The sequence below is a fragment of the Candidatus Pedobacter colombiensis genome (assembly GCA_029202485.1).
In the GTDB taxonomy this organism is placed as follows: domain Bacteria; phylum Bacteroidota; class Bacteroidia; order Sphingobacteriales; family Sphingobacteriaceae; genus Pedobacter; species Pedobacter colombiensis.
Genome location: CP119313.1, coordinates 1,038,086 through 1,153,428, shown reverse-complemented (window position 1 = coordinate 1,153,428; position 115,343 = coordinate 1,038,086). Strand labels below are relative to the sequence as shown.

91 protein-coding genes, 2 tRNA genes and 1 pseudogene (2 of these 94 running past the window's edge) are annotated in these 115,343 nt (G+C 39.8%); 46 read left to right on the top strand and 48 right to left on the bottom strand.

The features are described from left to right. The 14 genes from P0Y49_04610 to P0Y49_04545 all read right to left on the bottom strand — a co-directional run. A protein-coding gene (locus tag P0Y49_04610) for a galactose mutarotase (protein ID WEK20419.1) crosses the window boundary here: on the bottom strand, positions 1 to 327 show its 5' end (the start). The gene continues 759 nt to the left of window position 1, outside the view; the window shows 327 of its 1,086 coding nt (coding positions 1-327); the start codon lies at positions 325 to 327; the stop codon falls past the left edge of the window. Between the two features lie 21 nt (positions 328 to 348). After that, a complete protein-coding gene (locus tag P0Y49_04605; protein ID WEK20418.1) occupies positions 349 to 1,197 on the bottom strand; it encodes an RNA polymerase sigma factor RpoD/SigA in 849 nt (282 codons plus the stop codon). Further along, positions 1,194 to 1,595, bottom strand: a complete 402-nt coding sequence (locus P0Y49_04600; protein WEK20417.1) for a helix-turn-helix domain-containing protein — start codon at positions 1,593 to 1,595, stop codon at positions 1,194 to 1,196. Before P0Y49_04600 ends, P0Y49_04605 begins: the two co-directional genes overlap by 4 nt. 24 nt (positions 1,596 to 1,619) lie before the next feature. Continuing rightward, positions 1,620 to 2,045 carry a GNAT family N-acetyltransferase gene (locus P0Y49_04595; GenBank protein ID WEK20416.1) on the bottom strand — a complete coding sequence of 142 codons (426 nt, stop codon included), beginning with the start codon at positions 2,043 to 2,045 and terminating at the stop codon, positions 1,620 to 1,622. Positions 2,046 to 2,059: 14 nt separating this feature from the next. Next, positions 2,060 to 2,236, bottom strand: coding sequence for a hypothetical protein (locus tag P0Y49_04590; GenBank protein ID WEK20415.1), 177 nt, complete (start codon positions 2,234 to 2,236; stop codon positions 2,060 to 2,062). 82 nt (positions 2,237 to 2,318) lie between these two features. Beyond that, entirely contained in the window at positions 2,319 to 4,751 is a 2,433-nt protein-coding gene (locus P0Y49_04585) for a glycoside hydrolase family 2 TIM barrel-domain containing protein (GenBank protein ID WEK20414.1), read from the bottom strand. 31 nt (positions 4,752 to 4,782) lie between these two features. Continuing rightward, positions 4,783 to 6,360, bottom strand: a complete 1,578-nt coding sequence (locus tag P0Y49_04580) for a right-handed parallel beta-helix repeat-containing protein (GenBank protein WEK20413.1) — start codon at positions 6,358 to 6,360, stop codon at positions 4,783 to 4,785. Between the two features lie 25 nt (positions 6,361 to 6,385). Then, the gene (locus P0Y49_04575) at positions 6,386 to 8,671 is read right to left on the bottom strand and encodes a family 78 glycoside hydrolase catalytic domain (protein WEK20412.1); all 2,286 of its coding nucleotides are present in this window, start codon (positions 8,669 to 8,671) and stop codon (positions 6,386 to 6,388) included. 279 nt (positions 8,672 to 8,950) lie between these two features. Then, complete coding sequence (locus tag P0Y49_04570) at positions 8,951 to 11,857, bottom strand: prolyl oligopeptidase family serine peptidase (GenBank protein WEK20411.1); 2,907 nt, start codon at positions 11,855 to 11,857, stop codon at positions 8,951 to 8,953. Positions 11,858 to 11,882: 25 nt separating this feature from the next. After that, positions 11,883 to 13,172, bottom strand: a complete 1,290-nt coding sequence (locus P0Y49_04565; GenBank protein ID WEK20410.1) for a DUF255 domain-containing protein — start codon at positions 13,170 to 13,172, stop codon at positions 11,883 to 11,885. A gap of 328 nt (positions 13,173 to 13,500) precedes the next feature. After that, on the bottom strand, positions 13,501 to 14,964 hold the full coding sequence (locus P0Y49_04560) for a RagB/SusD family nutrient uptake outer membrane protein (GenBank protein ID WEK20409.1): 1,464 nt from the start codon (positions 14,962 to 14,964) through the stop codon (positions 13,501 to 13,503). Between the two features lie 8 nt (positions 14,965 to 14,972). Then, entirely contained in the window at positions 14,973 to 18,344 is a 3,372-nt protein-coding gene (locus P0Y49_04555; GenBank protein ID WEK20408.1) for a SusC/RagA family TonB-linked outer membrane protein, read from the bottom strand. A 266-nt stretch (positions 18,345 to 18,610) separates the two neighbouring features. Continuing rightward, positions 18,611 to 19,804, bottom strand: coding sequence for a DUF4974 domain-containing protein (locus P0Y49_04550; GenBank protein WEK20407.1), 1,194 nt, complete (start codon positions 19,802 to 19,804; stop codon positions 18,611 to 18,613). Positions 19,805 to 19,897: 93 nt separating this feature from the next. Beyond that, a complete protein-coding gene (locus P0Y49_04545) occupies positions 19,898 to 20,506 on the bottom strand; it encodes an RNA polymerase sigma-70 factor (protein WEK20406.1) in 609 nt (202 codons plus the stop codon). Positions 20,507 to 21,092: 586 nt separating this feature from the next. Here P0Y49_04545 and P0Y49_04540 point away from each other — a divergent pair. Beyond that, a complete protein-coding gene (locus P0Y49_04540) occupies positions 21,093 to 21,335 on the top strand; it encodes a helix-turn-helix transcriptional regulator (protein ID WEK20405.1) in 243 nt (80 codons plus the stop codon). Positions 21,336 to 21,368: 33 nt separating this feature from the next. Then, complete coding sequence (locus P0Y49_04535) at positions 21,369 to 21,908, top strand: GNAT family N-acetyltransferase (GenBank protein ID WEK20404.1); 540 nt, start codon at positions 21,369 to 21,371, stop codon at positions 21,906 to 21,908. 34 nt (positions 21,909 to 21,942) lie between these two features. Here the strand turns inward: P0Y49_04535 and P0Y49_04530 are convergent, their stop codons facing one another. Continuing rightward, positions 21,943 to 22,338 (bottom strand): hypothetical protein, encoded by a 396-nt coding sequence (locus P0Y49_04530; GenBank protein ID WEK20403.1) that lies wholly within the window; start codon positions 22,336 to 22,338, stop codon positions 21,943 to 21,945. Positions 22,339 to 22,491: 153 nt separating this feature from the next. Between P0Y49_04530 and P0Y49_04525 the strand changes: the two genes are divergently transcribed. The 3 genes from P0Y49_04525 (at position 22,492) to P0Y49_04515 (ending at position 26,089) form a co-directional block, all read left to right on the top strand. Next, positions 22,492 to 22,722, top strand: coding sequence for a hypothetical protein (locus P0Y49_04525; protein ID WEK20402.1), 231 nt, complete (start codon positions 22,492 to 22,494; stop codon positions 22,720 to 22,722). A gap of 220 nt (positions 22,723 to 22,942) precedes the next feature. Next, positions 22,943 to 25,279 carry a restriction endonuclease gene (locus P0Y49_04520; GenBank protein ID WEK20401.1) on the top strand — a complete coding sequence of 779 codons (2,337 nt, stop codon included), beginning with the start codon at positions 22,943 to 22,945 and terminating at the stop codon, positions 25,277 to 25,279. A 60-nt stretch (positions 25,280 to 25,339) separates the two neighbouring features. Further along, positions 25,340 to 26,089, top strand: a complete 750-nt coding sequence (locus tag P0Y49_04515; protein WEK20400.1) for a hypothetical protein — start codon at positions 25,340 to 25,342, stop codon at positions 26,087 to 26,089. Positions 26,090 to 26,183: 94 nt separating this feature from the next. On the opposite strand, the gene mobC is transcribed toward P0Y49_04515, so the two are convergent. The 5 genes from mobC to P0Y49_04490 form a co-directional block, all read right to left on the bottom strand. After that, positions 26,184 to 28,202 (bottom strand): conjugal transfer protein MobC, encoded by a 2,019-nt coding sequence (mobC, locus tag P0Y49_04510; GenBank protein ID WEK20399.1) that lies wholly within the window; start codon positions 28,200 to 28,202, stop codon positions 26,184 to 26,186. Continuing rightward, a complete protein-coding gene (locus tag P0Y49_04505) occupies positions 28,199 to 29,089 on the bottom strand; it encodes a DUF5712 family protein (protein WEK20398.1) in 891 nt (296 codons plus the stop codon). The genes mobC and P0Y49_04505 overlap by 4 nt, the downstream gene beginning before the upstream one ends. Before the next feature lies 1 nt (position 29,090). Next, positions 29,091 to 29,645 carry a BfmA/BtgA family mobilization protein gene (locus P0Y49_04500; GenBank protein WEK20397.1) on the bottom strand — a complete coding sequence of 185 codons (555 nt, stop codon included), beginning with the start codon at positions 29,643 to 29,645 and terminating at the stop codon, positions 29,091 to 29,093. Between the two features lie 381 nt (positions 29,646 to 30,026). Next, the gene (locus tag P0Y49_04495) at positions 30,027 to 33,818 is read right to left on the bottom strand and encodes an SMEK domain-containing protein (protein ID WEK20396.1); all 3,792 of its coding nucleotides are present in this window, start codon (positions 33,816 to 33,818) and stop codon (positions 30,027 to 30,029) included. A gap of 508 nt (positions 33,819 to 34,326) precedes the next feature. Next, entirely contained in the window at positions 34,327 to 34,929 is a 603-nt protein-coding gene (locus P0Y49_04490) for an HNH endonuclease signature motif containing protein (GenBank protein ID WEK20395.1), read from the bottom strand. A gap of 477 nt (positions 34,930 to 35,406) precedes the next feature. Between P0Y49_04490 and P0Y49_04485 the strand changes: the two genes are divergently transcribed. Beyond that, positions 35,407 to 36,279 carry a CHC2 zinc finger domain-containing protein gene (locus P0Y49_04485; GenBank protein ID WEK20394.1) on the top strand — a complete coding sequence of 291 codons (873 nt, stop codon included), beginning with the start codon at positions 35,407 to 35,409 and terminating at the stop codon, positions 36,277 to 36,279. Between the two features lie 99 nt (positions 36,280 to 36,378). After that, positions 36,379 to 36,804, top strand: a complete 426-nt coding sequence (locus P0Y49_04480) for a hypothetical protein (GenBank protein ID WEK20393.1) — start codon at positions 36,379 to 36,381, stop codon at positions 36,802 to 36,804. A gap of 72 nt (positions 36,805 to 36,876) precedes the next feature. Here P0Y49_04480 and P0Y49_04475 read toward each other — a convergent pair whose 3' ends face one another. Beyond that, entirely contained in the window at positions 36,877 to 37,149 is a 273-nt protein-coding gene (locus tag P0Y49_04475; GenBank protein WEK20392.1) for a hypothetical protein, read from the bottom strand. 222 nt (positions 37,150 to 37,371) lie between these two features. Here P0Y49_04475 and P0Y49_04470 point away from each other — a divergent pair, with 222 nt between their 5' ends. Then, positions 37,372 to 37,533 (top strand): hypothetical protein, encoded by a 162-nt coding sequence (locus P0Y49_04470; protein ID WEK20391.1) that lies wholly within the window; start codon positions 37,372 to 37,374, stop codon positions 37,531 to 37,533. A gap of 15 nt (positions 37,534 to 37,548) precedes the next feature. Further along, positions 37,549 to 38,331, top strand: a pseudogene (locus P0Y49_04465) (recombinase family protein). A gap of 757 nt (positions 38,332 to 39,088) precedes the next feature. Here P0Y49_04465 and P0Y49_04460 read toward each other — a convergent pair. Both P0Y49_04460 and P0Y49_04455 read right to left on the bottom strand, forming a co-directional pair. Then, positions 39,089 to 39,160: transfer RNA gene (locus P0Y49_04460), tRNA-Arg, on the bottom strand. Between the two features lie 44 nt (positions 39,161 to 39,204). Then, entirely contained in the window at positions 39,205 to 39,720 is a 516-nt protein-coding gene (locus P0Y49_04455; GenBank protein WEK20390.1) for a DUF2911 domain-containing protein, read from the bottom strand. 138 nt (positions 39,721 to 39,858) lie between these two features. Here P0Y49_04455 and P0Y49_04450 point away from each other — a divergent pair, with 138 nt between their 5' ends. Genes P0Y49_04450 through P0Y49_04430 form a run of 5 tightly spaced genes read left to right on the top strand, consistent with a single transcriptional unit; the run spans position 39,859 to position 45,325 of the window. Beyond that, positions 39,859 to 41,163, top strand: a complete 1,305-nt coding sequence (locus tag P0Y49_04450) for a PAS domain S-box protein (protein ID WEK20389.1) — start codon at positions 39,859 to 39,861, stop codon at positions 41,161 to 41,163. 60 nt (positions 41,164 to 41,223) lie between these two features. Then, the gene (locus P0Y49_04445; protein ID WEK20388.1) at positions 41,224 to 41,985 is read left to right on the top strand and encodes a DUF6067 family protein; all 762 of its coding nucleotides are present in this window, start codon (positions 41,224 to 41,226) and stop codon (positions 41,983 to 41,985) included. Further along, positions 41,982 to 42,455 carry a tryptophan-rich sensory protein gene (locus P0Y49_04440; GenBank protein WEK20387.1) on the top strand — a complete coding sequence of 158 codons (474 nt, stop codon included), beginning with the start codon at positions 41,982 to 41,984 and terminating at the stop codon, positions 42,453 to 42,455. The genes P0Y49_04445 and P0Y49_04440 overlap by 4 nt, the downstream gene beginning before the upstream one ends. 60 nt (positions 42,456 to 42,515) lie before the next feature. Further along, the gene (locus P0Y49_04435; protein WEK20386.1) at positions 42,516 to 44,798 is read left to right on the top strand and encodes a patatin-like phospholipase family protein; all 2,283 of its coding nucleotides are present in this window, start codon (positions 42,516 to 42,518) and stop codon (positions 44,796 to 44,798) included. Then, on the top strand, positions 44,795 to 45,325 hold the full coding sequence (locus P0Y49_04430; GenBank protein ID WEK20385.1) for a hypothetical protein: 531 nt from the start codon (positions 44,795 to 44,797) through the stop codon (positions 45,323 to 45,325). The genes P0Y49_04435 and P0Y49_04430 overlap by 4 nt, the downstream gene beginning before the upstream one ends. On the opposite strand, the gene P0Y49_04425 is transcribed toward P0Y49_04430, so the two are convergent. Further along, a complete protein-coding gene (locus tag P0Y49_04425) occupies positions 45,322 to 47,718 on the bottom strand; it encodes a BamA/TamA family outer membrane protein (protein ID WEK20384.1) in 2,397 nt (798 codons plus the stop codon). The two genes, P0Y49_04430 and P0Y49_04425, sit on opposite strands and share 4 nt — an antisense overlap. Between P0Y49_04425 and P0Y49_04420 the strand changes: the two genes are divergently transcribed. From P0Y49_04420 to P0Y49_04410, 3 genes are all read left to right on the top strand, one after another. Continuing rightward, on the top strand, positions 47,709 to 48,458 hold the full coding sequence (locus P0Y49_04420) for an RNA methyltransferase (GenBank protein WEK20383.1): 750 nt from the start codon (positions 47,709 to 47,711) through the stop codon (positions 48,456 to 48,458). The genes P0Y49_04425 and P0Y49_04420 overlap by 10 nt on opposite strands. Positions 48,459 to 48,506: 48 nt before the next feature. Further along, positions 48,507 to 48,580: transfer RNA gene (locus P0Y49_04415), tRNA-Cys, on the top strand. A 29-nt stretch (positions 48,581 to 48,609) separates the two neighbouring features. Continuing rightward, positions 48,610 to 48,786, top strand: a complete 177-nt coding sequence (locus P0Y49_04410) for a spore protein (GenBank protein ID WEK20382.1) — start codon at positions 48,610 to 48,612, stop codon at positions 48,784 to 48,786. Between the two features lie 81 nt (positions 48,787 to 48,867). Here the strand turns inward: P0Y49_04410 and P0Y49_04405 are convergent, their stop codons facing one another. Beyond that, positions 48,868 to 49,899 carry a quinone-dependent dihydroorotate dehydrogenase gene (locus tag P0Y49_04405; protein WEK20381.1) on the bottom strand — a complete coding sequence of 344 codons (1,032 nt, stop codon included), beginning with the start codon at positions 49,897 to 49,899 and terminating at the stop codon, positions 48,868 to 48,870. A gap of 157 nt (positions 49,900 to 50,056) precedes the next feature. Here P0Y49_04405 and P0Y49_04400 point away from each other — a divergent pair, with 157 nt between their 5' ends. The 4 genes from P0Y49_04400 to P0Y49_04385 are packed head-to-tail and all read left to right on the top strand — an operon-like array spanning position 50,057 to position 55,034. Next, on the top strand, positions 50,057 to 51,970 hold the full coding sequence (locus P0Y49_04400) for an ABC-F family ATP-binding cassette domain-containing protein (protein WEK20380.1): 1,914 nt from the start codon (positions 50,057 to 50,059) through the stop codon (positions 51,968 to 51,970). Continuing rightward, a complete protein-coding gene (locus P0Y49_04395; protein ID WEK20379.1) occupies positions 51,971 to 53,239 on the top strand; it encodes a DUF5103 domain-containing protein in 1,269 nt (422 codons plus the stop codon). Between the two features lie 58 nt (positions 53,240 to 53,297). After that, entirely contained in the window at positions 53,298 to 53,819 is a 522-nt protein-coding gene (locus P0Y49_04390) for an acyl-CoA thioesterase (protein WEK20378.1), read from the top strand. 18 nt (positions 53,820 to 53,837) lie between these two features. Then, positions 53,838 to 55,034 carry a sodium:proton antiporter gene (locus P0Y49_04385; GenBank protein ID WEK20377.1) on the top strand — a complete coding sequence of 399 codons (1,197 nt, stop codon included), beginning with the start codon at positions 53,838 to 53,840 and terminating at the stop codon, positions 55,032 to 55,034. 100 nt (positions 55,035 to 55,134) lie between these two features. On the opposite strand, the gene P0Y49_04380 is transcribed toward P0Y49_04385, so the two are convergent. From P0Y49_04380 to P0Y49_04370, 3 genes are all read right to left on the bottom strand, one after another. Beyond that, on the bottom strand, positions 55,135 to 55,491 hold the full coding sequence (locus P0Y49_04380) for a hypothetical protein (GenBank protein WEK20376.1): 357 nt from the start codon (positions 55,489 to 55,491) through the stop codon (positions 55,135 to 55,137). A 246-nt stretch (positions 55,492 to 55,737) separates the two neighbouring features. Next, a complete protein-coding gene (locus P0Y49_04375; GenBank protein WEK20375.1) occupies positions 55,738 to 56,283 on the bottom strand; it encodes an exonuclease domain-containing protein in 546 nt (181 codons plus the stop codon). A gap of 244 nt (positions 56,284 to 56,527) precedes the next feature. Next, a complete protein-coding gene (locus P0Y49_04370; GenBank protein WEK20374.1) occupies positions 56,528 to 56,932 on the bottom strand; it encodes an EVE domain-containing protein in 405 nt (134 codons plus the stop codon). Between the two features lie 192 nt (positions 56,933 to 57,124). On the opposite strand from P0Y49_04370, the gene P0Y49_04365 reads away from it, so the two are divergent. Continuing rightward, entirely contained in the window at positions 57,125 to 58,222 is a 1,098-nt protein-coding gene (locus P0Y49_04365; protein WEK20373.1) for an acyltransferase, read from the top strand. Here the strand turns inward: P0Y49_04365 and holA are convergent. Beyond that, positions 58,214 to 59,239: a DNA polymerase III subunit delta gene (gene holA, locus P0Y49_04360; protein ID WEK20372.1), complete on the bottom strand. Its 1,026-nt coding sequence runs from the start codon at positions 59,237 to 59,239 to the stop codon at positions 58,214 to 58,216. The two genes, P0Y49_04365 and holA, sit on opposite strands and share 9 nt — an antisense overlap. 45 nt (positions 59,240 to 59,284) lie before the next feature. Between holA and P0Y49_04355 the strand changes: the two genes are divergently transcribed. Beyond that, positions 59,285 to 59,746, top strand: a complete 462-nt coding sequence (locus P0Y49_04355; protein WEK20371.1) for a type I restriction enzyme HsdR N-terminal domain-containing protein — start codon at positions 59,285 to 59,287, stop codon at positions 59,744 to 59,746. Between the two features lie 56 nt (positions 59,747 to 59,802). On the opposite strand, the gene P0Y49_04350 is transcribed toward P0Y49_04355, so the two are convergent. Both P0Y49_04350 and P0Y49_04345 read right to left on the bottom strand, forming a co-directional pair. Continuing rightward, positions 59,803 to 62,466, bottom strand: a complete 2,664-nt coding sequence (locus P0Y49_04350) for a valine--tRNA ligase (protein ID WEK20370.1) — start codon at positions 62,464 to 62,466, stop codon at positions 59,803 to 59,805. A gap of 259 nt (positions 62,467 to 62,725) precedes the next feature. Then, on the bottom strand, positions 62,726 to 64,888 hold the full coding sequence (locus tag P0Y49_04345; GenBank protein WEK20369.1) for a DPP IV N-terminal domain-containing protein: 2,163 nt from the start codon (positions 64,886 to 64,888) through the stop codon (positions 62,726 to 62,728). Positions 64,889 to 64,964: 76 nt separating this feature from the next. On the opposite strand from P0Y49_04345, the gene P0Y49_04340 reads away from it, so the two are divergent. Both P0Y49_04340 and P0Y49_04335 read left to right on the top strand, forming a co-directional pair. After that, positions 64,965 to 65,837 (top strand): EamA family transporter, encoded by an 873-nt coding sequence (locus P0Y49_04340; GenBank protein WEK20368.1) that lies wholly within the window; start codon positions 64,965 to 64,967, stop codon positions 65,835 to 65,837. 235 nt (positions 65,838 to 66,072) lie between these two features. Then, positions 66,073 to 68,109 (top strand): M13 family metallopeptidase, encoded by a 2,037-nt coding sequence (locus tag P0Y49_04335; protein WEK20367.1) that lies wholly within the window; start codon positions 66,073 to 66,075, stop codon positions 68,107 to 68,109. 26 nt (positions 68,110 to 68,135) lie between these two features. Here the strand turns inward: P0Y49_04335 and P0Y49_04330 are convergent, their stop codons facing one another. After that, positions 68,136 to 68,471: an MmcQ/YjbR family DNA-binding protein gene (locus P0Y49_04330; GenBank protein WEK20366.1), complete on the bottom strand. Its 336-nt coding sequence runs from the start codon at positions 68,469 to 68,471 to the stop codon at positions 68,136 to 68,138. Between the two features lie 55 nt (positions 68,472 to 68,526). On the opposite strand from P0Y49_04330, the gene mnmD reads away from it, so the two are divergent. The 4 genes from mnmD to mazG are packed head-to-tail and all read left to right on the top strand — an operon-like array spanning position 68,527 to position 71,469. Next, positions 68,527 to 69,195 carry a tRNA (5-methylaminomethyl-2-thiouridine)(34)-methyltransferase MnmD gene (mnmD, locus tag P0Y49_04325; protein ID WEK20365.1) on the top strand — a complete coding sequence of 223 codons (669 nt, stop codon included), beginning with the start codon at positions 68,527 to 68,529 and terminating at the stop codon, positions 69,193 to 69,195. A 27-nt stretch (positions 69,196 to 69,222) separates the two neighbouring features. Continuing rightward, entirely contained in the window at positions 69,223 to 70,335 is a 1,113-nt protein-coding gene (locus tag P0Y49_04320; protein ID WEK20364.1) for an AI-2E family transporter, read from the top strand. A gap of 9 nt (positions 70,336 to 70,344) precedes the next feature. Further along, on the top strand, positions 70,345 to 70,650 hold the full coding sequence (locus P0Y49_04315) for a hypothetical protein (GenBank protein WEK20363.1): 306 nt from the start codon (positions 70,345 to 70,347) through the stop codon (positions 70,648 to 70,650). 9 nt (positions 70,651 to 70,659) lie between these two features. Beyond that, complete coding sequence (mazG, locus tag P0Y49_04310; GenBank protein WEK20362.1) at positions 70,660 to 71,469, top strand: nucleoside triphosphate pyrophosphohydrolase; 810 nt, start codon at positions 70,660 to 70,662, stop codon at positions 71,467 to 71,469. 3 nt (positions 71,470 to 71,472) lie between these two features. Here the strand turns inward: mazG and P0Y49_04305 are convergent, their stop codons facing one another. Then, positions 71,473 to 72,762 (bottom strand): DEAD/DEAH box helicase, encoded by a 1,290-nt coding sequence (locus P0Y49_04305; protein ID WEK20361.1) that lies wholly within the window; start codon positions 72,760 to 72,762, stop codon positions 71,473 to 71,475. 129 nt (positions 72,763 to 72,891) lie between these two features. Between P0Y49_04305 and P0Y49_04300 the strand changes: the two genes are divergently transcribed. The 7 genes from P0Y49_04300 to P0Y49_04270 all read left to right on the top strand — a co-directional run bounded on the left by P0Y49_04300 (position 72,892) and on the right by P0Y49_04270 (position 89,259). Beyond that, positions 72,892 to 73,572, top strand: a complete 681-nt coding sequence (locus tag P0Y49_04300; GenBank protein WEK20360.1) for a response regulator transcription factor — start codon at positions 72,892 to 72,894, stop codon at positions 73,570 to 73,572. Further along, positions 73,569 to 74,936 (top strand): HAMP domain-containing sensor histidine kinase, encoded by a 1,368-nt coding sequence (locus tag P0Y49_04295; protein ID WEK20359.1) that lies wholly within the window; start codon positions 73,569 to 73,571, stop codon positions 74,934 to 74,936. The genes P0Y49_04300 and P0Y49_04295 overlap by 4 nt, the downstream gene beginning before the upstream one ends. 158 nt (positions 74,937 to 75,094) lie before the next feature. Then, the gene (mgtA, locus tag P0Y49_04290; protein ID WEK20358.1) at positions 75,095 to 77,761 is read left to right on the top strand and encodes a magnesium-translocating P-type ATPase; all 2,667 of its coding nucleotides are present in this window, start codon (positions 75,095 to 75,097) and stop codon (positions 77,759 to 77,761) included. 16 nt (positions 77,762 to 77,777) lie between these two features. Next, a complete protein-coding gene (locus P0Y49_04285) occupies positions 77,778 to 79,124 on the top strand; it encodes a carbohydrate porin (GenBank protein WEK20357.1) in 1,347 nt (448 codons plus the stop codon). Positions 79,125 to 79,407: 283 nt separating this feature from the next. Beyond that, positions 79,408 to 82,665, top strand: coding sequence for a TonB-dependent receptor (locus P0Y49_04280; GenBank protein ID WEK20356.1), 3,258 nt, complete (start codon positions 79,408 to 79,410; stop codon positions 82,663 to 82,665). 138 nt (positions 82,666 to 82,803) lie between these two features. Continuing rightward, positions 82,804 to 85,215 (top strand): prolyl oligopeptidase family serine peptidase, encoded by a 2,412-nt coding sequence (locus P0Y49_04275; protein ID WEK20355.1) that lies wholly within the window; start codon positions 82,804 to 82,806, stop codon positions 85,213 to 85,215. A 66-nt stretch (positions 85,216 to 85,281) separates the two neighbouring features. Next, positions 85,282 to 89,259, top strand: a complete 3,978-nt coding sequence (locus tag P0Y49_04270; GenBank protein ID WEK20354.1) for an amino acid adenylation domain-containing protein — start codon at positions 85,282 to 85,284, stop codon at positions 89,257 to 89,259. A gap of 5 nt (positions 89,260 to 89,264) precedes the next feature. On the opposite strand, the gene P0Y49_04265 is transcribed toward P0Y49_04270, so the two are convergent. After that, a complete protein-coding gene (locus tag P0Y49_04265) occupies positions 89,265 to 90,485 on the bottom strand; it encodes an ABC transporter permease (protein ID WEK21772.1) in 1,221 nt (406 codons plus the stop codon). A gap of 172 nt (positions 90,486 to 90,657) precedes the next feature. On the opposite strand from P0Y49_04265, the gene P0Y49_04260 reads away from it, so the two are divergent. Both P0Y49_04260 and P0Y49_04255 read left to right on the top strand, forming a co-directional pair. Beyond that, the gene (locus P0Y49_04260) at positions 90,658 to 90,888 is read left to right on the top strand and encodes a hypothetical protein (GenBank protein ID WEK20353.1); all 231 of its coding nucleotides are present in this window, start codon (positions 90,658 to 90,660) and stop codon (positions 90,886 to 90,888) included. Positions 90,889 to 90,969: 81 nt separating this feature from the next. After that, a complete protein-coding gene (locus P0Y49_04255; GenBank protein ID WEK20352.1) occupies positions 90,970 to 92,244 on the top strand; it encodes a DUF1343 domain-containing protein in 1,275 nt (424 codons plus the stop codon). 66 nt (positions 92,245 to 92,310) lie between these two features. Here P0Y49_04255 and P0Y49_04250 read toward each other — a convergent pair whose 3' ends face one another. Then, positions 92,311 to 92,577 carry a hypothetical protein gene (locus P0Y49_04250; GenBank protein WEK20351.1) on the bottom strand — a complete coding sequence of 89 codons (267 nt, stop codon included), beginning with the start codon at positions 92,575 to 92,577 and terminating at the stop codon, positions 92,311 to 92,313. A 356-nt stretch (positions 92,578 to 92,933) separates the two neighbouring features. Here P0Y49_04250 and fmt point away from each other — a divergent pair, with 356 nt between their 5' ends. Next, entirely contained in the window at positions 92,934 to 93,842 is a 909-nt protein-coding gene (gene fmt / locus P0Y49_04245; protein ID WEK20350.1) for a methionyl-tRNA formyltransferase, read from the top strand. Between the two features lie 2 nt (positions 93,843 to 93,844). Here the strand turns inward: fmt and P0Y49_04240 are convergent, their stop codons facing one another. From P0Y49_04240 to P0Y49_04230, 3 genes are all read right to left on the bottom strand, one after another. Beyond that, positions 93,845 to 94,483, bottom strand: a complete 639-nt coding sequence (locus P0Y49_04240) for a DUF6266 family protein (protein ID WEK20349.1) — start codon at positions 94,481 to 94,483, stop codon at positions 93,845 to 93,847. 464 nt (positions 94,484 to 94,947) lie between these two features. Next, positions 94,948 to 95,784 carry an aminotransferase class IV gene (locus P0Y49_04235; GenBank protein WEK20348.1) on the bottom strand — a complete coding sequence of 279 codons (837 nt, stop codon included), beginning with the start codon at positions 95,782 to 95,784 and terminating at the stop codon, positions 94,948 to 94,950. Positions 95,785 to 95,801: 17 nt separating this feature from the next. Then, the gene (locus P0Y49_04230) at positions 95,802 to 96,833 is read right to left on the bottom strand and encodes an RluA family pseudouridine synthase (GenBank protein WEK20347.1); all 1,032 of its coding nucleotides are present in this window, start codon (positions 96,831 to 96,833) and stop codon (positions 95,802 to 95,804) included. Positions 96,834 to 97,181: 348 nt separating this feature from the next. Here P0Y49_04230 and P0Y49_04225 point away from each other — a divergent pair, with 348 nt between their 5' ends. After that, a complete protein-coding gene (locus P0Y49_04225) occupies positions 97,182 to 98,069 on the top strand; it encodes a pyridoxal-phosphate dependent enzyme (protein WEK20346.1) in 888 nt (295 codons plus the stop codon). On the opposite strand, the gene P0Y49_04220 is transcribed toward P0Y49_04225, so the two are convergent. From P0Y49_04220 to P0Y49_04195, 6 genes are read right to left on the bottom strand one after another with little or no spacing between them, the layout of a single operon-like run. Next, positions 98,056 to 99,138 (bottom strand): glycosidase, encoded by a 1,083-nt coding sequence (locus P0Y49_04220; protein ID WEK20345.1) that lies wholly within the window; start codon positions 99,136 to 99,138, stop codon positions 98,056 to 98,058. The two genes, P0Y49_04225 and P0Y49_04220, sit on opposite strands and share 14 nt — an antisense overlap. Then, positions 99,125 to 99,901 (bottom strand): HAD-IIB family hydrolase, encoded by a 777-nt coding sequence (locus P0Y49_04215; GenBank protein ID WEK20344.1) that lies wholly within the window; start codon positions 99,899 to 99,901, stop codon positions 99,125 to 99,127. Before P0Y49_04215 ends, P0Y49_04220 begins: the two co-directional genes overlap by 14 nt. Then, entirely contained in the window at positions 99,901 to 100,932 is a 1,032-nt protein-coding gene (locus P0Y49_04210; GenBank protein ID WEK20343.1) for a fructose-bisphosphate aldolase class I, read from the bottom strand. Before P0Y49_04210 ends, P0Y49_04215 begins: the two co-directional genes overlap by 1 nt. A 14-nt stretch (positions 100,933 to 100,946) precedes the next feature. Further along, on the bottom strand, positions 100,947 to 101,558 hold the full coding sequence (locus tag P0Y49_04205; GenBank protein ID WEK20342.1) for an HAD-IA family hydrolase: 612 nt from the start codon (positions 101,556 to 101,558) through the stop codon (positions 100,947 to 100,949). Between the two features lie 5 nt (positions 101,559 to 101,563). Further along, the gene (tkt, locus tag P0Y49_04200; protein ID WEK20341.1) at positions 101,564 to 103,567 is read right to left on the bottom strand and encodes a transketolase; all 2,004 of its coding nucleotides are present in this window, start codon (positions 103,565 to 103,567) and stop codon (positions 101,564 to 101,566) included. Beyond that, positions 103,557 to 104,459 carry an SPFH/Band 7/PHB domain protein gene (locus P0Y49_04195; GenBank protein WEK20340.1) on the bottom strand — a complete coding sequence of 301 codons (903 nt, stop codon included), beginning with the start codon at positions 104,457 to 104,459 and terminating at the stop codon, positions 103,557 to 103,559. Before P0Y49_04195 ends, tkt begins: the two co-directional genes overlap by 11 nt. A gap of 243 nt (positions 104,460 to 104,702) precedes the next feature. Here P0Y49_04195 and P0Y49_04190 point away from each other — a divergent pair, with 243 nt between their 5' ends. From P0Y49_04190 to P0Y49_04180, 3 genes are all read left to right on the top strand, one after another. After that, positions 104,703 to 105,269, top strand: a complete 567-nt coding sequence (locus tag P0Y49_04190) for a DUF4256 domain-containing protein (protein ID WEK20339.1) — start codon at positions 104,703 to 104,705, stop codon at positions 105,267 to 105,269. 16 nt (positions 105,270 to 105,285) lie between these two features. Then, a complete protein-coding gene (locus P0Y49_04185; protein WEK20338.1) occupies positions 105,286 to 106,371 on the top strand; it encodes an alginate lyase family protein in 1,086 nt (361 codons plus the stop codon). A 338-nt stretch (positions 106,372 to 106,709) separates the two neighbouring features. Further along, positions 106,710 to 107,552 carry a hypothetical protein gene (locus P0Y49_04180; protein WEK20337.1) on the top strand — a complete coding sequence of 281 codons (843 nt, stop codon included), beginning with the start codon at positions 106,710 to 106,712 and terminating at the stop codon, positions 107,550 to 107,552. Positions 107,553 to 107,721: 169 nt separating this feature from the next. Here P0Y49_04180 and P0Y49_04175 read toward each other — a convergent pair whose 3' ends face one another. Then, the gene (locus P0Y49_04175) at positions 107,722 to 109,191 is read right to left on the bottom strand and encodes an alpha/beta hydrolase-fold protein (GenBank protein WEK20336.1); all 1,470 of its coding nucleotides are present in this window, start codon (positions 109,189 to 109,191) and stop codon (positions 107,722 to 107,724) included. Positions 109,192 to 109,929: 738 nt separating this feature from the next. Here P0Y49_04175 and lat point away from each other — a divergent pair. Both lat and P0Y49_04165 read left to right on the top strand, forming a co-directional pair. Next, positions 109,930 to 111,261, top strand: coding sequence for an L-lysine 6-transaminase (gene lat / locus P0Y49_04170; protein WEK20335.1), 1,332 nt, complete (start codon positions 109,930 to 109,932; stop codon positions 111,259 to 111,261). Continuing rightward, the gene (locus P0Y49_04165; protein WEK20334.1) at positions 111,261 to 111,674 is read left to right on the top strand and encodes a hypothetical protein; all 414 of its coding nucleotides are present in this window, start codon (positions 111,261 to 111,263) and stop codon (positions 111,672 to 111,674) included. Before lat ends, P0Y49_04165 begins: the two co-directional genes overlap by 1 nt. Here P0Y49_04165 and bshB1 read toward each other — a convergent pair. From bshB1 to P0Y49_04150, 3 genes are read right to left on the bottom strand one after another with little or no spacing between them, the layout of a single operon-like run. Then, complete coding sequence (gene bshB1 / locus P0Y49_04160; GenBank protein WEK20333.1) at positions 111,666 to 112,382, bottom strand: bacillithiol biosynthesis deacetylase BshB1; 717 nt, start codon at positions 112,380 to 112,382, stop codon at positions 111,666 to 111,668. The two genes, P0Y49_04165 and bshB1, sit on opposite strands and share 9 nt — an antisense overlap. Before the next feature lie 12 nt (positions 112,383 to 112,394). Further along, positions 112,395 to 112,871, bottom strand: a complete 477-nt coding sequence (locus tag P0Y49_04155) for a glutathione peroxidase (protein WEK20332.1) — start codon at positions 112,869 to 112,871, stop codon at positions 112,395 to 112,397. Positions 112,872 to 112,875: 4 nt separating this feature from the next. Beyond that, positions 112,876 to 113,493, bottom strand: coding sequence for a DUF4294 domain-containing protein (locus P0Y49_04150; GenBank protein WEK20331.1), 618 nt, complete (start codon positions 113,491 to 113,493; stop codon positions 112,876 to 112,878). A gap of 247 nt (positions 113,494 to 113,740) precedes the next feature. Here P0Y49_04150 and P0Y49_04145 point away from each other — a divergent pair, with 247 nt between their 5' ends. Further along, a protein-coding gene (locus P0Y49_04145) for a bifunctional (p)ppGpp synthetase/guanosine-3',5'-bis(diphosphate) 3'-pyrophosphohydrolase (GenBank protein WEK20330.1) crosses the window boundary here: on the top strand, positions 113,741 to 115,343 show its 5' portion. Its footprint extends 605 nt past the window's final position; only the first 1,603 of its 2,208 coding nucleotides appear in the window; it begins with the start codon at positions 113,741 to 113,743; its stop codon lies beyond the right edge, outside the window.

The following is a 115,343-nucleotide window of genomic DNA, read 5'->3' as shown; positions in this document are numbered from 1 at the left end:
ATCACCATCCAGGCTGAACCTGCCTCCAGCAATGCGGTTGCCGTACCTGCCAATAGTAGCACCGAAATAGGGTTCTGTCGACTTGTCATAGTCTACCGGATTCTCAAAACCAACAACAACATCAGTCAGCTTACCGGACTTATCCGGAACTTTTAAACTCATGAGCCTGGCTCCATTGGCGCAGAACTGAGCAATCATGCCCTCTTTATTCTGTATGCTGACCACAGTATGATCAGCAGCCTGCTGTTTTTTGTTGTGACAACTGATGGTCAGCAGTGCAACCCAGATAAGGCTAATCTTTTTTAACGTAATTTTTAGCGTTTTCATGGTATGTAATCTTGTTAATGTTTACTGAAAAAGTGATGGACTGATCCTTTCCTTTAAGGATTTCATCGCCCGGTATTTTAGCTGCCGTACCCGTTCCTTACTCAGTCCAAGCATCCGGGCAATATCCTCTGCCTCCAGCAGCACCTTCCCGCCAAGGCCGTACAGATGTTCCAGGATCAGCTTTTCCCGCTCCGGCAATCCTTCCAAAGCCTCCAGTAATTCTTCTGAAACAGAAGCATCCAGCAAGACCTGATCGGGAGCAAGTGCATTTGGGCAGGACAACAACTCCATTAAGCTGGCTCCTTGCTCCCTTTCAGGTTCCTTATCCAAAGACAGCGTCCAGCCCGAATTACCAATCCCTTCCAATACCTTAGCACTGCTCAATCCTGTATACTCCGCCAATTGTTCCACACTGGGTATACGTTCCAGCATCTGCTCCAGTGCCATACTGGCCTGGTTAATCGATAAAATCGTATTCACCTGGTTTCCCGGCAGTCTTACCATCCGCTGTTTCTGGGTGATCGCATGCATGATGGCCTGGCGTATCCACCACACCGCAAAGGAGATAAACTTAAAACCCTTGCTCGGATCAAAACGCTGCGCTGCTGTCATCAGGCCAATGTTCCCTTCTGCAATCAGGTCGGCCAGGCTCATCCCGCTATGCTGATACTTTTTAGCTACCGAGATCACAAAACGCAGGTTCGCCTTCACCAGTTTATCCAGTGCAGATTTATCTCCCGCCCTGATCTTTTCCCCCAATAGTATTTCCTCGTCAAAAGTCAGCAGCTCAAAGCGGTCCACTTCATGGAAATACCTGTCCAGTACTGCCGTATGCAGGGTAAAACTCGGGTTAATGACCAAGGCTCTCATCGTCTTCTAAAAGCTAATGGGCTAAGCCCAGTTACCCGTTTAAAGTAAGCGCTGAAGCCCGACTGGCTTTTAAAGCCTAGGGTATAACTGATCTCCTTGATGGAAAGCGTCCAGTCCAGTACCATTTTAATCGTTTCCTGCTGCTGGCGGTCTGCCAGCAACTGGTTAATGGAAGCGTCCAGAATCTCTTTCGATAAGCCTTCCAGCACAAAAAGATCCGTCTTTAGCACCGCCGCATAAAACTTCCTGCTCTTTTGTTCCCTGAAATGCTCCTCAATCAGTGTCTCCAGCTTCATCATCAGTTTTACCCTCATCAATTCTTCCGTTGACTGCTTCAGCTGGTAACCGGTTTCAAACATTTCAAAGCTGTCTTGCTTTCTTCTGCTCTGCTGTAACATATTTGTATTTACTTGTATTCATTTTTAAAATAGTTTTTTACTGAAATATTTAGGCGATTCCTGGTAGCCCTGCCTTTCATAAAACCGATGTGCATCAATCCTTTTGCTATTGCAATGCACCTGTATACAGTTACAATTCCGTTCCCTGGCCAGTTGTTCGCAATACGCCTCCAGCTGTTTCCCTATTCCTTTACGTCTTGCCTGCTGCTCTACAGCAAAATAGCCGATCAGGGCCAGGTCATTGCTGACAGCCATCTGCGGCACAAAGCAAACCGCGATAAATGCCAGTACCACACCGTCCTGTTCATACACCAGGCATAGGTGATCGGTATCCTGTGACAGGTAATTTAACTTACAGCCCAGCGCTACCCTATCAGTCGGATATCCCAATTGACTGAGCAACTCCCCGATCTTGGCTACATCTGTTGTCCTTGCTTTTCTGATTCCCATTTCCGCTGATCTTTTCAATTGTCCATTACATCTGCCACGATCACAGCAGGTAACAACAGGCCCTGTTCCACCAGCTTAATTATGCCTTTAAACTCCAATGCTTTTATTCTTTTATATATTTTCAGCGTTTTGCCATCTACAAAATCCACACTGGCAAATAACTGCGCTGTTCTTTCCTTATTGTTTTTCATCACAACCATTTTTAACTTTAAGTTAGGGCCGGACCATCCAATCCAAGCCCTACTAACCAAATTCTAACCCAAAAAACTATCTTTACTGATGTTGATCTACTGCTCCCTGGAACATTCCTTTTTCCTGTTCTGAAAGGTTAGCCCCATATTTCTCCAAATAAACCTTAGCCAGTGGCACGTATGCCTTCCAGTCCTGCTGGTTGTAAAAAGCCACCACCTTTGCCCGTAACAAAATCTCCTCAGCTGGTGCACCAAAAGGCTTAACCCTTGCTTCAATTGCCTCCCAGCTCTGCTTTTCATTCATCATGGGTTCCATCTCGCCTTTAAAGATCATATTCATCATATCAACGGTATACTTACGTTCTCCCAAAACCTTTTTAAAAGCATCCGCCTGGCTAAGCATCAATGCAAAGCCGACATCTTTGGTACTTTTGGTAAAGGCCACTACAGAATTGATGTCTTCTGTAGATAAAGGAGCTTTCATACCAGCTATATAAGCCGACCCTGCCAATGCTGCCCCTGGTTTATCCCCGGCCTGGGTAGCCATCATCGCCATTTTCTTTAAAAAAGGAACGTCACGTTTACCGGCAATGTATTGATCCAGCATCGCGCTATACAAAATCCCCGGCTCCGTCAAATCCGCATTTTTTGTCGTCATTTCCAACGAAGCAAAGCGACGGGAGAGCTCCTGAACAGCGCCTTCAACCTGCAAATCCGGGTTTAAGGCCTTATGGATCAAACGCAGTGTCGCAAATGGAATCTTGATCACCTCCCTGTCATAGGTCATCAGCCCGTTCTGTTCCCCTTCCACATCAAAGGGCTGGGTATAAATAGAACCCGATAAACCCTGCTTTTCAAACAGCTGCAAATGCTGGTTCATGATCTTATATTTCGCCATCAACCCGGCAGGCTTCTCCTGGATGTAACCCCAGGCCGAACCGGTCAGCCACTGGTGATCCGGGATAAACACCCCGATGCCGCCAAATTCACCGCAAACCTGTGCCTTGCCAGGCTGCTTAACCGAATTCATCGGATCCGGATAAGCATGTACATCGGTCATATCCGCATCCACATAAGCATCCGGAGAAGGCGAACGCAACACCTCGTTTACATACAACAGCTCTCCCGAGTGCCCGTTCAGGATCCTAGAAGGGTCAGTTTGTTTTACCCAGTTCGATAACCTTTTTTGATCATATTGTCCCCATTTCTCATTGAACAGCACCCAGCACACCACCGAGGGGTAATTGTGCAGCTGTGCCAGCTCCGCAGCACTTTCCCGTTCAAACTCCGCCTTACTGCCTTCAGGCAAACCCTGGTTCGGGTTCACCAGATCCTGCCACACCAGCATCCCCAGCTTGTCCGCATGGTAATACCAGCGTGCGGGCTCTACCTTAATGTGTTTGCGAATCGTATTGAAACCCATCGCCTTGATCGCCTTAATGTCAAAAGCTAACGCCTCATCGGTTGGGGCGGTATACAAACCATCCGGCCAGAAACCCTGGTCCAGCGTCCCTAAATTGTAATAGGGTTTATTGTTCAAAAATATCCGGTCTACACCAGCAGCATCTTTCCCAATGCTGATCTTCCGCATCCCGAAATAGCTCTTCACCTCATCCACCACCTTACCATTCTTTTTCAACCGCACCACCAAATCATATAAAAAGGGTGAAGCCGGACTCCATAACTTTCCATTTTTAACAGGCAGGGCCAACTCAGAACCGGGGGAACCACTCACCGATCCGGTGCTGACTCCTGCTGCCCAGGCGATGGCTTCTACCTGGAATCCTTCCCCGGCATCCACCTTCAGCCTCAAAATACCTTTATCAATGTCCGGGGTCAGCTTCAGTCCTTTCACGTATGCCTCAGGCACCACCTCCAGCCATACCGTCTGCCAGATCCCCGAACTCGGTGTATAATAAATATTCTGCGGATCCAGCACCTGCTTACCATGCGGACCAATGCCAGCACCGGTTGGGTCAAATACTTTCAGCAGCAACTCATTACTCCCAGCCTTCAGCGCATCGGTAATGTCAAAGCTGAACTCCGAATAACCACCGGTATGCTGTCCTACCTCCCTGCCATTCACATACACCCAACATTGCCAGTCCACCGCACCAAAATGCAGTAAGGTCCGTTCTCCCGGTTTCAAACCAGAAACCTGTACATTCCTTTTGTACCATAAATTCTGCGTCGGCAACAAAGCCTTCTTCACCCCACTCAAAGCTGATTCAATCGGATAGGGCACTAAAATCTGCCCTTCAAAAACAGCCGGTTTTGCCGCATCTTTAACCGTAATGGCATAATCCCATAAACCATTCAAATTCGTCCAGCCTGCCCGCACCATTTGTGGCCGCGGGTATTCCTTCAGCGCATTCGCTGGTGATACCAACTTTGCCCAGCGGCTTTGTATCGCCTCCGGCTGCATCTTATAATTTTGCTGAGCCTGCGCAGCTCCTGCCCAAAAAACAGGCAGGGCAGCAACCAGCATAAGGCATTCTTTCAATGTTTTATACATTTTATATATCTTGGTTTGATGATCTAATTCATTATTTATTTTCCCCTTTAAATGGCTTTGCCCCATCCAGGTATATATTCCCTTTTGCCATAACCGGTAATACCGCATCATCATACACCGCCAAACCATAGCCCAGTAACCTATCTGGGCCATCCATCACATTCATCCGTGGCTGTTGAACAACCTCAACATCCCGCTTTCCCATAAACACATTGTTAAAAAACCGGTTATCGCCGCCTTGAATAGGCTTAATGCCCAGAAAGGCTGTACTATGCGGTTTAAAGTAAGGTGTAGCCCTACTGTCCGGTACCCTGGAAACCAATCCAGCAAATAAATTCCGGCTAAAAGTGCCTCCCTCAGACCAGTCCCTTAAGGAATAAGCCGATAAAAACTGGTTCCCTGAAACCTCATACGGGCCATGGTTCACTTCCATAAAAAGGTCTACAAGGTCATTCTCATAGCATAGATTATCCCGCACAATCGTACCCTGTGCCATCCAGTCCAGCCAAATGCCAATAAAAGCATGGTGCACTTTGTTCCCTGCAATAATCACATCAATGGCGCCATGCAGTTTAATACCCGCCATCTCTGCTCCATAGAAAGAGCGGTTGGTATAAACAGCATACACCTCGTTATCTTCAATCCGGCTGAAAGCAGCTCCAAAACTCCCACAGATCCCCGCTGCCCCGCAATTAAAGATCTTGTTGTTTCTAACCAGGTGAGAGCCAATCGTATCCTTGTTCCAGCCAGCTGCAATTACCCGGTGCACCATTTCGTTGTAATCCACCCCATTGTGTCCGGTCTTTCTATCCTTGCCCAGCGTTAAGCCCACACACTTCGAATCAGAGATCACATTATCTTCAATCACCCAGCCTTTGCTCCAGTTCGTGCCGATTAAACCCACCTGCTCAGCAGTAGGGGCTGCCCATTGGGTAGCCGCCTGGCTCATCTTAAACCCACGAACAGTAAGGTAATTCACACCCGTTTTCCCAGGATAAAAACAGCTTTTGCGCATATTGATCTCTAGCAGTTCCTTATTCGGGTCAGCAGTTCCAAAATTAGCCACAATGGTCGTTGTTCCCTTTTCGTAACTGCAATACCAGGTATTACCTGTTAAAGGTTCCAAAGGATCGATTTCCTCAAAACCTTTACTGTTTAAATAAACAGCCCCGGTATGCAGTTTCCGCGCCCGCGGGAAATACCAGTCCCCTGCAATCAAATCTGTATAAGGATTATATGAACCAAAAAAAGCATTTGGTAAATTCACTTTCCAAACACCATCCTTTACCTTTTTCCAGCCCACAATTACTTCTGATCCTTTGATCTCTACATTTTCACCTGCAGCAGCCTGGTAAGTAATCCGTTTTTCATCACTTTCCCCACCACGCATTAGGCTCACTTCCTCCCGGTAAATACCGGCATGTACAGTAATCACATCACCCGCTACGGCAACACTGGCTGCATGGGCAATGCTGCGAAAAGGTTGAACCATCGTACCCAGATTGCTATCCTTACCTTTTACCGATACATGGTATTCCTTAGCCCGTAGGGGAACCACAGCCCAGAGCATCAAAAGCATAAATCCCGGAATATTTTTATAGTGTATCATTTATATCTTATTTACAATCCATAACCTAGTTTACTCTTCCTTCAAACTTGTATTTACCGGGGCCAACATCTCTGCTTCCTACACCCGGCACCTCCACTACCGCTGTTGTGCTAGGGGGAACCTCCACATCCATCAGCACCCTGGTACTTTCCAACTTCCAGAAAACAGTAATCCTACCATACCTGCTCAGGTAGCTGCCCTTGGCCCAGGTTAAGCCACCTCCCATCTGCGGCCTGATCAGGATCTTTTTGTAACCCGGTTCCAGGGGTGCAATCCCTGCTATATTTTTATACATCCAATCGCCTATCGCCCCATAAGCATAATGGTTAAAGGAATTCATCCCCGGGTTTTGAAAACTGCCATCAGGTTTAATCCCGTCCCAGCGTTCCCATATCGTAGTCGCTCCCATTTTAACCGGGTACAGCCAGCTGGGATAGCTTTCCTGCAACAGCAGGGTATAAGCCACATCCTTATAGCCAAAGCGCGATAAAACGTGGCAGATGTAGGGCGTTCCTAAAAAGCCGGTCGTTAAATGGTTGTTATACTTACGGATGTTCTCTACCAGGTATCCCGCAGCGCTTGCCCGCATACTTTCAGGCAAGAGGTTAAATTGCAAAGCGAGCACATATGCCGTCTGGGTATTGCTCATCAGCCTGCCGCTGCTGGTCACATATTCCTTTACAAAAGCAGCTTTAATCCGGGCCAGTAAGGCCTCATACCTGCTTATATCCTCGGTCTTTACCAGTACTTTTGCCGTATTGATCATCAACTGCGCTGAATGTGCAAAAAAGCATTGTGCAATTAGATATTTGTCGGTGATGGCATCGGTTGGATCATCATCAGTAGTCCGGTAACTCAGCCAGTCCCCGAAATGGTAGCCCTTTGCCCACAAGCCACCAGTACTGTTCTTTTCCATAAAGCCTACCCAGGCTTTCATGCTCCCATACTGTTCTTCCAGTACCTTTCTATCCCCATAGGCCATATACATATTCCAGGGCACCACGGTTGCCACATCTCCCCAGCCGGTAGCGCCACCAAAACCACCGAGGATATCAGGTACTACAGCCGTTACCGCGCCGTCTGCCCGCTGATCGACAGCCACATCTTTCAGCCATTTGCTAAAAAAACGGGATACGTCAAAATTGAAAGCTGCCGTAGCTGAGAATACCTGTGCATCCCCCGTCCAGCCCAGCCGCTCATCCCTTTGCGGGCAATCAGTAGGCACATCCACAAAATTCCCCCTTTGGCTCCAGCTGATGTTGTGCTGCAGTTGGTTTAATAAAGGATTGGAGCATTCAAAAGTTCCCGTAGGCTTCATATCCGAATACAGAGCCACTGCCGTAAAATCTTCAGGCCTCAGCGGCCCGGGATAACCTGTTACTTTAACATAGCGGAAACCGAAAAAAGTAAAATGGGGTTCAAAGCTCTCTTCTCCCTTGCCACTGAGGACATAGGTAGCAGAGGCCTTTGCGGAACGCAAATTATCGGTATAAAAATTACCCGCTTTGTCCAGCACTTCCGCATGTTCTAGGCTAATTACTAAACCCGCAGTGCCCCGGGCTTTTATCCTTACCCAGCCGACTAGGTTCTGTCCAAAGTCGATCACTTGTTCTCCCTTTGGCGTAGTCAATAACTTAACCGGCTTAAACCTTTCCTGTTTGCGTACCGGTTCATTTTCTGTAGGCACTAAATTCGAATAACCATAGTCCTTTTCCTGTACCCCAAACCATGGCCCTACAGCCATGCGTCCGTCAATCATTTCACCTTTATAGAGCTCCGAATACCGGATTGGCCCACCGGCACTTTTCCAGCTCCCATCCGAAAGTACCAGCTCCCTTGTACCATCGGCATAACCCAATTCCATCTGAAACAATAGAGCCTGGGTCTTGCCGTAAAAGTTGTTTTTCTGCTCATAACCAATCACCCCCCTGTACCAACCATCACCCAGGGTAACCTGGATGGTATTGCCCCCTTCTTTCAGTAAGCGGGCAACATCATACACCTGGTATTGCAAACGTTTGGCATAACTCGTCCAACCCGGAGTCAGATAAGCATCTCCTACCCTACTCCCATTGATCTCTGCCTCATACATCCCATGCGAAGTCACATAAACCTTAGCAGAAACCACCTTCTTAGCCAAAACAAAGTCCTTTTTAAAATACTGTGCCGGCCGGCTTACCAAATCTTCTGTATAACCCGCTTCAATCCATTTGGCTTTCCATACCAAGGAAACAGGTACCGCCTGCCGGGCAAGAGCGACAATACCCGACAGGATCAATACCATTAACAAAAAGAGAGGTTGTTTCATCATTGCATAATTCTGTTTTCTTTACTTTCTTCTTTCTTTAACACCCTCGCTACTTCCCATCCTGGCTTTTCAGGAGGGGTGTCGTGAAGCGACGGGGTGGTCTTTTATCCTTTCTCCACGCGTGGAGAAAGGTGGCGCGGAGCGCCGGATAGAGGAAACCCTCTCTGCCACATTCGCGTCATCTCGACGATAGGAGAGATCTGTAAGCACCGTACATTCGCTTACAGGTCTCTCGTCGCTGCGCTTCCCTCGAGATGACGAAAGTTTTAAACTTCTCTCTCATCATTGTTTCTCCGTTAACCGCTTCAGCTTATCTACAAAAGGAATTTTGGAGTATTCATCAATTTTCTTTTGGTCTTCAGGAGTGTTTAACCCTGGACCAGGAGTTTTAATCTCTGTGTCGTACTCGTAACCAGTGTCCAGCCCTTTCCTGGATGCACTAATGCCGCGGGTCATCCAAATCGGTGCTGGAGCACCTTTCAGGTAATGGTCAAAAAACTGGTCCATTCGATGGGTAAAATCAAGTATGTTTTTTTCACTACTCGATAAAAAATGATCTTCTCCATCATACTGTAACAGCCAGGCCTTTTTGCCCATTCTGCGCAAGGCTGTAAACCATTCCATACCCTGCGCAAAATTCACCGCTCCATCATTTTTATTGTGCATAATCAGCAGCGGAGTAGTCACCTTATCTGCGTTAAAAACAGGAGAGTTTTCGATGTACTGATCTGGCCTCTCCCATAAGGATGAACCCATTCTGGTTTGATGGTTCTCATAGAAGAATTGGTTACTTCCTTCTCCTGCATAGGGCTTATCTCCTGTTCTGACAGCTCGTAATCCGCCATAACCACTGACAAAATTAACTTCACCGGCACCAGAGCAGGCTGCTGCAAATAAATGACTATGGGTAACCACATAATTTGTTTCAAAGCCACCCCAACTGTGTCCTTGTAAACCCATGCGCTTTGCCTCCACAAAAGGAAGCCCCATCAGGTGTTTTGCTGCACCAACAATTCTGTTATAAGCGCTTTTCATTGGTTCCCCTATCTTATAATGAATATCTGGGGTAAATACCAGGTAGCCTCTGCTGACATACCAGGGTATATTAAGCGTTGCTTGGGAAAGTCCAGGCGCCCAGAAATTATTCTTTGAGCCAGATAGTTTTTCATAATAATAAAAGATGATGGGGTATTTCTTTTCCGGATCAAAGTTTTCGGGCCTATACAGTACACCCTGCTCATTTTTGCCATCCAGGGTCTTAAAATTGATCAGTTCTGAGCTCAGCCAGTTATAAGCCTGCTCCGGATGGACATCACTTATCGCAGAAAACCGCTTAAAATCCCTGGTGATGAAAAGATTAGGTGCAGCGGCTGTCGAACTTCTTTCCACCAGCCATACCTGCGCATCCCGGGCTTTTAAGGGAGGCATACCCCCATTATTTTTAGATCCTTCGGCATAACCCGCCATAAATACATAAGGGCCCATACTCAACAGTTCTGGATCTTTGCTTTTACTTAGGTTCAGCTGATAAAAGCCGTTATCCTTGGTTGCATTATTAAAAGCGCTTAATAACAAAGGTTTCTTTAAATCAATTTTTTGATCTTTTTTATCGCTAGCCAAACGAAAAGTGATGTTGTTTTTTCGGCCATAATCATGGGTCAGGCTTACTGGGGCTTCAGCACCGCTTACATCGATTTTCCAGATGTCATAGCGGTCATAAATCAATGCTGTATGGTTCGTTAACCATAAGCCAAACTGAAATCCGCGAGAATTTTCGTTAGCTGGCCTGTCTTCACTCGCATCTCCCAATGGGACAGGAAGTTTCCCCGTCAGGTTGACCACTTTGCCGCTGGCTAGTTCATAACTGTGGAAAGACATTCCATCAGAAATACCCCACAACAATACATAATGACCATCCGGAGAACTATAGAATGAGGGCATTGTTGGTACAGGCTTGCGTAGACCTGTCCTGGTATCGATCACAAAATATTCTGGAATGGCATCTTTGTTCCAGTTGTATTCAGTGCCAAAATTACCTCCATTGCTCCGAGTCACCGACCAAAAATGACCTGGAAGTTTGAAGCATTGTTCCCCTGCATTGATCAGCCGATTTAACTTTTTGGTGCGGATATCCAGCATGGCTTCGGTCCGTTGTTCGTCCTCCTTCTTCTTCAGGGAGCTCAGTTGCTGGGATTGTAACAAGACATCTGTATAACTCCAGACATCTACCTGCACGCAGTCGCCATCCGCAGCTTTGCTGCTTTGCTTTTGGATAATACTGCAAAACAACAGGCGGCCATCTTCACTGAATTTAGGTTGGTAGCCCAGTACTAATGCCTCATCAGGCTCCAGCTGGTTTGACAGGAGGAGTATTTCTGCTTTCTTCATACCATGCTGGTACTGCCAGATATTTTTTTGCTTTTGCTGATTCTCCGATTCAAAGGCCAGCTGTTTGCCTGTCCAGTCCATCACCGTTTTTAACAGGCTCTCACCGCTCCATATTTCCTGTTGCTGTCCTGTTAGCCGGTCTACCCGGGTTATGGTAATCCCAGCATTAAGGGCATCCTTTCGCTGCAGTAGCATTACCTGCCCATTTTCACTCAGCTGGTAGGTATCCACATCTCTATAGGTCGCTATTTTACTGCTCGCCAGCTCCAGGACCTTTAATGCACGGTCTGTCGTTTTTAACAGCAGCACCTTTCTATCCTTACTCAGGGTATAAAGCTCAATCCCAGTATATTTTTGAGTTTTACCGCTTTGGCTATCCCTTAAGCTCAGTGTATGCTCCGCATCAGTTTGCAAGTACAGCAGTTGTTCGACTTTTCTGTTAAGCAGTAATTCAAAGGACGAGACTTTAGTAATAGTCTCTACCGCAAATTTGCCCAAGGTCAAGATCAGCAGACTATCCCCTTTTTTACAGATCAGCTTTCTACTGTCCTGTGTAAATATGGCCGATTCCCCTCCAATGAACCGTTGCTCTGCTCCACCTGCCACTGCTTTGACCACCAGGGTATTACTCTTGTAAGGCTGGTTAACAATATTGTAAACAGCAAACTTTCCATTGTTCGAAATCGCAGGGTTATCCACACGCGTCCAACAATTAATCCCGGCCGTATCAATGGCTGGCTTTTGGGCATAAGCCCATTCAAAACTGAACAGAGCCAATAGCCCGATTAAGATATATTTCATTTGTATCACGATTACTGTTCAGATTTCACCAGGTCGCTAAACCCGACTTCATTTTTTTTATGGTTTCAGAATATTCGCCAGCATCAGCACCCTTAAACATATCCACAACCATTTGCTCGATTTCAATGGCCTGTTGAACCCTGCCCAGTTTATACAACAAATTCGCTTTGGTATCTAAACGGGTATCACTTAATGGATTGTCAAGTTTCAAGCTTAATTCACTCCAGATTAAGGCATGCTGAAGTACAGTTTTATCAGTACAATGCAGAAAAACATCCCAAGCAGTTGCGTTCAGGTTCCAGGCATCAGTGCCCATTCCACCACCGGGTTTAGGGGGATATGTTTTCATTGCTTGGTTTTTTGAACGGGCAAATTCAGACCAGTTTCCAATTCGACGGTAAAAACCGGGTTTGTAATCTGTCACCATTTTCTTTGCCAGCTCAGCCCCATATTTCTTACTGATATTCTGAACCAATTTATTCCAGTCGGGTGTTTTTGTCAAAACCACAGTATCTTTCCAGAGTTTATCATCCAGTTCCTCTTTAATAATAGCCCAATCAACAAACGATTTCGACATACCTGGATACATCATGCTGTCAACTTTTTTAGGCTGCGAAGTAAATAGTTTAAAAAAAAGATCCGATGATTTCAGTAACTCATAATTAACCTGGATAAACGAAAAATTTTCTTTTGTAAGCAATTGCGATTCATTCAAATGGTCCAGATAATTTGTTTTATAGTCTTTTGCTATGGTCTTTGCCATTTCCTTGTCCGCTAGCATATCCTTAACAAAGGCAGATAGCTTTGGCAGTACAGCATAGTCTCTTTTACCATTTTTATAGGCTTCCAGCTGCCGATACAATTGCGTTTCAGGCCGTAGAGCATCTTTGGCCATGGCCAAAAAATCGGCTATGTTTTTGCCGCCCAATCCCCGGTGTACCAGTTCCCCCTCCAACGAGAAGAACAGAAAACTCGGATAAGCCGTTATCTTGTACTTCTGGTCAATCAGCTTCGCATCGGCATACCATTTTTTAACCGCTTCCTCGTCTTTCGGGGTCTGGTCCATTTGTACTTTTACACAGATGAAGTCTTTGTTTAGGGCTTCGCCAACTTTCTGATCGGGGTAAATGTCTTTCTCCATGGCTTTACAAGGGCCACACCAAGTGGTGAAGACATCCAGGAAGATGAACTTGTTTTCTGACCTGGCTTTTTCTTTTATTTGCTGCCAGGATAGGTTGTTTTCAAATTTGACCCCCTGGGCTTGTGTTAACAGAGCTAAGGATAGCAGCGTTAGGGTTAATAGTGATTTTTTCATTGTAATTCAGTTTATTTATGTGTTGATTTTATTTAATAATTGTTTATGGTTGTTTTTCTCCTCATCGTCATTTCGAAATGAGGCACGATTGAGAAGTCTCTTGTTCATGTACAGTTCAAGAGATTTCTCGTCGCTGCGCTCACTCGAAATGACGGGGGAGACAAGATGTTAGAGAACTTTTTTTGCAAAGGCTACCCAACTCTCCCCCTTTTTTCAAGGGGGAGGTCAGGAGGGGGTAAATGAAACATAGCATATTTCACCTCCCCTTAATCCCATCCTTATTTTAAGGAGGGGAGAATAAACCGGTAATTATTCTAGCGTATCACTTTCAGTACCCAGGATTTTGGTGGCCTTTTAAACTTGGGTTTAAATTGATCTCTGCTTGTGCTATTGGCATCAGGGCTTTGTATGGTGCCCAAACGCCCCCCTTTTCAGGGCAGACCACACTCATCACTTCGTCAATCTTTCCAAAGCGCTGCAGGTCAAACCAGCGGTGGCAGCTTTCGGTAAAAAGCTCGGACCGCCGTTCTCTTAAGATCGCATCCAGCATTTCTGTTTGGTTGGATGCAGTAGTGCCGGCAAGCCCTGCCCGCTGGCGAATCAGGTTCAGGTCGCTTTCGGCACTGTTAGCTCCAAGGATCTTCCCTTGTCTGGCTCTGGCCTCTGCCCTAATCAGGTACTGTTCCCCAAGTCGCAATACCATCGCATATTCCTGCGGATCGGCAATTTTCAGCCCGATCTTATACTTGTAAGGGAAATAATAAACAGGCCCGCCTACTGCCTGTTGTATACTGCCCATCCATTTGCTTTTCCGCTGGTCTCCAATCTCAAAGTCGTCCAATACATGTTTGCTCAAATATACCGTCCAGCTGCTCGAAGGAGGATCTGAAAGCACATAAGTCTGCCCTTCATAGGTATTGGACTGCACTCCATTATTTACCGATGGCAATGACCAGATCGTTTCCCTACTGTTCTTTTTGAACACTTCATCCAGCGCTACCCCGGTCATGTCGTACAGAGCAGTATGGGCAATCACTTTAGAGGCTTCCTGTTCTGCCAGTTCATTGCTGTTCATGTACAGGTAAACCCTGGCTAGCAAGGCTGTAGCTGCCCACTTGGTAGGGCGTACCCGTTCTGTAGTTGTAGCCTGCAGGCTTGCCCCCGGGTAATCGTTAGCCAGTAAGTCCTGTGCCTCTTTTAAATCGTTCACCACCTGCTCATATACCTTGGCCCGAGCCGTCCGGGAAATTAAACGGTTGACAGTATAATCCGTACCCAATACCAGAGGCACATCCCCGAACAGATTAGCTAGGTAAAAGTGAAAATAGGCACGCATAAATTTAGCTTCACCCAAGAGTTGCTGTTTAACCACCGGCGTTAAGGAAATGCTCAAATTCAGGCCTTCAATAGCCTGGTTGCACACAAAAATCATTTTATATTCATCGGTCCAGAAATCGTATGTTCTACCGGGGTTCATGGCCTGCAAGTTATTTTGAAAATGCCTATTACGGCTATCATCATTGTTCACATAAAGCTGAAGTTCATCTGCAGAAAGCCCCATATAAATTGGCATAACCGCATTCCGAAACGGATCACCAATTTGCACATATAAATTGGTCAATACGCCTATAGCGGTGTCATCTGTACTGTAAACATTAGTCTGGGTAACCGAATTAATTGGAGGATCTATGCTCAGGAGTTTCTTACAGCTGCACAACATACCTGAAGACAGCAGCATGCATAATAGGGCTATAAGATAAGGCCTGCGGTTGTTATTTAAATTATTCATCATAATCTTGTTTAAAAGGTTAATTGAACGCCCATGGTCATCAGCCGGAGCGGGGGCAATGCCGAATCACCGGTTTCAGGATCAAGGCCCTTATAGCGCGTAATGGTCAGCAGGTTCTGCCCCTGCATAAAGATCCTTGCCTGTTGTATACGCAGCTTGTCCATCCAAGGCTTTGGAAACTGACAGGATAGAGAAACATTCCTAAGCCGGATAAAAGATGCATCCTGAACGAATTTACTACTAACTCCTAGGAGAACATAATCATCAGGAAACGGAGCCGTACCATACTTCCTGGTCTCTGCTTGATCGCCCCTAGCTCTCCAGGGATTGTTCAGCGCATCAACCCATTGATTGCCCTGTCCATCACCACCAGAGAATCCAGGAGATAAAAACCCTCCAGTCGTCCCTCCTATTTTAGTTTGTTTATTAAAACTCAACAAAAAATACAGGCTCCATCCTTTATAGCGCAAAGTATTGCTCAGCCCACCATAAAACCGGGGATCCAGATTTGCCACACCGGTATAATCTTCAGGATAAGAAAGGTTACCCGAACTCAAGGAGCCATCCGCTTTGCGAAAGCGGTATAAACCAGTAGCTGGGTCGACTCCTTCATAAGGAACGTATAACCCTGACTTTACAGACAGCCGCTGCCCAACCACCAGCTGATTTGCATAGCTCGAGGTTTCCAGATCTGGAAAGGCAATCAGTTTATTCCGGGGGATGCTGAGGTTAAAGGAACTGCTCCAGGTAAAAGCACGGCTTTGGATATTGACTGTGTTCAGTTCCAGCTCTATACCTGAATTCTGTACCACTGCCGGGAAGTTCAGGTCTACCCCTCCAAAGCCGGCAGTTGCCGGCAAGGCATAACTGAGCAACTGGTTGCTGCTCCGGTTCCGATAAAAGTTTACATTTATCAAAACCCTGTCTTTGGCAAAGCCAAGATCCAGCCCTACATTCAATTTCCTGGTTTCTTCCCATTGCAAATAAGGATTGGATATTCTGCTGGGATAAGAACTTACAATTCCCTGGTAGGGTACTGCTGCAGAAACACTTTCATAAGCAGACAAAAACCGGTAATTTCCTATCCCGTCATTACCAGTGGTCCCATAACTGGCCCTTAGTTTGCCAAAACTTAACCAGCTTAAGCTATTTTTCAGGAATTCCGCCTTGCTGAATACCCAGCCTATAGCTAAATTGCCAAAATTGTGAAACTGGTTTTCTGCACCAAAACGCGAACTACCATCCCGGCGGATGCTCAGTTCAGCCAGGTACTGGTCCTGCCAATTGTAACCGGCCACCCCAAAAAGCGCATTGTAGCGGTATTGACTCGCAGCCGTAGTAGATGCAAATTTAAAAGGAGCCGCACTGATGTTCTCCAGTATCAGGTCGCTGCTGTATCCATACCCTGTCAATTGCTGGCCAAAAGTTTTATTTCCCTGGAGTTCTGCAGCAATCAGCAAACTGAGCAGCCCTTTTCCAACTTGTCCTTTATAGCTCAGCTGGGGCGAAATAGAATAACTCTGGTTGCTGTTGTAACTGAATATTGAACTCCTACTATATACATTCCTATATTCCGGTGGGGTAACCTCTTGGTAGTTTAATAATTTATTTTCTGAATTTAAACGGGTATAGCCAAAGACGGTTTTCAGCGTTAAACCTTCCATCAATTCATAACCCAGGCTCAAATTGCTGTTCAGCCCCGATGTCTTCGAAACAAATTTACTGTTCAGATAACGAAGTGGGTTAAACCAGGTTGAGATGGTATTGATTCCCGATTGAATCGGTTCCCAGTTCAGTTTGCCATCAGCCGTATACAGCGCGGGAGCATTCGGCACTAAATGAAGGGCATCATTCATTAAATTCCTATTTATAATATTATTGTCATCCAGCTGGTAACCTGCCGAAAAATTGATCCGGAAACGCTGATTGGCCGAGGTATTGCCCAGGTTGAGCAGTAAACTGCCGTTCTGGTCTGCAAAATCATCCGGTATCACGGCTGTTTGCCGCTTATAGGTTCCTCCCAAAAGGAAAGTGGTATTACCACTGCCCCCGGAAATGTTGCCGTTTAAACTGGTGTAATGTGCAGTACCACCGACCAAAACCTTCTGCCAGTCGGTATACCGGTCCTGATCGTATACCGTCAGGTCATAATTAGAGGGATCCGGGATTGTGCTGCTATTGGGTACAGGGAGTCCGTCATTTTTAAAAGCCTCTTTCCTCATGGCCAAGTATTGCTGTGTATTCAGTAGATCGGCCTTGCGGCTTACCTGGCCTATGCCCTGCTGCAGGTTCAGGTCTATTTTAGATGCACCTGCCTTACCTTTTTTAGTGGTGATAAGAATAGCCCCATTGGCCGCACGGGAGCCATAAATGGACGTAGCTGCAGCATCTTTTAAAATGTCTATGGATTCAATACTTAAGGGGTCTATAAAATTTAAGGGTTTAGCACCCCCAATTAATTGATTGCCAATATCGCCATTGCTCAAATCTGAAAAATAAGGCACCCCGTCTATCACGTATAAGGGATCATTGCCATTATCAATGCTATTTTGGCCCTGTATCTGTACCTTAACCCCACTCCCCGCATAACCATTTTGCTGTGTGATCACAATCCCCGGTACCCTTCCCTGTATCGCCAACAGCACATTCTGTACCGGTGATTTGACAATATCTTCTGCTTTCACCGTCGCAATATTCGCTAAACTCAAACGCTTAGTGGTGCTGGTATAAGCCTGGATCTCTACCACATCCAAGGCTGAGCTGCTCTGGTTCAGCACAATATTGTTAAAGTCTTTGTTCACTGCCACTTCCCTAGTTAAATAGCCCAGGTAAGAAATCACCAGCACGGCTCCTTCATCCACCTTGGGCAAGTAAAAATCACCATTGGCCGAAGTCACTACCGCCCCCTTACCATTCTTTACCCGCACATTGGCCCCGGCAAGGCCATTGCCCAGCGTGTCTACTACACGGCCCCGCACATCTATCGCCTGAAACCGGGCAATGACCGTTTCCAGGTAGGATTTTTTCTTTTCTTTGATGATCACCGTCTTACTGTCTATTGCGAATACAAGCGGCTGGTCTTTAAATACCTCATCCAGTACCAGTTCTAGCGGAACCTCTTTTACATTAATATTTACAGGTTTTGACTTACTGATTTGTAAATCAGTGTACACAAAATTAAATCCCGTTTGCCTGCGCAGTTCTTTTAAAACCAGCTCCAGCTCTGCATTGGATTTAGACAAAGTGACTTTCTGTGCAAGGCCAGCAGCGCTGACTTGCATTAGGGACGCTATCAATATGACGGTGGTTAATCGCATAATTAGCAGGATTTTATGGATGCACCTTTCTGGTACACCACGTTTTATGGAATACTTTTTATACATTTGCCTTGTTCAGTTTATCAGCATGCCTTTTGCTTCGAAGTTCTGGGCAGCTGAGCTTTAGTTGATTTATTTAACGGAAGCTGGATTAAACCGGGAATGCGCAAACATCCCCGGTTTTGTTTTTCTTATGAACCACTTCCCCAGCCCATAAGCTTTAACATCAGACTCGTATTTCTTTTATCATCCTGTTACATTTAAATGAATAATCCTGTTAACTCTATTTCAATAGGAGATAAAAGCGTTAATGATATGAACATTTCAATTGATTACTTTGAAACGTAAATTTTCTTCCCTTCAATTTTAAACCGGACACTTCCCGTAGACTGTAATATGTTGAGCACTTTGGCAATATTGTCAAAGCGGGAAACCGCTCCCCTAAATTTCTCCTGAGGCATTTCCCCCTGGTAAACCACCTGCACATCATACCAGCGTTCCAGCATTTTCATCACCGTTTCAATCCGCTCATTTGCAAACACAAAATTGTTATCCTTCCAGGCCACCGCCAGCTCCGTATCCACCCTGTTCAGTACAATTTTACCATCAGCAGCATTTACCGCCTCACAACCGGGAACAAGTAACTGCGTTGCCGTCCCCTCAGAAACCCGCACACTTCCTTCCAGCAAAGTCGTTTTAATCACCGGCTCATCTGCATAGGCATTTACATTAAAATGGGTCCCCAATACCGTTACCCGCTGCTTTCTGCTTTCCACTACAAAGGGATGCGCCTTATCTTTCGCGATCTCAAAATATGCTTCCCCCTCAAGTGTTACTTTCCGCAGTCCGCCTTCATTGAGACTGGCAGGATAAGTCAGGCTTGACGCTGCATTCAGCCATACCAAAGAACCATCAGGCAAGCGTAACTGGTAGGTTTCCCCTTTGGCAGTGGTTAATGTATTCATTTTGTTAGCGTCATCCTGAACTTGTTTCAGGATCTCATAGACTACTTGGCCATCAGCAGTTTTAGAAATTACCACCCCGGCCTCTTTAGCCAACTCCCCGTTTTGTGCATCCGCCAGTGTAATTTTTTTTCCATTTGCCAAAATCAGTGTAGCTCCTTGTTTACCTGGCCTGATACCAGCCTGATCAGCAATTTCTGTTATCTGAACATTCGATCTCCACTGAGAGGTATAAAAATAAAGTCCGATACTTAGTACCCCAACTACAGAAGCCGCAGCGATAATCAGCGGCCATTTAAAATTTCTTTTTCCTACCGGTCTTCCCGGTTTACCATCAATAACTGCAATCACTTTTTTGATCTTACGCAATACCAGCGCCCTTCTTTCAGGCTCATCATCTTCAAGATTGCTCATTTCCAGTTCAGCTTCCAGTAAACTGATTAGCTCAGGATCATCTTGTCGCCGTGCTATCAAGCGAAACATTTCCCTCACTTCCTCTTCAGAGGCTTCCGCATTACTGAACCTGCGGTATAAAATTTCAATATGAGATGGATTTTCGGCCATTATGATGTATTTATTGTTAACTGATTATTATCCTAATGTTTATGGATAAGAGTATCCTAAAAGGAAGTATAACTATTCAGTAAAAAAAATAAATCACAACTTGCTGTCTGACAGCAAAATAATTATTGATAAGGTCAGCAGATTTGCGCGTTTGTCCAGCACTTCACGTACATGCTGCATCGCATGACCAAGCTGATTGTTCACCGTACTTGAAGAAATTCCAAGCCTTTCTGCAATCTGTTTATGGCTAAGCCCCTCATTGCGGCTCAGCTCCCAGATCAGGCGGCGTTGTTCCGGTAATTGCGATACCGCAAGCTCAATGACCCTGGCGCTCTCCTCTACTATCAGTTGCTCCTCTGTCTCATTGGTATAATCCGGAAAAGCCGAAGCCATTTTATCTACCAGCTTCTGGTTATTGGAAATTTTCCTTAAATAGGCAAGGGTCTTATTGGCTGCAATGTTAAAAAGGTACGTTGTAGGGTACTGAACATTCTCCAGCAAATGGCGGTTGATCCACAACTGCACAAAAATGTCCTGAATGATTTCTTCGGTCAGACTCCGCGAACGAACCTTCTTATCTACAAAAGGAAACAGACGCTGGGCATAGTGATTATAGATTACTTCAAAGCAATGTTCATCACCCATCGCTACCCCTGCAAAGAGTTCAGCTTCGTTGATCAGTCTATGTATTGCTTTTCCCATTTTCCCAACTTAATGCACTGCATTACAGCTATTTTAAATTTACCTAAAAATACATTATCACGCAATATTCAAATTATTATTTGAAATTATCCAAGGGTGGTCAATTCACAAAATCGCTACTCTCGAAATTGACCATTTGGTAAGATCGAAAACGATAGCGGAACCGACGTTTTTGAAATTTTAAAAAATTTTCAAAAAAATCTAATATAGAATGGATATCGATTGATGTATCAATTTTCATATCTCGCTGATTTATGCGAGCCTAGTTTTATGGTAAGACAGGCAGGGCCCTACTTACCACCGCTTCTTAGTTGACAGCCAAGACATGGATTTACAGTAAGGCCCATACCTGTCTTAAGCGCAAAGATATACACTTTAAGTTGATATGGGCATTAGTTCTTACTGCCTCGCGTCATGGCTGTCAAACTTATCGCGACGAGACTCTTTGAATTAATACCTCTTAATGAGGAAACTTTATTTTATTCACAACTATTTTAATCCATTAACCTTATGTTTACAATAAATCAAATATATGACACCTGTGTCATATATGCAAAAAATCTTTTGCATTGCTTAGTGGTGATTTATGAAAGAGTCACTTTTAACACCAATAGAGCAGTATATCGTAGATTTTGTTACAAAGTTAAGGATGGATAATGGCCTTAACCAGGCAGACATTGGTTTCGTAATCGGTGTCGGACAATCTTTTGTTGCTAACATTGAAAATCCAAATAAGAGAGCGAAATACAATGTGAACCACATTAACAAACTGGCAGATCATTTTGGATTGTCTCCTAAGGACTTTATGCCAGAAAAGGCACTCAGGTAAATAAGCATTTTCCTTAAAAACCGGATACTATATATGCTCAAACCCATTGCTTTTGAAAATGATCACCTGCTCATCCACCCTTTCCGCTCAGAAGACCTACAAAAATACGATCAGCTAGTCGCAGATATTTACACCATCCTCTCCGACGACAGAACCCTGAAATACTTACCAGCCAAAAGAATCAACAATCTCAAAGAAGCAGAAACTTTTCTTCAAACCATGATATTGGGCTCACACTCTGGAAGAAACCATATCCATTTTATCCACGACAAAAAACTAGATAAAGTCATTGGCCTGATTGACATCATCTCCCCGGAAATGGCCAGGGAATTTTACAACATCAAAGCCTACCCTTACTTTATCGAATTCTACCTCAGCAGCTCCGCTACCGGATGCTACATCATGACCGAGATTCTGCCAGCAGTAGTAGATGCCATCCTAAACCAAGGCATTGAAAGCATAGGCGCAGTAGTCAACCGAAAAAACATAGCTGCAAAACGTGTACTGGAAAAAGCAAACTTTACCTACAAAGCCAGGTTTGATGCACTGCAAGATCTGTATGAAACGGCATGAGTACCAGCCTAGTTTAGACCAGAAATACCAAAACCTATTCCTCTCCGGATTCCTTTGGAATTGTAATCCCCATACCCTTCTCAAATACCCTTCCTCCGTACCTAAAACGAAAACGGAAGCTATTTGCTGAATAACCGATCTCCTTTACAAAACCAGTCAAAACAGGCTTTAGCAGTTCCATAAACCGGAGACAATACTTTTCCATATCCGGATCAATGAACTTTGCCCTGTAGCCCTCAGCAAACTCCAGCAAGTTAAACTCAACAAACTCCACCTTATTGCTGACAAAACGGCTTTTGTTTTGAATATTATTGCGCAGTTTTTCATTCAGCCTTAAAAACAATATGATCTTTTCCTCCAGCAGTTTAAGCGTATCCCGGTATTCCAGCTGCCACAAATAGCCGTCATGTGTATATCCTGTTCTTTGCATCACCCAATGTTTTAACCTTACAAAGCTAGGCTAAACACATTGGTAATTCAAAAATAAATTACTAAAAATATTAGTATTTTAAAATTAAACCATTAGTTTTGTGAAAGCAATTCAAATGCATTTACCCTACATCTACCATTAGAAACCTACCCTATGAAAAAAACAGCAGCGAATACCACTACCGATCTTCAAAAATTTATAGAAAAATTTGACCCTCAAAAATTTAAAATGCTGGCCAGGGGTATTGAAATCCGCGGCATGCATGATTTGCATAGCAGCATCACTTTTGCCAAGGAGTTAATTGAAAAAATGAAACTCAACCTCAGAGTACACCACTCGGCTGAAATGGCATCTTATGGTAGCTTTGAAGTGATTTATACTTAAGCAATACAATAGGCAGCTCACTTTGTCTTAAAGGATTTTAGTTTTAATTCTGTTTCGACTTTATTCCTCCTCTACTGGATTCAACATAAGCACAGGCGATGAAAATCTCAGGAGCCAGGCTCATTGGCACCTGAACTTTAAAGGCTTATTATTCTTCAACAAAAATTATAACTTAGCAATTAGGGAAAAAATCGGGTTTCATAAAATTAACGCCATAGAAATGAATTATAACCTAAGTGTACTTAATGATAAAGAATTTGAAGAGCTGTGTAAAGATCTCCTTGAAATAGAGCTAGGAGTTAGACTACAAAACTTTAAAAAAGGGAAGGATAAAGGTATAGACTTAAGGTTCTCAGCAATAAAAAACAATGAAATAGTAATTCAGGCAAAGCATTATACAAATTCTAAATTTTCAGATTTAAAACATAAGTTAATCCATGTTGAAAAACCAAACATGGCAAAATTGGATCCAAAACCAGAGCGGTATATTATAGCAACATCTCTAGGCTTAAATCCTTCTGAAACTGACACCTTGCTCAAAGAGTTAAGTCCTCTTGTAAAAAATTCTAACGATATATACGGGGCGGATCAAATCGCATCTTTATTAAGCCAGAATAAAAGTATTGAAGAGAAATTCTATAAGCTATGGATTACCAGTACTTCAGTTTTGCAAAGAATACTACATAACGGAATCAAAGGAAGATCAGAATTCTATCAAGAGAAAATCATTCAGAAAGTTGGACTATACGTTCACACCAGCAACTTTGAGGAAGCTGTCGATAAACTTAAAGAGAATAATTTTTTAATCATTTCTGGAGATCCTGGTGTTGGCAAAACCACAATTGCTTATTTACTAATATGTAATCTTCTAGCAAAAGGCTTCGAACTTATTCATGTTGATGATACTTTGAAAGATGCCGGGGAATTAATTAGTCCAGATCCTGAAAAGAAACAAATTATATTTTTTGATGACTTCCTCGGATCTAATATATATGAACTTACAAACCCAAAAAATACAGAATCTGTAGTTGTCAATTTCATAGAGCGAATAAAAGCCTTAAAAAACAAGTATTTAATTTTAACTACCAGGACAACAATCCTAAATCAAGCAAATTATGCTTATGATAAATTTAGAAGACAGAAACTTTCATCAATTTCTAAATATGAATTAAAAATTGATGACTACAATTTACTCAATAAGGCACAGATACTTTATAATCATCTTTTTCAATCAAATATTACAGAAGAGCTTTATAGTGTAATGATGAAGGATAAAAGTTATTTAAAAATAATTGAACACAAAAATTATGCTCCCAGGCTAATTGAATTTATCACTCAAAGTCATAATTTCAAAAATAGCAGCATTAAAAATTTACATGATTTTATCTTCCATAATCTTGACAATCCCGAAGAAATATGGAAAGATGCTTATGAGAAGCAACTAAATGATGTTGACCGATTTGTACTGACAACGTTATTAAGTTTAGGCGGATATAACATCGATATGCCAACATTAGAAACTGCCTTTGATCAAAGATATAAATTTGAGATTGATCACCATGGTTTTAAACTTGAACATGATGCTTTTAACGGAGCAATAAAAAAACTTATGGATGGCCTCATAAAAAGCACAATCGACTCTGATACAGGCATCAATAGTTTTAGTTTTATAAATCCTTCCGTCGGAGATTTTTTATTAAACTATATTAAAGCTAATCATAAAGAAAAATGGAGAATTTTTTGTGGAATTAAGTATACAAAGCAACTCACCACATTTTTTAACCCTAAAAAAAAAGACGGCATTATTCTTACAATTCAAGAAAAACACAAATACTATTCAGAATTTGTAAAAAATGCTACTCAATTAATTCCTAAACCACACGAAAAGCTTTGCAATGACTTAGGATATATTTACGTTACCTATTTTAAAGATCAGGTTACTGAAAACATTGTTCTAGAGTGTTTACGGGAAATACTCCTGGAAGATAGTGCTCATAATCAGTTCTTAGAATTATCTACTTTAATTGAATATTGTATAATACTTCCCAATTGTAAGGGATTTATTTTGAAGTCTTGGCATAGCTATATCAATTTGCTATATTCCGGCGTCAGAGATACCGATGATTTTAAAAAAGTTCTTCTAATTTTCAAATTATATGATCAGATTTTAGAGGATTATATAAGAGTTGAAGAAAACAAAGCTGTTGTAGAAGAGTCAATCTCTTTTTGTTTTGAAGAGATCAAAAAAGAAATCGATTTTTCATCAAAAACACAGGAAATTTTAGAACATTACCATGATGGCTTTCCTGGAAGTGCAGAAACCATTATTAGTGACAGATTCTGGGATGATTACATATCCTTTATTGATGAATGTGGATTATCTGACTTTTATGACTCCTTTTCTAACGATCTTGACATAGACGAAGCTGGCATATTGCAAGAGATTGTGTCAAATCATGATTATTACGATGATGATGATGATCACTTTCATAGTTTAAGAGAGACCGGTAGAGGTGACGACTTTCAAGCAGCTATTGAGGACCTATTTGATAGATAATGCTAATTTGCTTCTGTATTATTAAATTAAAATTACCGCACTTAAAGATCTAAATACACTATGGGATACGAAACAAGGGTTGTTGCATTCATTGATATTCTCGGATTCAAGAATGCTATCGATAAAAGCGATGATAATGAAGATGAATATTTACGAATACTAAATACTTTAACTGAACTGAAAGATACTTTTATAAGACCTAAGGATGAGGATGACATCAATGCTGACAGGTACTTAGGAGCAGATACGCAAATAGTTCAAGTGTCAGATAGTTTGGTGATTTCTAGGTTAATCCAGGAACGTGGGGGGATCTATTATATGATTTCAGATTGTGCCTTAGCAATACATACACTTATTCGACATGGATTTTTATGCAGAGGCGCTATAACAGCAGGAAATATGTTTCATAATGGTACAACCCTATTTGGCAGTGCTTTTGTTGAGGCCTATCAGACTGAAGCAAACGAAATATTACCAATTATTAAGTTTAATAATGAGCTGTTAGATATAGTAAAACATTTTCCTGGTATCGGAAATGAAGGGTACGAAGACTGGGAGATAGATTTTATTAAAAAGAACTGCAAAGCTTTGGATGAAAATAATTCCTATATTAATTATTTTAGCGACTACAATGACCGATATGGCGAAGATGAAGGCAGCTCTTATTTCCACTATCATAAGCTTAGAGAAATTTTAGTAAAAGGATTAGAATTACCAATTGGATCAAATGCACATATGAAATTCGAATGGGCATCTAAACAGTTTAATATTGTAGCTGATAGTAACGGTCAGAAAAAAATAGAAATATAAGATGGAATTCAAAATGACAAAAGGCTAGCAAAGAGTATGTGAAATAGTCAAGACCTAACCCACACCAAACGCCCAGACAAAAAACAAAAGCAACCTACAGCACCAAGGCCTGCTGCCCCTCACCAGCCGGTTTATCGCCATCCATTTTAGCCTCCTCTGGCTTCCCATACTTCTTCAAAATTCGTTCAGCTTCCGATTTCACCAAAGTCTCCACCTCATACTTAATCCGAATATAATTCTCCATCACATCCCCATAACTCACATGAGCAACCTTAGGAATCGGCACAAACCCAGCCTCCTCCTGCGCAATACCCTCATGATCATTCTGAATCTCCCCATGAAACATCTTTAAAGCAATCCTCTGATCCGGACTATCAGCAACAATACCCACAAATTCCCCCGAAGAAAGTGTCGCAATCTTAGAAGCCGGGATCGCATAATCCATCTGCGTAGACTTAGAAACCGACACGTCAGAACTATTGATACTCATACTCTGCCTGTCCTGCATAATCTTACCAAAAGTCTCCGAAAACTTTTTAGCACTATCCCCGCTCACCTGCCCGCAAATCAAATTGGCACATATTCCAACAATAATTTCCGCCTGCTCCGCCCCATACTCCTTCTTTAGCTGCTCAATCGACTGAATTCCAAGCGTACAGGAAATCAGCTGACTTCTTCCGGTACTAATCGTAGCAATTAAATTCGCAAATAAAGTCGCATATTCATCAAAGATCAAACTGGACTTGAGCTTTCCTTTCTTATTGATCAGCTTGAGCATCGTATTCACATATAAGGAAAGAACAGCACCATAAACATCCGTTTTTTGCGGATTGTTACCCATACAAACCACCTTCGGCGCATCGGGATTATTGATGTCCAGCGTAAAATCATTCCCACTCAACACATAATACAAAGCCGGTGAAGCCAGCCTGGCCAGCCCGATCTTCGCCGAGGCGATCTGCCCCTCCAGTTGCGGTCCCGCCTTACGCTTCAAAGCCGAAATAAAAGGATTGATTAATGTCCTCACCTCCTGCTGTTCATCCATTACTGCAAACAGCATGTCATACTCAGTTTGCATCAGCTCAATCACATGGGGCAGTGTACAATATTTACCATCCTGATATTTCCGCAAATACCAGATCACCGCCGTAACAAAATTAATCCCACTCTCCACAAAAAAATCACCTGTCTTTTTAATCCAGTCTTTGTTCAACCCCAGCATAATGGTACGGCTGGCCTCTGTCGCATCACTAATGTCCTGCATCGTTTCTGGATCCAGTGGATTACAGCGGTGGGTACGCTCCAGATCCTCAAAGTTAATCAGGTAAAAGGCCGGCTTTACTTTATAATTCCCCTGGTATTTCAGCAGCTTGTTATAAGTCAGTCTGGTCAAATCATCAAATTTAAAATCATAGACAAACATGGCCGCCCCTTTTTCCAGGTGCTGATCGATCACATGCCGGATCACGAAATACGTCTTACCAGCACCACCTGATCCCGCCACAAGCAGACTTCTGCACATATTCACGCAGTTGATCCAGCCATCCCTGACCTCCCCTTTTAGCTTATACTTGGTCGGCAGATTAAAGGAAAAATCATTTTCAATGAACCGCTCTTCCTGGGGAAAGGTCTCATTATCTGAATTAAATACATCGGTATTCAGATTCGCTTTAATCAACCTGGAGAGTAAGGTGCCGCCAGAAAGCATTAACAGGTAACCAGTCATCGTAATCCCAATATACAAACTGGCAATCAGCTGATTTGAAGCTTGCAGATATAAACATAGTATACTGATAAAGTATAACAGTATTCCGGTAATCAGATAAGCCGCAATCGGCTTAACCTGCTGTTTTTCATCTTTTCGCCCTTTTACCCCAATCAGTGAAACCGCTAAAAAAAGCAAAGCCGCCAACTTGGGTAACAACAAACTTTTAAATAGACCAATCTTACCGATATTGCTGAACAATTTATCGGTAATAGCTGACATGATTCCCCATTCCAAAAATGCCTGATAACAAACCAGGTAAAAATGAATCGCCAAAATGACTAAACTAATCAGTCTGGTCAGGTCAATGATCTTGCGTAAACCTTGTGCGTCCTCTCCTGTATTCATAATGTTAAGTGCTGATCGTTGTTTTGTGAATTCCTGCGCTTCTTTTTCTTTTTAAAACTGCTGACCGGATCGTAATCCGCTTTCATAAACAGTACATCCAATAAACTGGTATCCACTTGCATCATTTCATGTTCCTTCTGGCCGGATATTTCCTTATCAACTTCCTTCTGCAGGTCCAGCTGCTGCTCCAGTGATCCATTCTTTTGCACATTGGCATATTTATAAGTCTGGTTAAGCGGTCTTTCAAATCCAAATAGCTGATCAAACACCCGTTCTCCGGAATGCTTAAAAGCAGAACGGTTAAACTCCCCCATCTTTCTGGAATGTGTTTTATTCCTGCCCTTTGATTTATTCATCGGGCTTAACTTGAGCTTATTGCTAATATCCTTCCTACTGACAATGATCTGAATGTGCATCTGCTCACCATCCTTCAATTGACCAACTTTCTTTTCTCCGTTTTTTACCTCTTTATCCTTATGACTGTAATACCGGTGGTTCTCCAATTTGGCAAACCACAACAGATCTTTATGGGAATTGATACCCTGACGGTTAAAGTTCCTGGCATATTCATCCATCACCTTAACCGCATAAGCTTTAAAGGCTTTTTTATTTAACTCCCCATGCTTTTCTTTTAGGTAAGTGATTTCTTTTTGACTGGGACTAATGTTGATCAGGAAAAATTTAGCCTCCGTTTTAGCCAGTTTAGCAATATTATGATCAATCGCATTTTTCACTTCATAAGATGGGATTTGGATCGCATTGCCATTAAACCAATGCTCCTTTTCCAGATCAGGAAATAAGCGGCATTCTTTATCCAGGTAATGCACCAGTTCTCCGCTGCTCCCTTTATTATTGGATTTTTCGCTGTCGGTGATGTTAATATACATTTTATAATTCCTGGATTTGTTTACGTGTTTGTGTGGTTAGCTCTTCACGCTCCCTGGTTTTGAAGGTGCCCAGGTTCTCTCTGCTTTTAACATAGGTCTCAAATAGGTATAGGAATTGTTCTTTTAGTTTTTTACGGCTTTGCAGGTGACCGATGATTTGCTTCAGCTGGTTATCGGTTTCTTTGGTCTTCTGATTTTGTCCCTGCTGCTGTTTCAATAGTTCCTTATTGGCGTTTAATACCTGCTCATTGAAGTATTTTACGATCTGCTCCTGGTTACGGATCATTCGTTCTACACTTTGATGCATGGGGATCAGTAATACCTTTTCTTGTGTTTTAATGAAGCTGGTGTAAGCGTCATGGTTACGGCTTAAGGTGCGTTTCAACAGTTCATCGTTGATGTCTGTGGGGTCTTTTTTGGTACGGTGAAAGTATTCTACCATCTGGTTAAAGAACTGGAATTTGCTGTAGCCATATTTTATGGCCAGCTTACCCAATTTGGCATCTGTTTCTACGGAAAAGCGTAGTGATTTGGTGTAGTTGTCCCTTGTAGCCATATCATTAGCTTATAAGTGGACTTATACTTTTTTTTGCTTTTTTGTACCTGCTGTGCAGGTAACTTATACCCGGAGTATAAGTCAAACCCTCATTGCGGCAGCTTGAGGGACTAAATAGGGCTGCTGCCCAATTTCCGCTTGCTCCAATTTTTTGAAGAAAATTGGACGCTCCTAAACACCAAAACCATTGCGGTAAAGGTGGGGTAATCTGGTAGAACTCCTGCATGACATTTTATATATGCCAACAAAGATTGAGTATCTACAAACTATCTATTAACATCATAATAGGATAGTGTTAAAAACAATTAAAGTACACATTGTCATTTCAGCAATTCCGCTCACAATTAACAAGTTCAATAACAGCAACTTGGAATTGGGATATTAATTTACAGACAGGTCTACAATAGCGGGAAGAATTATTTTATCTTTTTTTTCTTGTTCGACTTCCATAAAGACACTAGTAATCAAACTCTTGAACATGGAGCTAAGGCTTTGCAGCTCTGTCTCTTCGCCAGGTTCTGGATCTTCAATAAATACAAAAGCAGACAATATAACTGTTCGGGATACACCTTTGGACATAAGCACCTTAAATAATCCTCTGATATGCTCAAAATCTTCAAAAACATGTGAATATTCTATAACATGTGCTACTTCAGCTCCAAAATTGCTAATTCCGGAGCTATTTCCTTGTAAAATATTATTTAATTTCCGGGGAAACATCACACCTTGACTTATAAAACAGAACATTAGACTAAAAGGTCCATAGAAGAAGGGGTCATCCTCTGGCGACTCTACATCCTTCAAAATAATGTTATCGAATCTTGTATTTTGTATATCAGATGATTGTATCCTGACCATATCAAAAGTTGAATTTGAAAAATTGCAGGATCTAAGGGCCGAGTCCTCGATTTCCAACGAGCAGAAGTAAGAATATGAAAAGTCAATATGATTAAGGACAAGGTGAGAATAACTGACAAAATTTCTATTATCCTTCATATTTATCCCTTTAAATAAATCTCCTCCCCAGTTAGAGATAAGTCCTTTTTCAAAATTCCAGTTCTTAATCATTCTAAATAGATGCCAGAATTTAACATTGGTATTAAAAAAAATACGATTGGCTATATCATTTGCTACCAAATTTCCAGTCAACAGCGCAAACCATTTTTCTATATTCACATTTATCACTCTTCCGGAGGTAGCCATTAATTCATTTTTATAGAGAATGGTTTGGCTTGAAAATTCACCAAGACTATAATTCATTGGAGATTCAATAATTTTCTCACAGAGCCTTTGTATTTTTTCAAGCGTAGCTAATTTGATCGGGAAATCTTGAACGATTCTGCTGCTAAGTTTATTTGATCGATAAAGGTCCTCTTCGTGGTTTTCGAACCAAGTAATATTGAGTCTGGTTGAATACAACTTTTTATTGTGTTTTTTTATAGCAATAGAAGCCAAAAGCGGTATAAGCAGCTCACGTTTATTATAAATTGAAGGATTTTTAGGATCACCTTCTACGCACTCTCTAAGTAAAGTAATTAATCCTCTTAGGAACAAGACAGTTTGATCAGTCGGAATTCCTATATTTAGTCTGATACTCGCCTCCTCAACATCGGTATCGTCATCAATGGCATATTTAATAAAAACCTTAAGATAATATTCCGCCAAGAGGATCTCTGCAAATGACTGATGCTGAAAATGAAGTGTATTTTCCTTCTCTCCTAAATAAGAGTGTGAAAGGAAATGTATGGATGCTATATCATCAAATTTTGATAAAACTATTCTATCATCCCTATCAATTTCACTTTCATCGATAGTTCTACAAATATCTGCCTTTGTCAGTGAAATTTGCTCATTGCTATGTCTTTTGTACTGCCATAAAATTGCCGAGGCATGTAGCACATTACGATAGGTAAACTCCTCCCTTATGTTCACCTTATGAGCTATATCATCCTTATGTTTGGCTTCCTTAGTCAGCTGATTAAGAAATGAGATGTAAACCCCAACCTTGCCAAGATCAATAAAATCAGTATTGGATGAAATCAATTTATAAATCATGTACGCGAAGATTGGCCTACTGAGTTCACTAGCTTTTAGAACATCATTGAGTAATGTCTCGTAGAGCGCAATTGGTTTACCGCTTTCAACTGACTGAAGTATTTTCTTGGATAAGCCACTGAAAGTCTTTGTTTGAATATTTTTATTAACGATAAACTTTTTTAGTGCAAATTCAATGTACTGATCAAATTGTGTCTGTTTGAATCCATAAAAAGAGATATAATTCTCTGTGATTTCAGAATAAACACCTTTATTATCAGGGAAACTTATCTCATGGGGACGATATTTACTTATCTGTTCTTTCAAGCCTTTAGCAATCGGCCTGGTTGCAACCACAACCCTATTTTTTCTCTGATTTATACTATCTAAATTTTGTATTTCCAGAATATCCTTTACTACCCTATCAATATGACTTTCAGATAACTCTCCACTTTCATCCAGTGAATCGATAAGGAATATATATTCTTTCTTACGGAAATAGTCCGATTTGATATCGATTTTGAAGACTTTAGCTAGATAGTTAGCTATAATGCCAAGTGTAGGGGAGTTGCTATATCGGTCGTATTGATTAAGGTTTAAGTAAACAGGAAATAACCCTTGATGGGTCTTAAGATATGACTGAGCTAAATTAGATGCATAATTTTTAAGAAAACTGGTTTTTCCTTTTCCAAAATCTGCAATCATAAATAAAATATTATTTAGATAATCATCTGCCTTTTTTGAGCTAGCTAAAAAATACTCATCAATCATTTCAGAGACCGGTTTTAAATCCTCCTCTCCCCTTCTGACCCTATTAAAGTTTTTGTTATAATCATAAGATCTATCATGTCGATTATCCCCATCTTCCTCGTAATGCATTCCATAATTCCTGACATCTACCCAAGTACCGAAAGCTTCCTGGTATTCCAGTTCTTCACCATCAACAAAGCCCAAACAATTCAAGTTTTTTTGATGTAAAAGGAGTTCTTTTTCATTCTCTCTGATCCACATTTCCTTAGTCGTTTCAATATGCTGAGCATAATTCTCCGGACCAAAAACCTCCTTTACCGTATTTGCTATATGCTGATTGTAATCCTTAATAAACGATTGGATAATCTCCGGATCAAGTCCTGAATCCTTTAAAATATCCTGTGCAGTGGCTTTAACAAATTGAATAGCAGGATGATTAATAGGATCATTGACTAGCGGAAAATCACTTTCATTTAGATTTTTACGAAGGCCATCAATAGAACTAGAAATGCTCTTCATAAGCTCTTCAGAGGAAAGATCAGAAGGAACTAAATCAGATACCTCTTTGTAAGAATCTTCAAGCTGTTGAAATCCAGCCTTTAAATAGGTATTAAAGCCAAGATTTGGATAATTTAACGGTTTATTCTTTTCGTAGTTCGCACTAAATGAGCTGTTGTAACGCTCAAAAAGAATTTTTAATAGCTCCTTGGCATCACCCGATATCCCATTTTCAATCAACGTACTGTAAGTAGTAGCATCTATACTATCAATAAGATTCGAGAATCCATAGCCTAATTTCCCATCGCGCTCCCAAATTTCCAAAGAAAGAAGACTCTTCTTTTTATAAACATACTGATCCTCAAGTAAGCGATGAATCCGCTCTATCTTAGAAATATCTTTAACAGAGCCAAGCATGGCTTGCAAATCCGTCCGATCAAGCACATTGTTTGTAAGGTCAAATTCAAATTTACCATCAATTATACCTTCAACCTCTTTAAGGGACGAAGCCTGATAAGAACTCTGCTTTTCATCTAAATTATATATGTATACGCGATCAAATTCCTTGTAAAGCTCATGCTTAACGTACATCTGTAGCGTTTTCTTTATTTTAGCTATAGAGTTAGTTGAGGTAATTTGGAAAGCAACGCGCTTTTTTTTATCCCCAATGGTTTCATGCTCTTGGCTAGAAAGATCTATACCAGGAAAGTTAGATTTTTCCTTATTTAAATTCTCTAATTTGACATCAAAAAAGATGCTTAGAATCGGAGCAAACACATCTTCTGATATTACATTAACATCATAAAGCTTTAGTTTTCCCTTATCTCTAACTTCGATTGAGGATTGGGTTAGTAAATCGTTGATTACAGGTACTAAATGAGATTGTTTCATATAATGAGCGTAAAACCATGCGTTAAGATCAACTACCAATGATTTGATAGTTGATCTTAACGCATAAGCTTGAATAAATTAATAATTTATATTTTTTGTACTTAGATACCGATATGCTCTTGGGGTAACGACCTGGCTGGCATAACTCCATAAGAATATCATTTAGACACACCCGCTTAAATATATGTGGTAAAATCAATCGTATTTCAAGCACTAATTTTTCAAGCATCTAATATAATTAATTTCTTTATTAGGGTGTTATGGACTTTAAGTAATAAATAAAATCTATGGAATATTAATGGTTCCTCAATCCCAACAAATTTTAGAACAATTGATATCAATAAAAGAACAAGACCAGAAAAACTAAAAATTAATGTTCTCAAACACCCCCTCAATATCGCAATGCTAAACGCCCGGACAAAAAACAAAAACAAGCCCCAATCAATCGGAATAAAACATAGCTCAAAGAGCCAATTGAAACCTTGAAACAAGGAAAACTAAAAAACATTTAAACAATCTTTCCTGAAGAAGATCCTCCCTGAACAAGCTCCCTAAATTCAATTAGGCAAGCTAAAAAAGTAGTTCTGGCCAAGGTACCGCCCACAGGAATAGCATTAAGCCTTAAATACCGCTGAAATTCATCTTTATAAGCATCCAAATCAAGATCAAAATCCTCAAAAGAAAAGTTTAACTCCAAAGCAGCATCAGCAATCTCTTTATAAGTTAATTCCCACCAGCTCTTTCTTCCATTTAACCACCTTACAAACAACTCAGCAGATCTCGTGTCAGGACTTGCCCTATGACACTTCCGGCACAATAAAACCAGATTAGCCTCACAATTACATCCACTATGTGCCTTAGGAACTATATGACACCTATCCAAATAACCCTGCCTATTCCAATTCTCATAAACCTCAACTTCCTCCTCCTCCTCCTTGAACCCAGCAAACCCACAAGCCCAGCACCCTGGAAAACCTACTTCAATATCACAACCCAAATACTGATAAACTGTATTTTCCCAATATTTAACAATCTTAGCCTTACTAGCGACCGTTCTCTTTTTCAAACAAACGGTTCCATCAATATGAAGTGTTTCCTTTATAGATTTCAAAATCAGCCCTTTTAAAATAAAATGTCTAGCTCAAATTTCTACTTTTTTCTAGATATGAACATCCATTCAAAAAATAAAAATTAATGCCTCTCAAATACCCCCACACCTAACCCAATGCCAAACCTCCGGTAAAAAACAAAACCAACCAACCAACCAACCAACCAACCAACCAACCAACCAACCCAAAAAAGCTAAAAAATTAACGCCTCTCAAATACCCCCTCACCTTATTCGATGTAAAACTCCCGGTAAGAAAACCGATTCACAACACCATGCGTAAAAACCAACCGATATAAAACGTCCCCAATCACTACATTTTCCAAGGAGCCAGATTGGCACCTTGAAACAACAAAAAAACCAGAACATCCCATAAACAACTATTAAACAAAACCTTAACACACAAACCCCATTTCAGAATCCAACCAAAAACGCCTAACTTGTGTAGTTCATACTTGTATTAACCCTCAAATCCCCTCCTATGATACCAGATGAATTTATTGAAGAAGTCCTCGCCGAGACCGACATCGTAGCACTGGTTGGCAGCTATACCGAATTAAAAAAAGTAGGTAAGGATTACAAAACCCTTTGCCTGTTTCATAAGGAAAAAACACCATCTATGACCATATCCCCAGAGAAACAGATATTCAAATGCTTTGGTTGCGGCGCAGGCGGTAATGCGATAGAATTCATGAAAAGAATCGAGCGCAAAAACTACCCAGAAGCCATTTACAGTCTTGCCTTACGCATCGGCCTGATAGAAGCCGAAATATCAGACCTCACTGGTACGGTCTACGTCCTGAAACTCCAGGAAGATAAATACTATATCGGTTTCAGCCAAAACTTTGACGCAAGGATCAAAGCACACCAAAGCGGGAACGGCGCTATATGGACAAAGAAATACCAAATGATTGAGGTTCTGGAATATTTTGAAAGCGTTCCTTTTGATATGGAAAACGAAATTACCCAGAAATACATGAGCAGGTACGGCTGGCGAAATGTCCGCGGTGGTAATTACGCCTTCAAATATTTGCACTACGATCAAACCCCGGAAGCCCTCCACCGCAAAAAGAAAGATGGTGCTTATTTACTATTGCTAAAGGAAGGAAAATATTATGTAGGCTTCAGCCAGGATATGGAAGCAGACATCGAGCGTCAATTCGCGGGAAAAGGCTTAGCCTGGACAAAAAAATATCCACCCAAAAGGGTAATCCAAAAAGTTAAGACACTGAACATTGAAACCGCTATGCAACTCACCTTGCAGGCCATGAAAGACTATGGCTGGGAAAATGTAAGGGGTTATCGTTGGACGGCAGATGTTATTCAAAAGCCTAAAGAATTGGATTTACAATAAGTAAGCATACTGTTTCAAATAGATGGAGGCTTTATTTTCACTCCATTTAATTAAACTAAAATCGCAAAAACGACTGTTATCCTTAAAATCTAATACATCATGAAGATGGAAGAAAAACTAGACCGGATCATTGAACTTCTTGAAAAAATCTATTCCACTTTACCCCAGACACTTTTGCAAACTGAACCAATAGCAGAGGAAATAACGACCATACATAAAATCGTAAAACCAACGCCATCACAATTAAGGGATAAACGAATGGTCGAGATGGTTGCTCATTCTGACCGAAATTCATTTATGAGCGTCTGGAAAAAAGGAATCAATGACCTAATTGAAATAAGGAAAATAAAACCTGGGTTTTCCCCAGTATTCCAAACCCAGGCGTTAAAATGGTTTGATACCCATTTTAAAAAGCCGAACCATCCGTTCTACATTCAACTTAAAAAGGAAACTATAGCTTATTGCGACGCTGTTACCAAAGAAGCTCAAAAGAAATTCGATAAACTAATCTTACTTCAGCAATGAAATTGTTAATTACCAATAAGAATAAAAGTTTTGTTTGACATCCCCCACCAAGAAAATCATTCCCATATCCTTTTATAACTGGTACCGAAGTTTGATGTTTCTGCCTATCGCTTTAAGTAGTCCGGAATGATCGCTCACAGTCGCATCAACAGCATCCCAATCCCCTTTTGCATTACAAAGAAGCTGATATTCCGTATCATTCAGTTTTATATGGATTGCACTGGTTTCTTTTGTAATTCCCTTGGTGATGATCAGGTAGGTACAGTCCTTCTCATTAAAAATGATGCGCATTGGTAGATACATGTTGCAAGTATAGCGTCGAAAATGCACTTTTATCGTGCTCATCACAATAAACTTGAGCTCATAGATTTTATCTAATTCTAAGCCCAAATGTATAGAAAAATAATAACGCAATTAGCCTTTGAAATGAATTACAAATTCAACACATTGCTCATTATCAATTGAATAAAATATAAAAATTAAAGGTTAAAAAATAGAACAACACTGTGTTATAATGGTGTTAACGACTATTGTTTTGAGCCAACATTTTTGCCTAAAAAAGGCAGAATGGAAAAGTTAAAGAAAAAAAGAAAAGTAACACCTGAAAAAGCGATGAAATTACTTGCTGCAAATGGTACACAGGTTAGCTTGGAACAAGCCCGGTTAATAGTGGATTTGATGTATAAGTTTGCCGAAATCGCAATCAAACCTTACATCAAATCTCCATAATAAGTTTAGAATAATATGAAAACCGCAGATTTATATATAAGGGTCAGTACAGACGAACAGGCCGCAAAAGGATATTCACCGAGGTCGCAGGAAGAAGCATTACGCAGACATTGTGAAGCACACGATATTGCCATCAGAAAAGTCATCCATGAAGATTATTCCGCAAAAACATTTAACCGCCCGGAATGGAAAAAACTAATCGAGAATTTACGATTAAACTCCAAACGTCCAGATTATATTCTTTTTGTCAAATGGGACAGGTTTAGCAGAAACGCACCTGATGCTTACCAAATGATCGCTACACTTAAGCGGTTTAACGTAGAGCCACAGGCTATTGAACAGCCTCTTGATATGACTGTTCCTGAAAATAAGATGATGCTGGCCATCTACCTTACAGCACCGGAAATTGAAAATGACAGACGGTCTTTGAATGTTAAACATGGAATGCACCAGGCAAGAAAAGAAGGTCGATGGATGGGCAAAGCTAAAACGGGTTACCTCAACAAAACAAAGGAAAACGGAGATAAATACATCGCTATAGATGAACCGCAGGCAGAGATTATGCGCTGGGCATTCGAAGAACTAGCAAAAAGACAATATACTACTGTGGAGATTTGGAGACAAGCAGCAGCAAAAGGACTTAAATGTGACATCAATGGCTTCTGGAGCAATATCCGAAATGTGGTTTATTGTGGCAAGGTATTGGTTTCTGCTTTTGGAAAAGATGCTGCATACGTGGTCCCCGGACAACATGAGGCGATCATTTCTCAAACTCTGTTTTATAAAGTTCAGGATGTGTTGGACGGCAGAAAAAAGAACCTTGGGCCGTATGGTACGATAGGCGTAAAAGTGAGATCACTTGAGTTATTACCTTTACGTGGATTCCTATTGTGTCCGCTTTGTAGTAAAAGGGTAACTGGCAGCGCTTCAAAAGGTAAATATGGTCATCATCATTACTATCATTGTCAGCATCCCTGTAAATGGCGGGCAAATGCTGCTGTGGTTAACATTTCATTTGTTGAATATTTAAAGCAGTTTATTCCGAAAAATGGTGTTGCCGAATTGTTTACAGAAATTGTGAATGACCTCTACAATGAAGAATCAGTGTCTTTTCAGGGACATCGTAAAAGCTTGATTGCTGAAATTACCGATCAACACAACAGAATAAACAGGGCGAGGGAATTATTATTAAACGGGACTTTGAGTGAATCAGAGTATACAAGTCTTAAGCTTCAGGGGGATCAGAAGCTGCTAAAACTGGAAGCTACTTTGGCTGAATTGCAGACTAAAGGTAAACCGGAGGTTGATGTTTTAGGTATTATATATAGAGCACTGGAAAACCTTAAAAAGCTTGATATTTTATATTTAAACGCAGATATTGAAGGTAAACGTATTATCTTGAGTTCGATATTTTATGAGAAGTGGACTTTTTATGACGGAAAACATCGAACTCCTAAACTGAATGAAACAGCTTCTCTTATTTATCAGATTAACAACGAATTAGGAAATAAAAAAAGCGGATTGAGACCTAATATTAGGCTTCAATCCGCTAGGGTGTCCCCGACGAGATTCGAACTCATATCGTTGGTACCGGAAACCAAAATTCTATCCATTGAACTACGGAGACAGGAGCGCAAATATATGGATCATTTACTTAAAATCCACATCAAATTACTTTACTGTAAAAGGAACTAAAATATCACCCCAAATCAGGGCCACTTTACCTCCTTTATCAACTGTAAAGGTCATTTTTTCTGTAAATGCTGCTGCTTTAGCCGATTTAACCTTTATACGTAAAGCATCTTCTGCTTCATCATACTGAGTACCAGACTGATTCCACTTTTTATTAAAAATAATTACCCATTCCTTTTCACCTGGAATAGAATACAAGCCATATTTACCGGCTGCTAACTCTTTCCCATCAACTTTCACAGCTTTAGTAACTTCAAATGAAGTTGCCTCATTAGCACCTGTACGCCATACTTTACCAAATGGTGCAATTTCCTGACCTATTGTCCTGCCTTTTACTGATGGCTGGCTGTAGTCAATAGTAACCGTAGTTCCAGAATTAAGTGTTTCTTTTACCGATGCAGGTGGACTTGCTCTTTTGCTTTTATCCTGTTGTGCAAAAACGGTTGAGGTTGCAAACATTCCGGCAACCATTGCCAATACAATTATTTTCTTCATAATCTATCTTTTATCTTCTAAGATGATGAAAAATAGTTTGTAATTCAAATCAACAATAATAAATCGGAACAAATTTTGATCTCAGCATATAATTGAATAAATTAGGTAATCATCCAACGAGAGTTAATATAACTTGTCATGTTCTATCAAAACGTGCTAATTATTAGGGAAAATGATCAGAATACTGATGATGATTCCCTCAAAAAACAGCTTATAAGTATCGGTTACCATCCATCACAACTGGCTACAGTTATAGGATCAGCTTATCTGCAGGAAGCCCCTTTTAACTACGAGGTGCTCTTGTTTATTACCGAAATGATGGAACCATTTGATCCCTTTGTACTAAAACTAAGTATCGACCTGCCAGATCTTCCATTGATTATCATTACCACCGCTGCTTCGCCAGAAGAAACTCTACCAACTGGAGCTGACGACTGGTTGCTTAAATCATGGATAGAGCCATTATTGTTAAAAAAGACTATAAATCTGGCTATCGAAAGAAAAAAGAATTCCTACAATTATATGCGCATTTTTAGGGAAAATCCAAGTCCCATGTATATTTATGAAAAAGATACTTTTAAATTTTTAGAGGCCAATACTTCTGCCTTAAAACAATATGGATACAACAGAAATGAATTCCTTCAGCTTACTGCTCAGGATATCCGTCCGATGTCGGAGCTGGAAGCTTTTTATAAGATAAATGAAGACTTGCCCCATGCCTATTCAAATGCAGGAATCTGGCACCACAGGCGTAAAAATGGTGAAACATTTTATGTACACATTTATACCCATCAGATACTATTTGGTGGCAAAAGCTGCAAACTGGTTATGGCTATTGATATTGATGGAAGTATAAAAGCAGAAAAGGTACTTAAGGAAAAAGCAAGAGAAATAGAAGACATACTGGAAAGTATTACTGACGGCTTTTTTACTGTTAACAAAAATTGGGAATTTACCTATATCAACAAGGAATTTGAAAGAATATTAAAACGAACCAGAGATGAACTACTTGGCAAAAACCTCTGGGAATCCTTTCCTCAATCTTTAACATTGGACTTTTTTACGCAATACCATAAAGCTATGGACGAGCATGTATCTGTCCATTTTGAAGAGTTTGACAATGTCATATCCCGGTGGCTTGCCGTAAATGCCTACCCAACAGAGAGTGGATTGGCAATTTACTTTGTTGACATTACTGACCAAAAGAATTATCAGCAAAAAATAGAGAGTCAGAATAAACAATTTAAGGAGATTGCCTGGGTGCAGGCTCATCAAATTCGCGGACCAGTATCTAACTTATTAGGGCTTGTTGAACTTTTCAACATCAAGGAACCCAGCGACCCTGATAACCTTGAACTATTGGCAAGAGTGAAACATACGGCCATCCAAATGGACGAGTCGATTAAGGAAATCGTTTACCTAACACGTAAACTTGAATCCTGAACAGTGAAATTATGCCTAAAAAGTTATACTTTTAAAAAATTATCATTCAACCTTTTTCTGATGAAACAAACTATTGCCCTATTTGTAGTTTTGCTACTTGTTAAAAATGCAAATGCACAAAAAAATACAACTGCTTACGCACCCCTTGTTGTAAAAGAAAAAAGCATTACCCTGCCAGGCAAACAACTGGATATAAATGCAGATGGATTCCCCGCAATGATCCAAACCTCATTTAACCTGGTTACAGAACCTATCCATTTTCATGTAGTTAAAGCTGCTAATCATAAGGACATCAAATGGAAAAGTGGAGCATTTAACTTTACATCGCAAAAACCGGAAAAAGTAAGCTGGACAGTGAAAAATACATCCGACAGTTTGAGTATGGATGTAGATGGACAGATTAAAGCTGATGGCAAATTGGCTTACACGGTTAAAATAACTGCTTTAAATGACATCAATCTGGACAATATCCGTATGCATATTCCTTTTACACCAGAAGCTGCAAAGTTTGTTAAGGGCCTTGGTCAAAAGGAAGAGTTAAGACCTGATGCAATAGACTGGAAGTGGAGCACTGATAAGGCTGCAGAGGCCAAAGTATGGGTTGGCGATGTTACCGGAGGTCTGCAATTTGAATTGACAGACAACCAACACAAACAGATTCCGTTATCATGGGCTAATGACGGTCATGGTGGTATCCATATCGAGCAAAAAGGAAAAGCCATACTGGCCGATAACTACAGCGGTGAACATCAGATGAAAAAAGGAGATGTTTTATATTATAATTTTAGCATGTTGATTACCCCTGATACAAAAACTAAATGAAATTAAATCCCGTTGCGCTGATCATCAATATTGCCATTCCACTTGCTATTGGAGCAATGGGTGCTTTTTTTACAGCCAGCTCCGTTTCAACCTGGTATGTAACTCTGGCCAAGCCCTCATTTAATCCCCCTAACCAAATTTTTGCTCCGGTATGGACTGCGCTTTATATACTAATAGGTATATCAGCCTATCTGATATGGCAAAAAAGAGATACAATTAAACGTTTTCCACGAACCATTGCCATCTATTTCATTCAATTGCTATTGAACCTGATGTGGTCCTTTATTTTCTTTTACTCACATCAAATTGGAGTAGCGGTGTTCGAAGTCGTATTTTTATTATTTATCGCTATCGTTAATGCCATCATATTTTATAAAATCGATAAAATAGCGGGATTGCTCTTTATCCCCTATATTTTATGGATAAGTTTTGCAACGGTATTAACCTATAATATATTCATTCTGAACTAATTTCCCTATTTTTAGGATGTGACTGTATTAAAAACACTCCTAACAATTATCCTGGCCTTTTTGACATTTTATAGCCATGCTCAAAAAGTGGGTTTAGTATTGAGTGGTGGCGGTGCCAAAGGTATTGCCCATATTGGGACTTTAAAAGCACTGGAAGAAAACAATATCCCAATTGATTACATCACAGGCACTTCTATGGGTGGCATAGTAGGTGCTATGTATGCTGCAGGGTATTCTCCTGCCCAAATAGAGAAAGTAGCGCTAAGCTCCGAATTTCAGGATTGGGTTAGTGGTAGATATAGCAGTGATTACAGCTTCTTCTTTCAAAAAAAGCCTTTGAACCCTTCAATTGTAACGGCAAAACTACTACTGGACACAAGTCTGAGGGTAAATTTCAGATCTAACCTTGTAAATGACATTCCGCTAAACTTTGCATTACTCGAACTGTTTTCGCAGGCATCAGCAATATCGAAAGATAATTTCGATAACCTCTTTGTTCCCTACCGATGCATGGTTTCTGATGTCTTATCACAAACCAGTATTACCGTAAAAAAAGGTAGTTTAGCCGAAGCCGTAAGGGCTACAATGGCTGTCCCACTGATATACCGTCCTATTAAACTTGATGGCAAGTATGTTTTTGATGGTGGACTTTACAATAATTTTCCGGCTGACATTATGAAGAAGGAGTTTAATCCTGATGTTATGATTGGAGCCAATGTTTCTTCCAAGACCTATAATGAATATCCCAAAAACAGCGATGAAAGATTAATGAACAGGCTGATGATATTTATGTTCCTTTCTAAATCAGATTCAACGCTTATTGGCAGCAATGGCGTTTATATCCAGCCCGACCTTAAAGAATATAGCGTAAGTAATTTTAGTCCCGTAGAAGCTCTGATAAAGCAAGGATACGATGCCACGATTGCCAATATGGCGCAGATTAAAAAGAAAATAAAAAGACGGGTGAACATTAATGAACTAATGGCAAGAAGAAATGATTTTAACAATAAAAAGCCTGATCTGATATTCAACAATGTAACAGTGACCGGTGTAAATACACAGCAAAAAAAATATATAGAGCGGCTTTTTAAAAGAGACCATGGTGGTTTTGACCTGAATGACATTAAGCAGGGCTATTACAAACTCGTTGCGGATGAAACTTTTGAAACGATTTACCCTAAAATATCTTATGATCCGGTATCAGACATTTATAACTTTGAAATAGTTGCCCACCCAAAAAAAAGTGTAAAAATAGATTTTGGTGGGAATATCTCAAGCAGACCCATTAGTAATGTTTTTTTAGGTGTACAGTACAGCATTCTGAACAGGAAAGCTTATTCCTTTGGGGTAAACCTCTATTCCGGACGTTTTTATGAATCTGCACAAGTAACCGCCCGCGTAGATTTCCCATCGCGTTTGCCTCTATTTCTAGGTGTAGATGTTACCTACAATCACTTTAATTATTACGAGACCAGCTCCATATTTATCGAAAATCCTCATCCCACTTATATAGAGCAATCTGATAGGAAAATTGACCTTAAAATGGGGATGCCATTGAATAGAAACACCCGGATCACACTGAGCTCTGCTTTTATCAACAACATTGATAACTATAGTCCAAACAATACCTTCTCCGTTGGCAATGTCCTGGAAAAAACAATATTAAATGGCTCAAGATCTAGCTTATCCTTTGAGCAGTATACCCTTAATCGTAAGCAGTATGCCAACAGAGGTCGTAATTTCCTGTTAAGCTTTAATTATTTTGCAGGTCGTGAAAGTTATACCCCAGGTAATATCAATGCACCTGCAGACTTGCTTGCACCTCCAAAAGTTGGGGTAAACAAACAATTCAGAGAATGGATAAACATTAAAATGAGTGAAGAAAACTACTTTTTAAAGTTTGGGAAATACACATTGGGCTATCAGGCCGAAGCAGTATATTCCAGTCAACCACTCTTCAGCAATTATTATTCAACCTTATTGGCAGCACCTGCATTTTATCCATTGCAAGACAGCAGGTCGATATTTTTGGAGAACTTTAGGGCAACCACTTATCTTGCCGGAGGCCTTAAAAATGTATATAGCATCAAAAAAAGTTTAGATCTCCGTGTTGAGGGATATCTCTTTCTACCCTACCGTGAGTTTGAAAAAGTTGGTTTTCAGGGTGTAGCACACAAAACTGCATTTAGCAATTGGCACTATGCAGGCACTGCCGGATTGGTTTACAACACACCATTAGGCCCAATAAGCCTGAGTTATAATTTATACGATGACCCCATAAAAAGAAATGGTGTTTTATTACATTTGGGGTACTTAATTTACAATAAACGATCTTTAGAATGAGACAAATTTATTTATTACTTGTCCTTTTGGTATTCAGCGGCACTGCCTTTGCCCAAAAAGCAGACATTAATAATTTTATAGTTAAGGAGAGCTTACTCAAAAACAGCAAACTTGCAATTATAGCTGCTGATTCTTTAGTCAACCCTTTAGAAAAGATCAATGGCACTTATACTTTTACAGTAAGCGGATTTACCCAATCTGTAAACTTTCATGATGGTGTGGCTATCCTGCCTTTACAACTGGAACGTTCTGCATTTGTATACATCAAGCATCAAAATGATACCGGCACACACAGTAAGTTGCTATATGTTTATAAAAAAGATGGCGACCTAAGTCCTTATGCCATCAACAGTATGTGGCTAATCATTATCCCAGTTCTGATTATATTTTTTGCCTTTGCTTTTAGAAAATTTATCGTTATAGCAGTGATTCTTTTGATTATCTATATTTATTTCAATCATAGTAACGGACTAAATCTGTCGACCTTTTTTGAAACTATATTTGATGGATTAAAAAGGATATTTTAGAAAGGCATTCCTATACCAAAGTTGTATTGTATAAAACGATAGGTATCTGGAGTGTTGGCTGCATCAAATGCACTTCTAAAGGCTTTCCCACCAGTCAGGAATTTGGTGATTACCCATTGATCGGAACCTGTAAATTGGGGGTCTTTAAGCTTTAACCCCACATCAAACCTAAATACAAAATACTGCACATCGTACCTAAAACCGGTACCTGTACCCAAAGCAATCTGGTTACCCAATGATTTAAAATCAAACCGTGATGCCTGTGAGCCACTTACAACATTCCAGACATTCCCGGCATCTAAAAAAATAGCACCTTTAAGTTTAGCACCAAAAAATTTATTTAACAGTTTATACCTATACTCCAGATTTGCCTCAATATGCAGCTCTCCAGTCTGGTCAAAGCCATAAAGTATCTTACGCTGGTTTTCATCTGTAATTGCTATCCCTCTATTGTAATTTCCCGGCCCTAAAGTTCTGGCCTGCCATGCTCTTACGCCACTCGATCCACCTGCGTAAAACAATTTTTCGAACGGAATACCTGTTGCTATGGAATTGCCATAAGGATAAGCAATTCCAGCATTTATCCTGGCTACAAATTGCTTATCACCACCTAGCCCTTTATACCAGCGCAGATCTATCTCTGGTCGTACATACTGATTAAATGGAACACCAAATATTGTTGAAGAGCCAAGCGAATCCAGCTTAGTATGAAACAATTTTGTTAAGCCTTGCAGCATGTTACCTGCGAGATCTATGTCTCCTCTGAAATAAACAAAACTTCCATTGCTAAGTAGCTTTTCGGCATTCAAAGTATAAGCATATTTGATACCCAATGTTACGTTCTTCCTTTCCAATAAAAACAGGTTTATTAAATTATCGTTGATTATGGGAAAGTTCACATTTGTGGAATCATTCTTATCAAAAAGTAAACCACCAAAACGGTACTCAAAGTTTAATGGTGTTATTGTATGAAATTTAGATCTGGTTTCACGAAACTCATAAGCAACTGAAGTAAGAAGCACCTTACGCTGGAAGAAGCCCTTCTGTAAAGCGTAAACATAACTTGCAGAGAAAATTGTGTGTGGCATACCACCACGATTTGGTTTAGATCGTGTAAAAGGAATCATCAAGCGTGGGACAGTTAAATTTGTACTCACCGAAAAATCACGCTGATAAACCTCGCTAAAAACATTGCCCTGTCCCAACCAGGCTTGTAAACCACCTTTTATTTGAAACTCAAACTTTTCTGCCCCTCTAAAGAGGTTATTATTAGTATAAGTATTACTCAAGGTAAAACCAACAGTACCACCGTTAAATGGCACTTCACCTTCAATCCTATTGCTCATGATCTTTTGCGGGATCAACTGAATTACCGGATCTACGGTGTTCGCACTATCCTTAGGTTTATTGTATTCAATCTTAACATTCTTTAAAACATTCAACTCATATAAACGATCGTACGTTAAGTTCTCATTCCCGATATCATACTGTTGTCCCGGTTGCAAAAAATTATATCTGGTAATCGGATTTCTTCTAAATTTCCCGGACATATCGGTAAACCTTACCCCCCTATAAATTTTATCGTTCATTTTTATAGTAGAATCCCGGGGAAAACCATCAGCATTTGGCGCAATAATAATATTTGCCTCTCCCAAATTGTATTGTAAGTGCCTTGGCTTATCTATAGGATTATCTATAATCATAGTAACATTAGCTTTATTGGCATTTAAGTTAGAGTCTACCGAAAATTTGATGTATGGACGCGAAAAATCGAAATATCCTTTTTGCTTCATCATCAGGTAAACTTGGTCCCGTTCATAGGCCAGGGAGTCATCATCATAACGCTTTCCTTCTCTCAAATGACTATACGCTTCCTTTTGAGATAAATACAATTCCTTAATTTTCTCATCAGGAATTTCGTAGATGATCTTATTCACAGAAAACACTGCTCCGGGATCTGCTTCAAAAAAAACTTCGGCACGCTTCTTTTTCACCTTTATATCAGACTTAACTTTTGCATTAAAATACCCCTTACTCATCAGGTATTTTTCAATCTGACTACGTGAAATTTCAACCAGTGTACTGTCTAAAATTGGGGGTGGCGATCCCAAAGGCTTAATATTGCTCGTTTTATAGCGGCCATCTTTAGTATTAAAAATATTATAAATCAAAACATTGACACCCAGCTTAGATGTGGGCCTGATATCCTTTTGTATATAATTAAATGCTTCTTCTTGAAATGCTTTTGGAATGTGCTCTATCTCTACCTTTTTTACAATAGATTGGTAGTCGGCAATGTATTTTGTTGATGAACATGCTGTAACAAAAACAATAATAAATAGTAATATTGCACGAAACAGAACATTTTTTTTATAATCGTGGTATGCTTTCAAAATCTCAGATAAGTTTTATAAAATCGTTACATCAAAAAAAGTACCGCAAAGAAAACGGAATATTTATCATTGAAGGAATAAAATCTATTGAAGAATTCATTCAATCCAATTACCAGATACACAGTATTTATTACCTGGCACAACACCACGCTTTGCTGCCTAATTTACCAACAAATATAAAGTTATTTGAAGTAAACAACGCTGAACTCGATAAGATTAGTGCCTTACAAACTCCACAAGGAATACTAGCCCTGGTAAATATCCCTAAGCCCCCGCTATTAAACCTGGCCGACTTAAAAAACTCCTTTACTTTGGTATTGGATGGTGTTCAGGACCCCGGAAATATGGGCACTATTATCCGTACCGCGGATTGGTTTGGTTTTAAGCAAATCATCTGCTCAAATAATTGCGTTGAAGTTTACAACCCTAAAACGGTACAGGCAACCATGGGTTCCTTAAGCAGGGTAAATATTTATTATGAAGAGCTCTCAATGGTACTAAAAAATATTAAGTTGCCAATATTCGGGGCGGTTTTAGACGGAAAAAGCATGTATAAAACGGATTGGGGTAACGAAGGATTAGTGATTTTGGGCAACGAAGGACAGGGAATCACGCCTGAAGTGATAAAATTAATCACAAATCCGGTAACCATTCCGCGCACTGGAGGCGCTGAGTCTTTGAACGTTGCGATATCTGCTGCAATATTGTGCGCAGATATTAGTAGAAATTTGCAGAAATAAATTGCATCCTAATATATAATTACTATTTTTGCAACCTGAATTTCAACAGGTCGAGTGGCCGAGTGGCTAGGCAGAGGTCTGCAAAACCTCCTACAGCGGTTCGAATCCGCTCTCGACCTCCAGATTTATTAATAAATAAAAAAAGATTGACATGGCAGTTACCAGATTAAAAAGAAAAGACAGAAGAAATAAAACTTTCGCAAAATTAGATGTGAAATTCTTAAAATTAGCTACTAACATTGAGTTAGGCAGCAGATCAAAACAATCTAGTAAAGATCAGTTGGCTAAAAACAACGCTGTTTTAGCTCAACTTACTGCAAAAGCATAACTTTCTTTTACAAATGCACAAAAAAACTCATCTGCAAAACAGATGAGTTTTTTTATTGATCATACTTTTTGAAATTGGTCATTACTTTACCAACTCCTTACAGATCTTTTTAACTATGCCAGGACCTTCATAAATGAAACCCGTATACAATTGAACCAACGACGCACCTGCATCCAACTTATCTTGTGCATCTTTTGGAGAGTGAATACCTCCTACCCCTATAATAGGGAAAGCTTTATTCGATTTATCTGACAAATACTTGATTACCTCTGTAGAGCGCACAGTTAAAGGCTTACCACTTAAACCTCCTGCTTCGCTGGTTATCTTTTCTGATGTTTTTAAGCCACTCTTGTCAATAGTGGTATTGGTAGCAATAACTCCGGCAATTCCAGTTTGCATTACAATCTCTACAATATCATCCAATTGCTCATTGGTCAGATCCGGCGCTATCTTTAACAGTATAGGTCGTGATGTATCGTTTTTCTTATTCCGTTGTTGCAGTGTATTTAAAAGGTTCATCAGTGGCTCTTTTTCCTGCAGCTCCCTCAATCCAGGTGTATTCGGAGAACTCACATTTACCACAAAATAATCTACTACACCAAACAAACGATCAAAGCATTTAATGTAATCGCTTACAGCATCTTCATTTGGAGTATTTTTATTTTTACCTATGTTACCACCTACAACAATATCGCTATGTTTACTTCTTAAAAGTCTTAACCTCTCGGCAAGAGTATCCACACCTTTATTATTGAAACCCATCCTGTTGATCAGCGCGCTATCTTCTTCCAGGCGAAACATCCTTGGCTTATCATTACCGGGTTGTGGCAACGGGGTTACGGTACCCACCTCTATAAATCCAAATCCCAGATTACTTAACGCCTCTATGTATTCGCCATTTTTATCAAAACCAGCTGCCAGTCCTACAGGATTTTTAAATTTAATCCCAAAAACTTCACGTTCCAAACCTTTAATATTGACATCAAAGCTGCTGCGTAAAATGGTTTTCCCAAGTGGAAAATGATCATTAAACCATTTCAACCTTTTTACAACAAAATGATGTACTTTCTCGGGATCAAACTGGAAAAATATAGGCTTAATTAATTGATACATGGCGCGAAGATAAGGAACGTTTTGATGTATCACAAAAGTACAGCTTCCATGTTTTTGGACAATATTTCACAGCTATGGCAAAAAAATGGCATAAATCCGCTTCCACCCCTGCTAAATTCCCACAAAATTGGCCGTAAAGTTGTACTTTTGCAGCCAAATGATTTCTATAAACGACTTAACATTCCTGCTGGGCTCTAGGGCATTATACGATGAAGCAGACTGGCACATTAAACCAGGGGAGAGAATTGGACTTATTGGTGCCAATGGAACGGGAAAATCTACCTTACTAAAAATAATTGTTGGCGAATACGCACCTTCTTCGGGTTCGATTTCTATGTCGAAAGACCTGAAAATCGGGTATCTGAATCAGGATTTACTTTCTTACGATTCACACCATAGTATTTTACATGTGGCAATGGAGGCTTTTGAGCGCCAAAACCAATTGCATGATGAAATTGAAGAGCTATTAAAAAAAATTGAAACAGATTATTCTGAAGAAGTTTTAAATAAACTGAGCGACAAGCAACAGGAATTTGAAGCTTTAGATGGATATAATATCGAATATAGGGCGAATGAGATTTTGGCTGGTTTGGGTTTTAGTACCCAGGACCAACTAAGACCGCTAAACACCTTTTCTGGAGGTTGGCGGATGCGGGTAATGCTTGCAAAAATCCTTTTACAAACCCCTGATATTCTATTGTTGGATGAGCCTACCAACCACATGGATTTACCTTCCATCAAATGGCTGGAAACTTACCTGCTTGGCTTTGAAGGTGCCATTGTAATCGTTTCTCACGATAGGTACTTTTTAGATAAAGTGGTCAATAAAATTGTAGAATCGCGTAAAGGTAAATTAACTCCTTATGCCGGTAACTACACTTACTATTTGGAAGAAAAGGCATTGAGAGGTGAAATCCAAAAAGGAGAATTTAAAAATCAGCAGGCTAAAATCAAACAGGAAGAGCGTTTAATTGAGCGCTTTAAGGCTAAAGCGTCGAAGGCCAAAATGGCGCAATCACGCATGAAAGCTTTGGATAGACTGGAACGTGTTGAGGATGTAGATGATGATAACCCAACAGTTAACTTCCAGTTTAAATTCTCTAAGCCTTCAGGGCGTCACGTTGTACGCATTGAAGAAGCCTACAAGAGCTATCCTAATGTAGAAATCCTGGAAAATGCTGAAGGCGTGATTGAAAAAGGCGACAAAATTGCTTTAATCGGTGCCAACGGTAAAGGTAAATCGACTCTATTAAGAATTATTGCCGGAGCTGAAGGATTTAAAGGGAAATGCGAAACAGGTCACAATGTAACCACTACCTTCTTTGCACAGCATCAGTTAGAATCCTTACACCTTGATAATACCATTTTAGAAGAACTACAGGCTTTTGCGCCTAAGCATACTGATACAGAACTTCGTGGTATATTAGGCTGTTTCTTGTTTACGGGTGATGATGTTTTCAAAAAAATCAGGGTCCTTTCAGGAGGAGAAAAATCGAGGGTTGCATTGGCAAAGTCTTTAACAACAGACTCTAACTTCCTGATTCTGGATGAGCCTACCAACCACCTGGACATACAATCTGTAAACATCCTGATCCAGGCTTTACAACAGTATGAAGGCACATTTATTGCGGTATCTCACGATAGGTATTTCCTGGATAATGTCGCCAATAAGATCTGGTTTATTGAGGATAAAGACATTAAAGAATACCCTGGTACTTACGCAGAGTATGAAGAATGGAATGCCAAAAGACCGCAACCTGTTGCTACCAGCATCCCTGTAAAACAGGAGAAAGAGGTAAAACCTAAGGTTGTGGAAAAAGCAGCTCCAAACATTCAGCAACAGCTCAAAAAACTAAATGATCAATTGCAAAAATCAGAGCAGGAAATTGCTGCTTTTGAACATAGTGTAAAAACCATTGAGGCAAAAATTGCTGATGAGGATGTTTACTCAAATTCTGGTAAATTAGCTGAAGCCAATAAAGAATATGCTACAGCTAAATTGTTGCTGGACAATGCCCAGAAAAACTGGGAAGATCTAGCTTCACAAATTATGGAATTAGAAAACAAATAAATGATAAAACGGATAGGATTGTTCTTTTTGCTGATATGCAGCATTCAAACTGCAGAGGCACAAAACCAGCAATTTGTTTATGACAATAAAGTATACTTGCCACAAATCAAAACTGTGCAGTGTTACAACGCTAAAAAAGAACAATCCATCCCTGTTATTACCTTGAAATCAAATGAACAGCTGGCTTTCTCTTTTGATGACTTGAATGGGGGCAGCAAAATATACTGGTATACAGTAGAGCATTGCACATCGGATTGGAAGTCATCCCGTCTCTCCCCCATCGATTACCTGGATGGCATTTCGGAAGACCGGATAAACGATTACAAATATTCTTTTAATACGCTTCAAAAATATACGCATTACCAGCTTTCCTTACCTAATTACCAGATTAAACCTAAAATTTCGGGCAATTACCTGTTAAAAGTTTACGAGGATGGTAACCAACAAAAACCTGTAATCTCTCAGCGTTTTTATGTGGTAGAAAACCTGGTTGATGTAGGTATAGAAGTTACCCCAAGCTCGCAGGTTCCCCTACGTTTCAGCAATCAGAAGATTAATTTTACCATCTTCCATAAAACGCCTATACAAAACCCATATACAGATTTGAAGGCAATAGTAATGCAAAATGGCATTCCTCAAACTGCCATTTTAAATACTAAACCTACTTTTATCAGACCGGGCTCATTGGTATACAATGAACTTACGGCTAACAATTTTACTGCAGGAAATGAATTTAGAAAATTTGATATCCGCAGCTTGCGTTTTAAAGCGGAGAATGTACAGAATATCATCAGAGATACAGTGATTGATGTGGTATTGTTTCAGGATGTAAATGCCAATAAACCTAAGTACACTAATCAGGTTGACGAGAATGGTAATTTTTTTATCCGCAATACCGAAGGCAGAGATAACAATACTGATGCCGACTATGCCAATGTATACTTTACCCTGAATGCAACTCCACCCAGCTCCAGTGGCGATGCTTACGTAATAGGCCGCTTCAACAATTATGTGATGGATGAAAGCAGTAAAATGACTTTCGAACCTTCTAAAAGAAGGTTTTACGGAAAGGTTTTACTGAAGCAAGGCTTATATGATTACAAATACGTTTGGCTGGATAAGGCGACTGGCAAAACTGATCTGGCTATTTTTGAAGGTTCATATTTTGAAACAGCCAATACTTACCAGGTATTTGCTTACTACAGAAAACCAGGTGCCAGATGGGAAGAGCTGATTGGCTACAGCAGCGTAAATACCCTAAGAAAATAGATCCCTATTCATCCTTTCCGCGGATGTCTGTCCATTTTTAATTACTTTTGCAGAAATTATGAGTACAAAAATAAAAAGCCCAAAGGACTCTTTCACCATAATGAATGAGTTGGTATTACCAAACGACACAAACACCCTTAACAATTTAATGGGAGGCAGATTGCTACACTGGATGGACATTGCAGCGGCCATTTCTGCCCAGAAACACTGTAACCGTATTGTTGTTACGGCATCGGTTGATAATGTTTCATTTAAGCAACCTATTAAACTTGGTGATGTAATTACCATTGAGGCTAAAGTAACACGCGCATTTAACACTTCGGTTGAAGTAAGACTGGATGTATGGGCCGAGAATATCCCATCAGGTAGCAGAGCGAAATCAAACGAAGCTTATTATACTTTTGTTGCGGTAGACCAAAGTGGCAGAACTATCCCCGTTCCGGAACTGTTACCGGAAACTGAGGAAGAAAAAGAGTTGTTTGCCGGTGCATTAAGAAGAAGACAACTGCGATTAATCTTAGGTGGTAAAATGAAGCCTAATGATGCTAAAGAGCTGAAAGCCCTCTTTTTTCCAGAATAATTGCTACTTTAGGAGCACATGACCACTTACACTACACTCATTATTTTAAGCGGACTGGTTATCTTCTCCTATTTGTTTGACCTAGTTGCCAGCAAAACTAAATTGCCATCCGTACTGTTACTCTTGCTTTTAGGCATTGGTTTGCGCGTGCTGGTAGACAACCTTCAATTGCATACTTTTGATTTCCTGACCATATTACCTACGCTTGGAACAGTAGGTTTAATTTTGATTGTTTTTGAGGGTTCATTAGAGCTCAAATACGAGCGGGAAAAGAACAAGCTGATAAAGGGAGCCTTTTTATCAGCTTTTTTTATTCTTATTGCTACCGTATCAGCAATTACCTTTATTATTTATCAGATTAGCGGAAAAGACCTTTATATCTGCTTTGCCAATGCTATTCCTTTTAGTGTAATCAGTTCCGCTATTGCTATCCCTTCTGCCGGAGCATTGAACAAAAAAGGCAAAGAATATATCATTTACGAATCTTCTTTTTCGGATATTCTAGGGATCATCTTATTTAATTTTGCGATCACTAATCCACAAGTATCAATTTCTTCTTTTACAGGGCTTGCCATGAGCACTACTTTAATCATTATTGTATCGGCAATTTCCTGTATCCTGTTACTTTATATCATGGGTAAGATTTCGCATCATATCAAATTCTTTTTGATCATTTCTATTCTGATCATGGTGTATGCAATCGGACAATCTTATCATTTATCTTCTTTAATTCTGATTCTTTCTTTTGGCTTGTTTCTTAATAATGCAGATACCATTAAACATGCCTGGTTTAGAAGTAAATTCATTTATAAAAACCTGTCGAATGATTTAACACAGCTATACCAGCTTTCTGCAGAAAGTGCTTTTATCATCCGTACGTTCTTCTTTGTAATTTTTGGGTTTACCATGAATATTTATGCGCTGAATGATCAGGTTGTGATTGCAAACGGATTGATTATGCTGGCATCAATATTTATCATCAGGTTTGTATACCTTAAGCTTTTCAGGAAAGAAAACAGCGGAGCAGAGGTCTTTATTGGTCCGAGGGGGTTGATTAGTATCTTACTATACTTTAACCTGCCACCAGCACTTAAAATACCGGAAGTAGGTACAGCATTTCTATTTATGGTCGTTTTGGGTTCAAGTTTGATTATGAGTGTTGGCCTGCTCTTAACTAAGAAATACATAAAAGCAGAGCCTTTTCAAGTAATATAGTTAAATATTTATTTACTATGAAGTTATAACCAGTATAAATATATCTCTCATCTTTTCTAAGTATTACATCTTTATTTTATGTATTGATTAGGAATTTATTCTATTTCTCATAATTTTTCACGATGTAATCTTTCCAAGCTTCGACAATAATTATTAAATCTTGTGTTGAAATCGAGAATTGGGGTGAGTTCGAAGTATAATCTGGACGATCATAAATTGCAGCGTTATTTGCATTTGCTACTATAGTTACTAGAGATTGAGAAGAATAGTCCATTTTACTTATTTCGCCATTCTTTAGAGCAATTAAAGCTTCCAATGTCTCAATTACATCTTCAATTTTTTGATCATCAGTTATAAACTGATCTAATAAGTTACTACTTGAATTCATACCAAAATAAATTCGGTTGAGTATGTCCCGCTTGAAGAAGTTAATTTTATAATTTTGTATTACACTCATATATACTATTTTATGGGAAACGCTGTTTTTATTCAGTAGAACTGTTAAATGATTGTACGTTTCCATTAACATAAATTTCGCATATACCACCATTACTCATTAGGTCATGGTACTTATTGCCGACACCTGTGTAAACTTTATTTGAATAAGCTAATGATATATTTTCGATTATATTTTTCTATCCCATTCATCCTTAAAACAAGGAGAGATTCCGGGTATATCTTCTAGTTAGTATCTGTTATTTTATTATTGCAAAATCCAGTTTAAGATTTTAGCTATATTTTTTGCGTCATCAACTCCTCTATGATGAGTTCCTTCTAATGGAATTTCTAATATGCCTAATGCACCAGCCATTCCCTGTTCATGCCCTAATTTCTTTTTCAATGCAAACAAAGTTTTAACATTAATATGAGAAGGCCCAAAAGGATATCCAATTCCGAGTTCATTACATTGACGTTGAAACTGCTTTAAATCATAAGCACCAAAACTGGCCCAGGCTCTACTTTGGGATAAATACTCTTTCTTTAAAATGCGACATGCTTCTTTAAAACTGATGCCTTCATTTTCTATCATTTCAGAAGTAATAGTAGTAAGTTCAGTGCAAAATGAGCTAATTACAGAACGTTCTGGTTTGACCAAAATCCCTCTGTTCATAGAGATTTCACCTGTATTTACATCAAGTAGACAAACTCCAATCTCAATGATGTCATTTTCCATATCAGAAGGATTCGGACCTTGCCAACATGTAGCTTCTAAGTCAACAACTAATATTTTGTCTAATGTTTTTGCCATATTTCAATTTGTTTTAGGACATTTCATACAATGATCATTGAAGCCAATGTGTTTGGAAATATAAAGGTTGTTCTAGCGTATTTTACAAGCTAGTTATTTAATTATTTCTACTGATTTATTTTTGGGGCTACATACCAGAGCGAATAAAATCTAATTCGAAAGAATTCATTGATCTAAAAGCAGATAAATACATTAAAGACCATTCAGAAGTGGCAGCCATGAGGGTATAAATCTGCTATGGCAATCAGCTTCCCATTTCTAAAATCTTATCAAACTCTTCAGCTTTTAATGGCATTACAGATAATCGACCTTGTCTAACTAACGAAATATCTTTCAGGCTTTCTTCTGCTTTAATCTGTTCAAGGCTTACCGGGTTTTTCAGAGATGCTACAGGAGCTAAATCCACTACTACCCAGTTCGCATCATCCGTTGTTGGGTCTTGATAAAACTCCTTTACCACTTTGGCTATACCTACAACATTTTTACCCTCATTGCTATGATAAAATAATACCAGATCTCCTTCTTTCATAGCTTTGAGATTGTTGCGCGCTTGATAATTGCGCACGCCATCCCAAAAGGTACGGCCATCTTTATTGAACTTTTCCCAGCTATATTTAAAGGGTTCGCTTTTTACTAACCAATGATTCATTTGTTTCTCTTTTTACTTCAACTTGTCTACCACAAAAATAACAAACTCAAACTACCTTTCACTATTTTTATAAAGACCTAATTCCTTATATTAGCTAGACAAAAAATACTTGATAAAAAAGAAGGGCATTCAAAGGAAAGACTTTCGAACCTAAAAGCCGAAGCAGAAAAAATGAAGCAAAGGGAATTGTAAATGAACACGAATGAACCAACTCCGGAAATCTTAAAAACTAAACAACATTTCGAAATTCTTGACGGGTTAAGAGGAGTAGCCGCACTAGCCATTGTATTGTTCCATTTCATGGAAATGGTGTATGACCCCAACAAAAACTTCATTGCACATGGCTTTTTAGCAGTAGATTTCTTTTTCTGTTTATCGGGATTTGTAATAGCTTATGCTTACGATGATCGGATCGGAAAAATGGGTATTAAAGAGTTTTTCAAATCCAGACTCATTAGACTACATCCACTGGTTATCTTAGGTTCTGTATTAGGCTTATTGGCCTTTCTGTTTGATCCCTTTGGTGGAACACCAGAAGTATATAGTGCCGGAAAAATCGTACTTATTTTCCTATGCTCAATCTTACTTATTCCTTATCCTGTAATTGCAGAGCGTTCATTTAACCTGTTTGGCCTAAATGCACCTGCCTGGTCCTTATTCTGGGAATATGTAGCCAATATTTTGTATGCTTTTATCCTTTGCCGACTAAATCGTCGCGTTCTGCTTATACTTGCTATAGTAGCTGCAGGCACACTTTGCTACGTAAGCTACCGTGCCGGGGGTAGTTTATTGGGTGGATGGGCTGGAGAAAACTTCTGGGACGGCGGGGCCCGTATTTCTTATTCATTTTTAGCAGGTATGCTCATCTTCCGTTTCAACTGGATCATTAAATCGAGGCTTGGCTTTATTGCCTTATCTGGATTACTACTCCTGGCCTTTGTTATGCCATATAATTCATGGAACTGGCTAACAGAACCAATGGTGGTATTGGTCTATTCCCCCTTAATTGTTGCCCTGGGTGCCGGCGCTAAACTTACAGAAGGATTGAAAAAAATATGTGTATTATCTGGAAAAATATCCTATCCATTGTACATGACACATTATGCTGTAATATGGGTGTTTTTAAACTATTACACCAGTCATAAGCCGGGGACACCACAATTGACACTTATTATACTTACAGGAACAATTCTTTTACCTGGAATTGCTTATTTGGTAATGGTATTTTATGATATCCCTGTTCGAAATTACTTAACCAACAAGAGGAAAAAGGCAAGCAATTTAGTGTAGCATCTTAAACAGCAACTCCTTTAGCAACTCCCCATCAGTGGTGTTACCGGTGCTGTCAACTCCTTTACTTTTCAAATCATACTCCCTAAGCAAACTAATGATATCGAAGGTTTTAGGCAAACTGAAACTGCGGGCAGCAGTTTCATAATCTTTTACAAAATAAGGGTTTACACCCAATTCCTTCGCTGCATCCCCTTTATTGGGTAAATAATGATATTTTAATATTTTGGTAAAATAAGCACTCAGATTGGCCATAACCATCACCATAGGATTGGCCTTAGGATTATCGGCAAAGTAATTGATGATCTGATTGCACTTCAGTACGTTTTTTACCGCTAGTGCTTTTTGCAGTTCAAACACATTGTATTCCTTACTGATTCCAATATTTCGCTGTACAATATCAGTATCAATAATAGTTTCTTTACTGATGTTTAACAGTAGTTTTTCTACTTCATTGGCAATTTTAGAAAGATCTGCACCAAGATATTCAGCCATTAATGCCGATGCTTGTGGTGCGATCTTATAGCCCTTTTCTTTTACCAGATCATCTATCCACTGAGCAAGTTTATAATCACGCACCAAATCCGACTGAAAAACGACTCCATTCTTATCAATCGCTTTATAGATCTTTTTGCGTTTATCAAAATTAGCATATTTATAACCCAGCACCAGAATTGTACTTGGCAACGGCTTTTCAAAATAACTAAGTACAAATTCAGCAGTTTTACTGCTACCCTCAGTTTCCTTAGCCCATTTTAAATCCTGCGCTTCCTTTACTATAATCAGCTGGTAATCAGACATCATCGGATAGCGCTTGGCCGCATTCATCACTGTAGCCATATCCGTATCCTTTCCATATAGAACAGTTTGATTAAACCCCTTTTCCATATCATTCAAAATATGCGCTTCCATATAATGAATAATCTGGTCTATATAATAAGGCTCTTCACCATGAAGGAGGTAAACAGGCTTAAACTTTCTTGCTTTAATGTCTTTGATGATCTCTGCAGCACTCATATAATGGTGTAAACTTAGATAAAAAAATTGTCTACTTTTGCACAAATGTCATTTATACCTACCCCACTTAACTTACCTGAGTATCCTTTTAAAATTACACTAAAGGAGACCCAACATTTTATATTTGATGAAGTAAGAAAAAAACACCTGGTATTAACCCCGGAAGAGTGGGTAAGACAGCATTTTATCCAGTTTCTGATTGTTAACAAAAAATTTCCCAGGTCTCTCATTCAAATTGAGGGCGGACTAAGCCTGAACAAGCTTCTGAAGCGGACCGACATTGTGATTTTTAATACGCTTGGCGAAAGGATTATGGTGATTGAATGCAAGGCACCTGCTGTAAAAATCACACAAGCTGTATTTGACCAGGCCGCCAGATACAATTCGGTACATAAAACAAAATGGCTGGTAGTAACCAATGGGTTAAAACATTGCTATGCCATTATAGATCACCAGGCTTCGCAGTTTGCTTTTATTGAAGAACTGCCGGAATATCAATTGCTTTAAGGTAACTTAGCCATACTTTAAGCAGAATGGCTAAGTTTTATTCAATATCAAATGACTTATTTTAATGCGGCTAAACTCTCTTCAATAATCTTTATTTTCCCTTCAGCATCAGCCTGTTTATTTCTTTCGTTTTGGATAATTTCCGGCTTGGCATTCTGCACAAAACGCTCATTACTCAGCTTCGCATTTACCGACTTCAGGAAGCCTTGTAAGTAATCCAACTCTGCATTTAAGCGTTCTATTTCCGCATCAATATCAATCGCTTCATTTAAATGAATAAAGAACTCATCATTCCCTACCATAAAACTTACAGCACCCTGAATCTTATCATTTACCAACTCAACCTGATTGATATTAGCCAATTTGAAAACGATATTTAACCACTTTTCGTAGTCCAGGGCAGAATTTACCTTAATAGCTAAAGGTAAAGCCTCTTTGGGAGAGATTTGCTTGGTATTCCTCACATTTCTGATCTCGGCAACCAGGGTTTTAATTACTTCCACCTCTTTAAGTAAAGCAGCATCAGCATTTCCAATTACAGGATAGCTAGCTACAATACAGCAATCCATTTCGCCCTTTTCGCCAAACAACTCATCATGCCATAACTCCTCTGTAATGAAAGGCATAAATGGATGTAGCAAGGTTAATATTTTCTCAAAGAAACCAATGGTCGCTTTTAAAGTTTCCGCATCCACAGGATGTTGATAGGTAGGCTTAACCATTTCCAGATACCAGGCACAGAAATCATCCCATACCAATTTATAAGTCGCCATCAAGGCTTCTGATAAACGATACTGCTTAAAGTTATCTTCTATCTCAGCAAGGGCTTCGTTAAAACGGTTCTCGAACCATAATATAGCCTGTTGATTTGGGTTTTCAAGATTTGCATCTACCTCCCATCCCTTTACCAGGCGGAATGCATTCCAGATTTTGTTGGCAAAATTACGCCCCTGCTCACAGTAGCTTTCGTCAAACATCAAATCATTTCCTGCAGGAGAGCACAACAACATCCCTACCCTAACACCATCAGCACCATATTTTTCAATTAATCCGATTGGATCAGGAGAGTTACCTAGTGATTTAGACATTTTACGACCAAGTTTATCCCTAACAATACCAGTTAGATATACATTAGTGAAAGGCTTCTGACCTCTAAACTCATGTCCTGCCATGATCATTCTCGCTACCCAGAAGAATAAAATTTCTGGTGCAGTAACCAGGTCATTCGTTGGATAATAATAATTGATATCCGGATTATCAGGATTTTTAAAACCATCAAACACCGAGATTGGCCATAACCATGATGAAAACCAGGTATCCATAACATCAGGATCCTGCTTTATGAAAGCCGACAATTGCTTTTTGCAACTCGCACTTTCTTCGGCAGTAAAAGAACCATCACGATCTCTAAGCTTTAAAAATTCATCCAAAGCCTCTTCTTTGGTTTTCGCAACTACCCAGTTCCCCTGATTATCGTACCAGGCCGGAATTTGCTGGCCCCACCAAAGCTGACGGCTAATGTTCCAATCGCGAACATTCTCCATCCAGTGACGGTAAGTATTCACAAACTTCTCCGGAATCAACTTCACATCACCATTCAACACATCTTCCAGAGCAGGTTTTGCCATCTGGTCCATTTTACAGAACCACTGCATGGATAGTTTAGGCTCAATAGCAGCATCGGTACGCTCAGAAAAACCAACCTGAGATTTATAATCTTCAACCTTTTCTAAGTGACCGGTTTCATCCAGCAATTTGGCAATCTTTTTCCTGGCTATAAAGCGGTCTTCACCTACCAAAACAACAGCAAGCTCATTCAGCGTGCCGTCGTCGTTCAAAATATCTATAACCGGTAATTTATGTTTTAAACCTAGCTCATAATCATTAAGATCATGCGCCGGCGTAACTTTTAAACATCCGGTACCAAAGTCCATAGTTACATACTCATCCTCAATAATCGGAATTTCGCGATTAATCAAAGGAACAAATACCTTCTTACCCTTCAGGTGTGTATAACGCTCGTCATTCGGATTGATACAGATCGCTGCATCAGCCATAATGGTTTCCGGACGCGTAGTAGCGATAGTCACAAAATCATCACCACCAGAAACAGTGTATTTGATGTAATATAATTTTTGGTTTACTTCCTTACGGATAACTTCTTCATCAGAAACAGCAGTTTTACCAGCAGGATCCCAGTTTACCATACGAATCCCCCTGTAAATCCATCCTTTTTTATATAAATGGATAAAGCTATCAATAACCGCATCAGACAAATCGTCCTCCATGGTAAAGCGTGTACGATCCCAGTCGCAACTTGCCCCTAGCTTTTTTAACTGATCAAGGATAATACCACCGTATTTCTCTTTCCACTCCCAGGCATATTTCAAAAACTCCTCACGACTAAGATCTGCTTTGTTGATGCCTCTTTCTTTAAGCATGGCTACTACCTTAGCTTCTGTAGCAATAGAAGCATGGTCGGTACCCGGTACCCAACAGGCATTTTTTCCCTGCATACGAGCTTTACGAATCAATACATCCTGAATGGTATTATTCAGCATGTGGCCCATGTGCAATACCCCTGTCACATTTGGTGGAGGGATTACAATTGTATAAGGCTCACGCTCATCTGGTTCAGAGTGGAAAAACTTTTTTGAAAGCCAGTAACTATACCATTTATCTTCTGTCGATGCCGGATCGTATTTAGTAGAAATGCTCATTATTTTTGAAAGTATCAGATTTTGAGGCGTAAAAATAAGGAAAAAAATACAGATGCTGTTCGCCTTGCCAAATCTTTTGCTGAAGGGCAAAATCTTTGCATGTCGGCTCACAGCACTGAATTTTTTTTGAAAAAAGAAAAGGGAGCAGTACTTGCTGCACTACCCCCTTCCTTCCTGTGACCAAAAAATTACCTTCTCTGAAACGTCCTGGCGTCTTTGCGCTTCTTCAGCGCAATTATGCAGACGTTGAAGAGAACGGTTATTTTTTCCCTTTTAAATAAAGGTCAAAATAATCAGTTACTTTCTGATACAGATGAACCCTGTCTTTGCCCATTACATTGTGCTCATGACCAGGATAGATCATATAGTCAACCTGTACACCTTTATCAACCGCGTGCTTCACAAAATCAACCGAATGTTGTTGTACCACTACCGGGTCCTGCAATCCATGGATTAACATTAATTTCCCTTTCAACTGATCAACTCTATTGCTCAGATAAGTTTCTGCATAGCCTTCAGGATTTTCCTGTGGCGTATCCATATAACGTTCAGTATACATGATCTCATAAAACTGCCAGTTAATTACCGGACCACCTGCTACTGCGGCTTTAAAAACTCCAGGATGCGTTAACATGAAATCTGTTGTGGCGAAACCGCCAAAGCTCCAGCCAAATAAACCCATATTAGCTGAATCTACATAAGGCTGGCTTTTCAGATAATCAACAGCATTCATCATATCTTCCATCTGTACACCACCGGCATGGCGGAACATCGACTGCTCAAATGCTTTACCTCTGTTGTCGCTACCTCTTACATCAACTGTAAGTACCACATAACCATTTTGGGCCAGGTATCTTGACCAGTAATCACCTGTACCAGCATTCCATGCATTGGTAATCAATTGTGCATGTGGGCCGCCATACCAGTAAACAATTACCGGATATTTTTTTGTCGCATCATAATTTTCCGGCTTGTATAAATTCATATACAAGTCGTCACCAGATTTGCTCTTAATCGTGAATATTGAAGAATTAGTAGTGGCATAAGCAGCCAAAGGATTTGCAGCTTTTAATAACACTTTGGTTTTTAAGTTAGCCGTTTCAACCAGCTGAATCACCCTTGGATCATTAGGTGTGCTATAACTGTCAATTACAGTATTACCAGAGGTACTTACCTGTGCATTATGTACAGCAAAGCCTTGGGTAATTCTCTTGGTTTTACCCGATTTCATATTCAATACATATAGATTTCTTGTAATCGGTGACTCTTCAGTCGACATATAAAACAACTGATCTCCTTTAGCATCAAAACCTTTTACATCCAATACTTCCCAGGGGCCTTTAGTCAATTGTTTTAACAATTTCCCTGTCGAACTGTATAGATACAAGTGGTTCCAGCCATCCCTGTTACTTTGCCAGATAAATTTCGAAGGATCGTTTTTCAAGAATAACACAGGCACCAATGGCTCCACATATTTCTCATCTTTTTCTTCAAACAAAGTCTTTACCAAATCACCTGTCACCGCATCATACTGATTTAGCTTCATGTGGTCTTGACCACGATTCAATACCGCGATATAAACATATTTATCGTCCGGACTCCAGGCAATATTCGTTAAATACTGCTCAACAGGTTCCCCTGTTTTTAAATAAACTACAGTCCTCGTTTCAGCATTGTAAACGCCTACAGTTACCTGATGACTTTTATCACCAGCCATAGGATATTTGATGTTCACATTGTGAGCAGGTCTTGTGGTCCAATCGATGATTGGATAATCAGTTACCATACTCTGGTCCATTCTGTAAAAAGCAAGCAGTTTACCACTATTGCTCCAGAAAATTCCTTTACTGATTCCAAATTCTTCTCTGTGTACAGATGAAGCATATACAATGTCCTTACTGCCATCCGTAGTCACCTGCTTTTTGTCAGCACCTTTAGCCACAAAAAGATTAAAATTGTCCAGGTAAGCTACGTAGCCCGCTTTACTTTCCTCAACATTAGTTTTACTCATTAAAGACTGATCAACAAGCACTTCTACTGTATTTTTAACAGGGTTAAGCGCTACCTTACTGCCATTAAGTGTAAAAATCCAGTTTGTCCCCTGATTAAATTGAATAACAGGCAACATTTTTAAAGTATCTTTTTGGGCAGTTCTTAATTTTTGGTTCAACAGACTTAAAGTAAGAAATGGTTGATCTTCTTTAGTCTTCGCATTACCACTTAACCAAACCGGAGCATTACCAATACGCTTAGCATATACATAATCTTCGGTTCCGTAAATAAATTGAATTTGAGATAGGTTTTCGGGTGCAAGTGTTGTCCGGGCATTCATCATCGCATCCTGCATAGTCAATTGTTTATTTTGGGCAAAGCCACAAAAAGCAATCGACACCAGGTGGATCAGCAGAATCAGTTTCTTCATTCGTATAAAAATTAGTTTGGACAAACTTATATAAAATGCAGCAAATAACATTGCATCTTGACTTACCTTTGTCGTAATGAAAACGATACTTACCGGTCTCCTCTTTGCCATGTTATGGGCCTCCGCTTCTGTTGCTACTAAGTTTGGTATCCTGTCAGCGCCACCATTAATGCTAGGCAACCTGCGTTTCTTTATTGCAGGATTTGTTCTGCTGGGCTTTTGTTATCTGATCAGCAGAGATAAGCAATACAGATTGCCCAGCACACAAGAATGGCGGCAACTTGCCATTTTTGGCTTTTTAAATACGACAGTATACCTTGGTATGTATGTGTTTGCAATGAAATATACTGCTGCCGGCATCGGCAGTCTGGCCACTTCTACCAACCCCTTACTCATCGTTTTACTATCCTCCTGGTTAATAGGGCGCAAACCGGAAAAAGCCGAAATTTTCAGTATCATTATTGGCATGGCCGGTATAGCACTTGCCACTTACCCACTGCTCAAAACCAGCAACACCAGTGTCTTTGGCGTAATCATCCTGATGCTAAGCATGGTTGCAGTTTCCTTTGCCAGTGTTTATTATGCTCAGGTTAAGTGGACACTACCTAACCTCTTGATCAATGGTTGGCAGGTAACACTTGGCGGACTATTTTTACTCCCTTTTACCTTTGCCATGAGCGATTTTTCTACCGTACAGTTTGATAGTCGCCTTATTTATGCAGTACTGTGGCTTAGTTTAGCTGTTTCCGTAATCGGACTGATCTGCTGGTTTTACCTCCTAAAAATAGATACAGTAAAAGCCTCATTATGGTTATTTCTATGTCCGTTATTTGGTTTTTTCTATGCATGGTGGCTATTAAATGAACCCATTACATTATACACAGTAGTAGGAACATTCCTGGTAATAACCGGATTGTATATCGGTCAGCGTAAAAAATTAATAGCATAAATTTCACACTTCGCACAATATTTTTTGTTAAAATATGTTAAATACATATAAAACGAGAAGAGATGAAGACGATAAATGTATTTTCTTTCACCGGTACCATCCTCAGGAAACTTGGACTCACCAAGATTTACTATTGGTTTAATAAGTAATAATTTCATTATACAAAATGCTTATTTGAGCATATTTATTACTTTTATGTAATGGTGTATATATGCACCTATACTAACTTTTATTTATGAAATTAACTTCAATAAAAACTGTTGCCGCCGTCTTAGGCGTTATAGCGGCCAGCTATTCAGCTGATGCACAATTGACACAAAAATTTATAGACCCTGCAAACATGGATCTTTCGGTAAAACCTGGTGATGATTTTTATCAGTACGCGAGTGGCACCTGGATAAAAAACAATCCCGTTCCGGCAAAAGAAACCCGCTGGGGCAGTTTTAATGCTTTAAGAGATTTCAATATCAATGCAGTAAAAGGTCTGGTAGAAGAAGCTGCGGCAGATCAATCTGCACCGGCTGGCTCCCTAAAAAAGCGTGTGGGCGATTTTTACAAGGCAGCTATGGATAGTCTCCGCATCGAAAAACTGGGTTACACGCCCATCAAACCTGAACTGGAAAAAGTTAAACAACTCAAAAATATTGAAGAGATATTGAATCATGTTGCCTACCTGCGTACAACTGGCGTTGCGACGCCAATGTTTGGCTTTGGTGTAGGACAGGACAGGAAAAACGTAAACAAATACCTGCCACAGCTTGGACAGGGAGGCACTACGCTACCCGATCGTGATTATTACCTGAAAGACGATAGCAGGAGTGTAAAAATCCGGGAAGCATACACCAACTATATGACCACCCTGTTTAAATTAACAGGTAGCAATACTGCAGAAGCTGCTAAAAAAGCAGCAACAGTGATGGCTATAGAAAAGCAATTTGCCGAAGCGCAAATGACCAAACTGGAAATGCGCGATCCCTATAAAACCTATAATAAGTTTACCATATCAGATTTTAGCAAGACCACACCGGGAATTAACTGGACTACGCTGTTTACTAAATTTCTGGTAAACGGGCAGGATACCGTACTCGTGTCTACACCTAAATTCTTTGTAAGCTTGGATGGCATGCTAAAAAGCATACCGCTCTCTAAATGGAAAACCTATCTGGAATGGAACATTTTAAAAAGTGCCGCACCAAATTTAAGCAGCCCATTTGTGAATGCTACTTTTGCCTTTAACCAGGCACAGACAGGCCAAAAAGTACAAACGCCACGCTGGCAAAGGATGTCGCAACTAACAGATGGTACCATTGGTGATCTTTTAGGACAGCTCTATGTGGCCAAATACTTTAAGCCAGATGCTAAGGTGAGGATGGATCAACTAATTGCCAATCTCAGAAAAGCCTTCGAAATCAGGATCAACAACCTCGACTGGATGAGCAATGTAACCAAACAAAAAGCGCTTGAAAAGCTGCATGCGTTTGTTCCAAAAATAGGCTACCCTTCAAAATGGAGAACATATGATGGATTAGTCATCAACCCGACTACTTACTTGCAAAACCTCCACAATGCCGGAGCCTGGGGCTACAAGGAAATGGTTGATCAGCTGGGTAAACCCGTAGACCGCACCCGTTTTGGTATGACCCCTCCTACAGTGAATGCCTATTACAGTTCTACGATGAACGAGATTGTATTTCCAGCCGGAATTTTACAATTCCCTTTCTTCGATCCAAATGCAGATGACGCCGTAAATTATGGTGGTATCGGCGCAGTAATCGGACATGAAATGTCACACGGCTTTGATGATACAGGCAGTCAGTATGATAAAGATGGAAACCTCCGTAACTGGTGGACTACGGAAGACCGCGACAAATTTAATGCAAAAACCAAATTGCTTGGGGAGCAGTTTGATGGTTATAAAGTACTGGATACCATCCCGGTAAACGGAAAATTCACCATGGGCGAAAACATAGGTGACCTGGGTGGTTTAAACGCAGCTTATGAAGCTTTTAAGATGACCAAACAAGGGCAGAGCACCGAAAAAATTGACGGTTTTACCCCTGATCAGCGATTCTTCTTATCATGGGCGCAGGTATGGAGGGGAAATATCTTACCTGAAACTGCGGCACAGATGATCAAAACAGATACACACTCGCCAGGTCAATTCAGAACTATCGGCGCCCCTGTAAATATGGATGCCTGGTATAAAGCATTTGATGTACAGCCAGGCGATAAATTGTATAAAAAACCGGAAGAGAGAATTTGGCTGTGGTAATTACTACAGCCTCTCTTCTATGGAAGCTACGCATACTTCGACTGTATTTTCTTAGACAATTTACTTAAAACCAATTTACGCGAATCGGCAATACGTTTTTGCAATTCGTTGTCAGGCATTACCTCCAGACTTTCCAGTTCAACCCATTGCCTACGCGCAAAGTGAGGGGCCTGCTGAATGCCATGCCTTGCCGTAAGCTCGTCAAAATCTTCAGGATCACATTTCATGCAAAGATGTCCATCCTCTAATGAAGCAAGTACAAAAATTTTCTCTTCTATCATAAAACAGAGGTGTTCCCATTTCATTCCTTCTGTTGCACCACGCAAACCGAGACAATAGTCCCTCAATGATTCTATATCCATAACAGGTAATTAATAAGCACTAAAGTTAAAAACTATTTTATCTAAGTTTGCAGTAATGAATAAGATCACTTTAACGGCCGACGGTTCCAACACCTTATACAACGAAAGCATTGGCGAGCATTACCACTCTAAACATGGCGCCTTACAGGAAAGCAAACATGTATTTATCGATGCCGGATTAAAACATGCCATTGCTACCTTCCCTGATCAGGAGATCAATATTCTTGAAGTTGGCTTTGGTACAGGTCTCAATTTTTTGCTGAGTGCAGCTTATGCAGAAGAAAATCAAGTAAAGCTTAATTATACCTCACTAGAAGCATTTCCGCTACAAATTGAAGAGCTGGAATCAACAGGATACAATAACTATGTACCAAAACCGATATGGGATGGAGTGGTTAACAATTACGGCAAAGCCTTACAGCAAACCGTAAACATCCTTCCCGATCAGCGATTAAGAATTGTACATACCTATCTGCATAGATATGAAACCGATCAACAATTTGACTTGATCTATTACGATGCTTTTTCCGTACAGCATCAGCCCGAAATGTGGACCGATGAAATTATTGCTCATGTTTGTCAGTTTCTCAAATCTGGCGGTATTTTTGTAACTTATGCCATTACCGGTAAGCTAAAGCGCGCATTAAAAAGCATTGGCTTTACGATAGAGAAATTACAAGGTGCTCCCGGAAAAAGGGAAATGTTAAGAGCTACAAAAGGATAAATTACCTAATTATTAACCCATCTATAAATGAAAGACATCTCCCGGCCATTTTACACCAAGTTAGCAATGGTGTTATTTTCGATTATTAGCCTGGGTTATCTGGCTATTCAGGGGCAAACGCTGTTAGCTCCTTTACTAACCTCCTTTTTATTGGCGTTGTTGTTGTTGCCGCTATGCGGTTACATGGAGCGAAAATGGCGTTTCAAAAGAAGCATTGCAGCCATTGTATCTGTAGTATTGATGATTGCTGTCATTTCTGGAATACTTTACTTCCTGATCAATCAGCTCACCGATCTCTGGAAAGACTGGCCATTATTAAGACACCAGGCCGAAACTGCTTTTCACGATATACAGCTTTGGATTTCCAGAACATTCAATGTCAACACACAAAAACAAATAGACTACCTTAAAAATAGTGCTAGCAATGCTTTATCAACAAGTGCTTCTGTAGTTGGAGCTACATTACTTACGGTATCCTCTACTTTTCTATTCCTCTTTTTTCTGCTTTTGTTTACCTTTTTTATCCTTAACTATCGTGCTGTACTTTTTAATTTTCTGACCTCAGTTTTTGAAGAAAAACATGCACAAAAGGTAGGCGAAATAGTAAGACAAGTACAATATATCATTAAGAGATACATAACAGGCCTGTTTTTACAAATGTTTATCGTTACTATATTAATGATATTCCTGCTCCTGGTATTAAATGTAAAATATGCTATTCTACTCGGTCTGATTACGGGGATTTTTAATGTCATCCCCTACCTGGGAATCTTTACCGCGTTGCTGATTAGCATACTCATTACCTTTGCCACTGCCGGAGCAGGTAAGGTTTTCTTAATTGTAGTTGCCTTCGTCTCTGTTCATGCACTTGATGGAAATATATTGATGCCCCTAGTTGTGGGTTCTAAAGTGAAAATAAACGCTTTATTTGCCTTTATTGGCATTGTAATAGGCGAAATGATATGGGGTATATCAGGCATGTTTCTATGTATCCCCTACCTTGCAGTACTTAAAATCATTTTTGATAAGGTTGACCCTTTAAAACCATGGGGTATTTTATTAGGAAGCGAAGAAAAACCCTTAAAGAAAAGAAGGGTATACCGTATTACCAAAAAAATAAAACTTGAAGAACAAGAATAGTAGAAAGTTATGGAAGAGAACAAATCCCCGCACATCCTAAACACATCAGCTACCTTACTTGGACTGTGCTTTATTGTGCTTACCTCCATCAAAGTATCAAAAATGCAGGATAGTACATTAATTGATGAAACTACGGCACTAGCCATTGTTTTATTTATGATCAGCTCCATTCTTTCCTTCCTTTCTATGCGAAAAGAAAAGACACTAAGTGACCGCTTAGAAAATTTAGAAAAGATGGCAGATTTTATATTCTTATTTGGCCTGCTGGTTCTTTTTTTAACCACAATGATGGTTACCTTTAACATCATAAAATAATTCTTAACAATGCCCAACAATATACCTCCAGTTACAGCAACAGAACCTTCATCAGCTTTCCTTAGATTATTGAATGTTTTAGATACCCTGCGTACGCAATGTCCATGGGATAAAAAACAAACTATGGAAACATTGAGACATCTTACTATTGAAGAAACATATGAGCTATCGGATGCGATTTTAGAAGGCGATCTTGAAGAGGTTAAAAAAGAATTGGGTGATGTAATGATGCACCTGGTGTTTTATGCACGCATTGCTGCTGAGACTAACGACTTTACTATCGTAGATGTGTTAAACAGCGTGTGCGACAAACTGATTAACCGCCACCCACATATTTATGGCGATGTAGAGGTTCAGGATGAACAGGATGTAAAACGCAACTGGGAAAAAATTAAACTCAAAGAAGGCAATAAATCTGTATTGTCCGGTGTGCCTGCCGGTCTTCCATCTTTGGTAAAAGCTAGCCGCATACAGGAAAAAGCACGTGGTGTTGGATTCGACTGGGAAGATAAATCTCAGGTTTGGGAAAAAGTTGAAGAGGAGATGCAGGAGTTTAAAGCCGAGTTTAATGTGGTCGACAACTCGGCTATTGATATTGAAAAAGCAGAAGATGAATTTGGTGATTTACTGTTCTCTTTGATCAACTATGCCCGCTTTATCAATATAAATCCGGAAAATGCACTTGAGAAAACCAATAAAAAATTCATTAAGCGCTTTCAATATCTCGAAAGCAAAGCCAAAGAAAACGGAAAGGAATTGCAGGATATGACTTTGGCTGAAATGGATGTCTATTGGAATGAAGCCAAGTTAAAAAAATAACCACTATCCATGTTTTTTCTTCATCGTCATTTTAGCCTTCTGCCCTATCCCATAATTATGGGTCTTTGAATTGCTTTCCTTCTTTTCATGGAAAGCACCACCACCTATAGGGCCTTCAACAACTTCTTTCTTGATTTTACCTGAAGCAGCCTTAACCGCTTTATCAATCACCAAATCTTCAGGTAAATCCATCACATCAATCTTTTTACCCATTGATTGTTCAATTTTCCTTACTTCGGCAAGTTCAAGGTCAGTTGCAAAAGTAATGGCAACCAGCTCTCTCTCGTCTTCTTTAACTACCCGTTTTAAAAATATTTCCTTCTCTTCAGGAACCTCAAAATGGAACATAAAATGAATACCGGAAAGATCAAAATCAGACGTCCCTTCATTGGCTACAATTAAAACTCTGGCCTCAGGTGTATCCTTAAAATCTTCGATATGATCAAAACCTTCCTCATCAAAAAACAAAGGATTTAGTACAGAAACCGCACCAGGCTTAGCAGAATGCAAGCTTTTACCTAGCTTTTGTGCAGTTAACCGGGTATTTACAAATACAATTACTTTATCAAATACCTCATCATCCCTTAATAAAAGGTTCAACAGGTTAATCTTTGTCTTAAAATTAGGTAGCTGGTATAATAAAAGCTCATGCGTTTCCGCTTTGCTATCGCCCAAATCCTCTACCTCAATTGTAGTTGGGAAATTCATAAACTGATCAATCATCAAGCTCAGTTTATCATGTACCACTGTCGTAAATATCAAGTGCTGCACTTTGCCTGCACTCCTGGCCAATTCGGCCACAGGCAATTGCATCCCTTGCTTCACAATCACTTCGGCATCATCAACAATAAAAATCTGCAGCCTATTGAGGTTTAAGCCCAGTTTAAGGTAAATGGCACGCGCCCTTGTTGGCGTAGCGACAACAATATCAATACCATCTAAAAGGTCATTGATATCATCTTCCATCCCTCCTGTACCGTATAAGCCGATAATCCGTAAGTTCCTGTTTTTACTCAATAACATAAACTCATTAATTACAGCTTCTACACGTTCCCCATCAGGTACCAGAATCAATACCTTAGGCGCTTCATCGGTACTGTATTTTAACTTCATTAAAACGCCAAGCACATAAGTCGTAGTTTTACCACAGCCTTCCGGACCAATAGCTATTATATCCTGCCCACCAATAATCCGCGACATTGTTTTTGCCTGAATTTCTTTTGCAGAGATGTATCCCGCATCATTCATTGCGGTGATAAGCGGCTTGCTTAGTTTTAATTTATCTAACGACACAGTATCTTTATTAATTAATGAATTCGCAAATTTACGGATTTTACCATGTACTATGGCCTTCTATCTATAAAAGATGAAAATCAATCTATTTAACTTTATAATTTTAGATTTGTAAAAAATCTGTTTACGATGGAAATATTGGTTATAGAGGATGAGCAAAGGGTAGCTGACCTGATTAAAAGAGGACTTGAAGAACAAGACTTTAGGGTTACACTTGCCTTTGACGGCGAGATGGGCAGGAAACTTGCCCTATCAAAACCGTACGACCTGATCATTACAGATATTATTTTGCCCAAAATAAACGGATTGGATCTGTGTAAAGAAATCCGTTCCGTATATCCATTCATCCCGATCATTATGCTTACCGCCTTAGGTACTACTGATGATAAAGTAGAAGGCTTTGATGCCGGAGCCGATGATTATCTGGTAAAACCTTTTGAGTTGAGGGAGCTACATGTCCGTATTAGGGCACTGCTAAAAAGAAATAACTCAGCCGTAAAAAACCAAGGCTTTATTTTAAAATATGCAGATCTGGAACTGAACAACCAAACAAAGACTGTGACCCGTTCCGGAACAGAAATTAGCCTCACCCCAAAAGAGCTAAAGCTGCTCGAATACATGATGCGCAATAGCGAACGGGTATTACCACGAACAGAAATTGCCGAAAAAGTGTGGGACGCACATTTTGATACAGGCACAAACTTTATCGACGTTTACATCAATTACCTGAGAAAAAAGATTGATAAAGATTTCGCCACAAAACTTATCCATACCAAACCCGGACAAGGTTTTATATTTAAGTCAGAATGAAGATCAGGAATAAATTAACCTTACTGTTTACGGCTATTATAGCCACACTCCTATTGGTTTTTGCCATTACGGTATATTTATCGTATAGTAAAAACAGGGAAGATGAGTATTATAAAGAACTGCATAAAATGGCCATCACTAAGGCCAACCTCTTGCTCGATGCAAAAATAGCCCCCGAAGTACTTCAGCTCATTTATAAAAGAACAGCCAGCGACTTATACCCTGAAGAAGTCGCCATTTACGATACGCAATTTAACCTGCTTTATCACGATGCCGTAAAAGTCGATAAAGTAAAAGAAACCAGGGCAATGATTGATGAGATTGTTAAAAACAAAGAAATCAAGTTCAACCAGGCCGACCTGCAAGTGGTCGGTTTTCTATTTCGTCATCAGGGAAAAGACTATGTGATTACAGCTGCAGCAAAAGATATTTATGGCTTAAATAATTCCAGAACTTTAAAATACACCTTACTCATAGGCTTTTTGTCTACCATTATTTTACTATTTATTACCGGCCGCTTCTTTGCGAAACAAGCACTAAAACCGGTATCCGACTTAGTAAGTAAGGTCGAAGAGATCAATGCCAAAAGTCTGGACTCCAGGGTAAATGAAGGCAATGGAAAAGATGAAATCGCAGAACTTGCCATTACCTTTAATCAGATGCTCGATCGTCTGGAAAACTCTTTTGATACTCAAAAGCAATTTGTTTCCAGCATTTCTCACGAGCTGCGTACCCCTTTAGCAACCATGCTTGCCGAATTAGAACTATCTCTTCAAAAAGAACGCGCCCCTGCAGATTATCGTGAAGCCATTAGCCATGCTATTGAAGATGCTCAGAAGCTAGCCCGACTTTGCAATAGTTTACTCGACTTTGCCAAAGCCAGCTACCACCCTTCTGAAATTAGTTTTAAGCCAGTTCGACTGGACGAGGTTTTAATGGACTCAAGAAGTCAGCTTCTTCATCAAAATCCAACCTATAAAATCAACCTGATCTTTGAAAAAGAAATTGAAGATGATGATTTTATCTCTATTAAAGGAAATGAATATTTGCTTACCGTGGCCTTTATGAACGTAATGGACAATGGTTGCAAATTTTCGAACGATAAAGAATGCGTGGTGGCCATTACCTATCATGCAGATAAAACCATTATCCGTTTTCAGGATAAGGGAATTGGTATTTCTACAGAAGAGATCTCACGCATATTCAAACCCTTTTATCGGGGAGAAAATAACAAATATGCAAATGGAAGCGGCATAGGCCTATCGCTCTGCAAAAAAATTGTAGACCTTCATGGAGGTGAAATATGGGTTTCTTCGGTTCAAAATGAAGGCACAGTTTTCACAATAGAACTTCCACATCTATAAACTACCATATCAATTCTAATGATTTTCTAATAAAATTCTAACCCTGCCCTAACCTGGGTTTGAAATGCTTATGTATACTTTTGCCGCACATTAAAAAACAAACAATGGATTCTGGTCCGAATTACAACAAAATCACATTTTTTTAACCTCCCTGCAGATTGATCACGCATTTTTCTGTTAGGAAAAATGCCGCAATCATGAAACTGATCCAACAAGTCGCAAAAAAAGAAATTCAGGAATGCTTAACATTACTGAACAGCCATGAAGAAGGGTTGACAGGCCGCATCGTCCACCTCAAAAGAAAACAATTCGGCTTAAACGAAATACAACACAACAAAACGCCATCCTGGTACATACAACTGTTTCAAGCCTTTCTTAATCCATTTATTGCCGTATTAATTATCCTTGCTATCATTTCTTTTGTCATGGATGTGGTACTTGCTGATCCGGCAGACCGTGATTATAAAACAGTAATTGTTGTTGCTGTGATGGTATTGCTAAGTGTACTGCTGAGGTTTTGGCAGGAATTTACCAGTAACAATGCTGCAGAGCAGCTTAAAAGCATGGTGAAAACTACGGCAACAGTATTGCGCAAAACATCCGGAAAAAAAGAAATAGCGATCAGCGAATTGGTACCCGGTGATATCATCTGGTTAAGCGCTGGGGATATGGTACCGGCAGACTGCAGAATCCTACAATCTAAAGATTTGTTTATCAGTCAGGCAATGTTAACCGGCGAATCCTTTCCTGTGGAGAAAAAACATACCGAAGTTACCGATACCGACCAAAAGGGAGTATTAGAGCTCGATAACATTTGCTTTATGGGCACCAATGTGGTGAGTGGCACTGCAATGGCGGTAGTAGTTTGTACAGGTAGCCAAACCTATTTTGGAGCCTTAGGTAAAACGCTGACCGGCAAACGTGCTGAGACCAGTTTTGATAAAGGTGTGAACAAAGTAAGCTGGTTGCTCATCCGCTTTATGTTGGTTATGGTACCGTTGGTTTTCTTAATTAATGGCATTACCAAAGGCGATTGGATGGATGCTTTACTCTTTGGAATCTCTGTAGCCGTAGGCTTAACTCCCGAAATGCTACCAATGATTGTAACTGCCAATCTGGCTAAAGGAGCCAGAAACATGAGCAAATCCAAAGTAATTGTTAAGCGATTAAACGCCATTCAAAACATTGGCGCTATGGACATCCTGTGTACTGATAAGACAGGTACATTAACCATGGACAAAATTGTACTGGAAAGACACCTCAATGTTTGGGGAGATCAGGACGATGAAGTACTAAAATGGGCATACCTTAACTCCTACCATCAAACCGGCTTAAAAAATCTATTGGATGTAGCTGTTTTAGAGCACATAGAATTACACGACTACCTAAAAGTGGAAGAAGATTATCAAAAACTCGATGAGATCCCTTTCGATTTTCATCGCAGGAGAATGAGTGTAATCTTACAACAAAAAAATGGGAAACACCTGTTGATCTGCAAAGGCGCAGTAGAGGAAATGCTTGAACTTTGCAGCCATTCATTTGAACCAGGAGAAGATCATCAACTACATATAGAGCAGGATAAAATAGTAGCAATGGATGCTAAAATGCGTGAAATTGTACTAAATACCTCCAGGAAACTAAATGAAGAAGGTTTAAGAGTTCTACTCGTTGCCATCAAAGAGTACGACCAACGCCCCCTAAATTATGGCGTTGCTGATGAATCAAATATGGTTTTAACTGGCTTTATCGGCTTTCTCGACCCGGCAAAACCATCTGCAAAACCTGCAATAGAAAGTTTACAAAAACTGGGCGTAAGCATTAAAGTACTTACAGGAGACAATGAGGTGGTAACCAAAAAAATCTGCAGAGATGTGGGTATTCCTGTAAACCATATTGTGCTTGGATCTGAACTGGAAAAACTAAGTGATGAGGAGTTATTGGAACAAATAGACCAGATGACCATCCTGGCTAAGTTAAGCCCGATTCAAAAATCAAGAGTTGTTAAACTACTCCAAAGAAAAGGTCATACCGTAGGCTTTATGGGTGATGGTATCAACGATGCTGCAGCCTTAAAAGATGCTGATGTGGGCATTTCTGTAGACACTGCAGTAGATATTGCCAAAGAAAATGCCGATATCATTTTACTGGAAAAAGACTTGATGGTGCTTAGAAAAGGAGTTATTTACGGACGCCGTACATTTGGTAACATCATTAAATATATAAAAATGACGGCCAGTAGCAATTTCGGAAACATGTTTAGCATGATAGGTGCCAGCGCATTGTTGCCTTTCTTGCCAATGCTGCCAATTCAGATTTTGATCCAAAATCTATTGTACGACATTTCACAAATTTCTATCCCATGGGATAGCATGGATAAAGAGTTTATTGAAAAACCACAAAAGTGGGATGCCCGTGGGATCAGCAGATTCATGATTTTTATTGGTCCTATCAGTTCCATTTTTGATTATGCAACTTTTGCCCTGATGTACTTTGTTTTTAAAGCAAACAGTCCTGAGCACCAAAGTTTGTTTCAATCCGGTTGGTTTATAGAAGGGCTATTATCACAAACATTGATTGTACATATGATTCGTACCCGAAAAATACCATTTATTCAAAGCTGGGCAGCAGCCCCCGTTGTTGCATTGACCAGTTTGATTATGGTAATCGGTATCTTAATACCTTTTTCACCTTTTGCTGCCACACTTAAATTACAATCATTACCTTTAAGTTATTTTCCATGGTTGGTAGGAATTTTGTTGAGTTACTGTTTATTAACTCAGACTGTTAAAAACTGGTTCATTAAAAGATTTAATCAATGGCTCTAAACCTATAAAAATCCCAATGAAAATAACGACTCTAAGCCTACTATTGCTGGCGCAAATTATCGATGCTCAATTTACCAGGGCACAACAAACTGATACGGTTAAAAAGAGCAACTGGACTTATCACTTTCAATTTACGGCAATCTCACAATATCACCCTGGTTTTAAAGCACTATATAGTGGAAGAAATAGTTTGGCTGATACGGCAGAGATTGCTGCAACAAGCATAACCTCTACCCTATTTTTGGGTAGAAGACTTTGGAAGGGGGCTGGCGTATATTTTAATCCCGAAATGTCTGGTGGAAAAGGTTTAAGCTCTGCTGTTGGTGTGGCGGGAGCATTAAATGGAGAGACCTATAGGGTGGGGAACCCACAGCCATCAATATTTATTGCCCGAGCTTATTTTCAGCAGGATTTTCCACTAGGAAACACTGATTATGTAGAATTGGAAGATGATGGGAACCAGATCGCAGGTAAAATCCCCAAAAACAGGATCACCATCACTGCCGGAAAATTTGCGATAAGTGATTTTTATGATGACAATAAATACAGCCACGATGCCAGAGGTCAGTTTTTTAACTGGGCACTAATGTCAAATGGAGCCTGGGATTACCCTGCAAATACCAGGGGATACACCATAGGACTAGTGGTAGAAATTGTAAAATCAGACTGGGCACTCCGTTTATCAACTGTTGCTGTGCCTCGCGTCGCCAATGCCCCTAACCTGGAGTATAAGCTAAGTAAGGCTCATTCTGAAACCATTGAAGTAGAAAGAAAAAACATCTTCAAAAGACCAGGTTCATTGCGCTTACTAGTTAGCAATACCTATTCTAAAGCCCCATCTTATGCAGAAGGTATACAAGCCCTTCGAGACAACAATACATTTATTCTAAACGTAATATCAGGAAATGCTGAAAATAACGTTTACGGTGGCCGCAAATATGGATTTGGCTTTAGTGGAGATCAGGAACTGACCAATGATCTCGGAATTTTTGGAAGAGCCGGATGGAATAATGGAAAAGACGTAACCTGGGCATTTACAGAAATCGATCATACCTTTAGCCTGGGGCTATCCCTTATAGGATCCAAATGGAAAAGAAACAAGGATGTATTTGGGCTGGCGGCAGTAAGCAATGGGATATCCAGGGCACACAGAACTTTCCTTGCTGATGGCGGATATGGGTTCATTATCGGCGACGGAAGACTAAATTATGGGAATGAGATGATTCTGGAAACCTTTTATAATGCCCAACTAACAAAAAGTTTCTGGCTTACCATAGACTATCAATTTGTAAAAAACCCTGCATATAATAAAGACAGAGGGCCTGTAAACGCATTCGGTATTCGCGGTCACGTGGCATTTTAAGCTCATATAACACAGCCCTTTCAGCAAGACAATTCAATCGCAATAATGCCATTCTGAGACTGTTAACATAAATTTAACACTCATATAACATAAAATTAGGAAATAATTGATCTTCAGAAAACCTGATTCCCCTCCAAAAAACCCTATTTGGCTAAAAAAACACACTTTTCACCCCCTTTTTAATCAAATCTTAATACATCGTTAATTCAAACATACATTAATGTAAACTTAATATTAACATCACGTTGCGACCCTTTTTTTGTAGAAAAATAAGATCAACGCAATGAAAAAAATTTTTACTACTCATTTACACCGCATTATCCTGATGTTTTTGGTATTTGCGGCATTTCAAGTAAACGCGCAAGTAACCACGTCCAGTGTTAATGGAAAAGTTCGCGATGCAAAAGGTATCGCTGTTCCCGGAGCAAGTGTATTGATTATACATGTACCAACAGGAACAAGATATGGTGCTATGACAAGTGCCGAAGGTGCATACCGGGTAAATAACCTAAACCCAGGTGGTCCATATAGAATCACGGTTAGCTATATCGGCTATACCAAACAAGAAAAAGAAAGCATCAACTTAAGTTTAGGTGTCGACCAACGACTTGACTTTACGTTACAAGACGAAGGTATGCAACTTGGCGAGGTAGTGATAGCCGGGGCACGTGGCGGAACCAAAATAGGTACCGGTACACATATCGGCGAAGAGCAGATCAAATCAATGCCTACAGTAAGTCGCAGCTTAACCGATGTAACCCGCTTAACTCCACAAGGTAGTAAAGACAACTCTTTTGTAGGTACTAACTTTAGATACAACAACGTAACTATTGACGGCGCTATTAACAACGATGCGATTGGCTTTAGTCCTTCTTTAGGTGGACAAAGTGGTAGCTCAGGTATGCCAGGTAGCAGCACAAGAACCAATCCGGTTTCTCTTGATGCCATACAGGATGTACAAGTATTACTTGCCCCTTACGATGTAAAAATCGGAAACTTTACCGGAGGTAGTGTGAATGCAGTAACCCGTTCCGGATCAAATGATGTAACAGGATCTGTTTATGGTTATGGCCGTAATGCAGCAATGATTGGCAGAAACAAAATTGGAGATAACGCTAAAGAGCCTTCTGCTTTTCATGATTATCAAGCCGGTTTCAGAGTAGGCTTTCCAATCATTAAAGACAAATTATTTTTCTTTACCAACGAAGAGTTAACCCGCCGTCAGGACCCTGTGATTTTGGGTGCAGGTTCACCGGACATGAAAATAATTACTGCTGACGAAGCAAACCAGATTACCAATTACATGAAAACCAATTATGGAATTGATCCGGGAGCTTCTGGCAATTATAACATCTATTCTAAATCAAACAAGTTCTTTAACCGTTTAGATTGGAACATTAACGATAAAAATCAGTTAACAATCCGTAACAACACCATTAGATCTACAGCTACCAATTTGGAGCGCGATCAGGCCAACTTCAGGTTTGGTGGTATCGATTATAAACAAACCAACAATCAAAGTTCTACAGTTGCAGAGTTAAAAAGCAGGCTTTCTAATGATGCTTCCAATAGCTTAGTTATTGGCTATTCAAACATCCACGATTTCAGAAATCCACTTTCTAACCCTGCTATTCCTCAAATTGAGATCACCTCACGTGGTGGTACCATCTTCCTAGGCACTGACCGTGAAGCGAGTATCTTTAACATGAAGCAAAAAACGTTTGAATTTACAGACAACTATACCCTTACCAAAGGCAAACACACCTTTACATTTGGTACACACAACGAGCTTTACAACATTACTTATGGTTTTGTAAATGCATGGAATGGCCGTGTAGCTTATGGCTCTGTATCCGACTTTTTGGCCAACAAACCAAATCGTGTTCGTACCAATTTTAACTACGCTGACAACTCAAGGGATAACATCATGGCTAACCCTCCTGCAGAGTTTAAAATAAACATGTTTAGTTTGTATGGTGAGGATCAATTCCAGGTAACCGACAAGTTTAAATTGACTTATGGCATCCGTTTTGATTTGGCAGACATGCCTAATAAACAACCTTTAAGTGATAAAACAACTAATGCTCCGGTTGATCCTAATTATGGTACGACCTATACTTATACCCTTCCAAAAGACATTAAAAACGATTTCCTTGGACAAGTACAGGTTTCGCCACGTGTAGGTTTTCACTACGACATTAATGGCGATCAGAAAGCGATATTACGCGGTGGTAGCGGATTGTTTACAGGTCGTGTTCCTTTCGCATGGTTAGGTTATGCTTACTACAACAACGGCGTAACTTATGGTGGATTTGATAAAAAATACACCTACCCAGGAGGCGGACCTGTTGCAGGCTCAGATCCAATTAAAGATGCTTTAAATGGAAACGGAGAAGCCGGATTTGTAGCCAAACAAGGTGTAAATGTAAATGATGCAAATGGTCCAACTCAAGTCGATCTGATTGACAATAATTTTAAAATGCCTAAAACCTGGAGAACAAGTTTAGCATTTGATTATAAAACCGATGATCAGTGGAAATTCACTATAGAAGGTATTTACACTAAAGTAATCAACGATCTTAAATTCCAACAAGTTAACTTGGTAGATGCCGTGATATACTACCCTTACGATGTAAATCACCAACAGCCTATCTACCAAAAAGTAAATGGCACTCAATCGATCAATCCTAAATACACCAATGCTTATCTATTGTCTAACACAAGTCAAGGTTACCGTTACAGCTTAACAGGTCAGGTGAGCAAATCCTTCCCTTTTGGATTAGACATCATGGGTGCTTATACTTACGGACAATCTAAAGACATTACCAACGGTATCCGTAACTCAATGGAATCTAACTGGCAGTTAAACCAGGCATTGAGTCCTAATGAGCCTGGATTAGCTTTCTCTAACTTTGATATCCGTAACCGTATTGTTTCTACAGTGAATTACAAATTGGCATGGGATAGCCAACATAAATATGTTTCAAACTTCTCATTGTTCTTTAGTGCACAATCAGGCTCTCCATATTCTTATGGTTTGTTTAACACTACCATTAACGGAACAGGACAAAACGTAAGCTTAATGTATATCCCTAAAGTTGGCGAAACAAGTAAATTCATTACCGATGCTGGTCAGGCAGCTGCCTTTGATGCCTTTATTGATGGTGACAAATATTTAGCAACAAGAAGGGGTCAATTTACAGAACGTAATGGTGCACGCACTCCTTGGAATGTACAAGCCGACTTCCGTTTCTCTCAGGACATCTTTGTAGCTGGTCATGGTGCGAAAAAACAATCGCTTACGATTACTTATGACATCGTAAACTTAACCAACTTGCTGAATAAAAATTGGGGAGTTCAATACTTCTCGCCAAACACTTATAACTCTATGGCAAACATAGGCTTGAAGGCAGTTACAGGAACTGGATCAGCAACAACCTATCCTAATTACACATTTGATCAAGCCAACACAAGTACATATGCAAAAGATTTCTTTGCATCACGTTACCAAATGCAGTTAGGCTTAAGATATAGTTTCTAAACTGTTCAAATTGAAAGAACAGTTTTAATTAAAAAACTCTTTTAGTTTAAAAATGACCGGGTTTGCAGTTATGCAGCCCGGTCTTTTTTTTTATAACCTAAAGAATCTGTAAGTTTATATTTTGTAAAGTAAATAGCGATGATGAAAAAACTTATACTCAATTTATTTCTACTTGCAGGATCTGTTAGCCTATACGCTCAGGATGCTGTTGATTATCAAATGCCTCCAAAAGAGATGGCCGATCTGTTATTAGCCAAACCAACACCTGCAGTTAGCGTAGACAATAAAGGCGATTGGATGCTGCTAAGCGGTCGCAATTCCTACCCATCTGTTGAAGAACTGGCCATGCCCGAATACCGCATTGCCGGTCTCCGTATCAACCCCAACAATTACTCGCCAAGCAGGCAAACCTATATCAACAGTTTTACACTTAAAGACATTAAGACTGATAAAAATTTTACCGTTACTGGTCTTCCTGCTCCGTTATTTGCCGGAAATATAAGCTGGAGCCCGGATGAGAAAAAGATTGCTTTCACCAATACCACTCAAAAAGGTGTAGATCTCTATATCATTGATATTGCGACAAAAAAAGCAACTAAAATCAACAAACAATTCCTGAATGTGGTCCTTGGCACAGGCGTAATCTGGGTAGATGGAAACACTTTACTGTACAAAGTAGCCACAAAATCTGCCGATGCAGCGCCTAAAAAACCTTTAATGCCTAAAGGCCCAACCGTGCAACAAAACTTAGGCAAAGCAGCCCCCAGCGTAACCTACCAGGATTTAATTAAGTCGCCATATGATGAACAATTGTTTGAATTTTTCGCAACTGCTCAATTGGTAAAAAATAAAAATGGTGTAGAAACACCTATTGCAAAACCTGCAATTTATTCGAGTGTAAGGATCTCTCCTGATAAAAATTACTTACTGATCAGAACGCTCAAAAAACCGTTTTCCTACCTTGTCGCTGCCAGTGGCTTTCCTTCAACCCTTAGCATAAATGATTTAACAGGCAAAGTGATTAAAGTTGTTGCTCAGCAGCCATCAAGCGAGGGCCGGCCTTCCGGTTACGACAATGTACAAAACCTGCCGCGGGGTTATGAATGGCGTAGTGATGAACCTTCAACAATCATCTGGGCGCATCCTTTGGATAGTGGATTAATTAAAAAACAAGTAGATTTCCATGATGCGGTATATGCTTTAAGCGCACCATTTAATGGAGAAGGTAAAGAACTTTTCAAAACCCAAATGCGCTATCAGGGAATTATCTGGGGAGATGCCACTCTGGCACTGGTGGAAGAAGGACTGCGTAGCAAGCAAAAAATTAAAATCAGTCGCTACAATACAACAACCGGTACCTTAGAAACCCTGTATGAACGCAACGAGACTGATGCTTATAATGATCCTGGAGAGCCTGTCACCGCTAAAAATAAATATGGTCGCCAGGTTATTCAAGTGCTTAACAATGGAACCCAGCTATTGATGAACAATACAGTTGGCTCTTCACCAAAAGGTGATTTACCCTTTCTTGCGCGATTTGACCTGAAAACCAAAAAGAATGAGATCATTTGGCGTTGTACAGAAGGGACTTATGAGTATGTAGCCGATGTACTGGATGCAAATAAACTTGTTTTATTAACGCGAAGAGAATCCCAAAAAGAGGTTCCCAACTATTTCATCAAAAATTTAATACTCCGCATCGCTGACCGTCAAATTACCCATTTCACTAATCCTTATCCACAATTGGAGGGGGTTACTAAAGAAAAAATTGCCTATAAGCGAGCAGATGGCATCGATTTAACCGGCAATTTATATTTACCTAAGGGTTATGATAAAGCCAAAGATGGTCCCCTACCAGTATTGATCTGGGCTTATCCACGAGAATTTAACTCTGCAGCAGATGCCGCACAAATCAGGGGTTCTAAAGATCGTTTCATCACCGTTAGCTGGGCATCCCCTATTTATTGGGTTACCCAAGGCTATGCTGTATTGGACAACGCTGAGATGCCTATTGTATCCGTAGATGGGAAAAAGCCTAATGATACTTTTATTGACCAGCTAAAACTAAATGCCGAAGCTGCAATCAACAAACTGGTTGACATGAAGGTTGGAGATAGAAATCGGATGGCTATTGGTGGCCACAGCTATGGAGCCTTTATGACGGCCAACTTATTGGCGCATACCAATTTGTTTAAAGCCGGTATTGCACGCAGTGGTGCTTACAACAGAACATTAACCCCTTTTGGTTTCCAAAACGAGGAACGCACTTATTGGGAAGCTCCACAGTTATATTATGAGATGAGTCCATTCAGCTATGCAGACAAGATTAAAACGCCTTTGCTGCTGATACATGGCGATTCTGACAACAACCCCGGAACTTTCCCAATCAATAGCGAACGTTTATTTAATGCCATCAAAGGTTTTGGTGGTACCACCAGATTTGTATTTTTACCTTACGAATCACATAGTTATAGTGGCAAAGAAAACATACTTCACATGCTTTGGGAAATGAATACCTGGCTTGATAAATATGTAAAAAACGCAAAATAATTTGTTTTAGCATTTATCACTAAAAATTTTCGGTTATTTACATCTAATTTAATACCCCGAATATAAATGAGCTTAAAGAGTGTGGTACTGGGCAAATCTTGCCCGGAGTTTATCCGAAACGAGACCATAGGTGATATTTTCAGAGCAACCGTTAAAAATTATGGCCAAAAAACGGCCATGATTTTTAACGAGCACTCCATAACCTATGCTCAATTGGATCAGTGGAGTGATGAAATTGCAGCTTATTTACAATCAAAAGGCATTGGTCCGGGTCATTCCGTTGGCTTATGGTGGCCACGTAGTCTGGAATTACCAGTAGCCATTCTAGGTATTGTAAAATCGGGTGCAGCTTATGTTCCGTTAGACCGGGAAATGCCTGCCGAGCGGGTTCATATAGTGATGCAGGAAGTGGGTGCGGATGCTTGTTTCAGTGATTCGCTTGAAGAAATTCACTGTCCGGTATACCAAATTCCGGCCTTTCAGGAAAGCGCTGCACATACCTCCTTTCCAATTGCTGCATCGCCCGATGACAGGGCTTATGTTTTATATACATCAGGCAGCACGGGTAAACCGAAGGGTATTCCCATAAGTCACCGTCAAATTTGTCACCTGATCCGTTCAGAACAAAGTGTAATTAACATCCTGCCCGAGGATAAAGTTTACCAGGGCTTCTCTGTTTCTTTTGACATGTGGTGCGAAGAAACATGGATCAGCTTATTTGCTGGGGCTACCTTATGGATAGCCGATGCAATAACAGCTAAATCCATTGATGAACTGAGTTATATTTTAAGGACCGAACGCATTACCATCTTACATGCAGTCCCAAGTTTGCTGGCTGTAATTGATGATGATATACCCACCATCCGGCTCATTAACGCTGGTGGCGAAGCCTGTACCACCCAGGTGTTAAATCGATGGAGCAAACCCGGATACAACGTCTTTTACAACAGTTACGGGCCTACAGAAACCACGGTAACCTCTACGATGATTGCCTTAAGGCCCGGCGACCCAATTACCATTGGCAATCCACTGCCTAATTATAACCTTGCAGTGGTGGATGATTTATTTAATGTTGTACCAATGGGTACACAAGGACAGCTGATTATTTCTGGCCCAGGTGTATGTGATGGTTATGTAAACAGACCCGATCTTACCGCGGAGAAGTTTTTGGATAAACCGGAACCTCTTCAGGGTATCATACCCGGCGACAGGATTTATTTGAGTGGCGATGCAGTAATTATGCATGAAGATGGTAGTGTAGATTTTAGAGGCCGTTTAGACGATCAGGTAAAGCTTAGGGGATACCGCATTGAGCTAGGCGAGATTGAAATAAAATTACATGAACTCCCACAAGTATCGGCTGCCGCTGTAGCCTTAAAAAAAGATGTTAATCAGCAAGATCAGCTGGTCGGTTATGTAACCTTAAAAGCAGGTGTTGATTTTGATGAGCATCAATCAAGAATAGAACTGGCAAAAGTATTGCCTCCATATATGGTCCCGCTGGTAATTGTGGTGATGGACAAAATGCCAAGGCTTCCAAGTGGAAAAATCAATCGCAAAGAACTGCCTGTGCCGCAGGTTTTGTTAGAAATGAAAGCGGAAGAGCAAATTGTCATCAACCTTGATGATCCGCTGGAAACACGCGTATTGGCAGGATTAAGATACTTATTTCCTGGCCGGGAGATCAATACCGATGCCGATTTCTTTATGGATCTTGGCGGCCATTCTTTACTCGCTGCATCCTTCTCTTCCTGGCTTAGAAAAGATGGTGGTGTAAAACAGGCTTCACTAAAGGACATTTATACCCATCGTCCTATCAAAAATCTAATCTCGACATGGGAACTTGCAGAAGAAAAAGCTGAAAAAAATAAGGATAAAGAAAAAGAGCCTTTTCATAAGGTATCTTCCCTACGCTATTGGCTTTGTGGCATTGCTCAAGGCTTCTCATTATTGGTTATTTATGGCCTGTTTGCAGCGCAAATATTTGTACCCTATTTAGGCTATTATTATGAGTTGGCAAAAAGCGATACCGATAAAGGAGATACCATTTACGCGATCATTACTGCACTGTTATTGTTCTGTTTTATTGCCCCAACATTCTCTTTATTAAGCATTGTGAGTAAATGGCTCTTATTGGGCCGTACTAAGGAAGGTGATCACCCTTTATGGGGAACTTACTACTTTAGGTATTGGCTGGTAAAAACCATTCAATCATTGGTACCTTTACAATTTATGAATGGCACCCCTCTGTACCCCTTCTACTTACGTTTAATGGGTATGAAAATGATACCTGATGCTCAGATCAGTGCCATAACTGTTGGTATGGAGGATTTGATAGAAGTAGGTAGTGATGTTAGCATCAGCTCTGGCGTAGTATTAAACAATGCCTGGGTAGAAAATGGTCTGCTCAAACTTAGAAAGATCAAAATTGAGGACCATGCCTATATTGGTACCGGATCTGTAATATCAGGGGGTGCAACCATCGAAGCTTGGGGCGAGCTGCAAGACTTAAGTCATTTACAGCAAGGCATGGTCATTAAACCCGGAGAAGTATGGAAAGGGAGTCCGGCCGAAAAGATTGACAAAAAATTGCCCGAAGAGCTCCCACAGCCACTACATGTTTCCAGCTTCACCAGGAAATCTTATGGCTTCCTTTATAGCCTGCTACTGGTTATTTTTCCGATTGTAATTTTAGCTCCGCTTATTCCGGTGATCCAAATTATAAACTACATGGATAACCAGACGGCGGATTATAATTTCAGTTATTTCGTGAATATTCCGATGCTAACGATATTATATATCTCTCTTTATACCATCGAGACTATCGTTTTATCGAGATTGTTATTGTACAATATTAAACCCGGGACTTACCCTGTATATAGTAATGTATACGTACGCAAATGGTTGTCTGATCAATTGATCTCCACTTCACTGATTGTATTGCATCCCTTGTTCGCATCGGTTTATGTATCTGGCTTTTTTAGGATGTTAGGTGCTAAAATTGGTAAAAACACTGAAATTTCAACAGCAAGTAATGTAAGTCATACCATGCTCGAAATTGGTGACGAATCTTTTATCGCCGATGCAGTAACGCTTGGTGAAGAAGATATTCGTGCCCAACGTCTGATACTGGACAAAACCTACATTGGCAATCGCAGCTTTGTGGGCAACAGTGCATTAGTACCTCAGGGTTATAAATTAAATGATGATATGTTGATTGGTGTATTGTCTACCCCACCTACTACAGAACAATTACAAGCAACTCCTGCAAGGGATTGGTTTGGTTCACCCGCCATTTCCTTACCAAAAAGGCAAAGTAGCGGCGACTATCCGTCATCTTTAACCACCAACCCTTCAGCTGCAAGAAGAGCAGCAAGATTTATCATTGAAGGTTTACGAATCATTTTACCGGAAACGGTTATCATTTGCTGTAGTATCCTCTTTATTGCCTATTGCCATGATCTCGTTAAAGACCGCAACCTTTTGCAGATACTCAAAGAAGTACATAAGCTACCTCTGTACTACCTATTTTATATGGGTTTACCGGCCTTGCTGATTACCCTGGTGTTAAAATGGACTTCGGTAGGAAAATATAAGAAGGAGCAAAATCCAATGTGGACGAATAAAGTATGGCGCAGTGAGGCCAATACCACTACTTACGAGGCGCTGGCTGTTCCATTTTTACTGGAATACATGAAAGGCACTCCTTTCCTTCCTATGATGCTTCGCTTGTTTGGTGTTAAATTTGGCAAACGGGTCTGGCTGAATACCACTGACATCACAGAGCATGATATGGTAAGCATTGGTGATGATACGGCTCTTAATGAAGACTGTGGTCCACAAACACATTTGTTTGAAGATCGTGTAATGAAAGTAGGTGAAGTAAGAATTGGCGCAAGATGCACCATCGGATCCAGATCGATTATTTTATACGATAGCGAGATAGGTGACGATGTAAAAATTGAACCATTGTCATTGGTGATGAAGGGCGAAAAGCTCGCTGATGGCACCGAATGGACTGGTAGTCCAATAAGGTTAACTTAAACCTTTTACTTAAACCTGATCGCTTTTAGTGGGCTAATCCGGCTAACCAGCATGGATGGCAGTATCAACACCAGGATACAAATCACAAATGTGGTCAGGTTTAAGATCAAAACATCAGTAAAGTGAATTTCTATAGGTACATACGATAAGTAATAGGATGCCTGATCTAACTTATAAATGCGCGTGTATTGTTGTAAAAACCCTAGACCAAGCCCGAGCATGTTGCCAAGCAATAAACCAAAACCTACAAGGTAAAGGGCATTGTATAGAAATATTTTCATCACACTGTAGTCTGTCATACCAAAAGCTTTCAATATGCCAATCATATTAGTTCGTTCAAGTATCATGATCAATAAAGCAGTAATCATGTTAATCACCCCTACTACCATCATCAGCACCAACAACACTTTTGTATTGATGTCCAGTAAGGACAACCAGGTAAAAATTGCAGGAAAATAATCGGAAACGGATTCAGATTTCAGGTTCAGTTCCGTATTCTCATAAATATGATCAGATACAGCTTTTAACTTAGAAAAATCTTTAATTCTGATCTCAATACCACCAATCTCATCAGGCTTCCAATTGTTTAATCTTCTGATAATGTTCAGATCGCCAATTACAAAACCTTTATCAATTTCTTCAACACCAATGTCATAAATACCTACAATTTTAAAAGGGCGTTTACGTGGTGGGTTCTGTACAAAGTACATGATAAAGTCATCACCAACTTTAAGTTTCAACCTGTTGGCTGTAAATTGAGAGATCATAATTTGCCGTGTAGCCTTAGCGCTATCTGCAAAATCGATCACCTTACCACTCAGCAGGTGTTTGCGGATGTAATTCCAGTTAAAACTCTTATCTATCCCTTTAAAGTTAATCCCTTCGACCTCATTATTGGCCGAAATAATTGCTGGTTTTGTAGCATAAGATTGGTAAAAATCAACTTCAGGATTATTTTTAAGCTTCTCTATCGTTTCCTTATTAGGCACAAAAGGCAGTTGTTCAAAAGAATTGTTTAAGCTGTATTTAAAGATCCTTACATCTCCGATATAGCCTCTTACCTTCTCCTGTATCTCCGTTTTAAAGCCTTTTATAATGGCAACAGAAAGCATCATTACCGCCAGACTTAGCATTACTCCTGCTATAGCGATACGAACAATCAACTTAGAAAAAGTACGCTCCGATTTTATGGCGATCCGCCCTGCTATGAAATATTCTGTATTCAATTTTTTCACCTGCTATTCTGCTGTAAAAGTGCATTTTTTTAAATTAAGATTTTAATAAAATTTAGATTATGAGACTAGTTTAGTATTTATTAATTGCTCATATCCTTCACTTAGATGGTCTCCTCCAAACAATCTGACCAGTTTGAGGTTTATATCTAAAAACAAAACAATTATGGCAAAGTCAACTATTGAAAAAAAGATTGATAGCAAAGTAAAATCTATCCAAAATCACATTAAAAAACTGCAAGATGATTTGATGCACTGGCAAAAAATTGCGAGTGATTATGAGACAAATAGAGAAACCATTGAATCAATTCTATCCGTGCATAATGCACCAGATTTAGCTGATGATAAAGGAAGTGGCGGTGATAAAACTGGAAATGGAAGAAAGCGAAAACGGTAATCCCTTCGCTTTTATGGTGTGACTGATTTACCATTTTTTATTACCTTTAGCGTTGTAGATATTAACAAAAAAGGTTTTTAAATGACACAATCCTTAACCCGCCTCCTCAACGCAGTCTTATTATCTTTCCTGCTTCAAGCTTGCAGCTCGTCAACTACCGTTGCTTTTAATCCGGCTGTTCCTAATCCGTACAAAGTAAAAGCAGAAGAAATTGATAAGCCTAAAAATGGGAAGTTACTTACAGGTGCCGAACAAACAGAGCTGTATGTACCTTACTTAAAAGGCAAACGTGTAGGCATGGTGGTTAATCCAACATCGATTATAGGCAAAGAAACTACAGTAGACAGTTTACTGAAGCTGGGCATAAACATTGTTAAAATATTTGGACCAGAACATGGTTTTAGAGGAAACGCCAGTAATGGGACACATGTTGATGATGAGATCGACACTAAAACAGGGATAAAGGCCATTTCGTTATATGGAAAGCACTCCACCCCTACCAATGCGGAATTGGCAGATGTGGATGTTATGGTATTTGACATACAGGATGTCGGTGTGCGTTTTTATACATACATCAATACCTTACAACACGTAATGGAAGCCTGTGCTGCCAATAAAAAAGAAGTTTTGATATTGGACAGACCCAATCCTAACGGTTTTTATATTGATGGGCCTATACTTGACCCACAATTTAAATCGGGTATAGGGTTAAAACCTATCCCGGCAGTACATGGATTAACTGTTGCTGAATATGCTCAAATGTTGAATGGGGAGAACTGGTTGGACAATAAGTTGAAATGCAAAATTAAAATCATTAAAGTGGCTAATTATACCCACGATACACCGTATGAACTACCTGTTAACCCTTCACCAAATTTAAATACACCACAATCTATTTTGTTGTACCCAAGCACTTGTCTATTCGAAGGAACATATTTAAACTATGGCAGAGGCACACAGTTTCCATTTACTATTGTAGGTGCCCCGGCATTAAAAGGTAAATACGAATTTTCTTTTACCCCCGTAAGCCTTAAAGGAATGTCGGAAAGCCCGTTGTTTATGAACCAGGTTTGTTATGGTTTAGACCTTAGAAATTATGACACCAACATTTTCAGGGAAACCAAACAGCTCAACCTGAGCTGGATGATAGAACTGTATAATGCTTCACCAAACAAAGCTGACTTTTTTAACTCTAGCTTGAGTAAAGAAATGGGTACCATTGAAAGACTTATTGGTGTTGCTGATTTCAGGAAGCAAATCATTGCTGGAAAATCAGAACAAGAAATTAGGGCCAGCTGGGAACCGGGACTCAATCAGTATAAAAAGATGCGCAAAAAGTATTTATTGTATCCTTAAGTATCTTTAAACTAAAAGGGCCCTGCAAAATTCTATTGCAGGGCCCTTTTAGTTTTAAATCAGCCTTTATTTGGCTTCAGCTAACTTTTTATCTTCAGCAACAATTTTCCGTTCAGGTTTATAAATTGCACCTGTTGCAAAATCCACAATAGCACCCGGCCAAAACAAGATAATATCTGCAATTAATGCTACCGGCCTAATGGCACGGGAAGGCTCTCCTTCTCTTGGTGGTGTACGCTGAGCTGTGGTTACTTTACCTCCAAATACGGTAGCGCAGCTGGATAAAATGCAAACGACTAATGCCATTGCAACAATACTTGTGTGTTTTTTCATTTTTGTGTGTATAATTATATTTAAGTTATTTCTCAATAGTTAACTTCAACAACAAACCTGTTGACATTACATTTCTATCAGTATTACTGATAAATAAGGGAAAAGAATAAGAGACTAATGTGCACAGCGGCAACATTAAAGAAAAACATTTGGTCATGAAAAGTCGCTAATTAATGATCATTATTTTAACGATAAACAACGGTCAATACAAATGTTATAATTTAGTTTTAAATAAACAATACCTTATTCATACTATTTACCAATCTATTATCCCCCATTTCGACCTCAATTGCGACAGAATGGTAAAAACCCATAAAATTTTTAGTTATTTTGTCACCATTAAAACAATCAAAAAGATGAAATTAGTTTTTATGGGTACGCCCGATTTTGCTGTCGCTTCTTTAAATGCTTTGGTACAAGCTGGATTTGATGTAGTGGGTGTGGTTACCGCAGCCGATAAGCCTGCTGGTCGTGGTCAAAAAATTCATGAAAGTGCAGTTAAACAATATGCAGTTGCAAACGGACTAAAAGTATTGCAGCCCTTAAAACTAAAAGATCCTGTATTTATTGAAGAACTGAAAGCTTTAAATGCCGACTTACAAGTAGTAGTGGCTTTCAGAATGCTACCTGAAATGGTGTGGAATATGCCAGCCAAGGGAACCATAAACCTACATGCCTCATTATTACCTCAATACCGTGGTGCAGCTCCAATCAACCATGCCATCATTAATGGCGAAAAGGAAAGTGGTGTAACTACCTTTTTCCTAAAACATGAGATAGACACAGGGGATGTCATTTTTTCTGAAAAAGTAAATATTGCCGATGATGACACAGCGGGAGATCTGCATGACAAGTTAATGAATGTTGGCGCCGGGCTACTGGTAAAAACGGTACAAGCTATTGAAGCAGATGATTACAAAGAACAACCTCAACCACAAAGCAATGAACTTAAACATGCTCCAAAAATATTTAAAGAGCATTGTCTGATAGACTGGAATCAGCCCACAGTTAAAATCTATAACCTGATCCGCGGATTAAGTCCATACCCTACCGCTTTTACCCGTCTCCAGGATAAAACCCTTAAAGTTTTTAAAGCTGAGTTAGAACAAGTACAACCAGAAATTGAAGCGGGTGCCTTTTTATCTGATGGTAAAACTTATCTGAAATTTGCAGCCAAAGACGGCTATATTAAGTTTACAGACTTACAATATGAGGGTAAAAAGCGCATGCAAGTTGATGAGTTTTTAAGAGGTATGCGATTGTAAACTTATAAGTTCATTATCCGTCCCAGGTACAAACTATTCGCAGCTCTTTTTCTATCATCAGAGACAAAAGAAATATACACCTCAAGCGGTTCATAATGCATCTGCGGTGTAATTTCAAGGATATCATACCCCTTCATTCTCCGCGCTCCGCTGTTTTTAAAGGCACACGTTTTACTTTCTGGTGCATAAGCTAATAGCATGACCTGATCAATACTGTAAGGCCATGAAATCCCGGCACCATCCCAACTAAACTTTAATCCTTCCGTTACAAATTCGACGGTAGGATTTATTGGCTGAGGCAAATCCCCGATGCTAATGACAACTTTGGGATAATCAACCTCCACATCCGGATAAAATCCTTTAAGGGCATGAGGTTTATTATAGGATACAGCCAGGTTGTGGTAGTTTTTCTTAGTTCCTGCAGCTTTAGGATTAAACCCGGTTTCCAGCAAACTATCCATAGATCTCAAAAACTCCATGATCACTTTCATTTGCAGCTTATTATTCAGCTGCTTGTTTGTTAAAGGCTTATCATTTATTCCAATTGTCCTAAGGACTTCTTGATCATTCAGAATGTACCCCACCAGGTTTCCTAATTTACCCTTTACTCCTCCCATGATGCCATTTTTTAAAATTGCCATAATACATCGTTTTTGATTGTTTTACATTTCAGCTAACTGTTTTATAAAAAACACTACCCAAACAAAAGATCTCAATAGCAGAAAAAAATAAGATAAATGGGGAGAACCTGAGACGGCCACACTGCGCCATTCGGCAGGCTGCAGCCCCGGCAAGGCCCCAGCAACACCCCAGCAAGGCCCCGTCAAGGCCCCCAGAACCATAGCGTGTTAACGGCTACTTTTCAGCGCCCAAAATCCCTTTAATAATTTTGTTTTTCCTTTGTATCATATCTCATTAATGAGCTTGTTTTAAATATGATCTAAAGTAAAAAAATAAAAGATCAGGCGCCAGTCCCTAATAGTACGGTACATTCCATCTAAAAAGCATAGAAAACCCAATCCATTAGCCCCTCAGGGCATAATAATTTTATTTAAAAAAAATGATTTTATTTCAAAAAAGGTAGTGATATGATATAGATTTTAGATTAAAAGCTGTTCAGCTTTACACTTAGCAATTTAGTCATCTCATTAAAGTAACGTTTACGGCCATAGCCCATAACCCAACGGATACCACTAATGGCATTGGTAATGAATACCTCTTCCGCAGCTTTTAATATTTCAGGGTTAATCTGCGCCTCTATTACAGGAATATCGTGTGCTTTAGCCATGCTCATCACCACATTACGCATTACGCCAGCCACACAGCCCTCAGACAATGCCGGAGTGTAGATCTTTTTATCGTAAACCACAAAAATATTAGAACTGATACTTTCGCATAAAAAACCATGCTGATTTAAAATGAAGGCATCATCAAGGCGCTGCTGTTTTTTATACAGCCCGGCCATTACATATAGCAAAGAATTGCTGGTTTTATAATTAGAAAGGCTATTTACGGGCTTGGTCAATTCATCAAAAACATCAATGATCAGCCCCTTTTTATTCAACTCGTAGTCATCTTCTTCAAGTGCTGAAGCCTCTAAAACATAACCAGATTTGTTAACATTTGGTGTATAGAGCCCATCACCGGCCCGGTAAACCGAAAGCCTGAAACGGACATTATCTTTTAATTTGTTTTTTTTGCAAAGCTCTGCAGTTTTTTGCTTCAAAAAATATTCATCAAGCAAGGCACTGCCGTCCATTTTCAGGGCCAACATCCCTGCTCGTAATCTATCCGCATGTAACTCGGCAAATTTAAGCTTGCCATTGCACATGCGCATCGTCTCAAAGAGTCCGTCGCCATATTTAAATCCACGGTTACCAGCCGTGAATATTGGGTGATTGATGGCTACAAACTCATCATTATGTAATATGTATTCTTGCATTTATCTGTGCCAGCGCATTAGGTAGGTTGTACAATGTAATTTCTCCACTTATTCAATGCCGAATCGAAATCGGAAGGCAAAGGTGCTTCAAATTCCATATATTTTTTAGTCCCCGGATGAATAAATCCTAAAGTTTGTGCATGAAGTGCCTGACGTGGCATAATATCGAAGCAATTTTGTACAAATTGTTTATATTTAGTAAAGGTAGTACCTTTTAAAATTTTATCCCCGCCATAGTTGGCATCGTTAAATAAAGGGTGCCCAATGTGCTGCATATGCGCTCTGATTTGATGTGTACGGCCAGTTTCCAGCTGACAGCTAATTAAAGTTACATAACCTAAACGCTCTAATACCTTATAATGTGTTACAGACCACTTACCTTTTTCTTCATCGTCATATACATCCATTACAATTCTGTTTTTTGCGCTTCTCCCTATATAACCCTTAACCGTACCATCTTGTTCTATATCTCCCCAAGCCAGGGCCACATACTTGCGGGTAATGGTATGATCAAAAAACTGTTTAGCCAGTTTGGTCATGGTCATCTCGTTCTTGCTAATCAATAACAATCCCGAAGTATCCTTATCGATACGGTGCACCAAACCCGGTCTACCTTCGTTACCTGGCAATTGCGGAAGCTGTTCAAAATGAAAAGCAAGCGCATTGACCAGTGTCCCGGTATAATTGTTAAATCCTGGATGTACCACCATGCCGGCAACTTTATTTACCACCAGCAAGTCTTCATCTTCATATACAATATCCAACGGAATATCCTCCGGATAAACTTCAGTATCACGTGGTGGATGTGGAAATACAATCGAAATCTCATCTGCCGGTTTTACCTTATAGCTGGGTTTAACCGTTTTCTGATTAACCAGGACATTTCCGGCATCTATAGCATTTTGGATACGGTTACGAGATGCATTCTCCATACGGTGCATCAAAAATTTATCTATGCGTAGCAAAGACTGCCCTTTATCAACAACTATGTTAAAATGCTCGTATAAATCCTGCTCTTCTGGTTCCGGCCCGGTATAACTGTTTTCCATTTAATTTCTATTACTGCTCATTGGTAATGGAACTTGCTGCATTTTCAGCTTTGCAGGTTCCATGCTGCAAAACTAATCTTTAACTATTACATATTTAAAAAGAAATTGGTCTGCTTTTTGTTAAGTTATGTATCAGATCTAATAAAACACCTTATGAAACAGTTACAAACCACTCGATATACGATGTATAAAGAGCACAACAGTTTCATAATTAATAAAAAGAGAAACCTACAACTATGAAAAACTTTACACAAAATGTTAAAATCATTTTAAATTTCTTTCCATACCTCCTCAAAAAGATTTATTTCAAACAATAATACCTAAGCAAAGGCGTCTATATTTGCAGCAATGTTTATAGATACGGCTAGTCCACTTCAACAGTTAAAAGATTTTTCAGGGCATCAGGTTCTGGTAAAAAGGGATGATTTAATTGATCCTTTTATATCAGGCAACAAATGGCGTAAGCTAAAATACATTCTCGCGTCTGCTAATGAGCAAAAAAAAAGTCATCTGGTGACTTTTGGAGGTGCTTATTCTAATCATTTAGTTGCAACTGCTGCTGCCTGCTCAAGAAGTGGTTTAAAAAGTACAGCTTTTGTGCGTGGGGATGCTATGGCTTGTATGCACAACGAAATGTTGATGTTATGCAGACTATTTGGCATGAACCTGATTTTTACTGACAGGTTAAGCTATAAAGACAAAACATCATTATTTGAAACTCAATTTGGTGGGGATCAAAACGCTTTTTTTATTGATGAAGGTGGTGCCAGCCCTGAAGGCGTTAAAGGTTGCGCCGAAATTATAGCTGAATTACCAACAGATATTGATCATTTATTTTGTGCGGCAGGAACCGGGACTACTGCTGCCGGCTTGTTAACCGGCATACACCAACTAGGATTAAAGACAAAACTACATGTTGTACCTGTTTTAAAGGGCGGCGATTTTATTGCCGATGAAATTTTAAAATATACAGATCGCACAGATCAATTGGTATTACATACCAATTATCACTTTGGTGGCTACGCCAAAACAACTCCCGATTTAATTGATTTTATAAAAAACTTTACCTCAGCAGAAGGTGTACTGATAGACCCTGTCTATACGGCAAAAATGTTTTATGCGATTGGGCATTTACATGCCAGTGCGTACTTTAAGCCTACCGACAAAATCGTGGCTTTGCATACCGGAGGTTTACTTGGCTTAATGGGAATGAAAGATAAATTTATGCAGGATTAACGAGCTCATCTGGCAGATCTAAACGAGCTACACCGATCCTGTCATCGGCCATACCATAATACACATCAAAACGGTTAGGGGTACCCAGATCATCCCTTCTATCTATCCCTGTAGGAAATACAACATTAGAGATCATACCGACTTGCTCTTCGGGAACATCTGGCGACAATACCGGCTCTGGCGATCGATATAAAACTTTAGTTGGCTGTTCTTTATCCAGTATCATTACACCTGCAGAATAACATAGTTGTCGATTACCACTTATGGATAGCTCAGCTTCACTTACCCCATGATATACCATCATCCAACCATGTTTGGTCATTACCGGAGGGGTTCCGGCGCCTATTTTTAAATTTTCCCAATTAGCTTGCGGTATAGCCAGCGGGTGGTTAGACATAAATTTAGGTAAATATCTGTATTTATATTTTCTTGACCTGATATGGCAATAGGATATCCAGATACATTCATGATGTTCTCTAATATCCCGGTCAAACGGACGCTTCATAATATCCTCAGGATCAGTACCCGGAAACAATGGCCGATGAAGCATAGCGAAGGACGGATGGCCGGTACGACTTATAACAGGTTCGGGAAATACACAGGCATCTTTATTATTGATGTTATTGAACTCTATGTGTTCATAGGGGGCAAATGTGGCAAGCCCCAATCGTTCCCAATGCATCAAATCTCTTGAATAAGCCAGCGCAATACGTGGTCCTGCTGATGAAAATGCAGTATAGGTCATCACATAAACCTTTGAGGATTCGACAAAAGTAATCCGGGGATCTTCGCAGCCCCCGCCCCCATTTGGGCGCTTCTCATAATCAGCCTCAGGTTCTAGCGCAATGCCCAGACGCTCTACACCAACAGGATCACCGTGCTCATTAAAACGAACACGGACAATGCCTATGCGGGAATAATTATTTTTAGCTACCAGTCTCGGAAATAAATAAAGCGCCCCATCAGGTCCTCTTGCGGCCGCAGGGTTCAGTACTCCTTCAACTTCCAGTTCATTGCCCGGTTCAGGAGTCATGATCGTTCCAATACGTTGTAGCTTAAATGGATTCATGCCAGGTATCTTTAGGATTTATATCTAAACAGGCAATAATGGCTTCTATAACACTTTCCGTCTCCCTGGGATCCCTTACTTGTATACAAACAACTCCCGTTGTTCGGGCAGGATGATCGTTCCCCCCTTCAAAAAGCGCATCTCCTATAAATATCATATCCTCAATTGGGATCTTAAGTATTTGACGCAGTTTATGAATTCCGTAAGCTTTATCAATACCGGGCTTGGTAATGTCAATAGAAGTTGCACCACCCATTTGCACAGAAAATTCCGGGAGAGTCTTATCCAATTCTGCTTTTATTATTTTCCGCCTGGCAAAATCGGGGTCCCAGTTTTTCTTGGCGTCAAGTGGTGCTTGCTGACCCAGGGCCGAAAAGGTAATCTGACTGCCCCGATCCTCAATCTGCTCGCCCCAGATTTGAGCTGTAGCAAATACAGCATTTTTTACTGCAGCATTAAGGTTAGTGATGATTTTGTTTTTTTCATCAGTCGTAAAGTTTTCGGCATACAATTGTTTCCAATCCAAATCGTACTGATAATATTTAGTACCGCAGGTGGGTAAAATTGACAGGTTACTCAAGTTTGCATCTGTGGACAAGCGAGATAATACTTGCTTTTGGAATTGCGGCCAGGCGCCACCAGATATAATGGCTACTTTGGCTACATGAAGCAGTGAACCTAAAAGTTTAGCCATTTCGGGTTCCAGCGCGGCCTTACTTTCTGCCAAAGTGCCATCGAGATCAAATATGATAAGCTGCTTCATTACCTGTTGATTTTCACTTCCATGGTTGAGCTATATTCGGCCCTGCGGGCCGCGCTATTGCAGGCTGCTCTAAGACGAAGCATTTTCTGCGCTGTCTCTAAATTTTTCTCATCACCTTTCCAGATTTCTAAAGCAGGCTGCTGAATCGCTCGTGAAAAAGAGAATGTTAAAGGCCATGGCATCATTTGTCCGTATCTAAGCTGCATCATATTTAAACGCTCAGAGGCTAGCTGATAAGATTGCCCCCCGGATAAAAATGCAACACCTCCCACCGCTGCAGGTACTACTTTCAGAAAAGAAGTAATGGTCTCTGAGGCGATTTCTTCTATATTACGTTGATCAGAACAGTTTAACCCAGGCAAAATCATGTTAGGTTTTAAAATCATACCTTCCAACAAAACCCTTTGGTGATATAACTCATTAAAAACTGCATGTAATACATCCCGGGTAACCTCAGCACACTGCTGAAGCGTATGGTCTCCATCCATAAGCACCTCTGGCTCTACAATGGGTACAATTCCGGCTTCCTGACAAAGCGCGGCGTACTTACCCAGTGTAAATGCGTTGGCTTTTATACAAGTTTTTGTAGGTATCCCATCACCAATGGTAATCACTGCACGAAACTTGGCAAAACGTAAACCCAACTTAGCATAGGTAACTAAGCGTTCACGCATACCATCCAGTCCTTCTGTAATTTTCTCATCGGGGAATGCAGGTAAGGCTACTGTCCCCTGATCCACTTTTATTCCAGGAGTAATTCCTTTATGTTCCAGTATCTCCAGAAATGAAGTACCCTTTTCTGTTTTTTGATAAATCGTTTCCTCAAAAAGAATAGCACCACTTATACTTTCTTCTAAATGAGGCGTAGTTACAATCAATTCCCTGTATTTTCTCCTAAACTCTTCCGTTTGAGGTATCCCCAGTGCTTTAAACCTTTTGTTACAGGTCCCCAGACTTTCATCCATCGCTAACAGTCCTTTATCGCCCGTCATGAGCCTTTGGACGATATTTTTAAGTTCCAATTCGTACATAATGGTATGTTTAATTAAACAGAGGATTTAAGCTCCTCCAATATTTTTTTAGTGCTCAGGAAATCCTGGTGATGAACACTTCTGATTCCTAATTTTTGCGCTGCCTGTGCCAACATAATCCGATCATCAAAATACACACATTCTTCTGTAGACACCTGGGCAATTCCCATCGCGAGTTTAAAGATCCCGGGATCCGGCTTACGCATTCCTACTTCGCAGGATGAAATAAAAGCATCAAAGCAATCGTGTAAACCAAACTTCTTAATCCGGTAATCATTGAGTTCCCGACCTTCGTTGTTGAGCGAAATGATTCTGAAACCACAGGTTCGCTTCCAGTCTTTGAGCCATTGCAATAATCCCGGCAATTCTTCAGACTGCGCAAACATGAATGTCTTAAAGTCTTCTTTTGTAAAATCTCTTGGGTGATTAAATATTACGGTATCGAGATAATCATCTAATGTGATTTTACCGATCTCGTAAACATTGAAGATAAAATTATGCAAGACTTCCATTTCTGAATGATCGAGGCCGAACAACCGGGCAGCTTCTTGCCGGGACTGATGTCCCCAGCCATTGTTTAACAACACCCCTCCAACATCAAAAAAAACAGCTTTTATAGTTCCCATATCATCTACCTGAATAATGCTAATGCTCTTTTCACAACATTCTCTACTGTAAAACCATATTCGTTCAATACCGCCTGGCCCGGAGCAGATTCACCAAATTTATGGATGCCAATTACATCACCTTCATCGGTTACATACTTATGCCAACCTAATGGAGATCCTGCTTCTACTGCCAATCTTTTCCTTAAAGTTTTTGGAAAGATCCTTTCTTTATAAACCTCATCTTGTTTTTCGAACAATTCCCACGAAGGCATACTGATCACCCGTGCGGCAATATTTTTCTCTTTCAATTGTTGCTGTGCATTTAATAACAATTGAACCTCCGAACCCGTACCTATCAATATCATCTGTGGTTCTTTTTCAGATTCTGAAAGTATATAAGCTCCTTTTTCAAGTTCTGTAGCCCTGGTATATTTTTCCTGATCAATCACCGGTAATTCTTGTCGGGTTAGAATCAATGCAACCGGACCACCGGAATGTTCGAGGGCAATACGCCATGCATTGGCTGTTTCATTGGCATCTGCCGGACGGATCACAGTTAAATTGGGAACAGACCTCAAACCGATCAGCTGTTCTACAGGTTGATGAGTAGTGCCATCCTCCCCCAGACCTATACTATCGTGTGTATAAATAAATACAGGCCGGATTTTCATAATCGCTGCCAACCGAATAGGTGGCCTCATGTAATCTGAGAATATCAGAAATGTAGCTCCATAGGGAATGATGCATTTACTGAGTGCCATCCCATTTAATATGGCTCCCATTGTATGTTCTCTAATTCCGAAGTGAAAAATACGACCGCTGTGGTTCGCTGCAGAAAATGAATCATATTTTTTCAGATCTGTATCTGTTGAGGGAGAAAGATCGGCCGAACCGCCCATTAAATGGGGCAAATCATCTGCAATTGCATTCAGCACTTTTCCTGATGCTTTACGGGTTGCTATTTTTTCTTCCCCTGCTTTAAAAACCGGTAGTTTTTCTTTCCATCCTTCAGGCAATTTACCGCTGCTTATCAGTTCGTATTCATGTGCCAGCTCAGGATGCTTTTCTTTGTAGCGTTTGTACAACTCATTCCATTCCTGCTCTTTTTTAATCCCTCTGCGCCCTGCTTCACGATAATAATTCAAAACCTCAGGAGGTACTTCAAAATATTTGTCAGGATCAAACCCAAAGTTTTCCTTTACCAACCGCACCTCACCTTCACCCAATGGAGAACCATGCGCAGCAGCGGTATCTACTTTATTCGGACTACCATAACCAATATGGGTTCGCACCTTAATCAATGAAGGGCGCTCAGTTTCTGCCTGGGCATTTTTAATGGCCGCAGAAAGTGCTGCGATATCATTTCCATCTGCCAATACCTGCACATGCCAGCCGTAGGCTTCAAAGCGTTGTGCAACATCTTCATCAAAGGCCAACTCCGTATTTCCTTCAATGGTAATGTGGTTATCATCATATAAATAAATGATATTGCCCAGCTGGAGGTGCCCTGCCGTAGAGGCAGCTTCAGAGGTGATGCCCTCCATCATATCTCCATCACTACAGATGGCGTAAATCTTATAATCAAACACGTCAAAGCCTGGCTTATTGTAACGGGCAGCCACATGTTTTTGAGCAATGGCAAAACCTATCCCATTGGCAAAACCTTGTCCCAAAGGTCCTGTAGTCACCTCAATTCCGGCCAACAAGCCATATTCTGGATGTCCGGCAGTTTTGCTGTGTAATTGTCTGAAAGACTTGATATCATCAAGGGTAATGTCGTAACCGGTGAGGTACAGAAAACTATATTGTAACATACAAGCATGACCTGCAGACAATATAAAACGGTCGCGATTCGCCCATTCGGGATTTTTTGGATTGTAGGTCATACTTTCGGTCCACAGAACATGACCTACAGGTGCAAGTCCCATTGGTGTTCCCGGATGACCTGAATTTGCTTTTTGTACAGCATCAGCGGACAATACACGAACAGTATTGATGCCCAATTGTTGGATAGAATCAGTCTTCATTTGATAGTTTTTCACGTTCCCGGCTAGTGTCTTTCTTCATATTTATGGGTAGTACACCAGCCATTTCGCCAATAACATTTACCAGTTCAGTTCCTGTAGGAATTACAATTTTAGCATTCGACCGCAGCGAGTTCTCCACAGTTTCCAGTTTTCTTAACAATTGTGCATTGCCAACAAAATATTTATTGGCAGCTTCATTAACCAGCTTAATTGCTTCGGCATCGCCTTCGGCATGTAATATTTTTGCCTGCTTTGACCCCTCTGCTTCTTTTATCTTTGCCCGTTTTACACCGTCTGCAGCAGTTTCTGTTGCTGTAGCATAGTCAATAGCTGCGATCTTTTCGTTTTCTGCTTTCACGACCTTATTCATGGTCTCCTGCACATCTCTAGGTGGGTCTATTTCTTTTAGTTCTGTACGTACAATGATAATCCCCCAGCTTGCAGTTTCATTTCGCAGGGTATTGTGCAATTCGGCATTGATCTTTCCTCTTTCACTATTTGCCGATCTTAAAGTAAGCGTTCCTATAATATTACGCAATGTGGTACGTGCAAGGTTTACAATTTGCAATTTGTAGTTGTTTACATTGTATTGGGAACTTTTCACGCTTTCTTCGGTTTCTATTACCCTGAAGTAAACCTGTGCATCTACACTTGCGTTAAGGTTATCATTTGTAATAATTTCCTGTGGTTGTGCATCAACCATTTGCTCGGTGGTATTTATAATGTATATTTTATCTATAAAAGGGATAATCCAATGAAATCCGGGCTGTGCAAATCTGATGTATTTCCCAAGCCGCTCTATCAGTCCGCGATGTGTTGGCCGGACTATTTTCACCCCCATAAAGAATAATATAATTATTGCAATGATGATGATTGTACCTTGTGTTCCCATTTCCTTTTATATTTAAATTGTATGTTCTGCCTAAGCATGAAATCGCATCAGAAAAGCATTCGTTTGAGTGATTATCAATAGAAAATCAATTATTTAAACACTGGAAATCGGGTAATTGTTTTAGATAACCAACCAGATGATACCCGGGCTAAAAATATCCCGCAGAAAAATTACAGCAACATTTGCGTAGTTACTGATACTAACTTTTGTATCTTGGTATTTCAGGCCGACAGATAGAAATTTATGAACAGCGATAAAAAAGTGTTACCAGCAGAACGACGCGAAGAACTACTCAGCATATTAAAAATCCGTTTTGAGAAAAACATGAACCGTCATAAAGGTCTTGAGTGGGCTAAAGTGCAAACAAAGCTGGAAGCTAATCCTGAAAAAATGTGGTCTCTTGATGAAATGGAAATCACTGGCGGTGAACCGGATATTGTTGGTTATGATAAAAAGGCAGACGAATACATTTTCTTTGATTGTTCAGCGGAAAGTCCTAAGGGCCGCAGAAGTCTTTGTTACGACAGGGAAGCATTGGAGGCCAGGAAGGAATATAAACCGGAAAATAGTGCGATTGATGTGGCAGCTGCCATAGGTATTGAACTTTTAACGGAAGCACAATATCGGGAGTTACAACAATTTGGAAAGTTCGATACAAAAACCTCGAGCTGGTTGAAAACACCTGCTGACATTAGAAAACTGAAAGGGGCCATTTTTGCTGATTACCGTTATGGCACTGTCTTCGTTTATCATAATGGTGCAGAATCTTACTATGCAGCCAGGGGCTTCCGCGGTTCACTAAGGGTTTAAAATTTTATACACAGGAATGAGAAAAATCTTTTTTTTCGCTATAGTATTGTCATTTACGGTGAGTGTTAAGGCGCAATATGTTAGTTTGAACGATAACGAGGTCCAGAAACTGAAAGCACTTATCGGTGCTGATACCCACGCTAAACAAATGTACGCCAATTATCAAGCTATTGCTAATGCTGCCATAAATGAAACTCCACAGCCTATTGACACTATACAAAGCGAAGGTTTATTAAAAGGTAATCCAAAAAAAACTGCTACAGCTAATGCTTTACGTGATGTGGGCAAAATGTACGCGCTTGCCATTTGCTATCGTGTTGAGCACAAAAAGAGCTACTTAGAAAGCCTGGCTTCGTATTTAACTGCCTGGGCAACAAACAACACGTCGCGCGGCAATCCTATTAATGACACGAACCTGGAAGACGCTATTGTAGCTTACGACCTGGTAAAAACATATTTACAGCCAAAGGATAATGCATTAACAGTTAAATGGCTGGATCAAATCGCTAATGCGGCAATAACAATGCATAGCAAATCATTAAAAAAAGAAACATCTTATAACAACTGGCGGTCGCACCAGCTAAAAATAGTCGGATTAATAGCCTACGCCATTGATCATGCCGGGTATAAAAAATATGTAGCCGAACATTTGAAAGAGCAATTGGAGAAAAACCTGTATGCGAATGGTTCAGGTGTTGATTTTAAGTTAAGAGACGCGCTGCACTACCACGTTTATGACTTAGAGCCATTGCTTAGACTGGCCATTGTTTTAAAACGTGCTACCGGAGTTAACGTATACAGTGCAGTATCAGCGTCCGGGTCCTCTATCCAAAAATCTGTTGAATGGTTGTTGCCTTATGTAACCGGCGAAAAAACTCATGCTGAGTATGTAAATTCTACTGTTAAATTTGACCAGGCACGCGCCCAAAATGGCGAAAGTGCCTATAAAGCTGGTAATTTATGGAACCCTAAATCGGGGCTTAAAGTAATGGCCTTAGCCGCTTATTTTGATCCGCAATACAACAGCACCATTAAAGCTGTTACAGGTACAACTAATGAATATAGCAGTTGGCAATTGGTGTTGAATAAGGTGATGATGTAATAACATTGGTTTTCCTTTACCGCCAGGTAAAGAAATCTGAATCTTTCTTGCTGTTCCATTTTTCAAATATTAAGTTTTAATAAGTATGGGACCTTATCTCGTTTGATACAGTTATTTATATACAATATCTGATTGAAGACGATAAGATATAAGCGACAAATAGCACTATTTTTCGGTTGATAACCTTAGATAATAAATAAAGGGTTCATAGCTAATAAAATACCTTGGTCGACAGAATAAGGTTTTCCGTCGACGACATTAGCGTTGAGCAGATATATGTTGTTGTTTAGTACCGGTGCTGATGTATATCTCTCCAGTTTATCAACTAATTTAAAATTATGAAAACAAAATTTGTTATGCTCACTGTCTTTGTCTTGCTATCGCTGTGGGCATGTAAAAAGCCGTCTGGAAATATACCTTCTGCGCCTTTTACATCTGGAGCAGATATTGAAAAACCATTGGTAAAGACTATTTACTGGCCATTATTGGGGGTAACTGGAATTTTTACACGTAATGCAGACAGTACAGTAAAAAGCATCAGTTACTCTGGAGTACGCATTCCCACTCAGCTTGAATTTAGTTATGATCGTTTTGGGCTTTCCAAAGCAGAGGTTTCAAACTCACTTGATGGAAAGTTTCTGTTGTATGATGCGCTCAGCGGAGAGCTTAGCACCATGATCAAAGCTATAAAAACTGGGACAGGTTACCGGAATTATGCCAAAGCTACATTCGACAACTCCGTTTCTGGTCGACTTGAATCATTGAATTATTATACCGTGAATGAGGCGGGCAGCATATTGTCATATACGAGCAGTTATGCATATAATACGAATGGACTCCCTGAAAAAATAACGGTAATTGATAAAAACAATAATAAACGTGTTATAGCCTTTGAAGGATATTCTGACGAGGTAGTTTTTGAACCGATATGTTTTATTGATTTTGATATGGGGGAATTTTTCTCTATCTACAACAATAGTACTTTAGCACTGCTATCAAAACTGCACAGGTTTCCCGGGCGGCTGAAAATTACAGATTATAGGGGAAGTCAGGTCAGCCGGGAGAAGCTGGTTGAAACAGATTTTACTATTAGTTCTAAAAAGCTTGTGAAACAGATCATTAAGATTACCGGATCAGAGTTTCCAACTCCACAATACAGCGAGTTGCATTATGGATATTAACTTATTGTGGTTAAATTTAATAATCAAAGACTATGTATTTATGAAGCAAATTGAAAATATGCTTTCTGGGTTATGCCTGATGTAGAAGTGAGATCTATTCTCCTTTATAAGAATGCCCATTGTTTTACCACTTATGATGATGAAGATATGTTTGTGGCCATCCTTGAACTTAATTTGAACAATGCCTGGTAATTGCTGCATCCATTTCCTTTTGTATGGTATCAGCGACAATTAACCTTGTATTAAAATGATTGGCCCCCTTCACAATTTCAATGTGGATATGGGCATTAACAAGCTTTATTTTATCACGGAACGCCATTACGGAATTTTGCAAAAGAAAATTGTCATTTTCTCCGGCATAGATCCTGATTTTGTTGCCAGCATCTTTTTTAATTTCATGCCAGTTTTGCTGAACATAAAGCGCCAAATCATAGGGCTTCCACGAATTGGCAACTGCTTTATTGATCTTGCCTGTTAGGGGGTTAAAAAGTGGTTGTGGTCTCTTGTCTTTTCCCGGCACACCAAATTCGGCTTCAAAAGACTGTGTTTGTCCACCATCTCCTTCCAGCTGTTCTTTTAGGGACATCTTTTTTAAGGTAGAGGTAGCTTTACCGTTGATGATGAAAATCCCTCTTTCATTTTTTTGAGGGGTATAAAAATAGTTGTCGTCTTTATAGATATCAATGCCGGTAAAGCTGCTGAAATCTACAGGGTCCGGTGAAGTTGCCCAGCAACCGCCAAATTTATCAGGAAAGTGCAGGGCGAGCCAGATGGCCCCATAACCGCCCGAACTCTGCCCGGTGATTAAACGATGCTTAGTTAATTTACTTATACTGAATTGGTTTTCGAGATAAGGAATAAGCTCTGTAACCAAAGCTGTTCCCCAGGGACCGTTCACCCTCGAATCAACAAATGCATGTAAACCATAAGGTGTTTGTGTTTCAGGATTTAGAAAGACATATATTTTTTCTTCACCCTTGCCTATACCATACGCATTTTGCTGTCCTTTGTTATAGACATTGTGATGTGTACCTCCCCAACCGGGTATGACATAAACTACAGGATATTTTTTATCAGAGTTGCTTTGGTAAGAAGGAGGTAAAACCACACCAGCTTTCATAAAAATAGGTTCACCCCTAAATTTTGTTAATAGATCAGATTTTAAAACCACTTCTTTAACTAAATCACTTTGTTTAAATATTCTTTCAGGAAAAACGTTAGACAAGGTTAACGTGGGCAAAGCCGTCACGCCATAATCAAACATAGCTACCACTTCCGTTCTGGTATATAAATTGCCAGGTGCATTATTTCCCCGCTCCTTAGTATTGGTATCCAGTATAGCTACCAGTTTATAAAAACCCCTTTTCAAAGAATCCAATGGTTTTAAATAGGAAAAAGACGCATGGTCTAAAGTCTGGGTTTCGCCTGCTTTCCAATTCTTAACTGTAATGGCAAAAGCTGGGGTATCTTCCTGTACCTGTCCAAATGGTTTGCTGGTATCAGCCTGTGTATAAACCATTAATCGACCTGTATAAGGGCCTTTTAAATCTTCCGCAAGTTTAACCAGAATTTTATTCTGTGCCTGTATTCTAAGTGTGAAGAGAGAAAACAGGAGGCATAACTTCAATATATATTTCATAATGACAAATCGGATTTTAAGACGGGAAACATTATATGGGGATATTAACCATTAATTCATATGGTAATTATTCTTGAAAGGGCATACATGAACCAATTGTTTTTTCATTGCATATATTATTAATATCTGCAAATTTGCCAAACACGCAATAAGGTATAAAGCATTGTAGACAGACCGCCAATTATGGTAGACAAACTGCATAATTTTAATCCGTTATTCAATGTAGCTATGCAGATAACAACAGGGCACCCATCCTGGGTTTGTTATCTGCCGAACCGGGCATACAGATCGAGGGTTTATCTCTTGCAGAGCATATTCCCGCACCTCCCCCAAAAAATCAAATCAATTACCCCTGGCGAATTATCCGCTCTATAGGGACTGGGCTTTTCTTATTATTTGGCAGTCATTACGCTGGTTTATTTGATCATCACTTTTAAGATATGGAAAGGCAATTAAGACCGAACTGAAGAATGGTTCTAAAAAATAAGTAATACATGAAACCTAACATCTATCAGATAGAATATCCAATTATCCCTGTATTTTTCCGGTTTCAGGAGTGGAAGAAGACAAAATTTCGTAAAAAAATTAATCCACATTTGTTAGACCAAAACCAATTTTATTACAAAATCATACTTTAAACTGTTTAAACCAAGATTTTGCATAAACCCTTGAAATAGTGCCTGTATTTGTTAATTTGGCGGTTTTCGTTACATTTGGAATATACCAAAACCAAATACTATGTATCAACTAACTGTAGCTCCTGACAAGGTAAATGAAATTCTAAGTAAACACATTTTGGCTGATGGGTTTGATTTAACCTACGATATGGAACAAAGTCAAGGTGCTTATATTTACGACTCTAAAAACAAACGTACCCTACTCGACTTTTTCACATGTTTTGCTTCAGTTCCTTTGGGTTATAATCATCCTAAAATGATTAATGATGAAGGTTTCAAAAAGAACCTTTTACAGGCTGCTTTAGCCAACCCATCTAACTCTGATGTATACACTCAACAGTATGCGCAATTTGTTGATACCTTTTCCAAACATGGTATACCAGATTATCTGCCTCATGCCTTTTTCATTGCAGGTGGCGGACTAGCAGTCGAAAACGCTATAAAAGTAGCAATGGACTGGAAAGTACAGAAAAATTTTGCCAAAGGATATAAAGAAGAAAGAGGTTTTAAAGTATTACATTTTGAAAAAGCCTTTCATGGTCGCACGGGCTATACCTTAAGTTTAACCAATACCCTTCCCGATAAAACCAAGTGGTTTGCTAAGTTCGATTGGCCAAGGGTTTCTGTACCTGTGGTTAAATTCCCTTTACAGGATGAGAATTTAAAAGTAGCCATCGAAACTGAAGCCATTTCTATTGCCCAGATCAAACAGGCTTTTGCGGAAAATAAAGATGATATCTGTGCAATTATAATTGAACCCATACAATCTGAGGGGGGTGACAATCACCTGCGTGAGGAGTTTTTAATCCAGCTAAAGGCACTTGCGGATGAGCATGATGCTTTTCTTATTTATGATGAGGTGCAAACAGGTGTGGGACTAACCGGAAAGTTCTGGTGCCATCAGCACTTTAGCGAGAAGGCTCGCCCGGACATTCTTGCATTTGGCAAGAAAATGCAGGTTTGTGGGATATTGGTAGGACATAAAGTAGATCAGATTGAACATAACGTATTTAACGTTCCTTCCCGCATCAACTCTACATGGGGCGGTAATTTGGTTGATATGGTTAGATCTTCTCAGATTCTGGATATTGTTGCCGAAGATAACCTATGTGAAAATGCAAGAATTGTTGGCGATTATTTAAAAATAGGTTTGCAACAATTAGCCGCCAAATATAGTATTATGAGTAATGTTCGCGGTCGGGGCCTGCTTTGTGCTTTTGATTTTGCAGATAAAGCTACCCGCGATGCCTTTATACAAAAAGGAATGCAGCACGACGTGATGTTTTTGGGATGTGGCAATCAAACTATTCGTTTCAGACCCGCACTGTGTATCGAGAAAAAACATATTGATGAGGGCTTAGCCATTATGGACCGTATATTACCGACTTTATAATGGGCAATATAAAATTAAACACTTTACTATCCATACTGGTTATTGCCTTAATCGTATGGATGGTTAAGGGCACATTCTTGCAACCTGGGGTTAACGATTTGAAAGGTGGCTTTAAAGAAGTTGCGCATTACCGTAATGACAATAATACGGGTCCTATTCAACATGTATTTTCGGTGACCGTAAAAGATACAGCGGCTACCGAGCTAGAGACATATGGTAATTTCATGCCGCATCATAAAGGAGGAAATACCAAAGTATATTTCTTTTTAATAGGCACTGAGGTACCAGACAAGCTTTATGCAGGAAAAATCAACTTTGATCCGCAGTACAATCCATATTGTATTGCACTTTACGAAAAGACCGCAATGGGCAATACCAGTATAAAAAAGTATCCTTTTAAAAAACTACCTTAAGTTAAACAGGTTATCTACCCCCAATAATTTACGGGAAGTAAAGCCTTCTCCATAGGTAGCACCAACAGCTTTACCAAATTCCCGGGCGCGGCCAATAACACTTTCAAAAAATTCCGGCGAAGAAATATAAGTATCAGGTTCATCCAGTTCAGGATTGAAAAACTGTGTTTTAAATGCTTTGATAGCGGCTATTTTAGTTTCAAAATAGGGTGTAATGTCAATAATTACATCAGGTTTGATGTAGCGGTCCTGAATATACTGGAATATCAATTTTGGTCGCCATGCATGTTGTGCTACACCATCAAGTTGTGTGCTTATTTTAGACAGCCCTGATAAAAAACAGGCATCATTGGCTAAATCTGAAGCCCGACCATGATCAGGATGTCTATCGTGTAGCGCATTAGTTAACACAATCTCCGGCTGGTATTTGCGGATCATTTTAACCACCTCCAGCTGATGAGCTTCATTATTTTCAAAGAAACCATCTCTAAACCTCATGTTTTCACGTGCATGTAATCCCATAATCACCGCCGAATCGGCTGCCTCCTGGTCACGCATTTCAGCAGATCCACGGGTTCCTAACTCCCCTCTTGTAAGATCAATAATTCCAACTTTCTTTCCTAATGCGATATGCTTTAAAATAGTTCCAGAGCATCCCAGCTCTGCATCGTCCGGATGGACGGCAAGGACCAATATATCTAACTTCATACTATAAAAAAATTAAAGTAACCGCTGTATTTTCTTCTTTACTTTAGAGGAAACCGGCTTTGTAAATGGGAAAAAGTAATCGACTACTTCCCCATCTTTATTAATGAGGTATTTATGAAAATTCCACCTTGGTGTGGAAGTTTGTGTAAGAAATTTAAATAATGGGTGTGCATGTTCACCACGCACCATGATTTTCTCAAATACAGGGAACTGCACACCAAAGTTTACTTCACAAAAAGTGTTAATGGCTTCGCCTTCTAAAGGTTCCTGTCTCCCAAAATCATTTGATGGAAAGCCTAGAACTTCAAAATGTTCTGGGCCAAATTCATCCCTAAGCTGCTGCAGTTCCTTTAATTGAGGGGCAAAACCGCAGCCGGATGCAATATTAACGATAAGCAATACTTTGTTTTTATAGTCGGAAAGCTTCTTTTCAGTCCCATTAATGAGCTTCACCTTAAATTGGTGTACACTTTTAGATTGATTAGACATAGTTCTATTGATAAAACCCGGATGAAACAATAATAGACTCAATGTCTCTATCGTCCTGAGGGCTATATGTACTTTTCAGATTATGGCCTACTACTCTTGCTACAGACTGGTAGACAAAGGCAGTAACACCACCCTTTGTTTCTTTGATAATATCGTAAGTAGTTCGTCCCAACTCACGGTCTATTAATTTGGTTAAAATTTGTCCCTGAGTAATGGTTAGTTCTTTGATCTCTCTATTAAACATCTCCTTTATCTCTTTATCACATTGTTTAACCAATTTTTTTTGCTCCCTTTTGTCGCCGGTTACGGCAAGGTCACGCTCTAGTTGCTCATATCTTCTTTTAGCAAATAAAGCATAGGGCATCACTTTCATTACATTATATCGTAATCTGTTATAAGCTGTCTGATCCGCCTGAGATTTGAAGATCCTCATCCCATAGATCACTACTTCATTTAATGGTATCCATGGAATCATTTCTCCATCTACATTCGTTGAAGCTACCCTTATTGTATCATTTTTTCCCATTACCGGCATTTTTACAGGCGTAGAACTCACCTGCGCTTTGGCGGAAGCGCCTGTAATCATGACAATTAAAGGAATAAACAACCTATAAAAATTCATAAATTTATAACTACTTCAAAGTTAAGCCTAATTTTATATTTTTGTTTCATTACTAATCTAATATACCCATTTCAGCATAAATAGGTGTATTTTTTACGTAAATAATACAAAAGAACCATTCATAATTGTCAATACATGACAAACATTTATTTGGTAGAATTATTGTATATTAAAGGGATAACGAAAATATAATGAAACCATTATGTCTGATGGCTTCATTAGAAGTAAAAAAACAAATACAAAACGAATGAAAAACGCATTAGTGATAGATTTAGAAGCGGAGAAACAGGAGATACTGAAAAGATACCGTGCCCTTTTGCGTGCCTGTAAACCAACCATGCAGCGTGGTGACAAGAAGGAGATTAGAAAGGCTTTTGATATGGCCCTGGAAAGCCATAAAAACATGCGGAGGAAATCAGGAGAACCTTATATCTACCATCCAATAGCCGTAGCACAAATTGCAGCCGAAGAAATTGGACTGGGAACAACTTCGATCGTTTGTGCACTATTGCACGATGTGGTAGAGGATACTGACATTACTTTAGAAGATATTGAACGTGAGTTTGGTAAAAAAACCGCTAAGATTATTGATGGACTGACTAAAATATCCGGTGTCTTTGATTACAACAGTTCCCTGCAGGCAGAGAACTTCAGAAAAATGCTGCTTACGCTTGCTGATGATGTAAGGGTGATCCTGATCAAACTGGCCGACCGCCTGCATAACATGCGTACCATGGATTTTATGCCAAGGCAAAAACAACTCAAGATCGCCTCAGAAACCATTTATCTGTACGCACCCCTTGCCCATCGACTTGGTTTATATGCCATTAAGTCGGAGTTGGAAGATCTTTCCATGAAATATCTGGAACCTGATACTTATAAATACATTGCCACGCAATTAAATGAGAAAAAAGCGGAAAGAACGCTGTTTATCAAAAGGTTTGTGGAACCAATAAACGAGATTCTTGCCGAGCAAGGACTGACAGCTGATATTTATGGTCGTCCAAAATCCATACATTCCATATGGAACAAGATGAAAAGTAAAAACATTCCATTTGACGAAGTATATGATCTTTTTGCGATCAGGATTATTCTGGATAGTCCACCCGAAAATGAAAAGGCCGACTGCTGGAAAGCCTATTCCATCGTAACTGATCTTTATCGTCCTAACCCCGACCGCTTACGCGACTGGGTGTCGTCGCCAAAAGGAAATGGCTACGAATCATTACACACTACTGTAATGGGTCCTAAGGGACAATGGGTTGAGGTACAAATCCGTACACAACGGATGAATGAAATTGCTGAAAAAGGTTTTGCGGCACACTGGAAATATAAAGAATCGAGCAATGACAATGGCCTGGATCAGTGGATCATGAAGGTAAGGGAAATGCTGAACAATCCTGAAGCCAATGCTTTAGATTTTCTGGACGACTTTAAAATGAACCTTTTCTCGGACGAGATCTTCATTTTTACCCCTAAGGGTGCTTTACTTCAATTGCCACTTGGTGCAACGGCTTTAGATTTTGCTTTTGAGATCCACACGGATGTAGGTGCAAAATGTATTGGTGCTAAAGTAAACCACAAGCTGGTTCCTTTATCGTACAAATTACAAAATGGGGATCAGGTAGAGATCATTACTTCCAGCAAGCAATCCCCTAAGGAAGATTGGCTAAACATTGTAGTTACTGCCAAAGCCAAGTCTAAAATTAAATCCTCATTAAAAGAGGAAAAGAGAAAAATAGCAGAGTTAGGTAAAGAAACACTGGAGCGCAAAATGAAGTCGCTAAAGATTACTTACAATACCGACAACTTAAATAAGCTAAGTTACTTCTTTAAATTGCCTTCTACGC

What these genes read in the sequence shown, in the direction of transcription:
- P0Y49_04605 (WEK20418.1), bottom strand. Translation starts at nt 1,197, where the DNA reads ATGAGAGCCTTGGTCATTAACCCGAGTTTTACCCTGCATACGGCAGTA.
- P0Y49_04600 (WEK20417.1), bottom strand. Translation starts at nt 1,595, where the DNA reads ATGTTACAGCAGAGCAGAAGAAAGCAAGACAGCTTTGAAATGTTTGAA.
- P0Y49_04595 (WEK20416.1), bottom strand. Translation starts at nt 2,045, where the DNA reads ATGGGAATCAGAAAAGCAAGGACAACAGATGTAGCCAAGATCGGGGAG.
- P0Y49_04590 (WEK20415.1), bottom strand. Translation starts at nt 2,236, where the DNA reads ATGAAAAACAATAAGGAAAGAACAGCGCAGTTATTTGCCAGTGTGGAT.
- P0Y49_04585 (WEK20414.1), bottom strand. Translation starts at nt 4,751, where the DNA reads ATGTATAAAACATTGAAAGAATGCCTTATGCTGGTTGCTGCCCTGCCT.
- P0Y49_04580 (WEK20413.1), bottom strand. Translation starts at nt 6,360, where the DNA reads ATGATACACTATAAAAATATTCCGGGATTTATGCTTTTGATGCTCTGG.
- P0Y49_04575 (WEK20412.1), bottom strand. Translation starts at nt 8,671, where the DNA reads ATGATGAAACAACCTCTCTTTTTGTTAATGGTATTGATCCTGTCGGGT.
- P0Y49_04570 (WEK20411.1), bottom strand. Translation starts at nt 11,857, where the DNA reads ATGAAATATATCTTAATCGGGCTATTGGCTCTGTTCAGTTTTGAATGG.
- P0Y49_04565 (WEK20410.1), bottom strand. Translation starts at nt 13,172, where the DNA reads ATGAAAAAATCACTATTAACCCTAACGCTGCTATCCTTAGCTCTGTTA.
- P0Y49_04560 (WEK20409.1), bottom strand. Translation starts at nt 14,964, where the DNA reads ATGATGAATAATTTAAATAACAACCGCAGGCCTTATCTTATAGCCCTA.
- P0Y49_04555 (WEK20408.1), bottom strand. Translation starts at nt 18,344, where the DNA reads ATGTATAAAAAGTATTCCATAAAACGTGGTGTACCAGAAAGGTGCATC.
- P0Y49_04550 (WEK20407.1), bottom strand. Translation starts at nt 19,804, where the DNA reads ATGGCCGAAAATCCATCTCATATTGAAATTTTATACCGCAGGTTCAGT.
- P0Y49_04545 (WEK20406.1), bottom strand. Translation starts at nt 20,506, where the DNA reads ATGGGAAAAGCAATACATAGACTGATCAACGAAGCTGAACTCTTTGCA.
- P0Y49_04540 (WEK20405.1), top strand. Translation starts at nt 21,093, where the DNA reads ATGAAAGAGTCACTTTTAACACCAATAGAGCAGTATATCGTAGATTTT.
- P0Y49_04535 (WEK20404.1), top strand. Translation starts at nt 21,369, where the DNA reads ATGCTCAAACCCATTGCTTTTGAAAATGATCACCTGCTCATCCACCCT.
- P0Y49_04530 (WEK20403.1), bottom strand. Translation starts at nt 22,338, where the DNA reads ATGCAAAGAACAGGATATACACATGACGGCTATTTGTGGCAGCTGGAA.
- P0Y49_04525 (WEK20402.1), top strand. Translation starts at nt 22,492, where the DNA reads ATGAAAAAAACAGCAGCGAATACCACTACCGATCTTCAAAAATTTATA.
- P0Y49_04520 (WEK20401.1), top strand. Translation starts at nt 22,943, where the DNA reads ATGAATTATAACCTAAGTGTACTTAATGATAAAGAATTTGAAGAGCTG.
- P0Y49_04515 (WEK20400.1), top strand. Translation starts at nt 25,340, where the DNA reads ATGGGATACGAAACAAGGGTTGTTGCATTCATTGATATTCTCGGATTC.
- mobC (WEK20399.1), bottom strand. Translation starts at nt 28,202, where the DNA reads ATGAATACAGGAGAGGACGCACAAGGTTTACGCAAGATCATTGACCTG.
- P0Y49_04505 (WEK20398.1), bottom strand. Translation starts at nt 29,089, where the DNA reads ATGTATATTAACATCACCGACAGCGAAAAATCCAATAATAAAGGGAGC.
- P0Y49_04500 (WEK20397.1), bottom strand. Translation starts at nt 29,645, where the DNA reads ATGGCTACAAGGGACAACTACACCAAATCACTACGCTTTTCCGTAGAA.
- P0Y49_04495 (WEK20396.1), bottom strand. Translation starts at nt 33,818, where the DNA reads ATGAAACAATCTCATTTAGTACCTGTAATCAACGATTTACTAACCCAA.
- P0Y49_04485 (WEK20394.1), top strand. Translation starts at nt 35,407, where the DNA reads ATGATACCAGATGAATTTATTGAAGAAGTCCTCGCCGAGACCGACATC.
- P0Y49_04480 (WEK20393.1), top strand. Translation starts at nt 36,379, where the DNA reads ATGAAGATGGAAGAAAAACTAGACCGGATCATTGAACTTCTTGAAAAA.
- P0Y49_04475 (WEK20392.1), bottom strand. Translation starts at nt 37,149, where the DNA reads ATGAGCACGATAAAAGTGCATTTTCGACGCTATACTTGCAACATGTAT.
- P0Y49_04470 (WEK20391.1), top strand. Translation starts at nt 37,372, where the DNA reads ATGGAAAAGTTAAAGAAAAAAAGAAAAGTAACACCTGAAAAAGCGATG.
- P0Y49_04455 (WEK20390.1), bottom strand. Translation starts at nt 39,720, where the DNA reads ATGAAGAAAATAATTGTATTGGCAATGGTTGCCGGAATGTTTGCAACC.
- P0Y49_04450 (WEK20389.1), top strand. Translation starts at nt 39,859, where the DNA reads ATGTTCTATCAAAACGTGCTAATTATTAGGGAAAATGATCAGAATACT.
- P0Y49_04445 (WEK20388.1), top strand. Translation starts at nt 41,224, where the DNA reads ATGAAACAAACTATTGCCCTATTTGTAGTTTTGCTACTTGTTAAAAAT.
- P0Y49_04440 (WEK20387.1), top strand. Translation starts at nt 41,982, where the DNA reads ATGAAATTAAATCCCGTTGCGCTGATCATCAATATTGCCATTCCACTT.
- P0Y49_04430 (WEK20385.1), top strand. Translation starts at nt 44,795, where the DNA reads ATGAGACAAATTTATTTATTACTTGTCCTTTTGGTATTCAGCGGCACT.
- P0Y49_04420 (WEK20383.1), top strand. Translation starts at nt 47,709, where the DNA reads ATGCTTTCAAAATCTCAGATAAGTTTTATAAAATCGTTACATCAAAAA.
- P0Y49_04410 (WEK20382.1), top strand. Translation starts at nt 48,610, where the DNA reads ATGGCAGTTACCAGATTAAAAAGAAAAGACAGAAGAAATAAAACTTTC.
- P0Y49_04405 (WEK20381.1), bottom strand. Translation starts at nt 49,899, where the DNA reads ATGTATCAATTAATTAAGCCTATATTTTTCCAGTTTGATCCCGAGAAA.
- P0Y49_04400 (WEK20380.1), top strand. Translation starts at nt 50,057, where the DNA reads ATGATTTCTATAAACGACTTAACATTCCTGCTGGGCTCTAGGGCATTA.
- P0Y49_04395 (WEK20379.1), top strand. Translation starts at nt 51,971, where the DNA reads ATGATAAAACGGATAGGATTGTTCTTTTTGCTGATATGCAGCATTCAA.
- P0Y49_04390 (WEK20378.1), top strand. Translation starts at nt 53,298, where the DNA reads ATGAGTACAAAAATAAAAAGCCCAAAGGACTCTTTCACCATAATGAAT.
- P0Y49_04385 (WEK20377.1), top strand. Translation starts at nt 53,838, where the DNA reads ATGACCACTTACACTACACTCATTATTTTAAGCGGACTGGTTATCTTC.
- P0Y49_04380 (WEK20376.1), bottom strand. Translation starts at nt 55,491, where the DNA reads ATGAGTGTAATACAAAATTATAAAATTAACTTCTTCAAGCGGGACATA.
- P0Y49_04375 (WEK20375.1), bottom strand. Translation starts at nt 56,283, where the DNA reads ATGGCAAAAACATTAGACAAAATATTAGTTGTTGACTTAGAAGCTACA.
- P0Y49_04370 (WEK20374.1), bottom strand. Translation starts at nt 56,932, where the DNA reads ATGAATCATTGGTTAGTAAAAAGCGAACCCTTTAAATATAGCTGGGAA.
- P0Y49_04365 (WEK20373.1), top strand. Translation starts at nt 57,125, where the DNA reads ATGAACACGAATGAACCAACTCCGGAAATCTTAAAAACTAAACAACAT.
- holA (WEK20372.1), bottom strand. Translation starts at nt 59,239, where the DNA reads ATGAGTGCTGCAGAGATCATCAAAGACATTAAAGCAAGAAAGTTTAAG.
- P0Y49_04355 (WEK20371.1), top strand. Translation starts at nt 59,285, where the DNA reads ATGTCATTTATACCTACCCCACTTAACTTACCTGAGTATCCTTTTAAA.
- P0Y49_04350 (WEK20370.1), bottom strand. Translation starts at nt 62,466, where the DNA reads ATGAGCATTTCTACTAAATACGATCCGGCATCGACAGAAGATAAATGG.
- P0Y49_04345 (WEK20369.1), bottom strand. Translation starts at nt 64,888, where the DNA reads ATGAAGAAACTGATTCTGCTGATCCACCTGGTGTCGATTGCTTTTTGT.
- P0Y49_04340 (WEK20368.1), top strand. Translation starts at nt 64,965, where the DNA reads ATGAAAACGATACTTACCGGTCTCCTCTTTGCCATGTTATGGGCCTCC.
- P0Y49_04335 (WEK20367.1), top strand. Translation starts at nt 66,073, where the DNA reads ATGAAATTAACTTCAATAAAAACTGTTGCCGCCGTCTTAGGCGTTATA.
- P0Y49_04330 (WEK20366.1), bottom strand. Translation starts at nt 68,471, where the DNA reads ATGGATATAGAATCATTGAGGGACTATTGTCTCGGTTTGCGTGGTGCA.
- mnmD (WEK20365.1), top strand. Translation starts at nt 68,527, where the DNA reads ATGAATAAGATCACTTTAACGGCCGACGGTTCCAACACCTTATACAAC.
- P0Y49_04320 (WEK20364.1), top strand. Translation starts at nt 69,223, where the DNA reads ATGAAAGACATCTCCCGGCCATTTTACACCAAGTTAGCAATGGTGTTA.
- P0Y49_04315 (WEK20363.1), top strand. Translation starts at nt 70,345, where the DNA reads ATGGAAGAGAACAAATCCCCGCACATCCTAAACACATCAGCTACCTTA.
- mazG (WEK20362.1), top strand. Translation starts at nt 70,660, where the DNA reads ATGCCCAACAATATACCTCCAGTTACAGCAACAGAACCTTCATCAGCT.
- P0Y49_04300 (WEK20360.1), top strand. Translation starts at nt 72,892, where the DNA reads ATGGAAATATTGGTTATAGAGGATGAGCAAAGGGTAGCTGACCTGATT.
- P0Y49_04295 (WEK20359.1), top strand. Translation starts at nt 73,569, where the DNA reads ATGAAGATCAGGAATAAATTAACCTTACTGTTTACGGCTATTATAGCC.
- P0Y49_04285 (WEK20357.1), top strand. Translation starts at nt 77,778, where the DNA reads ATGAAAATAACGACTCTAAGCCTACTATTGCTGGCGCAAATTATCGAT.
- P0Y49_04280 (WEK20356.1), top strand. Translation starts at nt 79,408, where the DNA reads ATGAAAAAAATTTTTACTACTCATTTACACCGCATTATCCTGATGTTT.
- P0Y49_04275 (WEK20355.1), top strand. Translation starts at nt 82,804, where the DNA reads ATGATGAAAAAACTTATACTCAATTTATTTCTACTTGCAGGATCTGTT.
- P0Y49_04270 (WEK20354.1), top strand. Translation starts at nt 85,282, where the DNA reads ATGAGCTTAAAGAGTGTGGTACTGGGCAAATCTTGCCCGGAGTTTATC.
- P0Y49_04260 (WEK20353.1), top strand. Translation starts at nt 90,658, where the DNA reads ATGGCAAAGTCAACTATTGAAAAAAAGATTGATAGCAAAGTAAAATCT.
- P0Y49_04255 (WEK20352.1), top strand. Translation starts at nt 90,970, where the DNA reads ATGACACAATCCTTAACCCGCCTCCTCAACGCAGTCTTATTATCTTTC.
- P0Y49_04250 (WEK20351.1), bottom strand. Translation starts at nt 92,577, where the DNA reads ATGAAAAAACACACAAGTATTGTTGCAATGGCATTAGTCGTTTGCATT.
- fmt (WEK20350.1), top strand. Translation starts at nt 92,934, where the DNA reads ATGAAATTAGTTTTTATGGGTACGCCCGATTTTGCTGTCGCTTCTTTA.
- P0Y49_04240 (WEK20349.1), bottom strand. Translation starts at nt 94,483, where the DNA reads ATGGCAATTTTAAAAAATGGCATCATGGGAGGAGTAAAGGGTAAATTA.
- P0Y49_04235 (WEK20348.1), bottom strand. Translation starts at nt 95,784, where the DNA reads ATGCAAGAATACATATTACATAATGATGAGTTTGTAGCCATCAATCAC.
- P0Y49_04230 (WEK20347.1), bottom strand. Translation starts at nt 96,833, where the DNA reads ATGGAAAACAGTTATACCGGGCCGGAACCAGAAGAGCAGGATTTATAC.
- P0Y49_04225 (WEK20346.1), top strand. Translation starts at nt 97,182, where the DNA reads ATGTTTATAGATACGGCTAGTCCACTTCAACAGTTAAAAGATTTTTCA.
- P0Y49_04220 (WEK20345.1), bottom strand. Translation starts at nt 99,138, where the DNA reads ATGAATCCATTTAAGCTACAACGTATTGGAACGATCATGACTCCTGAA.
- P0Y49_04215 (WEK20344.1), bottom strand. Translation starts at nt 99,901, where the DNA reads ATGAAGCAGCTTATCATATTTGATCTCGATGGCACTTTGGCAGAAAGT.
- P0Y49_04210 (WEK20343.1), bottom strand. Translation starts at nt 100,932, where the DNA reads ATGTACGAATTGGAACTTAAAAATATCGTCCAAAGGCTCATGACGGGC.
- P0Y49_04205 (WEK20342.1), bottom strand. Translation starts at nt 101,558, where the DNA reads ATGGGAACTATAAAAGCTGTTTTTTTTGATGTTGGAGGGGTGTTGTTA.
- tkt (WEK20341.1), bottom strand. Translation starts at nt 103,567, where the DNA reads ATGAAGACTGATTCTATCCAACAATTGGGCATCAATACTGTTCGTGTA.
- P0Y49_04195 (WEK20340.1), bottom strand. Translation starts at nt 104,459, where the DNA reads ATGGGAACACAAGGTACAATCATCATCATTGCAATAATTATATTATTC.
- P0Y49_04190 (WEK20339.1), top strand. Translation starts at nt 104,703, where the DNA reads ATGAACAGCGATAAAAAAGTGTTACCAGCAGAACGACGCGAAGAACTA.
- P0Y49_04185 (WEK20338.1), top strand. Translation starts at nt 105,286, where the DNA reads ATGAGAAAAATCTTTTTTTTCGCTATAGTATTGTCATTTACGGTGAGT.
- P0Y49_04180 (WEK20337.1), top strand. Translation starts at nt 106,710, where the DNA reads ATGAAAACAAAATTTGTTATGCTCACTGTCTTTGTCTTGCTATCGCTG.
- P0Y49_04175 (WEK20336.1), bottom strand. Translation starts at nt 109,191, where the DNA reads ATGAAATATATATTGAAGTTATGCCTCCTGTTTTCTCTCTTCACACTT.
- lat (WEK20335.1), top strand. Translation starts at nt 109,930, where the DNA reads ATGTATCAACTAACTGTAGCTCCTGACAAGGTAAATGAAATTCTAAGT.
- P0Y49_04165 (WEK20334.1), top strand. Translation starts at nt 111,261, where the DNA reads ATGGGCAATATAAAATTAAACACTTTACTATCCATACTGGTTATTGCC.
- bshB1 (WEK20333.1), bottom strand. Translation starts at nt 112,382, where the DNA reads ATGAAGTTAGATATATTGGTCCTTGCCGTCCATCCGGACGATGCAGAG.
- P0Y49_04155 (WEK20332.1), bottom strand. Translation starts at nt 112,871, where the DNA reads ATGTCTAATCAATCTAAAAGTGTACACCAATTTAAGGTGAAGCTCATT.
- P0Y49_04150 (WEK20331.1), bottom strand. Translation starts at nt 113,493, where the DNA reads ATGAATTTTTATAGGTTGTTTATTCCTTTAATTGTCATGATTACAGGC.